The sequence below is a fragment of the Streptomyces sp. NRRL WC-3626 genome (assembly GCF_000718785.1).
Taxonomy (GTDB): Bacteria; Actinomycetota; Actinomycetes; order Streptomycetales; family Streptomycetaceae; genus Streptomyces; species Streptomyces edwardsiae.
Map to the genome: position 1 here is coordinate 1 of NZ_JOCA01000011.1, position 113,997 is coordinate 113,997.

The 113,997-nt window shown below is 72.3% G+C and carries 96 protein-coding genes, 2 pseudogenes and 1 riboswitch (1 of these 99 only partly in view); of the genes and pseudogenes, 29 read left to right on the forward strand and 69 right to left on the reverse strand.

The window, feature by feature from the left end; all coding sequences use genetic code 11:
• Positions 1–439 precede the first annotated feature (439 nt).
• Entirely contained in the window at positions 440–889 is a 450-nt protein-coding gene (locus tag IF28_RS0118585; RefSeq protein ID WP_030221374.1) for a PTS sugar transporter subunit IIA, read from the forward strand.
• 76 nt (positions 890–965) lie between these two features.
• Positions 966–2,636: a phosphoenolpyruvate--protein phosphotransferase gene (ptsP, locus tag IF28_RS0118590; RefSeq protein ID WP_030221377.1), complete on the forward strand. Its 1,671-nt coding sequence runs from the start codon at positions 966–968 to the stop codon at positions 2,634–2,636.
• 88 nt (positions 2,637–2,724) lie between these two features.
• On the opposite strand, the gene IF28_RS0118595 is transcribed toward ptsP, so the two are convergent.
• Together IF28_RS0118595 and IF28_RS0118600 are read right to left on the reverse strand one after the other, a co-directional pair.
• Positions 2,725–3,612 (reverse strand): hypothetical protein, encoded by an 888-nt coding sequence (locus IF28_RS0118595; protein WP_030221381.1) that lies wholly within the window; start codon positions 3,610–3,612, stop codon positions 2,725–2,727.
• Positions 3,613–3,716: 104 nt separating this feature from the next.
• On the reverse strand, positions 3,717–5,684 hold the full coding sequence (locus IF28_RS0118600) for an acetoacetate--CoA ligase (protein WP_030221385.1): 1,968 nt from the start codon (positions 5,682–5,684) through the stop codon (positions 3,717–3,719).
• Between the two features lie 212 nt (positions 5,685–5,896).
• Between IF28_RS0118600 and IF28_RS0118605 the strand changes: the two genes are divergently transcribed.
• Complete coding sequence (locus IF28_RS0118605) at positions 5,897–8,260, forward strand: glycoside hydrolase family 31 protein (RefSeq protein ID WP_030221388.1); 2,364 nt, start codon at positions 5,897–5,899, stop codon at positions 8,258–8,260.
• Positions 8,261–8,263: 3 nt separating this feature from the next.
• Here the strand turns inward: IF28_RS0118605 and IF28_RS0118610 are convergent, their stop codons facing one another.
• A complete protein-coding gene (locus IF28_RS0118610) occupies positions 8,264–8,800 on the reverse strand; it encodes an NUDIX domain-containing protein (RefSeq protein ID WP_030221391.1) in 537 nt (178 codons plus the stop codon).
• 45 nt (positions 8,801–8,845) lie between these two features.
• Positions 8,846–9,655 carry a M15 family metallopeptidase gene (locus tag IF28_RS0118615; RefSeq protein WP_030221394.1) on the reverse strand — a complete coding sequence of 270 codons (810 nt, stop codon included), beginning with the start codon at positions 9,653–9,655 and terminating at the stop codon, positions 8,846–8,848.
• 384 nt (positions 9,656–10,039) lie between these two features.
• Between IF28_RS0118615 and IF28_RS0118620 the strand changes: the two genes are divergently transcribed.
• Both IF28_RS0118620 and glpK read left to right on the forward strand, forming a co-directional pair.
• Positions 10,040–10,765 (forward strand): MIP/aquaporin family protein, encoded by a 726-nt coding sequence (locus IF28_RS0118620; RefSeq protein ID WP_030221397.1) that lies wholly within the window; start codon positions 10,040–10,042, stop codon positions 10,763–10,765.
• A gap of 126 nt (positions 10,766–10,891) precedes the next feature.
• Complete coding sequence (gene glpK, locus IF28_RS0118625) at positions 10,892–12,403, forward strand: glycerol kinase GlpK (RefSeq protein WP_030221399.1); 1,512 nt, start codon at positions 10,892–10,894, stop codon at positions 12,401–12,403.
• Between the two features lie 82 nt (positions 12,404–12,485).
• On the opposite strand, the gene IF28_RS0118630 is transcribed toward glpK, so the two are convergent.
• From IF28_RS0118630 to IF28_RS0118650, 5 genes are read right to left on the reverse strand one after another with little or no spacing between them, the layout of a single operon-like run.
• A complete protein-coding gene (locus tag IF28_RS0118630) occupies positions 12,486–13,091 on the reverse strand; it encodes a GTP-binding protein (RefSeq protein WP_030221403.1) in 606 nt (201 codons plus the stop codon).
• Positions 13,072–16,746: a hydantoinase B/oxoprolinase family protein gene (locus IF28_RS0118635; RefSeq protein ID WP_030221406.1), complete on the reverse strand. Its 3,675-nt coding sequence runs from the start codon at positions 16,744–16,746 to the stop codon at positions 13,072–13,074. Before IF28_RS0118635 ends, IF28_RS0118630 begins: the two co-directional genes overlap by 20 nt.
• Positions 16,747–16,770: 24 nt before the next feature.
• Positions 16,771–17,166: a DUF742 domain-containing protein gene (locus IF28_RS0118640; RefSeq protein WP_030221409.1), complete on the reverse strand. Its 396-nt coding sequence runs from the start codon at positions 17,164–17,166 to the stop codon at positions 16,771–16,773.
• A gap of 9 nt (positions 17,167–17,175) precedes the next feature.
• Positions 17,176–17,610 (reverse strand): roadblock/LC7 domain-containing protein, encoded by a 435-nt coding sequence (locus IF28_RS0118645; protein ID WP_030221412.1) that lies wholly within the window; start codon positions 17,608–17,610, stop codon positions 17,176–17,178.
• On the reverse strand, positions 17,607–20,594 hold the full coding sequence (locus tag IF28_RS0118650; protein ID WP_030221415.1) for a nitrate- and nitrite sensing domain-containing protein: 2,988 nt from the start codon (positions 20,592–20,594) through the stop codon (positions 17,607–17,609). The genes IF28_RS0118645 and IF28_RS0118650 overlap by 4 nt, the downstream gene beginning before the upstream one ends.
• Before the next feature lie 416 nt (positions 20,595–21,010).
• On the opposite strand from IF28_RS0118650, the gene IF28_RS0118655 reads away from it, so the two are divergent.
• Entirely contained in the window at positions 21,011–21,550 is a 540-nt protein-coding gene (locus IF28_RS0118655) for a hypothetical protein (RefSeq protein WP_030221418.1), read from the forward strand.
• Positions 21,551–21,655: 105 nt separating this feature from the next.
• Complete coding sequence (locus IF28_RS0118660; protein WP_199809013.1) at positions 21,656–22,453, forward strand: IclR family transcriptional regulator; 798 nt, start codon at positions 21,656–21,658, stop codon at positions 22,451–22,453.
• Between the two features lie 31 nt (positions 22,454–22,484).
• Here IF28_RS0118660 and IF28_RS0118665 read toward each other — a convergent pair whose 3' ends face one another.
• The 4 genes from IF28_RS0118665 to IF28_RS0118680 all read right to left on the reverse strand — a co-directional run bounded on the left by IF28_RS0118665 (position 22,485) and on the right by IF28_RS0118680 (position 30,415).
• A complete protein-coding gene (locus IF28_RS0118665; RefSeq protein WP_030221423.1) occupies positions 22,485–27,137 on the reverse strand; it encodes a hypothetical protein in 4,653 nt (1,550 codons plus the stop codon).
• 33 nt (positions 27,138–27,170) lie between these two features.
• Positions 27,171–28,052 carry a hypothetical protein gene (locus tag IF28_RS0118670; RefSeq protein WP_030221424.1) on the reverse strand — a complete coding sequence of 294 codons (882 nt, stop codon included), beginning with the start codon at positions 28,050–28,052 and terminating at the stop codon, positions 27,171–27,173.
• A 49-nt stretch (positions 28,053–28,101) separates the two neighbouring features.
• Positions 28,102–29,628, reverse strand: coding sequence for a hypothetical protein (locus tag IF28_RS0118675; RefSeq protein ID WP_030221425.1), 1,527 nt, complete (start codon positions 29,626–29,628; stop codon positions 28,102–28,104).
• 82 nt (positions 29,629–29,710) lie between these two features.
• Positions 29,711–30,415, reverse strand: a complete 705-nt coding sequence (locus tag IF28_RS0118680) for a GntR family transcriptional regulator (protein WP_030221427.1) — start codon at positions 30,413–30,415, stop codon at positions 29,711–29,713.
• A 129-nt stretch (positions 30,416–30,544) separates the two neighbouring features.
• On the opposite strand from IF28_RS0118680, the gene IF28_RS0118685 reads away from it, so the two are divergent.
• The 5 genes from IF28_RS0118685 to IF28_RS0118705 are packed head-to-tail and all read left to right on the forward strand — an operon-like array spanning position 30,545 to position 35,004.
• Positions 30,545–31,864: an MFS transporter gene (locus tag IF28_RS0118685; RefSeq protein WP_030221430.1), complete on the forward strand. Its 1,320-nt coding sequence runs from the start codon at positions 30,545–30,547 to the stop codon at positions 31,862–31,864.
• Positions 31,861–32,706 carry a putative hydro-lyase gene (locus IF28_RS0118690; protein ID WP_199809014.1) on the forward strand — a complete coding sequence of 282 codons (846 nt, stop codon included), beginning with the start codon at positions 31,861–31,863 and terminating at the stop codon, positions 32,704–32,706. Before IF28_RS0118685 ends, IF28_RS0118690 begins: the two co-directional genes overlap by 4 nt.
• A gap of 41 nt (positions 32,707–32,747) precedes the next feature.
• Complete coding sequence (locus IF28_RS0118695) at positions 32,748–33,506, forward strand: LamB/YcsF family protein (protein ID WP_030221434.1); 759 nt, start codon at positions 32,748–32,750, stop codon at positions 33,504–33,506.
• A complete protein-coding gene (locus IF28_RS0118700) occupies positions 33,503–34,120 on the forward strand; it encodes a 5-oxoprolinase subunit B family protein (RefSeq protein ID WP_030221435.1) in 618 nt (205 codons plus the stop codon). Before IF28_RS0118695 ends, IF28_RS0118700 begins: the two co-directional genes overlap by 4 nt.
• Entirely contained in the window at positions 34,117–35,004 is an 888-nt protein-coding gene (locus tag IF28_RS0118705) for a biotin-dependent carboxyltransferase family protein (protein ID WP_030221438.1), read from the forward strand. The genes IF28_RS0118700 and IF28_RS0118705 overlap by 4 nt, the downstream gene beginning before the upstream one ends.
• A gap of 77 nt (positions 35,005–35,081) precedes the next feature.
• On the opposite strand, the pseudogene IF28_RS36425 reads toward IF28_RS0118705, so the two are convergent.
• The 5 genes and pseudogenes from IF28_RS36425 to IF28_RS0118730 all read right to left on the reverse strand — a co-directional run bounded on the left by IF28_RS36425 (position 35,082) and on the right by IF28_RS0118730 (position 40,493).
• Positions 35,082–35,937, reverse strand: a pseudogene (locus IF28_RS36425) (SGNH/GDSL hydrolase family protein).
• Positions 35,934–37,097: pseudogene (locus IF28_RS36430) on the reverse strand (glycosyltransferase). The pseudogenes IF28_RS36425 and IF28_RS36430 overlap by 4 nt, the downstream one beginning before the upstream one ends.
• Positions 37,094–38,218: a glycosyltransferase family 4 protein gene (locus IF28_RS0118720; RefSeq protein WP_030221440.1), complete on the reverse strand. Its 1,125-nt coding sequence runs from the start codon at positions 38,216–38,218 to the stop codon at positions 37,094–37,096. Before IF28_RS0118720 ends, IF28_RS36430 begins: the two are co-directional and overlap by 4 nt.
• Positions 38,219–38,381: 163 nt before the next feature.
• Positions 38,382–39,800: a HEAT repeat domain-containing protein gene (locus IF28_RS0118725; protein ID WP_030221442.1), complete on the reverse strand. Its 1,419-nt coding sequence runs from the start codon at positions 39,798–39,800 to the stop codon at positions 38,382–38,384.
• 300 nt (positions 39,801–40,100) lie between these two features.
• Positions 40,101–40,493, reverse strand: a complete 393-nt coding sequence (locus IF28_RS0118730) for an ankyrin repeat domain-containing protein (RefSeq protein WP_030221444.1) — start codon at positions 40,491–40,493, stop codon at positions 40,101–40,103.
• A 263-nt stretch (positions 40,494–40,756) separates the two neighbouring features.
• On the opposite strand from IF28_RS0118730, the gene IF28_RS0118735 reads away from it, so the two are divergent.
• Both IF28_RS0118735 and IF28_RS0118740 read left to right on the forward strand, forming a co-directional pair.
• Complete coding sequence (locus tag IF28_RS0118735; protein WP_030221445.1) at positions 40,757–40,951, forward strand: hypothetical protein; 195 nt, start codon at positions 40,757–40,759, stop codon at positions 40,949–40,951.
• A 49-nt stretch (positions 40,952–41,000) separates the two neighbouring features.
• Positions 41,001–42,653, forward strand: coding sequence for a hypothetical protein (locus IF28_RS0118740; RefSeq protein ID WP_037893552.1), 1,653 nt, complete (start codon positions 41,001–41,003; stop codon positions 42,651–42,653).
• 489 nt (positions 42,654–43,142) lie between these two features.
• On the opposite strand, the gene IF28_RS0118745 is transcribed toward IF28_RS0118740, so the two are convergent.
• Entirely contained in the window at positions 43,143–44,642 is a 1,500-nt protein-coding gene (locus tag IF28_RS0118745) for a PLP-dependent aminotransferase family protein (protein ID WP_030221449.1), read from the reverse strand.
• Positions 44,643–44,672: 30 nt separating this feature from the next.
• Here IF28_RS0118745 and IF28_RS0118750 point away from each other — a divergent pair, with 30 nt between their 5' ends.
• The 4 genes from IF28_RS0118750 to IF28_RS0118765 all read left to right on the forward strand — a co-directional run bounded on the left by IF28_RS0118750 (position 44,673) and on the right by IF28_RS0118765 (position 48,226).
• On the forward strand, positions 44,673–45,407 hold the full coding sequence (locus IF28_RS0118750) for a YczE/YyaS/YitT family protein (RefSeq protein WP_420713782.1): 735 nt from the start codon (positions 44,673–44,675) through the stop codon (positions 45,405–45,407).
• Complete coding sequence (locus IF28_RS0118755; protein WP_030221455.1) at positions 45,404–46,171, forward strand: glycerophosphodiester phosphodiesterase; 768 nt, start codon at positions 45,404–45,406, stop codon at positions 46,169–46,171. The genes IF28_RS0118750 and IF28_RS0118755 overlap by 4 nt, the downstream gene beginning before the upstream one ends.
• A gap of 54 nt (positions 46,172–46,225) precedes the next feature.
• On the forward strand, positions 46,226–47,572 hold the full coding sequence (locus tag IF28_RS0118760; protein ID WP_030221457.1) for an MFS transporter: 1,347 nt from the start codon (positions 46,226–46,228) through the stop codon (positions 47,570–47,572).
• A gap of 279 nt (positions 47,573–47,851) precedes the next feature.
• A complete protein-coding gene (locus IF28_RS0118765) occupies positions 47,852–48,226 on the forward strand; it encodes an RNA polymerase-binding protein RbpA (RefSeq protein ID WP_003977404.1) in 375 nt (124 codons plus the stop codon).
• A gap of 123 nt (positions 48,227–48,349) precedes the next feature.
• Here IF28_RS0118765 and fxsA read toward each other — a convergent pair whose 3' ends face one another.
• The 4 genes from fxsA to IF28_RS0118785 form a co-directional block, all read right to left on the reverse strand.
• On the reverse strand, positions 48,350–48,931 hold the full coding sequence (gene fxsA, locus IF28_RS0118770) for an FxsA family membrane protein (RefSeq protein ID WP_030221460.1): 582 nt from the start codon (positions 48,929–48,931) through the stop codon (positions 48,350–48,352).
• Positions 48,932–48,986: 55 nt separating this feature from the next.
• Positions 48,987–49,802, reverse strand: a complete 816-nt coding sequence (locus tag IF28_RS0118775; protein WP_030221463.1) for a polyprenol monophosphomannose synthase — start codon at positions 49,800–49,802, stop codon at positions 48,987–48,989.
• 547 nt (positions 49,803–50,349) lie between these two features.
• Entirely contained in the window at positions 50,350–51,957 is a 1,608-nt protein-coding gene (locus tag IF28_RS0118780; RefSeq protein WP_030221466.1) for an amidohydrolase, read from the reverse strand.
• 184 nt (positions 51,958–52,141) lie between these two features.
• Positions 52,142–52,582 (reverse strand): Lrp/AsnC family transcriptional regulator, encoded by a 441-nt coding sequence (locus IF28_RS0118785; protein ID WP_030221468.1) that lies wholly within the window; start codon positions 52,580–52,582, stop codon positions 52,142–52,144.
• A gap of 240 nt (positions 52,583–52,822) precedes the next feature.
• Here IF28_RS0118785 and IF28_RS0118790 point away from each other — a divergent pair, with 240 nt between their 5' ends.
• Entirely contained in the window at positions 52,823–53,257 is a 435-nt protein-coding gene (locus IF28_RS0118790; RefSeq protein WP_030221472.1) for a hypothetical protein, read from the forward strand.
• A gap of 333 nt (positions 53,258–53,590) precedes the next feature.
• On the opposite strand, the gene IF28_RS0118795 is transcribed toward IF28_RS0118790, so the two are convergent.
• The gene (locus tag IF28_RS0118795) at positions 53,591–54,766 is read right to left on the reverse strand and encodes an acyl-CoA dehydrogenase family protein (protein ID WP_030221475.1); all 1,176 of its coding nucleotides are present in this window, start codon (positions 54,764–54,766) and stop codon (positions 53,591–53,593) included.
• A 337-nt stretch (positions 54,767–55,103) separates the two neighbouring features.
• Here IF28_RS0118795 and IF28_RS0118800 point away from each other — a divergent pair, with 337 nt between their 5' ends.
• Positions 55,104–56,342: a glycoside hydrolase family 18 protein gene (locus IF28_RS0118800; RefSeq protein ID WP_030221479.1), complete on the forward strand. Its 1,239-nt coding sequence runs from the start codon at positions 55,104–55,106 to the stop codon at positions 56,340–56,342.
• Positions 56,343–56,414: 72 nt separating this feature from the next.
• Here the strand turns inward: IF28_RS0118800 and IF28_RS0118805 are convergent, their stop codons facing one another.
• The 3 genes from IF28_RS0118805 to IF28_RS0118815 all read right to left on the reverse strand — a co-directional run bounded on the left by IF28_RS0118805 (position 56,415) and on the right by IF28_RS0118815 (position 58,825).
• The gene (locus tag IF28_RS0118805) at positions 56,415–57,071 is read right to left on the reverse strand and encodes a TetR/AcrR family transcriptional regulator (RefSeq protein ID WP_030221481.1); all 657 of its coding nucleotides are present in this window, start codon (positions 57,069–57,071) and stop codon (positions 56,415–56,417) included.
• A 94-nt stretch (positions 57,072–57,165) separates the two neighbouring features.
• Positions 57,166–57,306 (reverse strand): SCO1431 family membrane protein, encoded by a 141-nt coding sequence (locus tag IF28_RS38690; protein WP_106982088.1) that lies wholly within the window; start codon positions 57,304–57,306, stop codon positions 57,166–57,168.
• A 142-nt stretch (positions 57,307–57,448) separates the two neighbouring features.
• Positions 57,449–58,825 carry a peptidase C39 family protein gene (locus tag IF28_RS0118815; RefSeq protein ID WP_030221484.1) on the reverse strand — a complete coding sequence of 459 codons (1,377 nt, stop codon included), beginning with the start codon at positions 58,823–58,825 and terminating at the stop codon, positions 57,449–57,451.
• A 201-nt stretch (positions 58,826–59,026) separates the two neighbouring features.
• Here IF28_RS0118815 and IF28_RS0118820 point away from each other — a divergent pair, with 201 nt between their 5' ends.
• Together IF28_RS0118820 and IF28_RS0118825 are read left to right on the forward strand one after the other, a co-directional pair.
• Positions 59,027–59,707, forward strand: coding sequence for a hypothetical protein (locus tag IF28_RS0118820; protein WP_051713791.1), 681 nt, complete (start codon positions 59,027–59,029; stop codon positions 59,705–59,707).
• 428 nt (positions 59,708–60,135) lie between these two features.
• Positions 60,136–61,998: an AAA family ATPase gene (locus tag IF28_RS0118825; protein ID WP_030221490.1), complete on the forward strand. Its 1,863-nt coding sequence runs from the start codon at positions 60,136–60,138 to the stop codon at positions 61,996–61,998.
• Between the two features lie 158 nt (positions 61,999–62,156).
• Here IF28_RS0118825 and IF28_RS0118830 read toward each other — a convergent pair whose 3' ends face one another.
• The 9 genes from IF28_RS0118830 to IF28_RS0118870 form a co-directional block, all read right to left on the reverse strand.
• On the reverse strand, positions 62,157–63,230 hold the full coding sequence (locus IF28_RS0118830) for a hemolysin family protein (RefSeq protein ID WP_030221494.1): 1,074 nt from the start codon (positions 63,228–63,230) through the stop codon (positions 62,157–62,159).
• Positions 63,227–64,558: a hemolysin family protein gene (locus IF28_RS0118835; RefSeq protein ID WP_030221497.1), complete on the reverse strand. Its 1,332-nt coding sequence runs from the start codon at positions 64,556–64,558 to the stop codon at positions 63,227–63,229. The genes IF28_RS0118830 and IF28_RS0118835 overlap by 4 nt, the downstream gene beginning before the upstream one ends.
• 268 nt (positions 64,559–64,826) lie before the next feature.
• Entirely contained in the window at positions 64,827–65,288 is a 462-nt protein-coding gene (locus IF28_RS0118840) for a PH domain-containing protein (RefSeq protein ID WP_030221500.1), read from the reverse strand.
• 20 nt (positions 65,289–65,308) lie between these two features.
• Positions 65,309–66,157 carry an ATP phosphoribosyltransferase gene (gene hisG / locus IF28_RS0118845; protein ID WP_030221502.1) on the reverse strand — a complete coding sequence of 283 codons (849 nt, stop codon included), beginning with the start codon at positions 66,155–66,157 and terminating at the stop codon, positions 65,309–65,311.
• Between the two features lie 47 nt (positions 66,158–66,204).
• Positions 66,205–66,477 carry a phosphoribosyl-ATP diphosphatase gene (locus IF28_RS0118850; RefSeq protein WP_030221505.1) on the reverse strand — a complete coding sequence of 91 codons (273 nt, stop codon included), beginning with the start codon at positions 66,475–66,477 and terminating at the stop codon, positions 66,205–66,207.
• Positions 66,478–66,511: 34 nt separating this feature from the next.
• Positions 66,512–66,997, reverse strand: coding sequence for a 6,7-dimethyl-8-ribityllumazine synthase (ribH, locus tag IF28_RS0118855; RefSeq protein WP_030221509.1), 486 nt, complete (start codon positions 66,995–66,997; stop codon positions 66,512–66,514).
• Between the two features lie 21 nt (positions 66,998–67,018).
• Positions 67,019–68,308: a bifunctional 3,4-dihydroxy-2-butanone-4-phosphate synthase/GTP cyclohydrolase II gene (locus tag IF28_RS0118860; protein ID WP_030221512.1), complete on the reverse strand. Its 1,290-nt coding sequence runs from the start codon at positions 68,306–68,308 to the stop codon at positions 67,019–67,021.
• On the reverse strand, positions 68,305–68,949 hold the full coding sequence (locus tag IF28_RS0118865) for a nicotinamide mononucleotide transporter family protein (protein WP_030221515.1): 645 nt from the start codon (positions 68,947–68,949) through the stop codon (positions 68,305–68,307). Before IF28_RS0118865 ends, IF28_RS0118860 begins: the two co-directional genes overlap by 4 nt.
• Positions 68,946–69,560 carry a riboflavin synthase gene (locus IF28_RS0118870; RefSeq protein WP_030221518.1) on the reverse strand — a complete coding sequence of 205 codons (615 nt, stop codon included), beginning with the start codon at positions 69,558–69,560 and terminating at the stop codon, positions 68,946–68,948. Before IF28_RS0118870 ends, IF28_RS0118865 begins: the two co-directional genes overlap by 4 nt.
• Before the next feature lie 145 nt (positions 69,561–69,705).
• Positions 69,706–69,836, reverse strand: a riboswitch (FMN riboswitch).
• A gap of 355 nt (positions 69,837–70,191) precedes the next feature.
• Between IF28_RS0118870 and IF28_RS0118875 the strand changes: the two genes are divergently transcribed.
• On the forward strand, positions 70,192–70,947 hold the full coding sequence (locus tag IF28_RS0118875) for an SDR family oxidoreductase (protein ID WP_030221521.1): 756 nt from the start codon (positions 70,192–70,194) through the stop codon (positions 70,945–70,947).
• A gap of 47 nt (positions 70,948–70,994) precedes the next feature.
• Here the strand turns inward: IF28_RS0118875 and IF28_RS0118880 are convergent, their stop codons facing one another.
• Entirely contained in the window at positions 70,995–72,212 is a 1,218-nt protein-coding gene (locus tag IF28_RS0118880; RefSeq protein ID WP_030221523.1) for an ROK family transcriptional regulator, read from the reverse strand.
• Between the two features lie 132 nt (positions 72,213–72,344).
• On the opposite strand from IF28_RS0118880, the gene IF28_RS0118885 reads away from it, so the two are divergent.
• Positions 72,345–73,550, forward strand: coding sequence for an MFS transporter (locus tag IF28_RS0118885; protein ID WP_030221526.1), 1,206 nt, complete (start codon positions 72,345–72,347; stop codon positions 73,548–73,550).
• On the opposite strand, the gene IF28_RS0118890 is transcribed toward IF28_RS0118885, so the two are convergent.
• Positions 73,510–73,968 (reverse strand): acyl-CoA thioesterase, encoded by a 459-nt coding sequence (locus IF28_RS0118890; RefSeq protein WP_030221529.1) that lies wholly within the window; start codon positions 73,966–73,968, stop codon positions 73,510–73,512. The genes IF28_RS0118885 and IF28_RS0118890 overlap by 41 nt on opposite strands.
• A 175-nt stretch (positions 73,969–74,143) precedes the next feature.
• Between IF28_RS0118890 and IF28_RS0118895 the strand changes: the two genes are divergently transcribed.
• Positions 74,144–75,547 (forward strand): uracil-xanthine permease family protein, encoded by a 1,404-nt coding sequence (locus tag IF28_RS0118895; protein ID WP_030221532.1) that lies wholly within the window; start codon positions 74,144–74,146, stop codon positions 75,545–75,547.
• On the opposite strand, the gene IF28_RS0118900 is transcribed toward IF28_RS0118895, so the two are convergent.
• Positions 75,529–76,638, reverse strand: coding sequence for a glycoside hydrolase family 6 protein (locus IF28_RS0118900; protein WP_030221535.1), 1,110 nt, complete (start codon positions 76,636–76,638; stop codon positions 75,529–75,531). The genes IF28_RS0118895 and IF28_RS0118900 overlap by 19 nt on opposite strands.
• Before the next feature lie 173 nt (positions 76,639–76,811).
• Between IF28_RS0118900 and IF28_RS0118905 the strand changes: the two genes are divergently transcribed.
• Positions 76,812–77,498, forward strand: coding sequence for a DUF5995 family protein (locus IF28_RS0118905; protein WP_030221537.1), 687 nt, complete (start codon positions 76,812–76,814; stop codon positions 77,496–77,498).
• Positions 77,499–77,508: 10 nt separating this feature from the next.
• Here the strand turns inward: IF28_RS0118905 and IF28_RS0118910 are convergent, their stop codons facing one another.
• The 10 genes from IF28_RS0118910 to rpe all read right to left on the reverse strand — a co-directional run bounded on the left by IF28_RS0118910 (position 77,509) and on the right by rpe (position 87,915).
• Positions 77,509–79,206, reverse strand: coding sequence for a flavin monoamine oxidase family protein (locus IF28_RS0118910; protein WP_030221539.1), 1,698 nt, complete (start codon positions 79,204–79,206; stop codon positions 77,509–77,511).
• Positions 79,207–79,241: 35 nt separating this feature from the next.
• Positions 79,242–80,030 carry a carbon-nitrogen hydrolase family protein gene (locus IF28_RS0118915; RefSeq protein ID WP_030221542.1) on the reverse strand — a complete coding sequence of 263 codons (789 nt, stop codon included), beginning with the start codon at positions 80,028–80,030 and terminating at the stop codon, positions 79,242–79,244.
• A gap of 213 nt (positions 80,031–80,243) precedes the next feature.
• Positions 80,244–81,440, reverse strand: a complete 1,197-nt coding sequence (locus IF28_RS0118920) for an MFS transporter (RefSeq protein WP_030221544.1) — start codon at positions 81,438–81,440, stop codon at positions 80,244–80,246.
• 145 nt (positions 81,441–81,585) lie between these two features.
• Complete coding sequence (locus IF28_RS0118925; RefSeq protein WP_030221548.1) at positions 81,586–82,038, reverse strand: Lrp/AsnC family transcriptional regulator; 453 nt, start codon at positions 82,036–82,038, stop codon at positions 81,586–81,588.
• Between the two features lie 10 nt (positions 82,039–82,048).
• Entirely contained in the window at positions 82,049–83,527 is a 1,479-nt protein-coding gene (locus IF28_RS0118930) for an amino acid permease (protein ID WP_030221551.1), read from the reverse strand.
• 252 nt (positions 83,528–83,779) lie between these two features.
• Positions 83,780–85,222, reverse strand: a complete 1,443-nt coding sequence (locus IF28_RS0118935; RefSeq protein WP_030221553.1) for a GuaB1 family IMP dehydrogenase-related protein — start codon at positions 85,220–85,222, stop codon at positions 83,780–83,782.
• 107 nt (positions 85,223–85,329) lie between these two features.
• Entirely contained in the window at positions 85,330–85,683 is a 354-nt protein-coding gene (locus IF28_RS0118940) for a barstar family protein (RefSeq protein ID WP_030221554.1), read from the reverse strand.
• On the reverse strand, positions 85,680–86,066 hold the full coding sequence (locus IF28_RS0118945) for a ribonuclease domain-containing protein (protein ID WP_030221556.1): 387 nt from the start codon (positions 86,064–86,066) through the stop codon (positions 85,680–85,682). Before IF28_RS0118945 ends, IF28_RS0118940 begins: the two co-directional genes overlap by 4 nt.
• Before the next feature lie 40 nt (positions 86,067–86,106).
• The gene (locus tag IF28_RS0118950) at positions 86,107–87,150 is read right to left on the reverse strand and encodes a sugar-binding transcriptional regulator (protein ID WP_030221559.1); all 1,044 of its coding nucleotides are present in this window, start codon (positions 87,148–87,150) and stop codon (positions 86,107–86,109) included.
• A 78-nt stretch (positions 87,151–87,228) separates the two neighbouring features.
• The gene (gene rpe, locus IF28_RS0118955; protein WP_030221562.1) at positions 87,229–87,915 is read right to left on the reverse strand and encodes a ribulose-phosphate 3-epimerase; all 687 of its coding nucleotides are present in this window, start codon (positions 87,913–87,915) and stop codon (positions 87,229–87,231) included.
• A gap of 161 nt (positions 87,916–88,076) precedes the next feature.
• Here rpe and IF28_RS0118960 point away from each other — a divergent pair, with 161 nt between their 5' ends.
• Positions 88,077–90,203, forward strand: a complete 2,127-nt coding sequence (locus IF28_RS0118960; RefSeq protein WP_051713792.1) for an MMPL family transporter — start codon at positions 88,077–88,079, stop codon at positions 90,201–90,203.
• A gap of 75 nt (positions 90,204–90,278) precedes the next feature.
• On the opposite strand, the gene IF28_RS0118965 is transcribed toward IF28_RS0118960, so the two are convergent.
• Positions 90,279–91,697, reverse strand: a complete 1,419-nt coding sequence (locus tag IF28_RS0118965; protein WP_030221568.1) for an RsmB/NOP family class I SAM-dependent RNA methyltransferase — start codon at positions 91,695–91,697, stop codon at positions 90,279–90,281.
• A 67-nt stretch (positions 91,698–91,764) separates the two neighbouring features.
• Positions 91,765–92,697, reverse strand: coding sequence for a methionyl-tRNA formyltransferase (gene fmt, locus IF28_RS0118970; RefSeq protein WP_030221570.1), 933 nt, complete (start codon positions 92,695–92,697; stop codon positions 91,765–91,767).
• Between the two features lie 332 nt (positions 92,698–93,029).
• Between fmt and IF28_RS0118975 the strand changes: the two genes are divergently transcribed.
• Positions 93,030–93,575: a hypothetical protein gene (locus tag IF28_RS0118975; protein WP_030221573.1), complete on the forward strand. Its 546-nt coding sequence runs from the start codon at positions 93,030–93,032 to the stop codon at positions 93,573–93,575.
• Between the two features lie 60 nt (positions 93,576–93,635).
• On the opposite strand, the gene IF28_RS0118980 is transcribed toward IF28_RS0118975, so the two are convergent.
• The 14 genes from IF28_RS0118980 to pyrR form a co-directional block, all read right to left on the reverse strand.
• A complete protein-coding gene (locus IF28_RS0118980) occupies positions 93,636–95,783 on the reverse strand; it encodes a primosomal protein N' (RefSeq protein ID WP_030221576.1) in 2,148 nt (715 codons plus the stop codon).
• 327 nt (positions 95,784–96,110) lie between these two features.
• The gene (gene metK, locus IF28_RS0118985) at positions 96,111–97,319 is read right to left on the reverse strand and encodes a methionine adenosyltransferase (RefSeq protein ID WP_030221579.1); all 1,209 of its coding nucleotides are present in this window, start codon (positions 97,317–97,319) and stop codon (positions 96,111–96,113) included.
• Positions 97,320–97,557: 238 nt separating this feature from the next.
• The gene (coaBC, locus tag IF28_RS0118990) at positions 97,558–98,760 is read right to left on the reverse strand and encodes a bifunctional phosphopantothenoylcysteine decarboxylase/phosphopantothenate--cysteine ligase CoaBC (RefSeq protein WP_030221581.1); all 1,203 of its coding nucleotides are present in this window, start codon (positions 98,758–98,760) and stop codon (positions 97,558–97,560) included.
• A 120-nt stretch (positions 98,761–98,880) separates the two neighbouring features.
• Positions 98,881–99,153, reverse strand: coding sequence for a DNA-directed RNA polymerase subunit omega (gene rpoZ / locus IF28_RS0118995; protein WP_004933985.1), 273 nt, complete (start codon positions 99,151–99,153; stop codon positions 98,881–98,883).
• Between the two features lie 76 nt (positions 99,154–99,229).
• Positions 99,230–99,787: a guanylate kinase gene (gmk, locus tag IF28_RS0119000; RefSeq protein ID WP_030221584.1), complete on the reverse strand. Its 558-nt coding sequence runs from the start codon at positions 99,785–99,787 to the stop codon at positions 99,230–99,232.
• 60 nt (positions 99,788–99,847) lie between these two features.
• Positions 99,848–100,171: an integration host factor gene (locus tag IF28_RS0119005; RefSeq protein ID WP_003977346.1), complete on the reverse strand. Its 324-nt coding sequence runs from the start codon at positions 100,169–100,171 to the stop codon at positions 99,848–99,850.
• A gap of 256 nt (positions 100,172–100,427) precedes the next feature.
• A complete protein-coding gene (gene pyrF / locus IF28_RS0119010) occupies positions 100,428–101,273 on the reverse strand; it encodes an orotidine-5'-phosphate decarboxylase (RefSeq protein WP_030221587.1) in 846 nt (281 codons plus the stop codon).
• The gene (locus IF28_RS0119015; protein WP_030221590.1) at positions 101,270–102,376 is read right to left on the reverse strand and encodes a quinone-dependent dihydroorotate dehydrogenase; all 1,107 of its coding nucleotides are present in this window, start codon (positions 102,374–102,376) and stop codon (positions 101,270–101,272) included. Before IF28_RS0119015 ends, pyrF begins: the two co-directional genes overlap by 4 nt.
• Positions 102,377–102,430: 54 nt before the next feature.
• Positions 102,431–105,739, reverse strand: coding sequence for a carbamoyl-phosphate synthase large subunit (carB, locus tag IF28_RS0119020; RefSeq protein WP_030221592.1), 3,309 nt, complete (start codon positions 105,737–105,739; stop codon positions 102,431–102,433).
• Entirely contained in the window at positions 105,732–106,874 is a 1,143-nt protein-coding gene (gene carA / locus IF28_RS0119025) for a glutamine-hydrolyzing carbamoyl-phosphate synthase small subunit (protein WP_030221595.1), read from the reverse strand. The genes carB and carA overlap by 8 nt, the downstream gene beginning before the upstream one ends.
• A complete protein-coding gene (locus IF28_RS0119030) occupies positions 106,871–107,431 on the reverse strand; it encodes a hypothetical protein (protein ID WP_030221597.1) in 561 nt (186 codons plus the stop codon). The genes carA and IF28_RS0119030 overlap by 4 nt, the downstream gene beginning before the upstream one ends.
• The gene (locus IF28_RS0119035; protein ID WP_030221599.1) at positions 107,428–108,714 is read right to left on the reverse strand and encodes a dihydroorotase; all 1,287 of its coding nucleotides are present in this window, start codon (positions 108,712–108,714) and stop codon (positions 107,428–107,430) included. The genes IF28_RS0119030 and IF28_RS0119035 overlap by 4 nt, the downstream gene beginning before the upstream one ends.
• A gap of 5 nt (positions 108,715–108,719) precedes the next feature.
• Positions 108,720–109,703: an aspartate carbamoyltransferase catalytic subunit gene (locus IF28_RS0119040; RefSeq protein WP_030221602.1), complete on the reverse strand. Its 984-nt coding sequence runs from the start codon at positions 109,701–109,703 to the stop codon at positions 108,720–108,722.
• Between the two features lie 115 nt (positions 109,704–109,818).
• Positions 109,819–110,394, reverse strand: coding sequence for a bifunctional pyr operon transcriptional regulator/uracil phosphoribosyltransferase PyrR (gene pyrR / locus IF28_RS0119045; protein WP_030221605.1), 576 nt, complete (start codon positions 110,392–110,394; stop codon positions 109,819–109,821).
• Between the two features lie 264 nt (positions 110,395–110,658).
• Here pyrR and bldD point away from each other — a divergent pair, with 264 nt between their 5' ends.
• Positions 110,659–111,162 (forward strand): transcriptional regulator BldD, encoded by a 504-nt coding sequence (gene bldD / locus IF28_RS0119050; protein WP_030221608.1) that lies wholly within the window; start codon positions 110,659–110,661, stop codon positions 111,160–111,162.
• 243 nt (positions 111,163–111,405) lie between these two features.
• On the opposite strand, the gene nusB is transcribed toward bldD, so the two are convergent.
• From nusB to IF28_RS36435, 4 genes are all read right to left on the reverse strand, one after another.
• Positions 111,406–111,837 (reverse strand): transcription antitermination factor NusB, encoded by a 432-nt coding sequence (gene nusB / locus IF28_RS0119055; RefSeq protein ID WP_030221610.1) that lies wholly within the window; start codon positions 111,835–111,837, stop codon positions 111,406–111,408.
• Between the two features lie 2 nt (positions 111,838–111,839).
• Positions 111,840–112,406, reverse strand: a complete 567-nt coding sequence (efp, locus tag IF28_RS0119060; protein WP_030221612.1) for an elongation factor P — start codon at positions 112,404–112,406, stop codon at positions 111,840–111,842.
• A 70-nt stretch (positions 112,407–112,476) separates the two neighbouring features.
• A complete protein-coding gene (locus IF28_RS0119065; protein ID WP_030221615.1) occupies positions 112,477–113,622 on the reverse strand; it encodes an aminopeptidase P family protein in 1,146 nt (381 codons plus the stop codon).
• A 175-nt stretch (positions 113,623–113,797) separates the two neighbouring features.
• Positions 113,798–113,997: the final stretch of a Pro-rich N-terminal domain-containing protein gene (locus IF28_RS36435; protein WP_030221618.1), read on the reverse strand. It continues 673 nt past the right edge of the window; 200 of the gene's 873 nt are visible here — the last part of the coding sequence; the start codon falls outside the window, past its right edge — the gene reads right to left on this strand; its stop codon occupies positions 113,798–113,800.

Genomic DNA, 113,997 nt, shown 5'->3' on the forward strand with positions numbered 1-113,997 from the left:
ATATCTGGCGTTGACTTTTGGCACGCTGTTGAGTTCTCAAGGAACGGACGCTTCCTTTGTACTCACCCTCTCGGGCTTTCCTCCGGGCGCTTCCCTTCGATGTTTCCAACTCTACCAGTGTTTTTCCGGCCCCTTGACCACCGTCCTGCGGACATGCAGAAGGCGACCCAAAGATAGGATCTGTCAGAATTGGATTGCTGATCCGGAACGGGGCGTCTGTTCGCGCCGCTCGTCCCCGAGCAGGAGTACAACTCTACACGGGGTCGCGGACCCCGTGCAAACCCATTAGGGTGTGTGGTCTAGACCTCTCGTCTAGACCACACATCCGGACCTGTCCTCCGGAACCGGTACGTCGTATGACATACGCTGCTGAACAGCGCGCCGCAGGCAGGCAGTGACGGCGGCGCACGTACAGATCTCCACGCCTGGGAGGCTTCCCATGACCACCGTGATGTCCCCGCTTGCAGGACGGGCCATCGGACTGGCGTCCGTGCCCGATCCGGTCTTCTCCGGGGCCATGGTCGGCCCGGGTACGGCGATCGACCCCGTGCGGGAGCCCTCCGAGGCCGTCTCCCCCGTCGACGGTGTGATCGTCTCTCTGCACCCGCACGCGTTCGTCGTCGTCGACGAGAGCGGACACGGTGTGCTCACCCATCTCGGTATCGACACCGTCCAGCTGAACGGTGAGGGCTTCGAGCTGCTCGTGAACAAGGGTGACACCGTGACGCGTGGCCAGAGCATCGTGCGCTGGAACCCCGCCGCGGTCGAGGCCGCCGGTAAGTCCCCGGTGTGCCCGGTCGTGGCGCTGGAGGCCACGGCGGACGCCCTCTCCGACCTCCGTGACGACGGCGACGTGAAAGCCGGCGACACCCTCTTCCTCTGGAAGTGAACCGGCGCCGTCCATGACGGCCACCAGGACAACCAACGCGGCGGCGAAGTCCGTCGCACTATCGGAGACGGGTGAGATGGAGACAACGCTGCGAGGCGTCGGCGTCAGCCACGGTGTGGCGATCGGCGAGGTACGGCACATGGGTACGGCGGTGCTCGAGCCGCCGGCCAAGCAGATCCCGGCCGAGGACGCGGAGCGTGAGCAGGGACGTGCCCGCAAGGCCGTCGAGGCGGTCGCGGCCGATCTGACGGCGCGCGGCAATCTCGCCGGCGGCGAGGCCCAGGCGGTGCTCGAGGCGCAGGCCATGATGGCTCAGGACCCTGAGCTGATGGCCGACGTCGACCGGCGCATCGCCGTCGGCAGCACGGCCGAGCGTGCGGTGTACGACGCGTTCGCCGCGTACCGCGAGCTGCTGGCGAACGCCGGTGAGTATCTGGCGGGCCGGGTGGCCGACCTCGACGACGTGCGGAACCGTATCGTCGCGCGGCTGCTCGGAGTGCCGATGCCCGGCGTGCCGGACAGTGACGAGCCGTATGTCCTCGTGGCCCGTGATCTCGCACCGGCGGACACGGCGCTGCTCGACCCGACGCTGGTGCTCGGTTTCGTGACCGAGGAGGGCGGACCCACCAGTCACAGCGCCATCCTTGCCCGCGCCCTGGGTGTCCCGGCCGTGGTCGCCCTGCCCGGAGCGGGTGAACTCGCCGAGGGCACGCTGATAGCGGTCGACGGCAGCACCGGGGAGATCTTCGTGAACCCGAGCGACGAGAAGAAGGCACTGCTCGAGGCGGCGGCCGCCGAGCGCAAGGCGGTGCTGGCTGCGTCCACCGGGCCCGGTGCGACCGCCGACGGTCACAAGGTGCCGCTGCTCGCCAACATCGGTGGCCCGGCGGATGTGCCGGCCGCCGTCGAGGCGGGTGCGGAGGGCGTGGGTCTCTTCCGTACCGAGTTCCTGTTCCTGGACGACGACAAGAACGCTCCTTCCGAGGAGAAGCAGGTGGTGGCCTACCGCCAGGTCCTCGAGGCGTTCCCCGAGGGCCGCGTGGTCGTGCGCGTGCTGGACGCAGGTGCCGACAAGCCGCTGCAGTTCCTCACTCCGGCGGACGAGCCGAATCCGGCGCTGGGTGTGCGTGGTCTGCGCTCGCTGCTGGACCATCCCGCGGTGCTGCGTACCCAGCTGACGGCGCTGGCGAAGGCGGCGGAGGGGCTGCCGGTCCATCTCGAGGTCATGGCCCCGATGGTGGCGGACCGTGCCGATGCCAAGGCCTTCGCGGACGCCTGCCGGGAGGCGGGGCTGCGGGCGAAGTTCGGCGCGATGGTCGAGATCCCGTCGGCCGCGCTGCGGGCACGTTCGGTGCTTCAGGAGGTGGAGTTCCTGTCGCTCGGCACGAACGACCTGGCGCAGTACACGTTCGCCGCGGACCGTCAGGTGGGTGCGGTGTCCCGGCTGCAGGATCCGTGGCAGCCGGCGCTGCTCGACCTGGTGGCGCTGTCCGCCGAGGCGGCGCGGGCCGAGGGCAAGAGCTGTGGTGTCTGCGGTGAGGCCGCTTCCGATCCGCTGCTCGCGTGTGTGCTGACCGGTCTGGGTGTCACCTCTCTCTCCATGGGTGCGGCGTCCATTCCGTATGTGCGGGCGTCGCTGGCGAAGTTCACGCTGGCGCAGTGCGAGCGGGCCGCGGCGGCGGCCCGGGCGGCGGACAGTGCCGCCGATGCCCGTGACGCCGCTCAGGCGGTGCTGTCCGGCGAGTAGCCGGCACCCGTCGGGGCAGCGGGCGTGACCGGTGTCCTTCGGAGGGCGCTCCACCTGACGGGTGGGGCGCCCTCCGGGCGTTTCCGGCTCAGTGGCTGTGGTCCGGGCCCGGTTCCTCCCCCAGGTCGGGCGGCTCGCAGTAGTCGACGTTGGACTCCGGGGAGATGAGGTCTCCGGACTCGACGTCCGTGCAGTAGGCGTCGAAGACCTCGCCGGCGGTGAGGGGAACCAGGCCGTAGGCGCGCAGGCGCCAGCCCTGGACCCGGTCGGGCGTGCCGGGTTCGCTGGTCCGCATGACCAGCCCGCCGGGGCTTGCGGTGGCGAGGCCGACGGCCAGGACGGTGGTGAATTCGAGGGCTTCGGACTCGTCGAGGTCCATGCGGCCGGCGACGTCGTCGGCGTGCAGGACGGCGAAGAGGTTTTCGGGTGGTCCGGAGACGCTGCACACGAGGTGCCGCTCACCGGGCGGGGCCGTGTCGAGGATACGGACCAGGAGGTGCGAGGCGCGGGCGAAGGCGGCGCGGCCCAGGTCCTCGCCGCACGAGACGCAGGTGCCGAGGCGGGCGAGGAGGGTGGTCGCGTACTCCCAGGTGGCGCGGCGGACCGCCTCGTCCACGAGGGTGGGCAGAAGGTCGGTCAGGGGCCGGCCGTCGTAGGGGACCGTGGCGCCGCCTGCCGCGAGGTCGGCCGTGAACAGGGTGCGGCTGGTGTGGCTGTCGGGGTCCAGCCCCGTGCTCGCGCAGTAGTCGGCGTAGTCCTCGGGGTCGAAGAGCGCCACCGTGGTGTGGCCGCCCTGCAGGGCGCGTGCCCTGAGGACGGCTTCCATGTGTTTGAGGTAGGTGGTGTGGTCGTCGAAGACGAAGCTGCGGTAGCGCCGCATGGCGCGGAAGTCGTGTTCGTCGGCCAGCAGGCCGATGGTGCCCGCGACTTCGCGGCGCAGGACGCGTCGCAGGGTCCGGTGGTCGGTGGTTGCCATGTCTCCCCCTCGGCACAGTCGATCAATGCTCACTCACAGTAATTGGCGGCACTGACAACGGCGGGCGGGCCGAAGGGGGAGGGCTGGTTCGCTGCGGGTGCGGGTCAGGGGCGCTTGCGGGCGAGTTCCTCGTAGAAGGCGAGCAGGGCGAGGTTGTCGATGGAGCCCGGGTTGACCGCCTTCTCCAGCGGGGTGCCCTGGAGGAGTCGCTTGACCGGTACCTCGATGCGTTTGCCGGTGAGGGTGTGGGGGACGCCGGGGACCTCGATGATCTCGTCGGGTACGTGACGTGGTGACAACTGTTCGCGGATGGTCCGCTTGATGCGGCCGCGCAGGTCCTCGTCGAGGGTGGCTCCCGGCGCCAGGTGCACGAACAGCGGCATCCAGTAGCCGCCGTCGGGCTCTTCGACGCCGATGACGAGGGATTCGCTGATCTCGGGGAGGCGTTCCACGGCTTCGTAGATGTCGGCCGATCCCATGCGGACGCCCTGGCGGTTCAGTGTGGAGTCCGAGCGGCCGTGGATGACGACCGAGCCGCGGGACGTGATGGTGATCCAGTCGCCGTGCCGCCAGACGCCGGGGTAGGTGTCGAAGTAGCTGTCGTGGTAGCGGATGCCGTCGGGGTCGTTCCAGAAGTGGACCGGCATGGAGGGCATCGGGTTGGTGACCACGAGTTCGCCGACCTCGTCGGTCAGCGGCTTGCCGCTGGGGTCCCAGGACTGCAGGTCCGTGCCGAGGCCGGGGGCCTGGAGCTCGCCGATGTGGACGGGGAGGGTGGGTACGGCTCCGGCGAAGCAGGAGCAGACGTCCGTTCCGCCGCTGACGGAGGCGATCCACAGGTCGTCGCGTACCTCGTCGTGGAGCCAGCGGAAGCCGTCGGGGGGCAGCGGGGAGCCGGTGGTCGCGACGCACTTCACGGCGGAGAGGTCGAAGTCGCGCGCGGGGTGAACTCCGGCTTTGCGGCAGGCCATGACGTAGGCGGCGGAGGTGCCGTAGAGGGTGGCGCCGGTGCGTTCGGCGATGCGCCACTGGGCGCCGGTGTCCGGGTGACCGGGGCTGCCGTCGTACAGGACGATCGTCGTTCCGGTCAGGAGGCCGGAGACGAGGAAGTTCCACATCATCCAGCCGGTGGAGGTGTACCAGAAGAAACGGTCCTCGGGGCCGAGGTCGCAGTGGAGTCCCAGTTGCTTGAGGTGTTCGACGAGGATGCCGCCCTGGGACTGGACGATCGCCTTGGGAAGTCCAGTGGTGCCGGAGGAGTAGAGCACCCACAGCGGGTGGTCGAAGGGCACCTGCTCGAAGACGGGTTCGGTGTCCGCGGCGGTGAGGCCGGACCAGTCCAGTGCCCCGTCGGGGGCCTCGGTTCCGAGCAGGGGGATGTGCACGACGGCGCGCAGGGTGGGCAGTTCGCGGCGGAGTTCGGCGACGACGTCGCGGCGGTCGTGTTCCTTGCCGCCGTAGCGGTAGCCGTCGACGGTGAACAGGACGACGGGTTCGACCTGCTGGAAGCGGTCGAGGACGCTGCGGGCGCCGAAGTCGGGGGCGCAGGAGGTCCACACACCGCCGACGGCCGCGGTGGCGAGGAGGGCGACGACGGCCTGCGGGATGTTCGGGAGGTAGCCGCTGACGCGGTCCCCGGGGCGTACGCCGAGGGAGCGCAGCTCCGCGGCCAGGGAGCCGACCTGGCGGCGCAGCTCCGCCCAGGTGACGGGGCGGGGGTCATGGGTCTCGTCGACGTACAGCAGGGCCGCTTCGTCCGCGCGGGAGGCGGTCGCGCGCAGTGCGTGCTCGGCGTAGTTCAGGGTGGCTCCGGGGAACCACTGGGCTCCGGGCATGGAGCGCTCGCCCAGCACGCGCGTGCAGGGGGTGGCGAAGCGGACGTCGAACCACTCGGTGACCGCTTTCCAGAAGGTGTCCAGTTCGTCCACGGACCAGCGGTGGAGCGCCGTGTAGCCGCCCTCGGCGGGGGCGCCGTGGTGTTCGGCGGCCCATGCCTGGAATGCGGTGATCCGTGCCTGGGCGATCTGGTCCCGGCTCGGCTGCCAGAGCGGCTGGGGGTTCACGGTCGACATGGGCGGCTCCCGGACTGTGCGCGTCGTGTGCGTGCTCCGCGCACGGGCTGGGGTGTGCGCGTGACGCGGCTGACAGGGACGATGCCACGTGATCGACTTCCGCACCAGGGCGACCCCCACATAGTCCGTGCCGTGAAGATGTGGTCCGATCACGGGTGAACGGCAGTTGAACGAGACGCATGACGGGCGCGGTCAATGGCAGGGTGATCAGCATGGACGGTCGTGACCTGGTGCGTTCGGTGATATCGGTGGGGGCGGCTCAGGGGTTGCGCACCGTACGAGCAGCGTGGCGCAGGCGGCGGGCCGACGCCAGTGGGCTGCCGCCCCGGGGGCCGGAAAGGGCCCGGGTGCCCGGGACGGTGCGGGAGGTGGAGCCGGGGCTCGGTGGCGGGCTGCTCCGGTTCGACCGGTCGGAGCTGCGGATCTTCGTCGCGGTGAACGGGGCGGTCTTCTGGGGCTGGGACGGGGCCGCGCCCGAGCCGTCGTACGCGCTGCCGGGCCGCTGTCCCGAGCCGGATCCGCGGGCCGCGCTGGAGCCGGACAAGGACGGTGGCTGGCGTGTGGTCGCCGAGCGGGTGACGGTCGTGGTCTCGCGGCGCGGCGCGGTGCAGGTGCTCACTCCCGGGGGTGTGATGCTGCGGCGGGATCTGCCGCCGCGCTGGTGGGAGCCGGTGGGGGGTGGCACCTCGCGGTGGATTCAGCGGTCCGAGGTGCCGGCCGACGCGCGCTTCTTCGGGCTCGGGGGGCGTGCGTCGGGTCCCCGGCTGCGGGACGGTACGTACAGGCTCTGGAACTCCGCGCCCGGCCGTGCCGCCGGCTCCGGCGACGCGCCGCTGTCCGTGACGATGCCGGTGCAGACGGTGGTGGCCGACGCGGGCACCCATCTGGCGTTCCACGACAGTTCGTGGGACGGCACCGTGACGCTGTGGGAGGGCGAGGAGGGTGCCGGTTCCGGGCACGACCGGGCCGGGGTGAGTGAGCTGCGGATGGACGGTGGTCCGCTGCGCTGCTGGGTGATGGTGGGTACTCCCGCGCGGGTGCTGCTCGCCTGGGCCTCGCTCACCGGTGCGCCCGCGCTGCCTCCCGCGTGGGCGCTCGGTCACCATCACGTGTGTGCGTCCTCCGGCGGCGAGGAGGAGGTGCGCCGGATCGTCGCGGGGTACCGGGAGCATGGGCTGCCGCTCGACGCCGTGCACCTCGGCGCCGGCCACCTCTCCTCCCGGCAGGTGTTCACCGTCGACGACGAGCGGTTCCCCAAGCTGCCGGTTCTCGCGGACGAGCTGCGGCGCGAGGGGATCAGGCTGGTGTCGGTCGTGGGTCCGGCGGTCGGCTCGGCGCCCGGCGTCACCGTCCACGACGAGGGTGTGGAGCGGGACGCGTTCGTGCGGGACGCCTCCGGGCAGGTCGTGGAGGGTGTCGGGTGGACGGGGGACGTGGTCTTCCCGGACTTCACGGACGCGCGTGTGCGCGCGTGGTGGGGCGGTTTGTACGCGGAGCGGCTGGCGCAGGGGTTCGCGGGCTTCTGGCACAGCGTGAACGAGCCGACGTCCTTCACCGCGTTCGGTGACCCGACGCTGCCGCGGTCGGCCCGGCACGCGCTGGAGGGCCGCGGCGGTGACCATCGCGAGGCGCACAACGTGTACGGGCAGTGCATGGGCCGGGCCGCGTACGAGGGGCTGCGGGAGCAGCTTCCCGAGGAGCGGCCGTTCGTGTTCTCGCGTTCCGGGTGGGCCGGGATGCAGCGGCACGGCGGGGCGTGGTCGGGCGAGGTGGTGACGGGGTGGGCCGGGTTGCGGGCGTCGTTGTCGCTGGTGCTGGGCCTGGGGCTGTGCGGTGTTCCCTACGCGGGCACGGACGTCGGCGGCCCGGGCGGGAAGGCGTCGCCCGAGTTGTATCTGCGTGGGCTCCAGTTGGGGGCGTATCTGCCGCTCTTCCGCACCCGTGCCCGTGCCGGGGCGCGTGCGGGGCGGGGGGAGCCGTGGGAGTTCGGCGCGGACGTGCTGCGGCACGCACGTGGGACGCTCGTCGAACGCCGGCGTCTGCTGCCGTACTTCATGACACTGGCGCAGCTGGCGCGGCGTAGCGGAGCGCCCTATGTGCGGCCCCTGTGGTGGTCTGCGCCCGAGGAGCGAGCGTTGCGGGACTGCGAGGACGCCTTCCTGCTCGGGGACTGTCTGCTGGTGGCGCCGGTGCTGGCTCCGGGGGTGAAGGGGCGGTCCGTCCGGCTGCCGCGCGGGCGGTGGTACGACACGGCGACGGGGCGCGCGTACGACGGGCCGGCCCACGTGTGGGCCGACGCGCCGCCGGGACGGATACCGGTGTTCGCGCGCGGCGGCTCCGTGCTGCCGGTGCTGGGTGAGGACGGCGGTGTGGAGCTGGAGGTGTGGGCGCCGGCGCCGGGGCGGACCGGGGGCGGGGTGGTGGTGCCGGATGCCGGGGACGGCTGGGAGGAGCCGGAGACCGAGCGGTACACGGTGCTGTGGTCGGGCCCGCGGATCGTCGTCGAGCGGGAGGACGAGGACGGCGGCTCGGAGCCCCGCCAGCCGGTGCGGGTCCGCGGGCTGATGGAGGGCTGAGGGTCAGATGTAGCGGCCCTCGAACCATGCGCGTGCGGCCAGGGTGTGCAGGGGGAAGGCGAGTTCCTCGGGGCGGCGCAGCAGCCGGCGGTCGTCGGTCTCGTCGGTGGCGGCGAAGGGCGGCAGGTCGTCGGCGGGGCGTTCGGGGAGGAGGCCGAACAGCAGCAGGTGTCCGTCGGGCGAGCTCATGGCGTCGGCGAGCCGTACGTCATGGGCCGCCGCGCCGATGCCGGTCTCCTCCTCGAGTTCGCGGACGACGGCCTGGCGCCAGTCCTCCCGGTCGTCGACATAGCCGCCGGGCAGGGCCGTACGGCCGCGCGCGGGCGCGATGGTGCGGGCGATGACGACGAGGCCGGTGCCCTGGGTGTCGTACACGGGCTGAAGGGCCACGGCGACCGGCAGCGGGTTGCGGTAGGCGACGGCCCCGCAGGCCGGGCAGGTGCGGGGCCAGCCGGAGACGCCCGCGCCGAAGGACGTGCCGCAGCTCGAACAGTGGGAGCCCGGTGCGGAGTTGGGAGCCGGGGCGGGGGATTCGGACACGCGCGGACTGTATCCGATCGCGGTGGGGGCGTCTCCTGGGGCCGGTCAGTTGTGGCCGGTGAGTGACCTTCGGGACACCGGGAAGTCGAAGTAGGTGTCCGGGTGGGTCTCCGGCTTGAAGGTGTAGTGCCACCACTCCTCGGCGAGGTTCACGAAGCCGAGGTCCTCCAGGGTGCTCTTGAGGAGCAGCCGGTTGGCGCGCTGTTCGCCCTGGACGCGGGGGTCGAGGGTGTGGCTGAGGGTGTCGAAGCAGTCGTAGCCGGTGCCCATGTCGACGGAGGTGTCGGGGAACCGTTCGTCCTGGGGGGCGAAGCAGGGGGTGAGGGGCTCTCCGGGGTGGTAGGGCCGGGTCGGCCCGGCGGGGAGTCTCACGAGGGTGAGGTCGACGGTGGAGCCGCGGCTGTGGCCGGACTTCTCCGCGATGTAGCCGTCGGCGAACAGCCGGGTCTTGTCGACGTGCGGGTAGAACTCGGCCTTCATGTCCTGGTCGTCGAGGTCCTCGGCCCAGCGGACGAAGTGGTCCACCGCGCGTTGCGGCCGGTAACAGTCGTACACCTTCAGGGAGTAGCCCTGGCGCAGGAGCTTCCGCTGCGCCGCGCGGAGGGCCTCAGCGGCGGGGCGGGTGAGGATGCAGAGCGGATGCCGGTAGCCGTCGACGGGCTCGCCGACGAAGTTGTGCGGGGTGAAGTAGCGGATCTCCTCGATGATCGTCGGGTCCACCCTGTCGAGTGCCACGAAGTCCCGGGGTGCCTTGGGTTCGGGCTTCGCCTGGGCGGTGGCGGAGGCGGCGGTCGTGGCGAGCAGGGCGGCGACGGTGGTGATCAGACCGCGTACCGCGAGGGAGAGTCGTGTCATGTCTCCTGCGTCTATCAGGAGTCGGCCGCTCCGGGGAAGAACCCGTTCTCCGGCCGCCGGGCACGCGTGCCGCAGCGGAGGTGAGGTTGGTGGCCGGATGGCCGATAACCGTTGCGGTCGGCGACCTTGACGCCCCCTGAGCGCCGGTGAACACTTCCCGGTGTCAGTCGACATCGCCGTACATCTCGGCGTATTCCGGCATGCCACCGCTGGGTTCTCCTGCGACCAGGCTCCCCCACGGGCGATTCGGCTGCGACGGCACGCTCGTCACGGACGCCGGGCGGGGCGCGGATCCTGCCTGCCCCGGCTGAAGTCGCCATGGGAAACGCACCCTGCACGCGAGGTCCGGGGCGAATCGCCCCGGGCCGGGGCCTAGGAGCCGCCATGAGCAACGGAGACATATTCGTCGGGGAGATCATCGGCACCGCGATCCTGATCCTGTTCGGCGCCGGCGTGGTCGCGGCTGTCGTACTCAACTACTCGAAGGCGAAGGACGCCGGCTGGGTCGTCATCGCGCTGGGCTGGGGCTTCGGCGTGATGGCGGGGGCGTACACCGCCGCCCCGCTGTCCGGTGGACATCTCAACCCGGCGGTCACCCTGGGGATCGCCGTCGACACCGGGGAATGGGACCACGTCCCCGTCTACATCGCCGGGCAGCTGGTCGGCGCGATGCTGGGCGCCGTGCTGTGCTGGCTGGTCTACTACGCGCAGTTCCAGGCCAACGCCGAGGAGGACATAGCCCAGCCGACGCTCGGGATCTTCTCCACGTCCCCGGCGATCCGCAACCCCGTCGCGAACCTCGTCACGGAGATCATCGCGACCATGGGGCTGGTGCTGCCGATCCTGGCGTTCGGCCTCACCAAGGGGCTCGGCGAGTCGGGTACGGCGATCCTGATCGTCTCGTTCCTGGTGGTCGGCATCGGCCTGTCGCTCGGCGGCCCCACGGGGTACGCCATCAATCCGGCCCGTGACCTGGGGCCGCGTGTCGTGCACGCACTGCTGCCGATTCCCAACAAGGGCACTTCGGACTGGGGCTACGCGTGGGTGCCGATCGTCGGACCGCTCATCGGCGGGGCGCTGTCCGGGCTCGTCTTCAACGTGGCCTTCTGAACGCACCTCCGCGCGGAAGCGCTCCGGGTCCAGGGCCTCCGCGCGGAGGGCGCCCGCACCCACTCGAGATCACCGCACGCGGCACCACCGCACGTGAGACCTCCGCAGAACGACGAAGGGGACGTCATGACGGACAAGTTCGTCGCCGCGATCGACCAGGGCACCACCTCCAGCCGCTGCATCGTGTTCGACCGGAACGGCGCGATCGTCGCCGTCGACCAGCGTGAGCACCGCCAGATCTTCCCGAAGCCCGGCTGGGTGGAGCACGACGCCACCGAGATCTGGTCCAAGGTGCAGGCCGTGGTCGCCGGGGCCATGGCCAAGGCCGGGCTGCGTGCGGACCGGCTCAGCGCGCTCGGCATCACCAACCAGCGGGAGACGACGGTCCTGTGGGACCGGGCCACGGGCAAGCCCGTGCACAATGCCATCGTCTGGCAGGACACGCGGACGGCCGCGCTCTGCGGCCAGTTGGGCGGATCGGACGGGCAGGACCGTTTCCGCGAGCGGACCGGGCTGCCGCTCGCCAGCTACTTCTCCGGCCCGAAGGCGGCCTGGCTGCTGGACAACGTGCCCGGTCTCAGGGCCCGCGCGGAGAACGGCGAGATCGCCTTCGGCACCATCGACTCCTGGCTGATCTGGAACCTCACGGGCGGCACCGACGGCGGACGGCACGTCACCGATGTGACCAACGCCGGGCGGACCATGCTGATGAACCTGGAGACGCTGCAGTGGGACGCGTCCATCCTCGCCGCGATGAACCTGCCCGAGGCGATACTGCCGGAGATCAGGTCCTCCGCCGAGGTCTACGGCACCGCCGTGGGACACCTCGCCGGCGTGCCCGTCGCCTCCGCGCTGGGTGACCAGCAGGCGGCCGTCTTCGGGCAGGCCTGCTACGACGTGGGCACGGCGAAGAACACCTACGGCACGGGCAGCTTCCTGCTGCTCAACACCGGCGACCGGCCCGTGCCGTCGAAGAACGGACTGCTCACCACCATGGGCTACAAGATCGGCGACGAGGCGCCGGTCTACTGTCTGGAGGGGTCGATCGCCATTACGGGCGCACTGGTCCAGTGGTTCCGCGACCAGCTCGGCATCATCCGTACGGCCGACGAGATCGAGCCGCTGGCGGCGAGCGTCGACGACAACGGCGGCGCCTACATCGTGCCCGCCTTCTCCGGTCTCTTCGCGCCGTACTGGCGCTCCGACGCGCGCGGTGTGGTCACAGGGCTCACCCGGTACGTGACGAAGGCGCATCTCGCGCGTGCGGTCCTGGAGGCGACGAGCTGGCAGACGCGCGAGGTCGTGGACGCCATGTACCAGGACTCCGGGGTGCGGATCACCACCCTGAAGGTCGACGGCGGCATGACGAAGAACAACCTGCTGATGCAGCACCAGGCGGACGTCCTCGGCGTGCCGGTGATCCGGCCCAGGGTCTCGGAGACGACCTGCCTGGGCGCCGCCTACGCGGCGGGGCTCGCCACCGGCGTGTGGGACGGCCTCGACGAGCTGAAGTCCCACTGGCGGAAGGACGCCGAGTGGAGCCCGGTCATGGCGGCTCCCGTGCGTGACCGTGAGTACCGCAACTGGCGCAAGGCGGTGGAGAAGAGCTTCGGCTGGATGGAGGAGGGGGACGGCTGACCACTCACGCGTGGGGCGTCGTTCCCCGCGCCGCGGCCCGTGCTCCGGTCGGCGGAGCACGGGCCGCGGGCCCGGCGCCGCCTCAGGTGCCGACCGTCTGGCGGCGCTGCGCGGCCTGGGTCATGGCGTGCTGGACGACGCCGATGAGGGTCTCCTTGACCGACTCGCGGTCCCGCGCGTCGGTCATCAGCAGCGGCACGTGGTCGTCGAGGTCGAGGGCCCGGCGGACGTCCTCGGCCGGGTATCGGGCGGCTCCCTCGAAGCAGTTGACGCCGACGAGGAACGGGATGGCGCGCCGCTCGAAGTAGTCGATGGCCGCAAAGCAGTCCTCCAGCCGGCGGGTGTCGGCGAGGACGACGGCTCCGAGGGCGCCCTCGGACAGCTCGTCCCACATGAACCAGAACCGCTCCTGGCCGGGTGTGCCGAAGAGGTACAGCACCAGGTCCTCGCGGAGCGTGATGCGGCCGAAGTCCATGGCCACGGTGGTGGTGTTCTTCGCTTCCACACCGGAGGTGTCGTCGACCGGGCGTCCGGCCTCGGTGAGAAGTTCCTCGGTGCGCAGCGGCCGGATCTCGCTGACCGCGCCGACGAGCGTGGTCTTGCCCACGCCGAAGCCACCGGCCACCAGGATCTTGAGCGTGACGGGCTCGACCGGGGGTTTGCCGCGCTCAGAACGCCCGAAGATCATCGATCTCTTCTCCTGCTTGATGGGGGTCGGGCGGCGGGCCGTATCCCCCGCCGCCGGGGGTTTCGATGACGAGGACGTCGTCGGGGCCGACGTTCGCCGAGTCGCTTCCGGCGAGCCGGGTGACCGTGCCGTCCGCGCGTTCGATCCGGTGGGCGCCGAGGGCGCCCGGTGTGCCGCCGGCCATGCCGTACGGGGGCACCCTGCGGTGCTGGGACAGCGTGGAGACGGTCATGGGCTCCAGGAAGCGGATGCGGCGCACGGCGCCGTCGCCGCCGCGCCACCGTCCGGCGCCGCCGCTGCCGCGTCGTACCGCGAACTCCTCCAGGCGGACGGGCAGTCGCCACTCCAGGATCTCGGGGTCGGTGAGCCGGGAGTTGGTCATGTGGGTCTGTACGACGGACGCGCCGGGGAAGCCGTCCCCGGCGCCGGAACCGGAGGCGACGGTCTCGTAGTACTGGTGGCGGGCGTTGCCGAAGGTGACGTTGTTCATGGTGCCGGAGCCCTCCGCCTGGACGCCGAGGGCCGCGTAGAGGGCGCCGGTGATGGCCTGGGAGGTTTCCACATTGCCCGCGACGACGGCGGCCGGCGGCTCGGGCGCCAGCATGGAGCCGGGTGGCACGATGATGTCCAGCGGACGCAGACAGCCGTCGTTGAGCGGGATGTCGTCGCCGACCAGGGTGCGGAAGACGTACAGGACGGCCGCGTTGACCACCGCGAAGGGGGCGTTGAAGTTGCTGGGCAGCTGCGCCGAGGTGCCGGTGAAGTCGATGGTGGCGCGGCGGTCGGCGCGGTCCACACGCACGCGGACGCGGATGACGGCGCCGGAGTCGGTCTCATAGGCGTACTCGCCCTCGTCGAGGGCGTCGACGACGCGGCGGACCGCCTCTTCGGCGTTGTCCTGGACGTGCTTCATATAGGCCTGAACGACGTCGAGGCCGAAGTTCTCGATCATGCGGCGGACCTCGTCGACACCCTTGTGGTTGGCGGCGATCTGGGCGCGCAGGTCGGCGAGGTTGGTCTGCGGGTTGCGTGAGGGGTGGGGCGCTTCGGCGAGGAGGCGGAGGGTCTCGTCCTCGCGGAAACGGCCGTTCTCGGTGAGCAGCCAGTTGTCGAAGAGGACGCCCTCCTCGTCGATGGTGCGGCTGCCGGCGGGCATGGAGCCCGGGGCGATGCCGCCGATCTCGGCGTGGTGGCCGCGGCAGGCGACGTAGAAGAGGACCGTCCGGTCACTCTCCGTGCCGTCGGCGGGTTCGGCCGCGAAGACCGGGGTGATGACGGTGACGTCGGGCAGGTGGGTGCCGCCGTGGTACGGGTCGTTGACGGCGTAGGTGTCGCCGGGGCGCATGGCGGGGCCGCGCCGCCGGATGACCTCTTTGACGCTGGTGCCCATGGATCCCAGGTGGACGGGGATGTGGGGGGCGTTGGCCACCAGGTTTCCGTCGGGGTCGAAGAGCGCGCAGGAGAAGTCCAGACGCTCCTTGATGTTGACGGACTGGGCGGTGGACTCGAGGCGGGCGCCCATCTGTTCGGCGATGGACATGAAGAGGTTGTTGAACACCTCGAGCAGCACCGGGTCGGCTTCCGTGACCGCCCGGGAACTCTGCGTGACGGCGACGCGTTCCATGACCAGTTGCCCGTCGTCGGTCGTCGCGGCCCGCCAGCCGTCGTCGACGACGGTCGTCGCACCGGACTCGGTGATGATCGCCGGGCCGGTGACGGTCTCGCCGGGGGGAAGGTCCTCGCGGCGGTGGAGTGGTACGTCGCGCCAGGTGCCGCCGGTGTGGAGCCGGACGGTCCGGGGGGCGGCGGTGCGGTGCGGCGGGGTGCCCTCGTAGGGAGCGAGGGCGGAGAGATCGGGGGGTTCGGTGAGGCCGGTGGCTTCGACGGAGAGGGCTTCGACGACGATCGGGCGGTCGAGCGTGAAGGAGTACGTGGCGCGATGACGTTCTTCGAAGGTGCGCCGCATCGTGGCGGGGTCGGTCAGCCCGACGGTGAGGGTGGTGTCGGTTCCGTCGTAGCGGAGCTGGGCACGGTGGGTGACCTCGATCCGGTCCTCGGGGACGTCCTCGGCGAGGAGTTCCGCGCGGGCGGCCGCCTCCAGGCCGGCGGCGGTCGTGTGGACGCCGGGCATGGAGGCGGGTTCCAGGAGGGCTTCGGCGGACTGTTCCCGCATGGCCGTGGTGTCGGCCAGGCCGATGCCGAGCGCGGACAGGACTCCCGCCATGGGCGGGACGAGGACGGTGCGGATGCCGAGGGAGTCGGCGACCATGCACGCGTGCTGTCCGCCCGCGCCGCCGAAGGTGGTGAGGGCGTACCGGGTGACGTCGTGGCCCTTCTGTACGGAGATCCGCTTCACGGCGCCCGCGATGCCGGCGACGGCGATCCGCAGGTAGCCCTCGGCGACCTGTTCGGGGGTGCGGTCGTCGCCGGTCCGGTCGCGGATCTCACGGGCGAGGGCGGTGAAGCGTTCGCGGACGAGCCCGTCGTCGAGCGGCTGGTCCCCGTCGGGTCCGAACACGGCGGGGAAGTGGGCGGGCTGGATCCGGCCGAGCATGACGTTGGCGTCGGTGACGGCGAGCGGGCCGCCGCGCCGGTAGCAGGCGGGGCCGGGTGCGGCGCTGGCGGAGTCCGGTCCCACGCGGTAGCGGGAGCCGTCGAAGTGGAGGACCGAGCCGCCCCCGGCGGCGACGGTGTGGATGTCCAGCATGGGGGCGCGCAGCCGGACTCCGGCGATCCGTGTGGTGAAGACGCGTTCGTACTCGCCCGCGAAGTGCGAGACGTCGGTGGAGGTGCCGCCCATGTCGAAGCCGATCACCCGGTCGTGGCCGGCCAGCTGCGACATCCGGGCCATGCCGACGATGCCGCCGGCCGGGCCGGACAGGATGGCGTCCTTACCGCGGAACCTTCCCGCCTCGGTGAGGCCGCCGTTGGACTGCATGAACAGCAGGCGTACGCCGTCGAGTTCGTCGGCGACATGACGGACGTAGCGGCGCAGCACGGGCGAGAGGTAGGCGTCGACGACGGCGGTGTCGCCGCGCGGGACGAGCTTCATCAGGGGGCTGACCTCGCTGGACAGCGAGATCTGCGGGAAACCCACGCGGGCGGCGAGGTCTCCGACGGCCTGTTCGTGGGCGGGGTGGAGATGGCTGTGCATGCAGACGACGGCGACGGCCCGGATGCCGTCGTCGTACGCCTCGCGCAGCGGTCCGGCGAGGGCGTCCAGGTCGGGGGCGCGCAGGACGGTTCCGTCGGCGGCGACGCGTTCGTCCACCTCGACGACGCGTTCGTGCAGCAGTTCGGGCAGGTCGATGCGGCGGGCGAAGATGTGGGGGCGGTTCTGGTAGGCGATGCGGAGCGCGTCGCGAAAGCCGCGGGTGACGACCAGGAGGGTCCGTTCGCCCTTGCGCTCGAGGAGGGCGTTGGTGGCGACGGTGGTCCCCATGCGTACGACGTCCACGGGGTCGTCGGATCCTGCGAGCAAAGCGCGGACGCCCACGACGGCCGCGTCGGTGCCGGGTGTCCCCCGGCTCCCGGGGTGTTCCGGGTCCGGGTTGTCGGACAGCACCTTGTGCGTGAGCAGCCGGCCGTCGGGGCGCCTCGCGACGATGTCGGTGAAGGTGCCGCCTCGGTCGACCCAGAACTGCCAGCCTGTCACGTCAGTATCCCGCTTCCGCGCCGGTCACAGCGCCCGGAGGCCGTTGATCACGTCGCGCAGAATACTCTCGTCCGGCAGCTCCGCCGGGGGTACCGGCCGGTTCACATGGACGAATTCGAAGTCCACGAGGTCGCCGACGAGGACCCGGACCACGCCGATGGGCAGATCGAGTTCGGCGGAGAGCTCGGCGACCGTCTGCGGGGTGTCGCGGCACAGTCCGACGATGTCCACGTGCTCCGGGGAGAGCGTGGGGTCGGTCTCCGGATCGTCCGCGTGCGGTTCCGTGACGACGACCGCGATCAGGTCGAGGCGGTGCTGGGCCGCACTGGTGGTGCGGCCCCGCGTCATGGCGTACGGACGGACGACCGGTCCGGCCTCGTCGTCGAACCAGTGGCTTCTACCCTGACCGTCGGCACTCATGTCATCCCACTACCCGCCGGAGGACAGATCGGTGCGTGGATCGGCGCCCAGATGCGCACCGACCCGCTTCACGAGGAGGGTCATCTCGTAGGCGACCTGTCCGACGTCCGAGTCGGCGTCCGCGAGGACGGCGAGGCAGCTGCCGTCACCGGCGGCGGTGACGAAGAGGAACGCCTCATCGAGTTCGACGACGGTCTGACGGACGTCGCCGGCCTCGAAGTGGCGGCCCACGCCCTTGGCGAGGCTGTGAAAGCCGGAGGCGACGGCGGCCAGATGCTCGCTGTCCTCGCGGGTGAGATCCTTCGACGCGCCGGTGGGCAGACCGTCGCCGGAGAGCACGATCGCCTTGCGGATGCTGGCGACGCGGTCCACCAGGTCGTCGAGGAGCCAGTTCAGCTCGCCCTTGTCCGGTGTGCTGTGGCCGGTGGCCCTCGGTGCGGTCATCGACCGTCCCCCTTGTTCGTTCGTCGTGGTGCTGTGCCGTTGTCGGCTTCGTCGCCGGCGGCGTTCTCCTCACGGCCGCGCTGCCAGCCGCGCTGGAGCGAGGCCATGCGGCTGCGGACTTCGTCGGCATCCCGTTCAACGGGCCGGGCGCCGTCCTCGTTCCGCCGTTCGGCACTCTGCTTGAGCTGCGGGGCGAGGCTGGCCTGCCGTACGCGTCTGGGGAGCGAGCCGAGTGGTGCGGCGTCGGTGCCGGTGCGGCCCGCGGCCGGTGAGGAGTCGTCGGTGCCGCTCGCCCCGGCTGCGGGGCGGCCGGCGTCCTGGGGAGGGCCGGCGGGGGTCTCCGGCCGGTCCTCTCGTACGGGGCCGGAAGGTGCCGGAGGGGTGCTCCGGTCTCCGGGGCCGGTCGCGGGCCGGGAGGAGTCGGGCCTGCTCCGGCGGCGGGCGGGCAGGGGAGGCAGGGCGTCCGTGCCCGGCTGTTCCCGCTCGTTGCCGGAGGAGGGGCGGTCGGTGCGGCGGCGGGCGGGGAGCGGGGACGGCGTCTCCGAGCCGGGACCGCCGGGACTCCGGCGGTTCGCGGAGTCCTCACCGCGCCGGGCGGGCAGCGGCGGTACGCCTTCGAGCTCGGGCCGGGCCGGCGAGGTGTTCGTGTCCTCCCCGTCCGTCCGCTCCGCGCGGGGGCGCGTCTCGCGGACCGGCCGCCCGTGGGAGGTGACGAGCTTGGGCGCCCTCCTGCGGGCCAGCGGGACCGGGGCGTTCCGGTCGCCGCCGTCCCGGTCCGTGTCCTCACGCGCGTCGGGGGTCTGCTGATGGTGCTCGCGGCCGGACCGTTCGTCCTTGGGGCCGGTGAGGGAGCGGCGGTGCCGGAAGAGGCCGCCGTGCTCGCTGTCCTCGTCTCCGAGCGCGCCGGGGAGGCGGTCGAGCGCGTCCAGGTCGACGGGGGCTTCCAGTTCGACCGGTCCGTCCAGTACCGAGGCGGGGAGCCGGGGCAGTTGTACGGGCACCTGGGAGAGCGCGACGCGTCGGCTCTCCTCCGGTTCGCGGTCCGCGGTGCGCCGGGGGCGGTCGAGGCGGAAGCCGACTCCGTTGGTGTCCGGGACGTCGTCCGTGAGCAGCGCGTCGGGGATGAAGACCACCGCGGTGGTGCCGCCGTACGGGGAGGGCTGCAGGGAGACGCGCACGTTCTGGCGCTGGGCGAGACGGCTGACCACGAACAGTCCGAGCCGGTCGGTGTCGGAGAGCTCGAACTCGGGGGTTTCGGCGAGTCTGAGGTTGGCGTCCAGGAGTGCGTCGGCCGCCATGCCGAGCCCCCGGTCGTGGATCTCCAGGGTGAAGCCGTTGGCCACGCGCTCACCGAGGACCTGGACGGCAGTGTGCGGCGGGGAGAACACCGTGGCGTTCTCCAGCAGTTCGGCGACGAGGTGGGTGAGGTCGGCGACGGCCGGTCCGGTGACGGCGACTCTCGGCAGCCGGCGGACCTCGATGCGCTCGTAGTCCTCGACCTCGGCGACGGAGGCGCGTACGACGTCCATGAGCTGGACGGGCTTGCGCCACTGCCGGGAGGGCGCGGCCCCGGAGAGGATCACCAGGCCCTCGGCGTGCCGGCGCATACGGGTGGTCAGGTGGTCCAGCCGGAACAGGTCGGCGAGTTCCTCGGTGTCCTCGGTCCGGCGTTCCATGGTGTCCAGCAGGGTGAGCTGTTTGTGCAGCAGGACCTGGCTGCGGCGGGCGAGGTTGACGAACACCTCGGAGACGCCGGCGCGCAGTTCGGCCTGTTTGACGGCGGCCTCCACGGCGGCGCGCTGGAGGGTGTTGAGGGCCTGGCCGACCTCGCCCATCTCGTTCTTGTCGTACTCCAGGCGCGGGGCCTCGGTCTCCACGTCGACGTGTTCGCCCGCCGAGAGGCGGCGCATCACGCTGGGCAGCCGTACACCGGACGCCTCGTGGGCCTCCAGGCGCAGCTGGCGGAGGTCGCGGATGAGCCCGCGGCCCACGCGTACGGAGAGGACGAGGGAGACCAGGAGGGCGATCAGTCCGAGGGCGCCGGCGATGACGGCCTGGGTGATGACGCCCATGGCGACGGGACGGACGCGGTCCTGATAGCGGTCGGCGGCCTGGTCGTTGAGGGTGCCGAGTTCGGAGAGCACCTTGCCGGCGGCGATGTCCCAGCTCTTGGCCGTGATCCCGCGGGGCTCCCCGGTGCCGGAGGAGACGGCGGCCTCCTCGCCGACGCGCAGCGGGGCGGACGCGCCGTTCTTCCAGAAGGTCTCGTAGCGGTCGCGTTCGGCGGCGGGCAGCTGTGGCAGACCGGCGTCGTACATCAGGGTGCGCTGGGCCATGAGGTCGGAGATGTCGCGGACTTCGGCACGGGACAGTTCGCCGACGATCAGGGCGGAGCCGAGCAGGGCGTCCTCGCGGGAGAGCAGTTCGCGGGCGCGGGCGAGATTGACCAGGGCGCGGTATTGCTTGTCAAGTTCGACGTCGTCGACCACATGCAGATTGGCCAGCAGGACGTAACACGGGTCGATCAGCCGGTTGTAGAGGTCGAGGGCCTGGGAGCGGTCGACGGTGCCGTCCTCGACACTGCGGCGCAGGGACTCGATGCCTTCGAAGGAGTCCAGTACGGCGCTCAGCTCGCCGGTGTCCCCGTGCATGGCCTCGCGCACATCGGTGTTGTCCGCGCTTCGGCGGACGTCGGCGACGGCGTCGTCGGTGGCGGTGCGGCTGCGCCGCAGTGCGGCGAGTCCCTCGGAGTCGCGGGGGTCCGCGAGATGGACGAGGGTCTGCCGGCGCTCCTGCTGGAGGAGGCGGACGGTGTCCTCGACGGGGTAGCCGACCTCCTCCATCACCGACGACACGTCGAACAGATGGCTGGCCTCGCGTCCCGTGAGCACTGTGGTGAAGGCCCAGATCGTCGTCAGGGACAACAGCGGCACGAGGAGCAGCGCCACGATCTTCCGGCGGATGGACTTCCCGCGAAAGCGCATGGCCTCCCCCAGCTCGGCCCCCGACCGGCCGGGGGTACACATGTGCGTCAACAAACGGCGCGAGCCTACTACCGCCCCGGGGTGAACTCGAAGAGCCGCCCGGAAGCTGTAGTTCCGCCGCAGGGGCGGGAGATGGGGAGTTGTCCGGCCATTGCGGGAGATTGCCCACCGGATTCCGGGGTGCTTCCCCCGGGACGATCTCCGGGGCCGGCGGGGACGGTTGGCCGATTTCTTTCCCGTCCGGGAATCTTCACGACGTGCCGTTCGTCCTTCTCTGTGGGAAATGGGGGCGGAATCGGCCACAGGAGCCGTGTACCGCATCCGGGCGGCGTAGACGGGCGTATGCGGGGCAACCACAGGAGAACCGGGCTTCGAGCCCGGGTGGCGGCCTGCTGGCGGTGGGGAGTGACATGTCGATGGGCACGGCGGAGCGGCGCGAGGCGCCCGCGGAGAGCGCGACGGCGCAGGTGACCGCGCGGCCGCACGCCGAGGGGCGCGGGAGCCGCGGTGGCGGCGCGGCGCAGGAGACCGCGCGGGGCGCCGGCGGCTCGGGCGGACGGGCCTCCTACCGGCCGCTGTGGGTCGAGGAGCCGGCCCGGCGGCGCCGGATGCCGGACCCGGTGCGGACGGCGGCCGTAAGGGCGGTGCTCCTCATCGCGGTGACACTGATTCAGGCCATGGTGGCCTTTCTGTGCACCCTCGCGGAGTCGTGGCTGGCGTTCCCCATGGTCATCAGCAGTGTGGTCAGTACGGTCCTGGCGACATGGGGAGTCCTGGACGTCTGGGTGACCCGTCAGGTCTGGAATCAGCGCAACGGTGTGGTGTCCGCGCCCAGCAGCACCGCGAGGACCCTGCGGCGCGAGCGGCGCCGGGCCCGCCGCCGACAGCGGGCGACCGACCGGGCACAGGCGCGCATACGCCGGCGCGGCGGAGCCGGGCAGCTGTCGCACCCCTAGGCGGCCCGCTCACCGGGCTTCGGGCCCTCGGTACGCTGAGGTTGCGTACGGCGCGACAGTGGGCGCCCCGCGCAACGGATACCGACGGACGGTGAGAGCCCAGCCATGGCCGGTGAGCGGAGACAGCCCGGGGGGAACGGGACGAGCACGACGAGCGCCGTGCGGTCGGTGGACCGTGCCGTGAGCGTGCTGGAGATCCTGGCCCGGCGCGGCGAAGCGGGTGTCACGGAGATCGCGGGCGAGCTGGGTGTGCACAAGTCCACGGCGTTCCGGCTGCTCGGTGTCCTGGAGAACCGTGGTCTCGTGGCCCAGACGAAGGACCGCGGGAAGTATCACCTGGGTGCCGGTGTGCTGCGCCTCGCGGGGGCGGCCGCCGTACGGCTCGACATCTCGCAGGAAGGCGTCCCGGTCTGCCGGGAGCTCGCCGACGAGCTGGGTGAGACGGTGAACATCGCGGTGCTGGACGACGACGCCGCCGTCAACATCATGCAGGCCCGGGGCACGGCGGCGGTCACCGCGCAGAACTGGCTCGGCAGACGCACCCCGTTGCACGCCACGGCCGGCGGCAAGGTGTTCCTGGCCCATCTGCCGCCCGCCGTCCGGGAGAGCCATCTCGCCCGCCCGCTGCGCCGGTTCACCGAGCGGACCATCACCGGGGCTCCGGAGCTGCGCGGTGAGCTGGCGGCGGTGATCGAGCGGGGGTACGGCGCCACGCTAGAGGAGCTGGAGCTGGGCCTCGCGGCCGTCGCCGCGCCGGTCCGCGCGCACGACGGCTCGGTGATGGCGGCGATCAGCGTCTCGGGACCGGTGTACCGGCTGCGCGCGGACCGGCTGCCCGAGCTGGGCGCCCGGACGGCGACGGCGGCGGCCGAGCTGTCCCGGCGCATGGGCTACGGCTTCTGAGCCTGTGCCAGGTGACGCCGGATCGGCCGGATCAGCCGCTCGCCGGCGCAGGCCGCTTGAACATGCGGGTCGCCGTGATCTCGCTGTGCGCCTCCTCGCCCGGGTCCTGCTGGGGAAGCCCCGGCCGCAGGTGCTCCTCCACGCTGATGTACTTCAGCCCGGCCCGGAGGTCGGCGTCGTTGCGCAGCCGGATGACCAGGGGGAACTCGGCGAGTGCCGTGGTGTCGAACAGGCCGGTGGTGTACAGCAGCTGGACGCCGAGCGCGTCGGAGACCGCGCGCTGGAGCTCCAGCAGGTAGGTGGCGTTGGCGCGGCCGATGGGGTTGTCGAGGAACAGGGTGCCTGCGTGGCGGTGCTTGTCCCGGCCACGGTCGTTGGAGCGCAGGGCGGCCATGGTGCAGTACAGGGCGATGGCGGCGGTGAGCAGCTGGCCGCCGGAGAAGACGTCGCCCATCTGGCCGACGGGGACGCGTTCGGCGCGCAGTACCGCGTCGGGCTTGAGGATCTCGACGGCGATGCCCTTGGGCTGGAGGGCGGCGGCGACGCCGCGCAGCAGCAGGGACATGCCGTCGCGCCGCAGGTCGGAGTTCTTCCTGACGGCCGCCCGAGTCGCCTCGTCGACGACCTCTCCGAGCCGCTCGGTGAGGGTGGCGTGGTCGGGTTCCTCGAAGCGGATGCGCAGGAACTCCTGCCCGGACCATTCGCCGAGGCCCTCCGGCAGCCGGGACAGCCGCTGGGCCGAGCGGAGGGTGGCGAGCGCCGACTCGACCAGACCTCGCAGCCGGTCCACGATCGAGTCGCGGTTGCGCTCCAGCTGCTCCAGCTCGTCGGTGAGGACGCGCAGCCGGGGCGCGAAGGCGTCCGCCCACTTCTGGGCGTGCTCGGGCAGCGCGGAGGCGGGCAGTTCGCGGATCTGCTGGCGTGCGGGGGTGCGGACCTGCTCGTAGCGCGTGGAGTTGGCGTGCCGGACGAGGATGTCGCTCGCCTCGCGCACGGCGGACTCGACGGCGGACAGGTCGGCTGCGCAGCCGCGCAGCGAGCGGCGGGACTCGGCGGCGGATTGCCGCGCGTCGTCCAGGCCGCCGGGGTAGGGCTCGGTCTCCTCCTGCTCCTCGTCACCGGCGTGTTCGCGCAGCAGGTCGCGGAGCATGGCGGCGATCTCGTCGAAGCCGCCGGCCGCCTCCTCGGCGGCGCGGTGGGCGTCGAGGAGTTCGGCGTGGGCCTCCCGGGCCTGGTCCAGGGCGCCACTGTGGGAGGCGAGTTCGGTGGTGGCGGTGCGCAGGAGGGCCTGTGCGTGTTCGGCGTCACGCGGCACCAGCTCCCCGGGGAGTTCGGTGTGCGCCTCGCCGTCCTCGGGTGACAGCCGTTCGGCCTCGCCGCGCAGTCGCCCGAGCTGCTCGCTGGCGCTGGACATCCGGGTCTCCAGGAGCTGCACCAGTTCCTCGGCGCGGGCGGCGGCGGCCTGCCGGCTGGGCCCGTCGGAGCCGTCGGGCGACTGGAGCAGCTGCTCGGCGCGGGTGCGGACCTTGTTGCTGAGCCGGTCCAGTTCGGTGCGGGCGGCGCTCTCGTCGCTCTCCGCGCGGGCCTGTTCGGCACGCAGGTCCGCGCCGACGCCGACCTTCTCGTACACCTGGGAGGCGGCGCGGTATGCCTCACGCAGGGCGGGCAGGGAGGACTGGGACGCTTCGGTGCCGTCCTCGGGCACGTCGTCGGGGGCGCCGGCGATCTCGGAGCGCTCGGCGCGCAGCGCGCGGGCGGTGCGGCGGGCGTCGTCGGCGGCACGCTGGGCGCCACGCCGGTCCTCGTCGGCGGCGCGCGCCCGTTCCAGACAGCTCTGGGCGCGGGCTTCCGCCTCGGTCGCGTCGTCGGCGAGTTCGCGCAGCCTGCCCTGCCAGCCGGCCCGTTCACGCAGCCGGAAGGCGAGTCCTGCGAGGGCGTCGGCCGCGCGCCGGGCCCGCTGGGCGGATTCCTGCCGCTCGTCACGGACGGCGACGGCCTCGGCGGCGGCTTCCTCGGCCTCCGCCCGCACGGTGCGCGCCTCGGCCAGTTCGGCCTCGGACTCCTCGGCGAACGCCCGGGCCTCGTGGGCCGCGGCGGCCAGTTCCGCGAGCCGGCCGGCGGGGCAGCCGGTGCGCCAGGAGGCGAGCCGGGCGGCGAGCTCCCGGTCCTTGCCGAGCCGGGCGGCGAGTGCGCGGATGTCCTCGTCCCGCTCGGTGGCCCGGGCGCGCAGTGACTGCCGTTCCTCGTCGGCGGCGTGCTCGTCGTGCATGGCCGGGTTCGGCGGTACGAGAAAGACGTCCCCGGCGTCGGAGCCCGGCGCGGGGGTGGGGGCGAGGAGGGCGGCGGCGGTGCCGACCGCGACGGCGGACCGGGGCAGCAGGGCGGCGTCGCTCAGCGCCTCACGGGCGCGGAGGTGGGAGTCGGGGTCGGTGATGATGACGCCGTCGACCAGTTCGGGGCGGGCGGCGAGCACACGGGCGTGATCGGCGGGATCGACGGCCTGGGCGAGATAGCGCCAGCCCGGAAGGGCCGGGATGCCGTGCTCGCCGAGGAACTCGACCGTCGCCAGCACGTCGGGACCGGGCGGCAGCAGCCCGCCGTCGCCGAGGGCGCCGAGGATGCGGGCGTCGTCGGCGGCGGCGGTGCGCAGGTCGAAGAGCTGCCGTTCGGCGGAGGTGACGGCGTCGTCGAGCAGTTCCCTCAGGTCGTCGGCGAACCGGTCGAGATCCTCGACGGTCAGGCGGCCTTCACCCGGGGTGGGCCCGGTGTCGGTGTCGCCTCCCGCGTGGTCCGTGTCCGTACGCTGCCCCGGCAGGGCGGCCCGCCGCCCGCCGGAAGCCCGCGGCAGGCCGAGCAGTTCGGCCGGCCGCTCCTCGGCGGCGAGGGTTTCCGCGGTGCGGCGCTCGCTCTCGTGGGCGCGCTCGGCCGCCGTGGCCGCGTCCGCCGCGCGGGCCGCGGTGAGTTCCGCGCGGCTCTCGGCGCCGGCCGCCTCCCGCGCGTGCTCGGTGGCCCGGCGGGCCGCCTCGCGGGCGGTGTCCCAGGCGGCGACGGCCGTCTTCTCCGCGTCGCTGGCCGCGAGGGCGGCCCTGGCCGGATCGGCGTCGGGGGCGCTGTCGTCGAGCCAGCCCGCCCGTACCGCCTCGGCGGTCTCCTGTTCGACCTCGGTGAGCCGCTGGCGGAGATGCCCGATCTCGCTGCGGGCCCGCTGGGCCGCGGTGGCCGCGGCGGTGGAATCCCGGTGGGCGCCGTCGCTGACCTCCTGGAGGGCGGCGGAGCGCTCCTCCTCCTCGTTGGCGAGGTTCTCGGCGTTCTGCGCGGCCGTGTGCAGGGCGCGGACCAGGTCGATGGCGGCCTTGGCACGGGCGGCCAGCGCGGGTGCCGCGTCCCGCTCGGCCTCCTGGATCGCGGCGGAGACGCGGGTCACCCGGTCGGCGGCGGAACGGTGGCGCAGTACGGCCTCGGCGGCCTGCCATGCCGAGTGGAGCGTGCGCGCGTCGGCGAGTTCGCGTTTCTGCGCCGCGGCGGACTTCTCGGCGGCGGCGAGCGCCAGCGAGGCGTGCCGGTAGGCGAGTTCGGCGGAGATCAGCGCGCTGTGCTCGCGCGCGGACTCGGCGTGGGTGACGGCGTACGCGGCGGCGGTCACCCGCTGTGCGAGGTCTGCGGAGCGGACGCGTTCCCGGGCACCGCGCGCGGAGAGTCTGCGGGCCAGGGTGCGGGTGCGGCGTTCGGCGGTGGTGTGGATCTCCCGGGCGCGGGCGCGGGCGTCGGCGGCCTCGACGATGCGGCCGAGCAGGTCGGCGGATCCGGCGGTGAAGTCGCGTTCGGCGATCAGTTCGGCGCGCCGTCCGAGCTTGTTGCCGAAGCCGCCGACCAGGTCGGCGAGTCCGTCGGTGTCGCGGGTGTCGGTGACGGCTCGCAGCAGCAGGTCGGTGAAGTCGGAGTCCTTCTTGACCGCGAAGAGCCCGGCGGCCTCGCCCTCGTCGGCGTTCATCTCCCGCTGGTAGCGGAAGAGTTCGGGGTCGAGTCCCAGGTCGCCGAGGTGTTCGGTCCAGCGCTCGTGGATCTCCTCCCAGTGCACCTCCAGGTGCGGGTAGTTCTTCCCGGCCTCGGTGAGGGCGTCGCGGAAGCCCTTCATGGTGCGACGCCGTCCCCGCGCGCCCGACTGGCCCTCGACGGGCGGCCGTACGGCCGTGGACTCGGCGACGGGGAGACTGTCCAGGCTGAGACCGGGGCCGGGCCGGAAGGAGTACCAGGCCTCGGCGAACTTCCTCGGGTCGTTGGAGACCTGGCGGCCCCGCCATTCACTGGCCTTGCCGACGACGACGCACTCGCCGGTCAGCACGTGCTGCCATTCGAGCGCCACATGGCCGCAGTCGTCGGCGAGCAGGAACTTGCGCAGCACTCCGGAGCTCGCGCCGCCGAGGGTGTTGCGGTGGCCCGGGAGCATCACGGAGAAGATCAGCTTGAGCAGGACCGACTTGCCGCCGCCGTTCTCCAGGAAGAGCACCCCGGCGGGGGCGGGCCGGCGCGGCGGTCCGACGGGCTCCTCCTGGAAGAACTCCGCCTGCGCCGGGGCGGGGGCGGGCACCGGCCCGCCGACACCGCGCAGGTCGAGCACGGTGTCGGCGTAGCGCGCACCGGCCGGCCCGATGGAGTAGAGGCGGACCCGGGACAGCTCGTACATGGCGGACTCTCGTGAGGCTTCGTGGGGGGGGGTTCAGGCGGAGTGGAAGGGCAGGCCGGCGTCGGCGACCAGTTCGAGGTCGTCGGCGTCCTGCGGCGGCAGCAGGGTGGGGGTGCCGTCGGTGACCGGGACGACGCCGAGTTCCAGCAGTTCGGCCATGGCGGCGCCGCCGGCCATGTCGCGGACCTGGAGCTGGTAGCGGGCCGTGGTGCGGTACGTACCGCCGTTGTCGTCGCCGGTGCGCTGCAGGAAGCCGGAGTCGGTGAGGAAGCCGACGGCCTTGGCGATGATGCCGGTGGTGGATCCGGCGAGCCGGCGGGCGTCCTTGGTGGCGCCGGTGGCGCTGCGCCGCGCCCAGATCCGCCAGGCGGCCTCCAGGCCGGGGGCCTCGCTGGCCGGGTCGGTGTTCTCGCCCTGCTCGGCGGCCCGCTCCTCCAGACGGTGGCAGGCCTGGCGGACGAAGGCGTCGACTCCGTTGACCGTGACACGTCCGATGTAGCCGTCGTCGGCGAGGTCCTCGGGGCGCGGGAAGGCCATGGCGGCGACGGCGAGGTGGGCGAGTCCGTGCAGGAAGCGGTCGCTGCCGTCCGCGGAGGTGCGGCGCGCGTAGTCGCCCATGCGGACGGCGAAGACGGAGTCCTCGGCGGCGGTGACGGCCATGCCCGCGCGCGGGGACACCTCCAGCACGATCAGTCCGAGGCCGGTGGCCACGGCGTCGGCGAGCCGTGCGAACGGCGGGTCCTCGCGGTAGCGGCGCAGCAGGTCCGCGTACTCCTGGTCGCGGGCGGGCTGGAGCCTGGGCTGGAGGCCGAAGGCGACGAGCCGTGCCGCGTCGGCGGCGTCGGCGGGTGTGACGGCGGTGCTCGCCGGCGCGGCCGGGCCCTCCGGCTCGCTCCACTCGACGTGCTCGGTCACGGTCGGGGCTCCTCGTCGTGGGATACGTCGGTACGGTCGGCGTTCTGCGTCATGCCGCCTCCGTGCGGTCCGCGGCCATGCCGGCCGCGTCGAGCAGGGCCGTGCCGACGATGAGGTCGGCGCCGCCGAACTCCGGGTCGTCGAGTTCGGCGCCGTCGTCCACGGCGAACAGCAGCCTCCGTTCGCCCTGGCGGTAGGCGGTGCCGACCGGGGGGCTGGCGGCGTGGACGGCCAGCAGGGCTACCAGGTAGGGCAGTTCGGGGTCCCGCAGGCGGGCGTCGGCGAGGAGGCCGGAGAGCCGGCGCGGCGCGTCGGCCGGGAGGTCCAGCAGTTCGGTGGCGGCCGCCAGCTGTTCCTCGCTGAAGCGGCTGTCGTCGGGCGTGGCGATCAGGTCGGGCTCGGGCATCTCGGCGCCGAGGTGCTCCCGCTCCACGGGCGGGGTCAGCAGGATCTCGACCAGGTCGGCGACCCGGACGGAGACCGGGGTGCGCAGTCCGGTGCCGTGGGCGAAGAAGGCGTCGGTGACCCGGGCCGCCCGCTCCACGGGCAGCGGCAGCAGCGGCGCCAGCAGATGGCCGTAGAGGTCGGTTCCCGAGACGGACGTGGGCGTGGCGAAGGCCTGCCGGTCCTGTTCGGCGCGGAACAGCGGGCCGGCCTCCAGCAGCCGGGACTGCAGCTGGGTGTGGCGCCTGATGCAGTCCTTGACGATGTCGACCAGTTCGGCCGCCCGGCGCTTGTGCTCGGGGTCCTCGGTCTCGTCGCGGGCCTTGCGGATGTTGGTGAGGATCGCGTTCTCGTGGCGGTAGCGGTCCGCCACATGGTCGAGGGCCTCGGTGATCATGTCGGGTACGGCGGTCAGCCAGTCCACCGCGCGGACGTTGCGCCGGGTGGCGTCCAGGGCGCGGCGGAGGGTCTCGGAGTACTGCACGGTCCGGTAGCGGGCCTGTTCGGCGGCGAGCTGGGCGTCGGCGAGCCTGCCCCGGCTGATCAGCACCTCCAGCTTGACCTCGGCGGCGATCTGCGCGCTGGTGACGTCGGTGTCCAGGGCGCCGACCAGGACGTTGACCGCCTCGTCGGTGGTGCGCAGGTACACCGTGCCGCCGGGGCCGGGGACCTCTTCGATCAGCTTGAAGTCGTAGTCGCGGCGCACATAGGTGCCGTCCGCCCCGAAGACGCCGTACACCGCGCGGAAGCCTCGGTCGACGCTGCCGACGTTGATCAGGTTCTCCAGGACCCAGCGGGCCACCCGCTCGTGCTCCGCGGCGGGGCGGCGCGGGGCCTGGGCGGCGATGCGCGGGATGAGCCGGGCGACTATCTGGTCGTGGTCCGCGCCCGTGTCGAAGTCCATGTTCAGGGTGACGAGGTCGATGCCGGCGAGGGCGATCTCCGCCATGCCGTACACCGAGTACTCACCGGCGAGGTTGGCCTTGCGGGCGTCGAGGTCGTGCAGCGGGGCGGTGCATGCGAGCGCGCGCAGCCGCCGCGCCAGCCCTTCGTCGGCGGCCGGGCCCGGCGCGGGCCGCGGCCCCGCGCTGAGCTGGGGCGGAACGCTGTCCGTCGGTGCAGGCGAAGTCACGGTGCACAGACTAGGTCCTCGGTCTGACAACAACCCAAACGACCGGGTTGCGCCCCGGCGCGACGATCGTCACACCCCGTGCTCAGCCGTCCTGGGCGTCCTCGCCGACCCGCCGCCGGTACACCTCGACGACCCGCTCCAGCGACACCTCGAGGTAGTCCGCCAGCAGCGCCTCGGCCCGGTCGCGGTCGCCGTCCCGCAGCGCCTGGAGAATGCCGGCGTTTCGGGCGATGTACGGTTCGTGCAGCCGCCGGGGTTCGTCCACCACGTGGAAGGCGAGCCGCAGTTCGGCGAAGACGCTGCGCATCAGCTCGTCCGTGCGCTCGCTCGCGGCGAGGGCCACCAGTTCCCGGTGGAAGTGGATATTGGCCGTACCCACCGCTTTCCAGTCACCTTCGCGGGCCGCCGAACGCCCCTGCTCCACCACTTCGGCGAGCGCGTCGAGCGCGTAGGGCGGCTCGCCGAGTCCGCGTACGACGGCGCACTCGACGAGCCGGCGGGTGCGGTAGATGTCCTCGACGTCCTCGACCGTCAGCACGCGGACGAACACGCCCCGGTTCAGTTCGTGGACGAGCAGCCGTTCGTGCGTGAGCAGCCGGAACGCCTCGCGCAGGGTGTTGCGGGAGACGCCGAGCGCGCCGCCGATGCTGTCCTCCGACAGCCGCGTCCCCGGCGGGAAGTAGCCCTCGGCGATCCGGGTCCTGAGGATGTCCGCGACCCGCTCGGCGGTACTGGTACGGCCCAACAGGGCGCGGTCGCCGGCCAGTCCGCTCAACTGCTCCGTCATGCCCGGAATTCAATCGCACACAGAAGTACGAGACAACAGGGGTATTGAAGGATCGTTCAACGATCCTCTACCTTGCTGCGCACGGCTCAGTTCTGCCCGCACCCTCCGTCCCCCCTCTGCGAGGTGCCCATGAGCACGACCCCTTCACAGCGGACCGCGACCGGTACCCCACCCGCCACGGCGTCCGAACCCGTCCTGGACGACGGGGCGTTCGGCTGGCTGCGCGCCCTGGGTCCGCGCGGCCGGCGCGCCTTCGGCGGCGCGTTCGGCGGCTATGCCCTGGACTCGTACGACTACTTCACACTGCCGCTGACGATGGTCGCGCTGTCGGCGTACTTCGGTCTGAACAGCGGCCAGACCGGACTGCTCACCACCGTCACCCTGGTCGTCTCCGCGGTCGGCGGTGCTCTCGCCGGCGTGCTGGCGGACCGGATCGGCCGGGTGAAGGCACTGCTGCTGACGGTGATCACCTACGCGGTGTTCACCGTCGCCTGCGGCTTCGCGCCCAACTACGAGACGCTGCTGGTGTTCCGCGCGCTGCAGGGTCTCGGCTTCGGCGGCGAGTGGGCCGTCGGCGCGATCCTGGTCGCCGAGTACGCGAGCGCCAGGCACCGGGGCCGCACCCTCGGGGCGGTCCAGAGCTCGTGGGCCGTCGGCTGGGCCCTGGCCGTGATCGTCTACACGGTCGTCTTCTCGCTGGCGGACGACGACCTCGCCTGGCGCGTGCTGTTCTGGACCGGTGCCCTGCCCGCGCTGCTCGTGGTCTGGGTGCGCCGCAGTGTGCAGGACGCGCCCGAGGCGGCAGCCGCGCGGGAGGCGGACGCCCGGAAGGGCTCCTTCGCGACGATCTTCCGGCGGAGCCGCCCCGGATCGCCGGGACTGCTGCGCACCACGCTCTTCGCCGTGCTGCTCTCCACCGGCGTCCAGGGCGGCTACTACACCCTCGCCACCTGGGTACCGACGTATCTGAAGACGGAGCGCGACCTGTCGGTGGTCGGTACCGGCGGCTATCTGACGTTTCTGATCTCGGGTGCCTTCATCGGCTATCTGACCGGCGGTTACCTCACCGACCGGCTGGGCCGCCGGCGCAACATCTGGCTGTTCGCGCTGCTGTCCGCGATCTGCGTGCTGGCGTACACGAACATCCCGAGCGGCGCCAACACCGCGATCCTCGTGCTCGGTTTCCCGCTCGGGTTCTGCATGTCGGCGATCTTCAGCGGCTTCGGCTCCTATCTGAGCGAGCTGTATCCGACGGCGGTGCGCGGTACGGGACAGGGCTTCACGTACAACACCGGACGTGCCGTGGGCGCCGTCTTCCCCACGACGGTCGGCTTCCTGGCCGACAGCTGGGGCGTGGGCGGGGCACTGGTCTTCGGCGCGATCGGCTACGGCCTCGCGGCCCTGGCGCTGCTGGGGCTGCCGGAGACACGCGGAAAGGAACTGGAGTGACCCCCACCGACGACCGCACGCCGACCACCGTGGACGACCGTCCCGTGGCCCTCGTCGACGCGCACGCACACGCGTGGAGCCCGCGCACCGCGCGCGCCCGCTTCCGGGAGGGGCTGGCGGGCCCCACGGCCGGTGTGGCCGCGGGACACACCCAGGCCAATCTGATCTCGGTGCCCGCCGACTGGGCGTACGACATGCTGCTGTTCTGCCAGCGCAATCCCAAGCCCTGCCCGGTCCTGGACGTCACCGACGCCGGGTCGACGGCCACCGTCCTCGCCCCCGACGCGGATCTGCGCACCGATCTGCCGCGCTACCGCGTGTGGGAGAACGGTGAGCTGGTGGACGAGCCGACGGATGTGCGGGCGCACTGGCGCGATGATCTGGTGTCGTTCCTGATCGGCTGCAGTTTCACCTTCGAGTCGGCGCTGACGGCGGCGGGCGTGCCGGTCCGGCACATCGAGCAGGGCCGGAACGTTCCCATGTATGTGACGAGTTGGCAGTGCCGTCCGGCCGGACGGCTGAGCGGGCCGATGGTGGTGTCCATGCGGCCGGTGCCGCCGCGGCATCTGTCGGCGGCGATCCGGGAGAGCAGTCTGCTGCCGGCGGTGCACGGCGGACCCGTGCACTGCGGCGATCCGTCGGGGCTGGGCATCGACGACCTCGGCCGTCCGGACTTCGGCGACCCGGTGGAGTTCGAGCCGGACGACATCCCGGTGTTCTGGGCCTGCGGAGTGACCCCGCAGGCCGCGGTGATGGCCTCGCGTCCGCCGTTCGCCCTCACGCACGCGCCGGGACAGATGTTCCTCGGCGACGCCCGCGACGAGCAGTTCCGCGTGGTCTGACCGGCCCCTTGCCGTACGAGAACGGGAGAGACGAAGGACTCATGACGTCGATCGATCTGAACGCCGACCTCGGCGAGGGTTTCGGCCGCTGGCGCCTCACCGACGACGAGCGGCTGCTGTCCGTGGTCACCAGCGCCAACGTGGCGTGCGGTTTCCACGCCGGGGACGCGGTCACCATGCGCCGGGTGTGCGAGCTCGCCGCCGCGCGCGGGGTGCGGATCGGCGCCCAGGTCTCCTACCGGGACCTGGCGGGGTTCGGGCGGCGCGCGATGGACGTGCCACCCGCCGAACTGGCGGCCGAGGTCGCCTACCAGATCGGCGCACTGGAGGTCTTCGCGCGCGCGGCGGGCGCCCGCGTGGCATACGTCAAACCGCACGGGGCGCTGTACAACCGGGTGGTGCGTGACGAGGAACAGGCCGGCGCGGTCGTCGACGGGGTGCTGCTGGCGGACGCCACGCTGCCGGTGCTCGGCCTGCCCGGCTCGCGGCTGCTGGAACTCGCCGGGAAGGCGGGGCTGCCGGTGGTCGCGGAGGCGTTCGCCGACCGGGCGTACACCGACGAGGGCACGCTGGTGCCGCGCCGTCAGGAGGGCGCCGTGGTCACCGACGCGGAGTCCGTCGTGGCGCGCTCGGTGGACCTGGCCCGCCGCGGGGAGGTCGACGCACGGTCGGGGCGGCGTATCGAGGTGCGGGCGCGCTCCCTGTGCCTGCACGGGGACACACCGGGGGCGGTGGATCTGGCGCGGCGTGTGCGGGCCGCCCTGGAGGCGTCCGGGGTCCGGGTGGAGGCCTTCGTATGAGGGTGCTGCCCGTCGGCGAGGACGCCCTCCTCGTCGAGGTCTCCTCGGGCGAGGAGGCGCAGCGGCTCCACGCGGAGTTGCTGCGGCGCCGCGCGGAGGGGTCGTTGCCGGTCGGCGAGATCGTCCCGGCGGCGCGCACGGTGCTGCTCGACGGCCTCACCGATCCCGCCCGGCTGGCCGCCGAGCTGACCTCGCGCGAGCTGCCGCCGGTGCCTGCGCGCGCGGGCGGGACGGTCGAGATCCCGGTGCGCTACGACGGCCCGGACCTCGCCGACGTCGCCGCGCACTGGGGTGTCCGCGCGCGGGAGGTGGCCCGGATCCACGCGGGTACCGGATTCCGTGTCGCCTTCTGCGGGTTCGCGCCCGGCTTCGGCTACCTCACCGGTCTGCCGGAGCGCTACGACGTGCCCCGCCGGTCCACTCCGCGCACCGCCGTCCCGGCCGGGTCCGTGGCGCTGGCGGGGCCGTACACGGGCGTGTACCCGCGGTCCTCGCCGGGCGGCTGGCAGCTGATCGGTACGACCGACGCCGTGCTGTGGGACCACGCGCGGGTGCCGGCGGCGCTGCTCTCGCCCGGCACGCGGGTGCGCTTCGTCCCGGTGGCCGCGGTATGACGGACCGTGCGCTCGCCGTCGTGCGCGCGGGGGCCCTGACCACGGTGCAGGACCGGGGCCGTCCGGGCCACGCCCATCTGGGTGTGCCGCGTTCCGGGGCGCTGGACGGGCCGGCGGCGGCGCTCGCCAACCGGCTGGCCGGCAACCCGCCGGACGCGGCCGTCCTGGAGACGACCCTGAGCGGCTGCTCGCTGCGGCCCCGTTCGACCGTCACCGTTGCGGTCACCGGGGCGCCCTGCCCGGTCGCCGTGGACGGCCGCCCGGCCGCCTGGGGCGCGCCGGTCCGCGTGCGCGCCGGTTCCGTGCTGGACGTCGGGGCGGCGGTCCGCGGTGTACGGGCGTACGTGGCCGTCTCCGGCGGGATCGCCGTCGAACCGGTGCTCGGCAGCCGCTCCACGGACCTGCTGTCCGGTCTCGGCCCTGCGCCCCTCACGGACGGTGCCGTACTCCCCCTCGGACCGCCCGGGGAGCGCCTCGCGCGGGTGGACGCCGCGCCGCAGCCGGCGCCGCCCGGCGAGCTCGTGCTGCGGGTGACGCCGGGCCCGCGCGACGACTGGTTCACCCCGGAAGCGCTACGGCTGTTCACGTCCCGCGCGTACCACGTGTCCCCGGCGAGCAACCGCATCGGACTGCGGACGACCGGGCCCGCCCTGTCACGCGCCCGGCACGACGAACTCCCCAGCGAGGGCATGGTGCTGGGCGCGGTCCAGGTCCCGCCCGACGGGACGCCGGTGGTCTTCCTGGCCGACCATCCGACCACCGGGGGCTACCCGGTGATCGCGGTCGCCCACCCGGCCGACCTCCCGGCCGCCGCCCAGTCGCCTCCGGGCACCCCGGTCCGCTTCATCGCCGTACGACGCGGCCGGCGGGCGGGCGGTGCATGACGCCCCGGGGCACGGGGCGTCACGCCCTCCGGCTCCGTACCGCAGGCGCGGTGGATGGCACCCGGGCCGCGGATCGGTCAAACGGCCCCCGGACGGCGTTCCCCCGTCGACAGGGCGGCCAGGGCCGCCGAGACGGCGGTGGTGGTGCGCAGGTCGAGGCGGACGGTGGTGCCGCGTGCGTGGTGGCGGATCTCGTCGACGGCCAGGGAGAGCAGCTGGGGCAGGAGGTCGGTGCAGCGGCGGGCCACCCAGCCGGTGCCGGCCGTGGCCAGCCGGCGCAGGCTCTCCCACCTGGTGGGCGCCGGGGAGTCGGGTTCGGGCGAGGGTGCGGGCCCGGTCGCGGCACCGCGTTCCGTCAGCAGCGCGTGGAACCGTACGGCCAGTTGACGGTGTCCCGGCTCACCGGGATGCAGCCGGTCAGCGCTCCACATCGCCCGGTCGCCAATCCAGTCCCCCTCGCAGGCGTGCAGATGCGCCGCGCCGTACCGGTCGGACAGGGCGTGCACCACGGTGTTCACCGCCCGCTGCCGCCGGGCGAGCGGGCGGGCGGGCCAGGGCGCCCGGCAGTCCCAGCATCCCGCCCGGATCGGGCAGGCAGGCGGTGAGCAGCAGGGCGCCCTGCCCGGTGCAGGCCGCGTACACCTGGTCCAGCCGGGCCGCCACGTCCCGGATGTCGAAGGTGCGGCGCAGGGTGTCGTTGACGCCGACGACGACGGAGACGAGGTCGGGCCGCAGCGCCAGCGCGGCCGGCAGCTGCCGTTCGAGCACGTCGCGCGTCTGTGCCCCGCTCTCCGCGAGGTTGGTGAACCGTACGGGCCCGGCGCACAGCGACGGTGCGAGCAGCGCGGCCCAGCCGCGCCGTCCGCCGCCGGTCCGGTCCCCCACGCCCTCGGTCAGCGAGTCCCCGAGGGCCACGAACAGGGGCGGTCTCACGACAGCCCCCGGGGGACGGCCTGCCGTACCGGCGTCACCGGTGCGTCGAGGGCCGTGAGGAAGGCCGCCACGGCCGTATCCCAGCCGAAACGCTCCGCACGCGCGCGTGCCGCCTCGCGCCGGGCCGGCTCCGCCCGCTCCAGCAGCCGTTCGACGGCGTCCGCGAACGCCTCCCCCCGGTCCTCGGCGACCGCGCCCGCCGGGCCGATCACCTCCAAAAGCGCCGACGACGCGCTCGCCACGACGGGCGTGCCGCACGCCATCGCCTCCAGCGCGGCGAGCCCGAAGGTCTCGGCCGGCCCGGGTGCCAGGCACACGTCGGCGGACGCCTGGAGCGCGCCCAGCAGTGCCCGGTCGCGCACGTGTCCCAGGAAGGTCACCGGCAGTCCGCGCTCCCGCGCGCGCTGTTCGAGCCGCGCCCGCAGGGGCCCGTCGCCTGCGACGACCAGCGCCGCCCGCCGCCCGCGCCGCAGCAGTGCCTCCAGCGCGTCCAGTGCCGTCCCGGGCCGCTTCTCCGGGGAGAGCCGGGAGCACATCACGAGCAGCGTCGCCGGCACGCGCGCGTACCGGGCCCGCAGCCCCGGGTCGTGGAGCGCGGGGTGGCGTTCCACCAGATCGACGCCCAGTGGGGCCCGTACGACATTGCGGGCCCCGATGCGCACGAACTCCCGTTCGGCGTACTCGGTGGTGCACACCACGCGCGTGTACGCGTGTGCGGTACGCGTGTTGAGGGCGTCCGCGGTGCGCCGGGCGGCCGGTTCGGGCAGCCCCCAGGTGCGCAGCACGCCGTCGGCGGTCTCGTGGGAGACCATGACCGCCGGGACGCGGGCCCGCCGTGCCCACCGTCCGGTCCAGCGCAGGGTCGTCCGGTCGGACACCTCGAGCCGGTCGGGGGCCAGGTCCTGGAGCAGGGCGGCGAGCCGCCGTCAGTCGGTGAGGACGCGGTAGCCGCCGGTGCCGGGCAGCAGCGGGCCGGGGAGGGTGATCACCCTGCCCTGCCCGGTCTCCTCGTCGCTCTCGCGTTCTCCGGGGACGACGAGCACGGGCCGGTGCCCCGCCTCCAGGTAGCCCTTGCCGAGCTCCCGCAGCGCGGTGCGCAGCCCCCCGGACGCGGGTGCCACGAAGTTCGCCAGCCGCACGATCCGCAGGGAGGCGTTCATGCCGCCACCGCCGTTCTGCGTCCGGCGAGGACGTCGTCGTAGTGGCCGATGAGCCGGTCGCCCACGGCGGCCCAGGTGCGGCCCTCGACCGCCCTGCGCCCCGCCGCCCCGTACGCGGCCCGCAGGGCGGGATCGGCGGCCATGGACCACACCGCGTCGCGTACGGCGGTGGCGTCGCGCGGGGGTACGAGGAGCCCGGTGCGGCCGTGCGCGACCAGGTCCAGCGGGCCGCCCACGGCGGGCGCGACCACGGGCACGCCGCTCGCCATCGCCTCCTGCACGGTCTGGCAGAAGGTCTCGAACGGTCCCGTGTGGGCGAAGACGTCCAGTGAGGCGAAGATCCGCGCGAGGTCGTCCCCGGTACGGCGGCCGAGGAAGGCCGCGCGGGGCAGCGCCCGTTCCAGGGCCGGCCGGCTGGGCCCGTCGCCGACGATCACGACCCGTACACCGGGCAGTGTGCCGGCCTCGGCCAGCAGTTCGACCTGCTTCTCCGGGGCGAGCCGGCCGACGTAGCCCACGATGAGCTCGCCGTCCGGGGCGAGGGTCCGGCGCAGTGCCTCGTCGCGCAGGTCCGGCCGGAAGCGGACGGTGTCCACACCGCGCGGCCACAGCCGGACCCGGGGCACGCCGTGTGCCTCGAGGTCGCGCAGGGCGGCGCCGGACGGGGCCAGGGTGAGGTCGGCGGCGGTGTGCACGGAGCGGATGCGCCGCCAGGCGGCCGCCTCGCCGGCGCCCATGTACGTACGGGCGTATCCGGCGAGGTCGGTCTGGTAGACGGCGACGGCGGGCAGGCCCAGGCGGGCGGCGGCCGCCATACCTCGTACGCCGAGGACGAAGGGGCCGGCGAGATGGACGACGTCGGCCCGGTGCCCGGCGATCGCGGCGGCCAGGCGCCGGCTCGGGAGGGCGACGCGGACCTGGGGATAGCCGGGGAGGGGGAGGGAGGGGACGCGGACGACGGGGCAGGGTGCCCCGTCGCCGGGGTCGGCGCCCGCGACCTGCGGGGCGACGACGAGGGGGCTGTGGCCGCGCGCGGCGAGGTGCCGGGCGGTCTGGAGCGCGCAGTGGGCCACGCCGTTCACATCGGGGGGAAAGGACTCGGTGACGATGACGACACGCATAACCGTGTTGTCGCCGCGCCGGACGTGGCCACGTCAACGTGGATCTTTCCTCACGGGGAACGCCCCGTGAGCGTTGACTCCCTCACCCGTGCAGGTCAGGCGGCATCCACGCGCACCTGACCCGCGGGTCACCCGGCGTTCACACCGCGCGGGCGGGAGGGGGTCACACGGCGGTCCCCTCGGGGCCGATGCGGCTGCGTACGGCGGTCTGCACCTCGGCCTCCTCGGCCGGGTCCGCGGCGAGCCTGCGCAGCCGTTCGACGACGCGGGTGTCGCCGGTCTCGGCGTGCCGGGCGGCGATCTCGCGGGTGGTCTCCTCGCAGTCCCACAGGCACTCGACGGCGAAGCCGGTGCCGTAGGAGGGGTCGGTCGCGGCGAGTGCGCGCGCGGCGCGGCCCCGCAGATGGGAGGAGGCGGTCTCGCGGTAGACATGGCGCAGTACGGGGGCGGCGCAGGTGATGCCGAGGCGTCCGGCGCCGTCGACGAGGGTCCACAGGGTGGGCGCGTCGGGACCTTCGCCCCGTACGGCCTCCCGTAGCGCCGCGAGCACCAGGTCGCGGTCCTGGAGCCCGCCCCGGCAGGCGAGGACGCGGCCCGCGGCGGCGCCCAGCGGGTCGGGCCGGCGGGCCCAGCCGCGCGCACGGTCGACGGCCGCGAGACTGCGCATGCGTTCGAAGGCGTCGACGGCGGCCTCGACCACGGGCGTCGAGCCGGTGGCCACGGCGGCCTCGATCAGGTCGAGGGCCTCGGGATCGTTGCCGTCGGCGAGATAGCGCAGGGCGGTGCACCGGGCTCCCTCGGTGCCGTCCTGGGCGGCCCGGACGATCTCGGGCCGGTCCTCGGGGCCGGCCACGGCGGCGAGACATCGGGCGGCCGGGACATGGAGCGCGGCGCCGCGTTCGACGCCTTCCTGGGCCCATTCGAAGACCGCCCGTACGCTCCAGCCGGGGCGGGGCCCGCCGGGGCGCATCTGCCGCTGCCAGCGGTCGAAGGACCCGGCCTCCTGGGCGGCGCGCACGCGCTTGGCGACGGATTCGCGGGGATCGTCGGCCCACAGGCGCCAGGGCCGCGGTTCGAAGGCGTCGCGAACGGTGGCGGCGAGCTCCGCCTCGCCCTCGGGGTCGGTGGTGAACCGCGCGAGGACCGGGACGGCCAGGGCCCGCAGCCCCGCGTCGTCGTCCCTGAGGGCCAGCTCGTCCAGGGCCCAGGCCCAGTTGGTGCCGTGGGCCGCGTACCTGCGCAACAGGCCGAGGGCGTCCGGCCTGCCGTAGGAGGCGAGGTGCCCGAGGACCGCGAGGGCGAGTCCGGTGCGGGACTCGTCGGTGTCGAGGACGTCCTCGGGGTCGAAGAGGTGGGCCTCGATCGCGGCCAGGTCGCCGTGCAGATCGAGGTAGAGGCGGGCGTAGTAGAGGGAGCGGTTCTCCACCTGCCAGTCGTGGCGCGGGTCGCGCAGCACACAGTGGTTCAGCGCCGCGAGCGCTTCGGAGCGCGGGGCGGTGAGCGCGTGCAGCGTGCCGTCGCCGCGGCCCCGCTGGAGCAGGCCGAGCAGCGTACCGCTGGGCGCTATGACCGGATCGAACATGGGAAACAGCCTCACATCAAGCGTCGACGCAACCGGGGACCTGCATTACCTGGCCGCGTGACAACACGTCGGGGCGCCCGCCGTTTCCTGCTTGCTGTAGACCATCTCTCTCTGCCTCTCGTCGGTGGCCCAGGCGGGCCGCATCACGGTCCGCGCGGTGCGGCAACACCTGCCCAGCCATCGCGTCCGTGAATCACGTCGTCATGATGACCCGGCGGTCACATCTACCGCGACCGAAATTTCGGCGGCCCTGTACCGCCTCCCCCGTTTTCCGTGTCGTCGCTGGTCGGAGCGGGTCGCTCAGTCCTCGCCGAACAGCTCGAGCAGTTCCGTGCGGGCGAACATCCGGGCCGTGTCGACGGCCGAGGGGGTGCCCGCGGCCGGGTTCGCGCCGCCCTTCAGCAGGGCCCGGATCACCTCGGTCTCGCCCTTGAAGACCGCCCCCGCGAGTGGTGTCTGACCGCGGTCGTTGACGCGGTCGGCGTCGGCGCCGCGCTCCAGCAGCGCGCGCACCGCCTCGGCGTGGCCGTGGTACGCGGCGAGCATCACGAGGGAGTCGCCCCGGTCGTTGGTGAGGTCGGCCGGCACGCCCGCGTCCACGTAGGCCACGAGTTCCTCGGTCCGGCCGCGACGGGCCAGATCGAAGATCTTGGTCGCCAGCTCCACGACCTCGGGGTCGGGGGCTTCAGTCATCGGCCGGACCGCCTCTCACTGCACATGCTTCACGCATCGGGGACAGGACGTACGTCTGCGAGCGGTGCAGAGCCGTACGGGTGAATCGCCAGCGTACTGGCTCACCGGGCACATGACCCGCTGCGCCCGAGGTAATGATCACGGCAGGACCATCCGGGGGGAAATGCCAAGAATCCACCCAGTTGCACCTTTAATCGTATAGATACATTCTGTGATCCTGGAAGTACTCATGGTGACTGTCCCCGCAAACCAGGAGAACTCACATGATCGTCTCGATCTCATGCGTGGTGCTGCTCGGCGTCGTCGTCTTCATCTTCTTCCGCAAGGACGGACTGAAGGCGTCGCACGCCCTGGTGGCGATGCTGTTCGGCTTCTATCTGGCCAGCACGGCCATCGCACCCAGTATCAAGGCGGGCGGCGAAAGCCTGGCCGGCCTCCTGGGCGGGTTCAAGTTCTGATCCGCCCGACCACGCACCGACCGCCCGTACGCACCCTCTGGAGACAGCAGTGGCCCGGCGCCCTCTCCCCCGCATCCTGACCAACGGCGGCGCACAGCTCGCCCGCAGCCGGGAGCTGGCCAGGACGGCGGCCGACAGCGCCACGGACGTCCTCCACCCGCTGATCACCATCACGCGCGGTCTGCGCCGGCTGGCCTCGGCCGGGCGGCGCAGGTGGGCCGACACGCCCAAGGACCGGCGTGGCGCACTGCTCTTCATGGTGGCGTCGGTCGTGCTGGCCGTGGCACTGGCACCGTACGGTCCGCTGCTCGCCGTCGTCACCCTGATGGCGGCAGCGGCCTGGCAGGGCCGGGACCGCGCCCCGTCGGCGCCCGCCGGGCCCGACGCGTCCCAGCTCCAGCGGCTGAAGTCGCTGTACGACGCCCTCGTGCCGTACTTCTCGGCCGCCGAGGACCCGGAGCCGCTCTACGCGCACGGCGGCGACTGGGAGAAGGTCTTCTCCGAGTACGAGTTCGACCCCACCGGCCGGATCGCGCACCTGGTGATCGGCTACCCCGCCTACTTCACCGACGGCGAGCCGGAGTCCCGGGCGCGGATCGAGCATCTGCTCGGCGCGAAGTCGGGGCGCGGCCGCGAGTACCAGTTCGTGTGGGACGAGGAGGCCAACCAGCTCACGGTCCGCGTCCTCGCGCCCCTGCCCACCGACATCGCCGCCCAGCCGTTCGTCACGGCCCCGGGCGAGACGGTGCTCGGCTTCACCGATCCCACCAGGGTGCAGCGCACGCTGCCGCTCACCCACGGCACGCACGGCGAGGAGCGGCGTGACGCCCCGCCCGTCGTCTGGCGCACCGGCATCCGCTCCACCGAGCCGCACCTGCTCGCCGTCGGCCAGCCGGGCAGCGGCACCTCCACGCTGCTGCGCTCCATCGCCCTGCAGGCGCTGCACCACGGTGACGTGGTGATCGTCGACGGCGGCGGCACCGGCGAGTACGCCTGTCTGACCGGACGGGACGGTGTGCTCGCCGTCGAGTGCGGGCTGCCGGGGGCGCTGACGAGCCTGGAGTGGGCGGCGCACGAGACGGAGCGGCGGCTGATCGCGGCGAATCGGGCGCATCAGGCGGGCGATCCGCCGCCGGAGGACACGCGGCGGCCGCTGTGGCTGTTGCTGGACCGGCCGAGCGCGTTCACGCACCTGGCGGCCGCGGACGGGCGCAAGGATCCTCAGGCGCTGCTCGGGGTTCCACTGCGGCACGGCCGGCCGGCGAACGTCACCGTGGTCGTCGCCGAGCAGTTCGACGGGCTGGACTCGCTGGAGGAGTCGGTGCGGCAGCATACGCGTGCGCGGGTGGTGCTCGGGGCCGCTACGGCGGGGCAGTTGGAGGCTGTGCTCGGGGCGCCTGCGCACACCACTCCCGTCGAGCAGGTGCCGCCCGGGCGGGGGTACGCCCGGCTCGGCGGCGGGCCTGTGCACCGGCTGCAGGTGCCGGCCACGCCTGATCCGTACGACGACGCGACGAGCGATGCTCATCGGCAGGCCGTGCTGGAGTTGTTGCCGCCTCGGACGACTCCGGTGGATGAGGAGGCGGGGGTGCGGGCTGTGCGCCTCGACAAGGTTCGGGAGGAGGCTGCCGAGGACGGAATCGGGGGGCGGTCCGTGGAAGCTGTCGGAGCCGAGGCGGCTGTGGCGGAGCCCAGCTCCTGACGGACCGGCGGTGCGCGCGGGTCACTGCCGTTGACGGGGTGCCCAGTGGCACGTGCCGCCGCGCCCACCCGTGCCGCCCCAGCGGCACGACTGCCCGCGGTGGGACGGCACCGCCGCCACCCTGAACGTCTGCACGTGTGCCCAGTGAGACCGGCACCGCCGCCACACCGAACCTCGGCACGCGTGCCCGCGGTGAAACGGCACCGTCGCCACCCTGAACGTCTGCACGTGTGCCCAGTGAGACCGGCACCGCCGCCACACCGAACCTCGGCACGCGTGCGCGCGGTGAGACGGCACCGTCGCCGATCCAGATGTCTGCGCGCGTGCGCGTAGTTGGATGGCACCGTCGCCGATCCGAACGTCCGTGCGACCGCGCGCGGTTGTGCCGCTCCGTCGCCGCCCTGGACGTCTGCGTGACTGCACGCAGTGGGATGACACCGTCGCCGCTCCGGACTGCGGGGCGGGGCCGTGCGGGTGTCCGCGTGTTGGTCACGCCACGAAGGTGCGGGGGGTTTCCGTGCCGGTTGTAGCGCCTGTTCGAACCAGGTGGGCCGCCGCGGAGAGGCGGGTCGCCGCCTCCTCGGCCACGGGGCCGCCCACCGTGAAGGGGAGGCGGACGTACCCCTCGAAGGCGCCGTCGACGCCGAAGCGCGGGCCGGACGGGACCCGGACGCCGACCCGTTCGCCCGCCTCGGCGAGCCGGGAGCCGGAGAGGCCGCCCGTGCGCACCCACAGGGTGAGTCCGCCGCGCGGTACCTCGAACTCCCAGTCGGGCAGCTCCCGCCGTACCGCGGCCACCAGTTCGTCCCGGTTCTGCCGGGCCTGCGCGCGCCGCATCTCCACCGCCCGCTCCCAGCCGCCGGTGCCGAACAGCCAGTTCACCGCCAGCTGTTCCAGGACCGGCGTCCCCAGATCCGCGTACGCGCGTGCGGCGACGAGGCTGCGGATCACGTCGGGGGCCGCGCGTACCCAGCCGATGCGCATACCGGCCCAGAACGCCTTGCTCGCCGAGCCCACCGTGATCACCGTGGACCCCGCCGGGTCGAAGGCACACACCGGGCGCGGCATCTCCACGTCCGGGTCGAGCCACAGTTCGCTCATCGTCTCGTCGGCGACGAGCACCGTCCCCGCGGAGCGCGCCGAGTCCACCAGGCGGCGCCGCTGGTCCTCGGCGGCGAGCGCGCCGGTCGGGTTGTGGAAGTCGGCGACGACGTAGGCGATCCGGGGTGCCGCCTCGCGCAGCACCTGGCGCCAGCGGTCCATGTCCCAGCCGCCCAGTCCCGCCGCCATGGCCACCGGGACGAGCCGGGCGCCGGCCTCCCGCATCAGCTGGAGGATGTTGGCGTAGGACGGCGACTCGACGGCGATGCGCTCACCGCGTCCGCCGAAGAGATGGCAGATGGCGTCGATGGCACCCATCGCGCCGGTCGTCACCATGATCTGCTCGGGCATGGTGGGGATGCCCCGCGCGGTGTAGCGGTCGGCGATCATCGAGCGCAGGGCGGGCAGCCCGGCGGGATAGTCGCCGTGCGTGTGCGCGTACGGCGGCAGCTCCTCCAGGGCGCCCTGGACGGCCCGGGTGAGCCAGGGCTCGGGGGCGGGCAGCGCGGCGCAGCCGAGGTCGATCATCGAGCCGAGGGTCTCGGGCGGCAGGGGCTCCAGTCCCCGCGCGGGCACCGGGTTGCCGGCCGGCACGGCGGTCCAGCTGCCCGCGCCGCGCCGTGACTCCAGGAATCCCTCGGTGCGCAGCGCCTCGTAGGCGGCGGCGACGGTGGTGCGGCTGACCGAGAGGGCGAGGGCGAGCTCACGCTCGGCGGGCAGCCGCGCGGCCACCGGGACACGTCCCTCCAGCACCAGCAGGCGGATGCCGTCGGCGAGCGCGCGGTAGGCGGGCGGACGCCGGGTCCCTGGGCCTGCGGGGCGGTCCTGCTGGGAGTGGAGCAGCCTGGCCAGCTGCGCCGCCCCCACCGCTGAAGTCCACTGCGCCATAAGAATCAGTCCACCTTCCCCGAATTGGCCATGGATGACATCATCGACCAAGCCACAGGGTGTCATGAGTCGGTCCACTTCCACCACAGGGGGCACGTCTTGGCCAGGTACTCGTCCCGGCACGGGCATCTCACACGGCGGCTGTTCCAGCTGTACGCCGGTCTGGCGCTGTACGGCGCGAGCTCGGCGCTGCTCGTACGGTCGGGGCTCGGTCTCGAGCCGTGGAACGTGCTGCACCAGGGCCTGTCCGAGCGGACGGGGCTGTCGATGGGCCTGGTGCTGACCCTGGTCGGCGCCGCGGTGCTGCTGCTGTGGATCCCGCTGCGTCAGCGGCCGGGGCTTGGCACGGTCTCCAATGTGCTGGTGATCGGCGCGGCGATGGACGCGGCCCTGACCGTGGTGCCGGACGCGCACGCCATGGCCGTACGCGTGCTCCTGCTGACGGCGGGCATCGCGCTGAACGGGGCGGCCACCGGGCTGTACATCGCGGCCCGGTTCGGTCCGGGCCCGCGCGACGGGCTGATGACGGGGCTGAACCGGCGCACCGGGGTGTCGGTCCGCCTGGTCCGCACGGCCATCGAGATCACCGTGGTCGTCACCGGCTTCCTCCTCGGCGGCACGGTGGGCGTGGGCACCCTGCTCTACGCGGTGACCATCGGCCCGCTCGCCCAGCTCTTCCTGCGCGCCTTCGCCGTTCCCTCGGCATCCGACGGCAGCACGGTCGTTGCCGCCGGTCAACCGGAGCGCGCGATACTGCGTTCGTGACAGAGCGGATACGCCACCCCTACCTCGACCATCCCGGCCCGATCGCCTTCGCCCACCGGGGCGGAACGGCGAACGGCCTGGAGAACACCGCTCGGCAGTTCCGCCGCGCGGTCGAGGCGGGCTACCGGTACATCGAGACCGACGTCCACACCACGCGCGACGGCCGGCTCGTCGCCTTCCACGACGCGACCCTCGACCGGGTGACGGACGGCGCGGGCCGGATCGCCGATCTGCCGTGGCGGGAGGTGGCACGGGCGCGGGTGGCGGGCGAGGAACCGGTCCCCCTGTTCGAGGAGCTCCTGGAGACCTTCCCCGAGGTGCGCTGGAACGTCGACGTGAAGGCCGAGGCGGCCCTCCTGCCCTTCCTGGACCTGGTCGGGCGCACCGGCTCCTGGGACCGGATCTGTCTCGGCTCGTTCTCCGAGGCCCGCGTGGTGCGCGCGCAGCGGCTGGCCGGCCCCCGGCTCGCCACCTCGTACGGCACCCGGGGTGTGCTGAGCCTGCGGCTGCGGTCCTGGGGGCTGCCGGCCGCGGTGCGCCGTTCGGCGGTCGCCGCGCAGGTGCCCGAGCGGCAGTCGGGCATCCAGGTGGTCGACCACCGGTTCGTGCGCGCCGCCCACGCGCACGGGCTGCGGGTGCACGTGTGGACGGTCAACGAGGCCGAGCGGATGCACCGCCTCCTGGACCTCGGAGTGGATGGCATCATGACCGATCACATCGACACACTGCGCAAGGTCATGGAGGACCGCGGCGTCTGGGTCTGAGGCCTGGCCGCGTCCCGGCGCCCGCGCGCGTCTCACGGGGAAGCGAGGGCACGGGTGGACACGGACACCGTGCGGTCACCGGCGCCGGACGAGGCCGCCGGCCGGCGGCGCGAGCAGCGCGGCTGGTACTTCTACGACTGGGCGTGCTCCGTGTACTCCACGAGTGTGCTCACGGTGTTCCTCGGCCCCTATCTGACGTCGGTCGCCGAGGCCGCGGCGGACGCGGACGGGTTCGTCCACCCGCTGGGCATACCGGTGCGCGCCGGCTCGTTCTTCGCGTACTCGGTGTCCCTGTCGGTGATCGTGGCCGTGCTGGTGATGCCGCTGGTGGGCGCCGCCGCCGACCGGACCGGCCGCAAGAAGCCGCTGCTCGCGGCCGCCGCCTACACGGGGGCCGCGGCGACCGCGGGCATGTTCTTCCTCTGCGGCGAGCGCTATCTGCTCGGCGGCCTGCTGCTGGTGGTGGCGAACGCGGCGCAGTCGGTCGCGATGATGCTCTACAACTCCTACCTTCCGCAGATCGCCCCGCCCGAGGAGCGGGACGCGGTCTCCTCGCGCGGGTGGGCCTTCGGCTACGCGGCCGGGGCCCTGGTGCTCGTCGCGAACCTGGTCCTCTACACCGGCCACGACAGTTTCGGGCTCTCCGAGGGCATGGCGGTGCGCATCTGTCTGGCCTCGGCCGGTCTGTGGTGGGGAGCCTGGGCGCTGGTGCCGCTGCGCCGGCTGCGGGACCGCCGTGTTCCCGCGCGCGAGGCGGCCCTGCCGGGCTTCCGGCAGCTGGCGGCGACCGTCCGCGACATGCGCCGGCATCCGCTGACGCTGTCGTTCCTGCTGGCGTACCTGATCTACAACGACGGCATCCAGACGGTGATCTCCCAGGCCTCGGTGTACGGCTCGAAGGAGCTGGGGCTCGGCCAGTCGACGCTCATCGTGGCCGTGCTGCTGGTGCAGGTACTGGCGGTGGCGGGTGCGCTGGCGCTGGGCCGGCTGGCCCGGCGGTACGGCGCGAAACGCACGATCCTCGGATCCCTGGTCGCCTGGACCCTGACCCTGGCCGCCGGGTACTTCCTGCCCGCCGGGGCCCCCGTGTGGTTCTTCGTCCTCGCGGCCGGCATCGGTCTGGTCCTCGGCGGCAGCCAGGCGCTGTCCCGCTCGCTCTTCTCCCATCTCGTGCCGCCCGGCAAGGAGGCCGAGTACTTCTCGGCGTACGAGATGAGCGACCGCGGGATGAGCTGGCTCGGGCCGTTGCTGTTCGGTCTCACCTATCAGCTGACCGGCAGCTACCGGGACGCGATCATCTCCCTGGTGGTGTTCTTCGTCCTGGGATTCGCGCTGCTCGCGCGGGTGCCGGTACGGCGGGCGATCAGCGACGCGGGCAACCCGGTACCCGAACGGATTTAGCGCTCGGCGCGAAAGGGCTGTAGTGTACGCGTTTGGCCTGCCAGGCGTACCGTTACTGCGCGTCAAAGATGCCGAACGCTGTGTCAGATCTACTTACAGATGTGACAAACCGGACGTCCGGGGGTACTGCACTGGTTGACAAGGCTGCGGCTACGACGGCGACGTACAACCCGGATCGGGGCTCCGGACGGGAATCTTTACCGCCGTCCGGACGTTGACCGGATGACGACGACAGCGACACACCTGTCCTGTGGGCGACAAGCCCGGGAGGCACGATTCATGAGTGAGCGAGCTCTTCGCGGCACGCGCCTCGTGGTGACCAGCTACGAGACGGACCGCGGCATCGACCTGGCCCCGCGCCAGGCCGTGGAGTACGCATGCGAGAAGGGGCACCGCTTCGAGATGCCCTTCTCGGTCGAGGCGGAGATCCCGCCGGAGTGGGAGTGCAAGGTCTGCGGTGCCCAGGCACTCCTGGTGGACGGTGACGGCCCCGAGGAGAAGAAGGCCAAGCCCGCGCGTACGCATTGGGACATGCTGATGGAGCGGCGCACCCGAGAGGAACTCGAAGAGGTCCTCGAGGAGCGTCTCGCCGTTCTGCGTTCCGGTGCGATGAACATCGCGGTTCACCCCAGGGACAGCCGAAAGTCGGCTTGATCCCGGCGGGGAGTGGGCAAGGCCACCACGCACAGCGTTACACGACCGCGGGCGCCGTACTTCAGGGTACGGCGCCCGCGGTCGTGTGCGTGCGGGCCCTCCCGGAGAGCCCGGGCCCTGTCGTCAGCGGGTGAGCGGCGGGCGCGGCCCCTGGGCGGTGTCCCCGGGCGCGGTCCCGGGCTCGTCCCGTACAACCTCGCCCGGGACGACCTTGCCGTCGGGCCGGTGGATGCGTGCCTGCTGGAAGGCGTCACCGAACGGCCCCTGCCCGGCCTCCCGGAGCTTGCGCTCGAAGGTGCGCTGGGCGGAGCGGCTCACGGCCTTCTGCACGGGCGGCACCAGCAGGAGGAGTCCCGCGGCGTCCGAGAGCACGCCGGGGATGATCAGCAGCAGGCCGCCCAGCATCGTCAGGCCGTTGCCCTCGCTGTTGGGCCGGGCCTCGGACGGCATCCCGCCCTGCTGCCGCTGCAGCGTCTCGGTCAGATTCCTGAAGGCCCGCCGGCCGGCCCGCTTGATGACCACGGAGCCGAGGACGAGACCGGCCACCAGGATCAGGAAGACCACCAGCCCGTTCGACGCCCCGGCGACCACGGTGAGCAGCCAGATCTCCAGCACCAGCCATGCGGCGACACCCAGCGGCAGGAGGGTGCGCAGCCGGGAGCGCCGGGGCCGGGCGGGATGCGGGGTCTGAGCGCCAGTCGTCATGCTCCCAGTGTGCCTGGGCCCGGCTCAGCACGGGATAAGCGGGCGACCGGCTCTCCTACGGCTGTGCGGTGGGCCGCCGCTTCTCGTCGCCGCGGCCGAGGACCTTGCCGACCCTCTCCCCCACGCCCCACGCCGTGACCCGCCACAGCGCCTCGACAAGGATGTCGCGGCTCATCTTGGAGTCGCCGTGCTCGCGCTCGACGAAGGTGATCGGCACTTCCACGACGTGGTAGCCGGCCTTCACCGCGCGGCGGGCCAGATCGACCTGGAAGCAGTACCCCTGCGAGGCCACTTCCTCGAGACCGAGGCCCTCCAGGGTCTCCCGGCGGAAGGCGCGGAAGCCGCCGGTGATGTCGCGCAGCGGCAGATCGAGCGCCACGCGCGAGTAGAGGCTGCCCCCGCGCGAGATGACCTCGCGGGACTTCGGCCAGTTCACCACCCGACCGCCGGGCACCCAGCGGGACCCGAGCACCAGGTCGGCGCCCTTGAGGGCGGTCAGCAGACGGGGCAGTTCCTCGGGCTGGTGGGAGCCGTCGGCGTCCATCTCGATCAGTACGCCGTAGCCGTGTTCCATGCCCCAGCGGAAGCCCGCGAGATAGGCCGCGCCGAGGCCTTCCTTGCCCTTGCGGTGCAGCACCTGGACGTGTTCGTCGGCCGCGGCCAGTTCGTCGGCGAGCTTGCCGGTGCCGTCGGGGCTGTTGTCGTCGGCCACGAGAACGTGCGCCTCGGGAACGGCCTCACGCACCCGGCCGACGATCGCCTTGATGTTCTCCGCCTCGTTGTAGGTCGGGATGATCACCAGAGCCGTGCCGAGCGGGCCGAAGTTCCTCCCCTGGGATCCTGCCGTGAGGGTCCCGTCGCCGTCGTTCACTGCTGCCCCTTCATGTCCTGTGCGCAGGGTCCCACCATAGTGGGCACGGCCTGTGCCGACGTGACAGGACATTCGTATGGTGGTGTCGTTTACCGAAGATCGGGTAGGAAGACACGTTTTGGGCGTGTGAAGAAGGAAGAGGGACAGCGGATGGGGGCCCGGCGCCCTTCGGGCCGGCCCGGGACCCGCCGGCTGCGGATCGGCCTGAAGCCGTTGTCTACTGAGCGCCCGGGCCCCACCCGGGGTCGCACCTCCCCGGCCGGCTGACACGTCCCTCGGTACCGCGCCGCCGCTGAGCCTGGCTCCCAGTGACGGTGCCCCGGTGCGGCACACCGTCCCTGACCCAGCGGCGCTGACACGAGTGGCCGGACGTTCTCCGGTCGGGCGTCCTGTGGTGGACATGGGCGAACCTACCGGCCCCCTGCGGCCGCCTGTCAACAGCCGTTCGACCTGCGTCATGTGGTTCAAACACCTGGTCAGCGGCGAGGATGCGCAGGTCGCGAGACGGGGGCGCGGCACATGATCGTCACCGCGCCGTCCGCGTAGATCACTCGCCCGGCCGTACGAAGACCGTGCGCCCGCCGACCACCGTACGCAGACAGACGGGCAGGTCACGGCCCGGGGCGAGGTCGGGCAGTCCGGGGGTGCCGGAGCGCGGGTCGGTGGACCAGCGCGCCACCCGGTCGTCGGGCGCCTGGACCACGAGTTCACCGGTGCGCCAGAGGGCGTAGTCGGCGGGTGCGCCGGGCACCAGGACGCCCGCGTCGTCGCGTCCGACCGCCCGCCAGCCGCCGCGCGTGTGCGCGGTGAACGCGGCGCGCACGGAGACACGGTGCTCGGGTGTGCGGTGGAAGGCGGCGGCCCGGACGGTCCCCCAGGGGTCGAGGGGGGTGACGGGACTGTCGGAGCCGAAGGCGAGCGGCACGCCGGCCCTCAGCAGCGCCGCGAACGGGTTCAGGGTGCGGGCCCGCTCCGGTCCCAGGCGCTGGGCGTACATGCCGTCCTCGCCGCCCCACAGGGCGTCGAAGACGGGCTGGACCGAGGCGGTGAGGCCGAGTTCGGCGAAGGCCGCGACGGTCTCGGGGGTGAGCATCTCGGCGTGCTCGACGCGGTGCCGGGCGGCCCGGATCCGGCCGAGGCCGACCTTCTCGGCGGCGGCCCTGATGCCGTCGACGACGGCGGTCACGGCGGCGTCGCCGATGGCGTGGAAGCCCGCCTGGAGTCCCGCCTCGGTGCAGGCGACGACATGGGCGGCCACGGCGGCTGCGTCCAGGTGGGCGGTGCCGGTGTGACCGGCGTCGGCGTACGGCTCGTGGAGGCACGCGGTGTGCGAGCCGAGGGCGCCGTCGGCGAACAGGTCGCCCGCGGCACCGACCGCGCCCAGGTCCCTCGCCTTGGCGACGTCCTGTTCGGCCCAGTAGCCGACGACGCGGGGGCCGTTCCCCTCGGCCGCGAGCCGCAGCAGGCCGGTGAAGTCGTCCTCGGAGGAGATCTCCGGGCCGCCGCACTCGTGGACCGTGCCGATACCGAGGGAGGCCGCGTGGGCGAGGGCGGCACGCTGGGCCTCGGTGCGCTGGGCCGGTGTGACGGCGGCCAGGGCGGCGGCGCGTACGGCGTGGTGGGCGTCGCCGGTGAGCGGGGCGTCCGCGCGGGTGACCGCGGCGGCCGGGACGAGGTCGAGGAGCGCGGTGGTGACGACCGCGGAGTGGACGTCGATCCGGCTGAGGTAGAGGGGGCGGCCGCCGGTGGCCTCGTCGAGTTCGGCGCGGGTCGGCGGGCGGCCGCCGGGCCAGCGGGCGGCGTCCCATCCGTGGCCGAGGAGGACACGGTCGTGGGGGCGGGCGGCGGCGAACTCGCGTACGCGGACGAGCGCGGCGTCGAGGGAGGGGGTGGTGGAGAGGTCCAGGCCGGTGAGGGCCAGGCCGGTGGCGGTGGTGTGGACGTGTGCGTCGGTGAACGCGGGGGTGACCAGGGCTCCGTCGAGGTCGATCACCTCGTCCGCGCTGTCGGTGAAGGCGTCCGCGGCGCCTTCTGTGCCGACCCAGGCGATGTGGCCGTGTTCGACGACCATCGCTGTCGCGAAGGGGTCGGCGGGGCTGTGTACTTCGCCTCGGCGGAGGAGGGTGGTGCGTGGGGGGTCGGTGCGTTCACTCATGGGGACAGTTTCGCCTGTCGGGGAGGTGGGGGCTTGGGCGGGCCGAGTTTTCTCGCCCCCGCCGCCCCTTCCCGTTCCCGACCCCGGGGCTCTGCCCCGGGATCCCCGCTCCTCAGACGCCGGAGGGGCTGGGTGGAAACGCCGGAGCGGCCGGGTGGTGCGCGGGGGCTGATCGTCCGCGGCGTCAGATCCTGGGCGGGCGGGATTCGTACGGGGTGGACAGGACTACCGTCGTGCGGGTGGAGACTCCTGCCAAGGTACGGACCCTGGCCAGGAGTTCTTCGAGCTCGTGTGGGGTGGAGACACGTACCTTGAGGATGTAGTTCTCGTCGCCCGCGACGCTGTGGCAGGCCTCGATCTCGGGGACGCCGCCGAGGCGGTCCGCGATGTCGTCGGGGGCGCTGGGGTCGAAGGGTTTGACCGAGATGAAGGCGGTCATGGGCAGGCCGACGGCCTCCGGGTCGACGACCGCGGCATAGCCGCGGATGACGCCACGCTGTTCCAGCCGGCGCACCCGCTGGTGCACGGCCGACGTGGACAGGCCCGTGGCCTTGCCCAGGTCTGTGTAGCTCATCCGCCCGTCCTTGACGAGCAGCTGCACGATCTGTCGGTCCAGCTCCTCCATGGCGCAAGAACCTACAGTGCGCTTGATCTCCTCGGATACCTGAACCGTCCAGGTCATACCCGGTTCGTGATGCGCGCGCGGGCCCGCGAACATGGCGGCGGCATGTGCCGTGTGACGAACGCCACACCCCTGACGCACTCTCCGTGATGCTCCTGTGATTACCTCGGAGGGGGGACGGGAAGTGCTTGCTGTGGTCGAGGCCGCAGTGCCTTCACGGCCCAGCCCGAGGGGGAGAACCCAATGCAGAGTCTTAAGCGCCCTGGTCGTACCACGTCCAAGCGGCAGCAGCCGGTCATCGAGCTCGTTCCGGAGTACGTCGAACCCGACGCCACGGACGAGGAACTCGACGCCTACGACACCTTCGAGATGTACCGGGTCGTCTGCCCGGACTGCGCGCAGCCCATCGCCCTGCTCGCGGACGAGGACGTCCTGCCGGAGCACGCGCTGTGCGCCTCACCGTGGAACCCCTTCGGGCTCACGGTGTGCGCCGGCACCGGCCGCAGCGCCACCGAGGCGCGGCCGGCGGACGAGTCCGTCACCCCCCAGGAGCAGGACACCGCCCTGCTCCTGACGCTCCCTCAGGGACTCGACTGGCGCACCCAGCCGTTCTCGCACGTCGGCGGTCCGGGCTCGCGCCCGATCCGGGTCCCGGCGATGCGACAGCAGGCCGCCTGAGCACGACACCGGTACGGGGGCGGCGCGGTCCGCCGTCCCCGCCCGCGCGGGACACCCGCGAACGCACGTCCTGCCCCGGGGGCCGGTGACCGGCTCGGTCACCGCCGCGTTGCCCGGGTATGACGACCCCCACGTACTCGACGACCGGGCGTCAGCGCCATGTCTTCGTGCCGCCGCCCGTGGCGGCGGTCGTACCCGCGCCGCCACGGCTCCCGGATCCGCCGATCTACCGCGATCTGCTGCGGACCTGGGCCGACCGGGGCCGTATGCTGCCCGGCCGGCGGGATCCGGAGTGGACGCGGCTCGCCGCGCCCTGGCGCGGGCCCGACCGGTTCAGCGGGTCTCCGGCCCCGCGAGATGACGGGCGATGACCATGCGCTGGATCTGGTTGGTGCCCTCGACGATCTGCAGCACCTTGGCCTCGCGCATGTAGCGCTCGGCGGGGAAGTCGGCGGTGTAGCCGTAGCCGCCGAGGATCTGTACGGCGTCGGTGGTGACCCGCATCGCGGTGTCGGTGCAGTGCAGCTTGGCCATGGCCGCCTGCTTGGCGAACGGCCGTCCCGCGTCGCGCAGCCGGGCCGCCGCGAGGTACAGGGCGCGCCCCGCCTCGATCTGGGTCGCCATGTCGGCGAGCATGAAGCGCAGCCCCTGGAAGTCGGCGATGGGCCTGCCGAACTGCCGCCTCTCGGTCGCGTAGCCGAGAGCCTCGTCGAGCGCCGCCTGGGCGACGCCGATGGCGCAGGCGGCGATGCCGAGCCGGCCGCCGTCCAGTGCGGACAGGGCGATCGCGAAACCCTGCCCCTCCTCGCCGATCCGCCGCGCGTCGGGGACCCGGACGCCGTCGAGATGGACCTGGGCGGTGGGCGAGCCCTTCATGCCCATCTTCTTCTCCGGCACGGCGGCACTGAGCCCCTCCGCGTCACCGGGCACGAGGAACGCGGTGATGCCGCGCGGGCCCTCCTCGCCGGTGCGTGCCATGACCGTGTAGAAGTCGGCGACGCCGCCGTGGGTGATCCACGCCTTGGTGCCGGTGATCACCCAGTCTCCCCCGCCGTCCCGCACGGCCCTGGTGCGCAGGGATGCGGCGTCCGAGCCCGACGCGGGCTCGGAGAGGCAGTAGGCGCCGAGGAGGCCGCCGCCGAGCATCGCCGGCAGATGTTCCGCCCGCTGCTCCTTGGAGCCGAAGGACGCGAGCGCGTAGGAGGCCAGGGTGTGCACGCTGACGCCGAGACCGACGGTGAGGCGGGCCGCGGCGAGCTCCTCGAGCACCTGGAGGTAGACCTCGTACGGCTGGTCGCCGCCGCCGTACTCGGAGTCGTAGGGGAGGCCGAGCAGCCCGGACTCGGAGAGCAGGGTGAACAGCTCGCGGGGGAAGCGTTCCGCGGCCTCGTCCTCGGCCGCCTTCGGGGCGATCTCGTGCTGCGCGATGTCGCGGACGAGCGAGATCAGGTCCCGGGCCTCGTCCGTGGGCAGTTGCCGGTCCACCGGCTGCGGGGCGCGGTCGGGCATGGCGACGCTCTCCTCCCTGTTCGGGCACATCGGCGTGCGCCTTGGGTGGAGGCGGCCGCGCCGGGGTCGTATCGGTGCCGTGCCGATGCTCGCAGTTCCGGGTCTCGGAAGCTGCTGACCAGCGGCTGTGCGCTGTGAGTATGCCCGATCGGGTGCAGCAAGTCACTTGTTAACGACCGCTTACTCCGAGAAACCTTCACACCGCTCCCCGACGATCAAAATTGGTCCGCACCATTGACCCAACTGGTCTAGTCCTCCTAGGGTTTCGCTCCAACCCGAGTCACCGCGTTCATGCCAATCGACTCGTGTTCCCCTCCCCCCACGAGGAGACAACCGCATGCCATCCCCCCACCGCCCCCGCACCTGGCGGGCGCTCGTGTCCGCCGCCTGCGCCGCCGTGCTCGGCGCCGGACTGCTCGCCGGCGCGGGCACCTCGACCGCGACCGCCGCGACCTCGGCTCAGGAGGCCGCCGCCGGTTCCAAGGTCATCGGCTACTTCACCGAATGGGGCACCTACGACCGCAAGTACTACGTCAAGAACATCGACACGTCCGGCTCCGCGGCCAAGCTGACCCACATCAACTACGCCTTCGGCAATGTCACCGGCGGCAAGTGCGCGATCGGCGACTCCTACGCGGCCACCGAGCGCGCCTACACCGCCGCCGAGTCCGTCGACGGTGTCGCGGACACCTGGGACCAGCCGCTGCGCGGCACCTTCAACGAGCTGCGCGAACTGAAGAAGAAGCACCCCGGACTCAAGGTGCTGTGGTCCTTCGGCGGCTGGACCTGGTCCGGCGGCTTCGGCGAGGCCGCGAAGAACCCGGAGGCCTTCGCCCGGTCCTGCTACGACCTGGTCGAGAACTCGAAGTGGGCCGACGTCTTCGACGGCATCGACATCGACTGGGAGTACCCGAACGCCTGCGGCGCCACCTGTGACACCAGCGGCCGGGACGCCTTCGGGAACCTGATGTCGGCGCTGCGCACCACGTTCGGCGCCGACAACCTGGTCACCGCGGCGATCACCGCGGACGCCACCACGGGCGGCAAGATCGACGCGGCCGACTACGCGGGCGCCGCCCGGTACGTCGACTGGTACAACCCGATGACGTACGACTTCTTCGGCGCCTGGGACGCCACCGGGCCCACCGCTCCGCACTCGGCGCTCACCTCGTACGACGGCATCCCGAAGGCGGACTTCCACAGCGCGGCGACCATCGCGAAGCTCAAGGGCCTCGGCGTCCCCGCGTCCAAGCTGCTGCTCGGCATCGGCTTCTACGGCCGCGGCTGGACCGGCGTCACGCAGTCGGAGCCGGGCGGCACCGCGACCGGCCCGGCGGCCGGCACGTACGAGCCGGGCATCGACGACTACAAGGTGCTGAGGACCACGTGCCCGGCCACCGGCACGGTCGGCGGCACCGCGTACGCCAAGTGCGGCGGCGACTGGTGGAGTTACGACACCCCGGCCACCATCGCGACCAAGATGGCCTACAAGGACGAGCAGGGTCTGGGCGGCACGTTCTTCTGGGAGCTGAGCGGTGACACCGCGGACGGGGAGCTGATCAGGGCGATCCGGTAGGACCGCCCGAGGGGCCGGGGCGGGAGTTCCACGGGGGGGGGACTCCCGCCCCCGTCGCCGTCCGGGTCCGTCTCAGCCGTCGCGGCGGGCGGGCGCCGGGGCCGGGTAGGCGGGGTCCAGCTCCTCGATGGCGCGCATGGCGCCGCCGAGCGTCTTCACCAGCAGTTCTGTCATGGTCTCGCGGGTGAGTTCACCGCGGTCGATCCAGGCGAGCGCGGCACCCTCCACACTGCACACCCAGGCCAGCAGCCCCATCCGCGCCAACGGCGCGATGTCCGTACGGCCGTAGGCACCCTCGGCGATGGTCTCCACGATGGCCTCGCGCACCCCGTCACGGATGGCGTGCACCTCGGTGTCGAAGCCGACGCCGCCGCTGACGATCGCGCGGTAGGCGGCCTGATTGTGCTCGGCGTAGCGCAGATAGCTGTCGATGGTGCGGTGCACCCGCTCCACCGGCGGCAGTCCGGCGCCGCTCGCGGCGTACGTGACCAGACCGGCCACCGAGTCCTCGATGATCGCCAGGTAGTAGCCGCGCTTGGAGTGGAAGTAGTAGTAGATCAGCCCTTTGGCGACTCGCGCCTGGCGTGCGATGTCGTCCATGGAGAGCGCGTCGTACGACGTGTCCGCGAACAGGCTCCGCCCGATGGCGATGAGTTCGGCGCGGCGCGCCGACGAACGCTCGGTACCGCGCGCCGCGGGGCGTACGGCGGACTGCCGGCTGATGTTCAATGTCGACCCAGGTCTTCCTGCGGGCGGTGTGAAATCCCGCCGCAGTATGTCAGGTCAACCGGATGGCTCGAGCCGGGAGCCCCCTCACCTCGGGTTACAGCAGTCCCAGTTGGGTCACGAACATCGCGAGGACCGCGACGAGGGTCCATCCCATGACGTGCTCGAGGATCTTCGGGCCGTCCTCCCGGGGGCCGCCGGTGCGGGCGCGGGTGACGGTGGCGGTGTTCGCGGTCATGGCATCTCGCTGGTCTCTGTGGTGCGGTGGACTCCCCCTGCGACGCTGTCCACTTTCCCACCGTGAGCGCCTTTCGCGTCCGAGACATCGGTCACACGGCGGCGGGCCCCGGGACGACCCGGGGCCCGCCGTCCGGACCGGCTCAGCGCACGCCCACCGCCGCGAGCGCCTTGCGCTGGCGGGGGGTGGGACGGTCCGGGAAGTAGAGGTAGCAGACGCCACCCGTGCCGGAGGCGACCTTGCCGGAGGCGTTGTACCGCTTGGTCCGCAGCCAGATGTTCTCCCACTCGCGCCGCCGGTAGACCCGGCGCACGGCCTCGTTGTCGTCCGAGGCGGGGTCGTTGGCGATCACATCGCCGTCGGCGGTGAAGCCGATCACGGTCATCAGATGTCCGGAGGTGCCGTACCCCGCTCCGGTCAGCTCCTCCGCCAGGAAGGACTGGGACGTGATGGCCGGGATGCCGGCCGCGATCAGCGTCTCCAGATCGGTGAGGGAGCCGAGGCGGGTGACCACACCCTGGAGCCCGCGGAAGGTGGCCGCGTAGGCGGCGTTGAAGGGCCAGTTGCCGCAGCCCTCGTACTGGTGGTCGAACGTGTACCGGGCCGCGTGGCAGATCTGCGGGTCCGTGTAGGACGGATCGACCCAGGCGAGCTGCTTCTCGGTGAGCCGGCCGCCCCAGTACTCGATGATCATCTGCGAGGAGGTGGGGCTGCACCAGGCCTCGCCGCCGTTGTCGTACTCCGGGTACTGGCCCTTGTGGATCTCCTGCGAGTAGCGCGGGACGATCAGCTCCCTGGCGAGTCCGGGCTCGGAGGCGGGGACGGTGAACCGGTCGGGGACGTCGGAGCCCATCGCGCCGGCCCGCCACACGGTCGGGGTGAGCCGGGTGCCGGGGCGGCGGTGGAGGGTCAGGCGCAGCCGGTACGACGCCAGGCGCAGGCCGGAGGCCGCGTCGTCGACGGAGAACGTGTCCGTCCAGATGCTGCTCCTGCCGTCGCTCTGGTCGTCCACCGAGGTGCGCCGGATGTCCTGGTCGCCGGCGGCCCAGCGGCCCATGACGTACCAGGGGGTGTCCGTGCCGTCGGAGTAGGTGCCCTTGAGCTCGATCTGGAGCCAGGTGCCCTCGGGGGTGTGCGCGTTCCAGGAGGCGATGACCTCACTGGCCGGGACCTTGAGCCGGTGCACCGGCGAGGTCCAGGTCGCGTACTCCCAGGCGGCCGTGGTGCCGGTGTGCGGGTCGGTGTAGTCCGTGGTGCCGGAGGGCCTCGCGATCACCAGTCCCGGGCGGGCGCCGGCGACGGCACGGGTCCCGTCGGCGGTACCTCCGCGCCAGTCGGTGTACGAGGTCCAGGCCCGGTTGTCGACGGGGCGGGCGGCACTCCCGCCGCCGGGGGCACCCCCTGCCGGGGTTGCGGTGGTCGGGGTGCCGGCGGACGCCGGGCCCGCGCTCCCCGCGACGGCGGCGACGACCGCCGCGGCCAGGAGGGTTCTGCGGGACGGCAGTTCGGCTCTGCTCATGGGTGGAGGACCCCCAGGTGTCGGAGTCGGGACGGGACCGGTGCACGGCCCGCCGGACGCGGTGCGCGTCCGCCGGGGTGGAACGGGTGTGCGCCAACTATGGACGCAGCCGGGCGGATCCTGCCAGCACCCCGGCCGGTGCCGCGCCCACCAACATCGGACTCGACCAATGACGGGACCTGCGGCGACCGCACCGGCCCGGTGCCCGCCGGGGACCTAGAGTGCTGCGGTACGCCCTGCCCCCTCCCCCTGGAGCCGGCCATTCACGATCTCGCCTCCCGCATCCTCGGGCTCGCCCCCTCCTGCGGCCCGGTCCGGCTCGTCGGTGTCGACGGGCACGCCGGCTCGGGCAAGTCGACGTTCGCCGGGCGGCTGGCCGAGGCGCTGGACGGCGCCCCGGTGCTGCGGCTGGACGACATCGCCAGCCACGCGGAACCGTTCGGCTGGACCGGGCGGCTGCGCAGCCAGGTGCTCGAACCGCTCGCCCGCGGCGAGACCGCGCGGTACTCGCCCTACGACTGGCGCGCCCGCCGCTTCGGACCGCCCCGCCCGCTGCCGCCGGCCCCCGTGGTCGTCGTGGAGGGCGTCGGCGCGGGCCGACGGGCCCTGCGCCCGTATCTGGCGCTGCTGCTGTGGATGGACCTTCCCCGGGAGGAGTCCTGGTCACGGGGACGGGCCCGGGACGGCACGGAGCAGCGGGAGTTCTGGGACGGGTGGGTACGCGCGGAGCGCGAGCACTTCGCCGGCGACCCCTCGCGCCCCTTCGCGGGGCTGCTGGTGCGGCAGCGCCCGACGGGCTACGAGCTGCTTCCCGGGCCGGCGGGGACTGCTGAATCACCCCCTCCGCTCACTCAGGGTGACGGGCCACCCGCGATGTGGTGATCCGGTGAAGACGCGTCCCGGACAAGTTGCCGGAGTACCCCAACTCCGCTTGACCGAGGGCGCGTACAGGTCTTACGTTCTCAATGTGCGGCCCTTCGGAGCCGCCCGCGGACACGAAGCCCCCGGTTGTTCCCCCGTGATCGGGGGCTTCGTTCTGCCCTCTTCGCACCTTTCGGACGCCCAGCGGCATATGACGATCACCCAGGGTCACCGCACGCCGTCCCCGCTCCCCCTCCCACCTCGCCGTTCGGCATGCCGGGCACCCTACGGACGTACCGCCCACGCGGGTACGATGCCCTCGGTGCGACCTACGGACATTGCTTCGCGCACCTTGCAACTCCGGTCCGCGGCACAGCGGTTCGACCTACGGGAGCCGACGGACGAGGGCCGGCCGGTGACCGACGGGGGCACGGTTTGTGGGGGACGTGATGGACTTCGGCACGCAGGGCCCGCAGGCCCCGGCCGACCTCGCCTGGCTGCGGGGCGTGGACGCCTACACCATGGGCGCCTATCCGCAGGCGGAGGAGGAGTTCCGGGCCGCCGTACGGATCGATCCGGGGATGGCCGACGGCTGGCTCGGGCTGCACGCGCTGCGCGTCGACACGACGGCCGCGCTGCTGCGGATGTTCCGGCACCGGGAGCGCTTCGGCGAACAGCGCACCCGGCACGGCCGCACCCTCAACTCCTGGTACTGGCTCGGCTGGTGGGTGCAGCCGGTGCTGGAGAGCCCCCGCGATCTGCTGCTGGCGCACGCCTCCCACTGGCTGGACGGACGCCACGTCCCCGAACTGGACCGGGCGCTCGCCGGACTGCCCCCGGTGGACGCCGATCCCCAGGTCCGCTTCCTGCACGCCTGCCGCGCCTACCTGGTCAAGGACTGGGAGCAGCTGGTCCGGCGCACGGACTCCCTGGTCGACGACCCGATGCTGGGCATCGAGGCCGGCCTGTTCGGCGGGATGGCCCGGGTGCGGCTGGAGATGTACGGGCAGGCCGAACCGCTGCTGTCGGCGGCGCTGATGCGGTGCCGCAGCGAACAGCCGCAGCGCAAGGAGCTGCGCTACTGGCTGGCCCGCGCCCACGAGGGCACCGGCCGCAGCGCCGCGGCGCTCCCCCTGTACCGGGCCGTGCACCGGGTCGATCCGGCGTTCATGGACACCTCCGCGCGGCTGGCCGCGATCGCCGAGGGCGACGGGTACGACGACGACTCCGGCCTCGCGGCGATCACGCTCACGGGGGCCGGGCAGGACATGGTGGACGGCCCCGACCTGCTCGACCCGCTCTTCGGCACCGAGGGCCGCGATCTCCGGCTCCCCGACCTCGATCCCCCGCCGGGTCCGCTGCCGCCGGTCGCCCCCGCGGGCGTACGGCAGCGGACCGGCGCCGGGACGTCGCCGCTGCCGACCGGGCCGACGGATTCCGCCCTACTGGAGGAGGCGCTCGCCGAACTGGAGCGCATGGTGGGCCTGGAACCGGTGAAGCGGCAGGTCAAGGCGTTGTCGGCGCAGCTGAACATGGCGCGGCTGCGGGCCGGGCAGGGACTGCCGGTACAGCCGCCGAAACGCCACTTCGTGTTCTCGGGGCCGTCGGGCACGGGGAAGACGACGGTGGCCCGCATCCTCGGCCGGGTCTTCTACGCCCTCGGGCTGCTCGGCGGTGACCATTTGGTGGAGGCGCAGCGGGCGGATCTGGTGGGCGAGTATCTCGGGCAGACCGCGGTGAAGGCCAATGAGCTGATCGACTCCGCGCTCGGCGGGGTGCTGTTCGTGGACGAGGCGTACTCGCTGTCCAACTCCGGGTACGGCAAGGGGGACGCGTACGGGGACGAGGCGCTGCAGGTGCTGCTGAAGCGGGCGGAGGACAACCGGGATCACCTGGTGGTGATACTCGCGGGGTATCCGGAGGGGATGGACCGGCTGCTGACCGCGAACCCCGGGCTGTCGTCGCGGTTCACCACACGGGTGGACTTCCCCTCGTACCGGCCGCTGGAGCTGACCTCGATCGGGGAGGTGCTGGCGGGGGAGAACGGGGATGTGTGGGACGAGGAGGCGCTGGACGAGCTGCGGTCGATCGCCGGGCATGTGGTGGACCAGGGGTGGATCGACGAGCTGGGGAACGGGCGGTTTCTGCGGACGCTGTACGAGAAGAGCTGTGCGTATCGGGATCTGCGGTTGTCGGGGTATCCGGGGGTGCTGAGCCGGGACGATCTGGCCACGTTGCGGCTGCCGGATCTGATGCAGGCGTACGGGGAGGTGCTGTCGGGGCGGGGACCGGCGGACCCACCGGGGCTTTGAGCCCCGGCGGGGTTGCCGTGTCACGGGGCCGTGAGGTCCCGGTGCGGCCGTCCGCGGGGGTGGGTTCGCGCTCGCCCCGCTGGAGGGGGTGTCGCCGCGCCCACCGGTGCCGCCACAGCGGCACGACCGCCCGCAGTCGGACGGGCGGGTGCCAGTAGTCAGGCCAGGGCGTTCTCCTGGTCGCCGCTCGGTCTTGGGTGGGTGAGGGTCACTTCTCGGTGGGCGGGGTCCCGGACCTCTCCCACCAGGAGTTCCAGGACGTCTTCCAGGGCCACCAGGCCCAGGACCTTGCCGGACGGGCCGGCGACCTGGGCCAGGTGGGTGGCGGCCCGGCGCATCACCGTGAGGGCGTCGTCCAGGGGGAGTTCGGGCCGCAGGGTCGTCATCGGGCGCCACAGGTGCTGCGGGACTGCGCGGTCGGAGTCCTCCAGGTCCAGTACGTCCTTGACGTGCAGGTAGCCCATGAAGGGCCCCCCGTCCGCGGCCACCGGGAAGCGGGAGTACCCGGTTCGGGCGGTCAGCTCGACGATCTGCCCCGGGGTGACCGCGGGCGTGACCGTCACCAGCGACTCCCGGCCGAGCAGGACGTCCGTCACCGGGCGCGAACCCAGCTCCAGCGCGTCCTCCAGCCGCTCGGCCTCCTCGGGGTCGAGGAGACCGGCCTGGCCGGAGTCCTCCACCAGCCGGTTGAGCTGCTCGCTGGTGAAGACGGCCTCGACCTCGTCCTTCGGCTCGACGCGGAACAGCCGCAGGATCGCCTGCGCGCAGGCGCCGAGCGCGATCGTGACCGGCTTGCACAGGCGGGCGAACCAGACGAGTCCGGGGCTCAGCCACAGCGAGGCCTTCTCGGGGGCCGCCATCGCCAGGTTCTTCGGGACCATCTCGCCGATGACGAGGTGGAAGAAGACGACCGCGGCGAGCGCGATGACGTAGCCGAGCGGGTGGATCATGCCGTGCGGCAGCTGCATCCACTCGAAGACCGGCTCCAGCAGCCGGGCGACCGTCGGTTCGGCGACCGCGCCCAGGGTCAGCGAGCAGACGGTGATGCCGAACTGGGCGGCCGCCATCATCTGCGGCAGATGCTCCAGGCCGTACAGCACCTGGCGGGCGCGGGTCGTGCCGAGCGGTTCGATCTGGCTGCGGCGTACCGAGACGAGCGCGAACTCGGCGCCGACGAAGAAGCCGTTGGCGAGCACGAGCAGCGCGGCGAAGAGGAGTTGCAGCAGGCTCATCCGGCCACCTCCACGAGCGGCAGCGGGGCCGTCCTGACCAGACGGACGCGTTCGGCGCGGTAGTGGCCGACGCTGCGCACCGACAGGCGCCAGCCCGGCAGTTCCGCGTGGTCGCCGACGGCCGGGATCCGGCCGAGCAGATCGGCGACGAGGCCGGCGACCGTCTCGTACGGGCCCTCGGGCGCTTCCAGGCCTATGCGGAGCAGGATGTCGACCCGGACTCCGCCGTCCACGTCCCAGGCGGGGTTGCCGTCCTCGGGCGGGGCGGGGGCGAGTTCGGGGACGTCCAGTCCGTCGTGCTCGTCGCGCACCTCGCCGACGATCTCCTCGACGATGTCCTCCAGGGTGACGACGCCGGCCGTGCCGCCGTACTCGTCGACGACGACCGCGATGGGCTGCTCGCTGCGCAGCCGGGTGAGCAGCGGCCGTACGGGGAGGGTCTCGGGGACGAGCAGCGCCGGGCGGGCGATACGGCCCACGGGGGTGCGCAGCCGGTCGCGCACGGACACCGCGAGGGCGTCCTTGAGGTGCACCATGCCGACGATCTCGTCGATCCGCTCCCGGTAGACGGGGAAGCGGGACAGTCCGGTGGCCCGGGTCAGGTTGACCACGTCCTCGGCGGTCGCCGAGGAGTGCAGGGCGCTGACCTTCACGCGCGGGGTCATGACGTGCTGTGCGGTGAGTTCGCCGAGGGACAGGGTGCGGACGAAGAGGTCCGCGGTGTCCTGTTCCAGGGCGCCGGCCCGGGCCGAGTGCCGGGCCAGGGAGACGAGTTCGCCGGGGGTGCGGGCGGAGGCCAGTTCCTCGGTGGGCTCGATGCCCAGGGACCGCACCAGCCGGTTCGCCACGGCGTTCAGCCCGGCGATGACCGGGCGGAACAGCCGGGCGAACCCGTGCTGCGGGCCGGCCACGAAGCGGGCGACCTGCAGCGGGCGGGAGACGGCCCAGTTCTTGGGCACGAGTTCGCCGATCACCATCTGCACGGCGGAGGCGAGCAGCATGCCCACGACCACGGAGACACCGGAGACGGCGCCCCCGGGGACGCCGATGCCGGTGAAGGGGCCGCGCAGCAGGCCGGCGAGCGCCGGTTCGGCGAGCATGCCGACGACGAGGGAGGTGATGGTGATGCCGAGCTGGGTGCCGGAGAGCTGGAAGGACAGCTCCCTGAGCGACTCGACGACACGTCGGGCGCGCCGGTCGCCGGCCGCGGCGGCCCGTTCGGCGTCCGGTCGCTCGACGGTGACCAGGCCGAACTCGGCGGCCACGAAGAAGCCGTTGGCCAGGATCAGCAGGAAGGCGGCTGCGAGGAGCAGCAGGGGGGTGGTCATGATGCCGCCGCCTCCGCATGCGCGCGGACCGCTGGGAGCGGGTCGGCGCTATGTCGGCAGGGGGCGGCGCAGGTACTACAGGACGATCCGTCCATCGCCGGAGAGGGTCACTCCTCGGGTAGCTGGAGCCCCTGGGCTCCGGGCGGGGCGGCAGGGGCGGAGGCGCTGTCGGCGCGCCTCCGCACACCAGATTAATCAAGACAAGGGCGACTGCGGCAGGTGGAGGTGCCGGACGCTTCCCGGAGCGGGTCCCAAAAGCGCCCCTGAGTCAGTTCCCGGGTGCCTCGGGTCCGGCGCTGGAGCGCGTCTCGGCGAGTGCCCGCAGAGCCCTCGCGTCGGCGATGGCCTGCTGTTTGGCGATGCCGGGCTGGATGCCGAGCGCGGGCAGGCTGGTGCCGTCGCTGAGGTCGAGGAAGACCCAGGGGTCACCGGGACGGAGGTTCACCCGGAGGATCTCCGCCCAGTCCAGGCGGCGCCGGCTCACGATGTTGACGACGGTGACGCCGCTCTCGTCGGCGACGACCTTCGGGCGGGCGAGCAGGAACAGCACGCCGGCCAGCAGCGCGGCGGTGAACACGAAACTGATCCGCTCCCCCCCGCTGAGCTGCTCCAGCAGCAGCGCGATCAGCGTGATGACCACGAAGAGCGCGACGCCGGCGGTGAGCAGCACCGCGCGGGTGCGGCCGGGGCGGAACGTGACGGGCAGCTGGGCCGGGGTGGCGTCCGACATGGTGGTGGTCCGGGTCCCGGTCAGAGGCGGCAGGCGTGGATGGCCGTGGTGAGGATGGCACGGGCGCCGATGTCGTACAGATCGTCCATGATCCGCTGGGCCTCCTTGGAGGGGACCATGGCGCGGACGGCGACCCAGCCCTCGTTGTGCAGCGGGGACACGGTCGGGGACTCGAGGCCCGGGGTGAGGGCGACGGCCTTCTCGAGCTGTTCGACGCGGCAGTCGTAGTCCATCATCACGTACGTCCGGGCGACGAGGACGCCCTGGAGGCGGCGCAGGAACTGCCGCACCTTGGGTTCCTCGCCGTCCGCGCCGGTACGGCGGATGACGACGGCCTCGGACTTCATGATGGGCTCGCCCACCACCTCGAGTCCGGCGTTGCGCAGCGAGGTGCCGGTCTCGACGACGTCCGCGATGACCTGGGCGACACCGAGCTGGATGGCGGTCTCGACGGCGCCGTCGAGGTGGACGACGGAGGCGTCGACGCCGCCGTCGGCGAGGTGTGCGGCGACGATGCCCTCGTAGGAGGTGGCGATCGTCTTGCCCGTCAGGTCCGCCAGGCTGTCGATGGTGCCGGGCTTGGTGGCGTAGTGGAAGGTGGAGCGGGCGAAGCCGAGGGGGAGGATCTCCTCGGCGTCGGCGCCGGAGTCGATCAGCAGATCGCGGCCGGTGATGCCGATGTCGAGCTGCCCGGAGGCGACGTAGATGGCGATGTCGCGGGGGCGGAGGTAGAAGAACTCGACCTCGTTGGTCGGGTCGACGGTGCGCAGTTCCTTGGATTCGCGGCGCTGCCGGTAGCCGGCCTCATGCAGCATCTCCCCCGCGGGGCCTGACAGGGAACCCTTGTTGGGGACGGCGATGCGCAGCATGAGGTCGGCTTCCTTCGTGTGGTGGGTGGTGTGGCGGGGGTGGGGATCTACAGGTGGGCGTAGACGTCGTCGAGGGAGATGCCGCGGGCGACCATCATCACCTGGACGTGGTACAGCAGCTGCGAGATCTCCTCGGCGGCCGCCTCCTTGCCCTCGTACTCGGCGGCCATCCAGACCTCGGCGGCCTCCTCGACGACCTTCTTGCCGATGGTATGGACGCCCTTGCCCACCAGTTCGGCGGTGCGGGAGGTGGCGGGATCGCCGTGGGCGGCCTTGTGCTGGAGCTCGGTGAAGAGCTCCTCGAACGTCTTCTTGGACATGGTGGTCCTCACCCTACGCGCTGACGGGGTCTGCTCACCGCCAGGGTTCGGATACTGAACGCAGGCAGGCCGCGGTCGCCACCGCCGCGGTGACGGCCTCGTGCCCCTTGTCCTCGCTGGAGCCGGGCAGTCCGGCGCGGTCGAGGGCCTGCTGCTCGTCGTCACAGGTGAGCAGGCCGAATCCGACGGGGACGCCGGTGTCGACCGAGACCTGGGTGAGGCCCTGGGTGACGCCCTGGCACACGTAGTCGAAGTGGGGTGTGCCGCCCCGGATGACGACGCCGAGGGCGACGACCGCGTCGTAGCCCCGGCCGGCCAGGACCTTGGCGACGACGGGGAGTTCCCAGCTGCCGGGGACCCGGAGCAGGGTCGGTTCGTCGATGCCGAGGTCGTGCAGGGCGCGCAGGGCGCCGTCGACCAGTCCGTCCATCACCTTCTCGTGCCACTGTGCGGCGATGACGGCGACCCGCAGGTCGCCCACGTCGCGTACGGACAGTTCCGGTGCACCCTTGCCGCTCACGTCTCTCCTCGGTCGTTCTCGTTACTGGTTGCCGCAGGCGGGCACGGTCGGCGTGTCCAGCCAGGGCAGGTCGTGGCCCATCCGGTCCCGCTTGGTGCGCAGGTAGCGGAGGTTGTGCTCGCCCGCGGTGACGGGCATCGGCTCACGGCCGGTGACCTCGATGCCGTGGCGGACGAGCGCGTCCGACTTGTCGGGGTTGTTGGTCATCAGGCGGACGCTGCGGACGCCGAGGTCGGCGAGGATCTGCGCGCCGGCGCCGTAGTCGCGGGCGTCGGCGGGCAGGCCGAGTTCGAGGTTGGCGTCGAGGGTGTCCCGGCCGCGTTCCTGGAGTTCGTAGGCGCGCAGTTTGGACATCAGGCCGATGCCGCGCCCTTCGTGGCCGCGCAGGTAGACGACGATGCCCCGGTCCTCGGCCTGGACGCGGTCCAGGGAGGCGTCGAGCTGGGGGCCGCAGTCGCAGCGCTGGGAGCCGAAGATGTCGCCGGTGAGGCATTCGGAGTGGACGCGGACGAGGACGTCCTCGCCGTCCGCGATGTCGCCGTGGACGAGGGCGACGTGTTCGACGCCGTCGGCGGTGGAGCGGTAGCCGTATGCGGTGAAGACGCCGTGGGAGGTGGGCAGCCGGACCTCGGCCTCGCGGCGGACGGTGGGTTCGGCGGAGCGGCGGTAGGCGATCAGGTCCGCGATGGAGATGATCGTCAGGCCGTGCTTGCGGGCGAACGGGATCAGTTCGGGCAGCCGCAGCATGGTGCCGTCCTCGCCGGCGATCTCGACGATGGCGCCGGCCGGGCGCAGTCCGGCGAGGCGGGCGAGGTCGACGGCGGCCTCGGTGTGGCCGTCGCGCACGAGGACGCCGCCGGGGCGGGCGCGCAGCGGGAAGACGTGGCCGGGGCGGACGAGGTCGGCCGGTTCGGCGGTGCCGCCGGCGAGCAGCCGGAGCGTGGTGGCGCGGTCGGCGGCGGAGATTCCGGTGGTCACGCCGTGGGCGGCGGAGGCGTCGACGGAGACGGTGAACGCGGTCTTCATGGACTCGGTGTTGTCGTCGACCATCTGCGGGAGGCGCAGCCGGTCCAGTTCACCGCCCTCCATGGGGGCGCAGATCAGACCGCGGCACTCGCTCATCATGAAGGCGACGATCTCGGGGGTGGCCTTCTCGGCGGCGATGACGAGGTCGCCCTCGTTCTCGCGGTCCTCGTCGTCGACGACCACGACGGGGCGGCCGGCCGCGATGTCGGCGATGGCCTGCTCGACGGGGTCGAGGGTGAGGTCCTCGGCGCCTTCGGTGCTGTAGAGGATCGGTGCCGCGGTCATGCGGGGGCTCCCTTCAGGGCGGGCCGCGCGTCCTCGCGGGAGCGCAGCCACCAGTCGCGCATGCCCCACAGGACGAGCGCGCCGTAGATGACGTAGACGAAGCCGGAGAAGGCGAAGCCGTTGGCGAAGTTCAGGGGGACGCCGACGAGGTCGACGAGCAGCCAGGCGAACCAGAACTCGACCATGCCGCGGGCCTGGGCGTACATGGCGACGACGGTGCCGACGAAGATGTACGCGTCCGGCCAGGCATCCCAGGACAGGGACGGGTAGAGGGTGAACAGCCCGCCGACCGCGAGGGTGCCGACGGCGGCGGCGCCCACGAGGAGAACGCGTTCGCGGTTGGTCGCGAACCGTACGGCGACGGAGCCGTCCTGGGCCTGCCCCCGGCCGCGGTTCCACTGCCAAAAGCCCCAGGCGGCGACGAGCATGACGACGACCTGCTTGCCGGCGCTGCCGGAGAGGTGGGCGGTGGAGAAGGCGGCGAAGAGAACGAGCCCGGAGACGAACTGGGCGGGCCAGGTCCAGATGGACCGGCGCCAGCCGAGGGCGAGGGCGATCAGCCCGATCACGTTGCCGATCATGTCCGACCACTTGATGTGCTGGTCGAAGAGGGTGAACGCCTCGGAGTTGAGCCAGTTCACCGGGCCGTCCCCTCACCGACGGCGCGGTCGCCGAGCATCCGCTCGACGTACTTGGCGATGACGTCCACCTCGAGGTTGACCGGGTCGCCGGGCTGCTTGATGCCGAGCGTGGTCAGGGCGAGGGTGGTCGGGATCAGGCTGACGGTGAAGAAGTCGGCCGCGGCGTCGACGACGGTGAGGCTGATGCCGTCGACGGTGATGGAGCCCTTCTCCACGACGTAGCGGGAGAGGTCGGCGGGGAGGGAGATCTTCACGATCTCCCAGTGCTCCGACGGCTCGCGTCCGAGGATCTCGCCGGTGCCGTCGACGTGTCCCTGCACGATGTGGCCGCCGAGGCGGGAGCCGACGGCCGTGGGGCGTTCGAGGTTGACGCGGGAGCCGATGGCGAGGGCGCCGAGGCTGGAGCGCTTCAGGGTCTCGGCCATGACGTCGGCGGTGAACTCGTCGCCTTCGTGTTCGACGACGGTGAGGCAGACGCCGTTGACGGCGATGGAGTCGCCGTGCTTCGCGCCTTCGGTGACGACGGGGCCGCGCAGCCGGAAGCGACAGGCGTCGTCGAGGTTCTCGACGGCGGTGATCTCGCCCAGCTCTTCGACGATTCCGGTGAACACTTCCCGGGTCCTCCTGCCTCTTCGGGCACGGACTCCGGGGCTGTCGATGACGACAGAAACCGCGGGTGAGGACACCGGGAGCGACGCCGGACAGGGTCCGCCTCGACGGCGAACCGGTACGGCGGCGCGCATGGATGCCCGCCCGCCGCGCACTGCCTCCCATCCGGACTTTAACCGTCGGTCCAGGAATTTCACCTGGTCAACCGGCCGCTGGAGGCGACCGGGTCGCGGACTGTAACCGCCGGTTCGGACTTTCACCGACCCCGGAGTGCGCTGCTACTGGTACAGGGCCAGTGTGCCACGGCCGGCCGCCCTCCATACGGGCGATGGGTGTGGAGTGGCTCACAAGGGGTGACACGGGCGCTGCCGTGCGTGGTGCGGGGGCAACTCCCCTACCGTGCCCCGCCCTTGTTGGTCCATACCTATTGACCACTGTGGTCTAGTCCATTTAATGTCGGCGCCGACTCCTGGCGAGCACCACAGACCGGCCCGGCGGCGGTGAAGACGGCCCTTGCCCGCCGCCGGGTCCCACCATGCCCGGATGCGCCCGGTGCCGGACCCGGCGAAGCTGGATCCCGTACGGGGCGGGTCGGCCGATCCGTCCCGCCGGTGTCCGAAGGGACGGCACGACATGACCACGATCCTGGTGACCGGCGGCACCGGCACGCTCGGCCGGCATGTCGCCGAACGGCTGCGCACGGACGGGCACGAGGTGCGGGTGCTCAGCAGGCACAGCCGTCCGTACGCCGTCGACCTGCGGGAAGGCGGGGGTGAGCTCGGCGCCGCCGTCACGGGCGTGGACACGATCGTGCACTGTGCGACGTCCGCCCGCGGTGGCGACGAGACGGCCGCGCGGAATCTGATCGCGGCGGCGCGGCGGGCCGGGGTGGGGCACCTGGCGTACATCTCGATCGTGGGTGTCGACCGGGTGCCGTACGGCTACTACAAGTCCAAGCTCGCCGTGGAGCGGCTGGTGGAGGAGTCGGGGCTGGGCTGGACGGTGCTGCGTGCGACCCAGTTCCACGATCTGGTGTTCAGGGTTCTGCGGGGGATGGCGAAGCTGCCGGTCGTGCTGCTGCCGGCCCGGGTGAAGGATCAGCCGGTCGATGTACGGGAGGTGGCGGAACGTCTGGCCGAGCTGGCGCAGGGGGCGCCGGCGGGGCGGGTCGACGACATGGGCGGTCCCGAGATCCGCACGTTCGACTCCCTGGCTCGCGCGTATCTGAAGGCGGCGGGGCGGCACCGGCCGGTGGTCAAGGTGCCGCTGCGCGGGGCGGCCTACGACGCGTTCCGTACCGGCCATCACCTGGCTCCGCACCATGCGGTGGGCAGGGCGACGTTCGACGAGTACCTGACGTCCCACGTCGCCCGGCCGGCAGCTCGCTGAACCCCGGGGGGTTCGCCCCCCCGGCGCCCCGCCCCGGACCCCGCTCCTCAAGCGCCGGAGGGGCTGGATTTCCGCCCGGGGGCGGCTCCCCCGGGGCCGAACAGCTCATCCTGCGCACGGTCCCGTGCCGTGAGCAGCGCCCCCCGCAACACCGCCCCACCCCCCAGACCGCTGGCCCGCACATCCGCCGGCAGGGGCGACATCGCGGCCAACCGCTCCCGCACCCGCCCGGCCAGTGCCTCTCCCCCGGCCTGCCCCACCTCGCCCCCCAGCACCACGTGCCCGGGATCCAGCAACGCGACCAGCGAGGCGACCCCGACGGTGACGCGAGCGGCCAGCGCGTCGAGAAAACGCGCCCCCGCGGCACCGGGCACATCCGCCGCGACAGCCGCACGGACCACCCCCGCCGGTGAATCCTCGGGCTCCGTCACCACCCCGTGGGACTCCGCCAGTCGAGCCACCGCTTCCGCCCCCACCAGCGAGTGGAACCCGCCCTCGCAGTCGGTGGCCGACGGCAGCCCACTCGTACCCGGCACCGGCAGGAACCCGATCTCCCCCGTACCCCCGGACGCCCCCCTGCGCAGAACGCCGTCGAGGATCACCGCGGCCCCGGTGCCATGCCCCAGCCACAGCAGGACGAAGGTGTCCCGCCCCCGCGCCGCCCCGTCCCGCTGCTCGGCCAGCGCCGCGAGGTTGGTCTCGTTCTCCACACTGACCCGGGCCTCGGGAAGCCGCTCCTGAAGGGCGGCGACCAGCCTCCGGTGCCACTCGGGCAGCCCCGTCGAATCGCGCAGTTCACCGCTCGCGGGATCGATCAGCCCGGGCGCGCCGATCCCGACGGTGTGCAGCCGGTCCGCCCCCGCTTCCTTCAGGGTCCGCTCGACCAGGTTGACCGCCTGTTCGACCGCCGGTCCGGTGCCCGCGTCGCCGGTGATGGGCAGGGCGGCCTCGGCCAGTACCTCGCCGACGAGGTCCGACACCAGCACGGCGACGCCCTCCGTGCGGACGTCCAGCGCGGCCAGGTGGGCCCGGTCGGCGACGATGCCGTACAGCTTGGCGTTGGGGCCGCGCCGCTGTTCCCCCGCCTCACCGACCATCCCGATGAGGCCGGCCGCGGTGAGCCGCTCGACGAGGTCGGCGACGGTCGGCCGGGACAGCCCGGTGAGCTGCTTCAACTGCCCTGCGGTCAGCGGGCCTTCCTGCTGGAGCAGACGCAGGGCGAGCCGGTCGTTGAGGGCTCTGGCGGTGCTCGGTGATGCGGCCATGCCGGGATCCTTCCAGATCGGCGGGACCGGTCGGCGCCTGCTCGGCCGCCGGTAACCCCTTATCTTTCAGGCAGGGTTCCTGATAGTTTACGGCGGCGCGTGCGGAGAGCGGCGACCGGGAGGGGCGGGACGATGAGCGCAGTGGTCCATAAGCAGCACGAGGTGAGACGGGCGCGGTACGCCGTCGGCGCCGTGTTCGCCGTGCACGGCGCGGTCACCGGCTCGTTCGCCACCCGCGTCCCCTGGATCCAGGAGCACGCCGGGGTCAGCGCCGGGCAGTTGGGGCTCGCGCTCGCCTTCCCCGCGCTCGGCGCGTCCCTCGCGATGCCGCTCGCGGGCAGTATCAGCCACCGCTTCGGCGCCCGCGCGGCGCTGCGCGGACTGATCGCGCTGTGGACGCTGGCGCTGATCCTGCCGTCGGTCGCCCCGAACCTGCTGACCCTCTGTCTGGCCCTGTTCGTCTACGGCGCCACGGCCGGTATGTCCGACGTGGCGATGAACGCGCTGGGCGTGGAGGTGGAGAACCGGCTCGACAAGTCGATCATGTCCGGGCTGCACGGCATGTGGAGCGCCGGCGCGCTGATCGGTTCGGCGGCCGGCACGCTCGCCGCCCACATCGGCGCGGACGCCCGGCTGCACCACACGCTCGCGGCGGCGGTCCTGACGGTGGCCGGTGTGACCGCCTGCACCTGGGTGCTGGACCTGCAGTCCGCCGAGGACGAGGAGCCGCCGCCCCGGTTCGCGCTGCCGCCCCGCTCCGCGCTGCTGATCGGCGCGATCGGCTTCTGCGCGGTGTTCGCGGAGGGCGCGAGCCTGGACTGGTCGGCGGTCTATCTGCGGGACCAGCTGGAGACCTCGGCCGGTCTCGCGGCGGCCTGCACCACCGGTTTCACGCTCACCATGGCGATCGCCCGGATCGCCGGGGACCATGTGGTGGACCGCTACGGCGCCGTGCGCACGGTCCGCGCGAGCGGTGTCGTCGCCGTCCTCGGCGGACTGCTGATCGTGTTCGCCGAGCACCCCGTGCCGGCGATGGGCGGGTTCGCGCTGATGGGGCTCGGTATCGCGGTGGTGGTGCCGCTGTGCTTCGCCGCCGCCGGCCGCAGCGGCGCCAACCCGAGCCTGGCCATCGCGGGTGTCGCGACCATCACCTACACCTCGGGTCTGATCGCCCCGAGCGCGATCGGCCTGCTGGCCCAGGCGACCAGCCTGATGGTGTCGTTCGTCCTGGTCACGGTGCTGTCGTGCGGCATCGCCGGCTTCGCGAGCGTGCTGCGCGCGGGAGACCGTACGAAGATCACCCGGCCGGACGCAGCAGTTCCCGACCCGCGTCCCTGAACGCCTCGCTCCAGGGCGCCGGGCGCAGGGTCGCCGCGTCCAGCCGCACCAGCACCCGGCTGCCCCGCGCGTAGGTCACCGTCCCGTCCTCGGAGCAGAACCGGAAGCCGTACGTCAGTCCGGTCCTGCCGAGGCGCTCCAGCCACAGGTGGACGGCGTACGTGCCGGCGCGGGTGACCGGGGCCTCGTAGCCGATGCGCAGTTCACGGACCGCGTTGCACGCGTCGCCGGCCGCGGCCCAGTCGCCCTCGAAGCGGATGCCCTTCTCCTGCCACAGCTCCGTCCACGCCCGCTCGACGAGCAGCGGATAGCGGGCGTTGTGCAGCAGGCCCAGCGCGTCGAGGTCGTCGAAGTGGACGGTCACGGGGATCAGCCGGCCGTGGTGCAGGGCGGGGGCGAGCGGGGCTTCGGCGGTCACGGGTGGGACTCCTGGGACGTACGGGATGAGTGCCGCATACATCGAACAGCGGCGCGCCCTCATCCTAAGCAGACGCTCAGCACGCCCGTCCGGGCCCGCCCACCTGTACGAAGCACCGCCGCCCAGCCCTCACAATGGTCCGGACACGCTGCACATACGACGAAAGCGACAGCCCATGGATCTCGGCGTCCGGTGGAAACTGCACGGCGACGGACGCACTCCGGCCCCCGGAGCGGTGGTCCGCCCCGACGAACGGCTCTCCTGGCCCCGCACCGCGGGTCTGGGCGCCCAGCATGTCGTGGCCATGTTCGGGGCGTCCTTCGTGGCCCCGGTACTCATGGGTCTGGACCCCAACCTGGCGATCATGATGTCGGGTGTCGCGACCGTCGTCTTCCTGCTGGCCACGCGCGGCCGGGTGCCCAGTTATCTCGGCTGCTCGCTGTCCTTCGTCGGTGTCGCCGCGGTCATCCGGGCCGACGGCGGCTCCAGCGCCACCGTCACCGGCGCGGTGTTCGTGGTCGGCGGCGCGCTGTTCCTGGTGGGTCTGGCGGTACGGCGGTTCGGCGCGCGGATCATCCACGCCGCGATGCCGCCGATCGTGACGGGCGCGGTGGTGATGCTGATCGGCTTCAACCTGGCGCCGGTGACGGCCTCCACGTACTGGCCGCAGGACCAGTGGACCGCCCTGTTCGTGATGCTGTTCACCGGTCTGGCCGTGGTCTGTCTGCGCGGCTTCTGGTCCCGGATCGCGATCTTCCTCGGGCTGGTCTTCGGTTACGCCCTGTCCTGGGCGCTGGACCGGATCTTCGGGCGGATCCACTCGGCGGACGCCGGCGGCAGGATCACCGACCACTGGCGGCTTGACCTGTCCGGAGTGGGCAAGGCGGACTGGATCGGTCTGCCGACGCTGCACGGACCGTCTTTCGAGTGGTCGGCGATCCTGGTCGCCCTGCCGGTGGTCATCGCGCTGATCGCCGAGAACGCCGGGCATGTCAAGGCGGTCGGCGAGATGACCGGCGACAACCTCGACGACAAGCTGGGCACTGCCATCTCCGCCGACGGTGTCGGCTCGATGCTGTCCACCGCGGTCGGCGGCCCGCCCAACACCACCTACTCCGAGAACATCGGCGTGATGGCCGCGACCCGGGTCTACTCCACGGCCGCGTACTGGGCCGCCGCCGGTTTCGCCCTGCTGTTCGGTCTCTGCCCCAAGTTCGGCGCGGTCGTGGCCGCCATCCCGGGCGGGGTGCTCGGTGGGATCACGGTCATCCTGTACGGCATGATCGGCCTGCTCGGCGCCCAGATCTGGATCAACGCCAAGGTGGATCTGCGCAATCCGCTGAATCTCGTACCGGCCGCGGCGGGCATCATCATCGGCGTCGGCAATGTCTCGATCGAGTTCACCGACACCTTCTCGCTGAGCGGCATCGCGCTCGGCACGCTGGTCGTCATCACCGGCTACCACGTGTTGCGCGCCTTCGCGCCCGCCCACCTCAAGACGCAGGAGCCGCTGCTCGACGAGGGCACGTCCTCCTACGACACGGGCGGCGACGGGGACGGTCAGCGCGCCAGGTCGTAGGCGTACGACGGGGTGAAGGTGCCCGGCTCCCCCTTGCAGCCGTCGGACTCCCCCGGGAGTTTCACCCACAGGTAGGCGTCGATGCCGGCCTCGCCGGTGCTGAGCGTCGGGGCGTGGCCGATCCTGCGGCCGGCGGGGTCGCACCATTCGCCGTCGGCCGGGGCGCCGTTGCCGTTGCGGCTGGTGTCGATCACGGCGCCGAGGCCGGGCGGTCCGTCGAGGGCGTCGAGCACGGCACGGTCGTAGGCGGCCTCGGCGGCGGTGGCGTGGAAGTTGGAGACGTTGCTGAACACCCCGTCGGAGGAGGCGGCCGAGGCGGCACCGGCCTGCCGCAGCAGGGCGGCCTGCTCGGCGGGCGTGCGCCAGCCGGAGTGCCCCGCGTCGAAGTAGACCCGGGCCCTCGGGTCGGCGTCCTTGAGCACCCGGCCGGCACGGGCCAGCGAGGCGAAGCGGTCGGCGCGCTCACCGGCGGACAGGCACCCCGACTGGGCGATCGCGTCGGGCTCCAGGATCACGATGACCTCGGCTCCGCCCAGTCCCGCGGCGAACCGGTCGATCCAGTCGTCGTAGGCGGCCAGATCCGGCGCCCCGCCCTCGGAGTACCCGCCGCAGTCCCGGTCGGGCACGGCGTACGGCACGACCACGGGCACCCGGCCCTGGGCCGCGCCTCCCGACACCACGGCACGCACCCGGGACGTGATCGTGTCCGGGGAGTAGTCGGCGAACCACACGGCGGCCGGCCGCCCGGCGATCCGGGACTCGATGACCGCACGGCGCGGGTCGTCGGGATGGTCCCGCACCCAGTCCAGGACCTGCGAATCAGGATGGCGGTACAGCCCCGTGGACGCGGGAACGGCCTGCCGCTCCTTCTTCGCCGTCCTGGACGGCGACGCCTCCGGACTCGCCTCGACCCTCGGACTCACCGTGGCGGAAGGCGAACCGGACGGCGACGGCTCGACCGGCGGTGATGCCGGCCGTGGCGAGGAGGTCACCACGGGCCGCGCCTCGTCGGGTCCCCCTCCCCCACCGGCCGCCGACAGCATCCCCGTGACGGTGCCGACGGCGACCACCACGGAGGCGGCCGCGACCATCGCGCCGCGCCGGACGGCCCGCCGTCCCTCGGCCTTGCGCGCGGACACCCGCCGGGCACGCGAGCCTGACACCGTACCGCTCCCCCTCCCCCACGACGGGCGCGTTCCCCCGTTCCGGGGATGCGCCGGGCCCGCCGCCACCGGGGTCAGCCTAAAGGTGCGACTCTGCGCTCATGGCGCAATGCGAACAAGTCGTCACGCTCGTGGACGGGGTCATCTCCCGTATGCGCGCCCTGGAGGCGGCCCTGCCCGCGCGGGACGGGGTCGCCGTCTTCAACCGTGTCTACCTCGCCGTCACACAGGCCGTGGACCGGCACCTCGACGCGGGCGGGTTCCCGGACGCGCGGGCGGCGATCACGCTGGACGTGCGCTTCGCGGAGCGCTATCTGGCGGCCGTGGACACGGTACGAGAGGGGCGGCCGCCACCGGCCTGCTGGCGCCCGCTGTTCCAGTTCCGCCACCACCCGGACGTACGTCCGGTGCAGTTCGCCCTCGCGGGCATCAACGCCCACATCGGCCACGATCTCGCCCTCGCCGTCGTGGACACCTGCCGTACGCTCGCCTGCGAACCCGTCGATCTGGAGGACGAGTTCGACGGCGTGGGCGAACTGCTCCTCTCGCTGGAGGAGCGCATCCGCGAGGAGTTGACGCCGGGCCCCGAACTGCTGCGGATCACCGACCCGTTGATCCATCTGCTGGGTGCGTGGAGCCTGGAACGCGCCCGGGACGCGGCCTGGACGGCGGCCCGCGCGCTGTGGGCGCTGCGCGGACTGCCGGAGATCGCCGGGGAGTTCACCGAACGCCTGGACACGGCGGTGGGGTTCGCCGGCCGTATGCTGCTCACCCCGCTGCCGGACTGACCCGGCGGGATCAGTCCTCGGGGAGTTCGACCGGGGCGATCTCGTCGTAGAGGTCGCCGGGGCCCGGGTTGGTCGGGTCACTCTCGCCGCCGAAGTGGTGCATGACGCCCCACACCGCGTTCAGCGCGGTCTGGACGGCGCCCTCGGCCCAGCCCGCCGTCCAGGAGATGTCGTCGCCGGCGAGGAAGATGCCGCGCTTGTCCTCGGGCAGCGCCTCCTGCATGAAGTGCGTGAACAGCCGCCGCTGGTAGCGGTAGTGGCCGGGCAGGTTGGCCTTGAACGCGCCCATGAAGTAGGGCTCGTTCTCCCAGGAGACCGTCACCGGGTTGCCGATGACGTGCTTGCGGATGTCGACCTTGGGATAGATCTCGCCGAGCGACTTCAGCATGACCTCCATCCGCTCGTTCGCGGACAGCGGCAGCCACTTCAGGCTGTCGTCGCACCAGGTGTAGGAGAGACAGATGACGGCGGGCCTGTCCGGGCCGTCGTCCAGCAGATACGTCCCGCGGGTCATGCGGTCGGTGAGCGTCATCGACATGACGTCCCGCCCGGTCTCCTCGTCCTTGTCCAGCCAGAAGGGCCGGTCGACGGGCACGAAGAGCTTGGAGCTCTCCATGTAGTGGGTGCGCTCGATGGCGGTCCAGTGGTCGATCGGGAACAGCGAGTCGTCGCAGGCGATCTTGGACAGCAGCATCCAGGACTGGGCGGTGAAGACCGCGGCGGCGTACGTACGGATGTCGCCGCCGGCGTCCGTCACGGTGATCCGGTTGCCGGCGGTGCGGTTGAGCCGCGTCACCGCGGGACGGGGCTCACCGCCCTCGTGCAGACCGGCCAGCGAGGTGCCGTAGGGCCAGTGGACGATCTTCTCCGGCTCACGCTCCCAGAGCCGCAGCGGCAGCTGCTGCGAACCACCGACGATGCCGCGGTGGTGGTCGTCGGCCTCGGTGTAGACGACGCGGAGGATCTCCAGGATCGAGTTGGGGAAGTCGGTGTCCCACCCGCCGGTGCCGAAGCCGACCTGCCCGAAGATCTCGCGGTGCCGGAAGGACTTGAACGCCTCGGAGTCGCAGAGGAAACCGTAGAAGGTCTGGTTGTCGAGCTGCTCGACCAGCTTCGCCCAGATCTCGCGGATCCGCGGCACGTCCCGCTCGCGCAGGGCGCGGTTCATGTCGGAGAAGTCGGCACCCTCCTCGAGGCACTTCGCCCAGGCGTCGGCGACGTCCCGGTAGACCTGGGGCAGATCGTCGAGGGTCTCGGCGTAGTGCGACTCGCCCTTGAGGTCGACGACGGTCGAGGGCGTCGCCTCGGACAGCGGGTTGGGAAAGGCCCGGGTCTCCAGTCCCACCAGGTCGATGTAGTGCTGGAGCGCGGTGGACGACGGCGGAAACCGCATGGCGCCCATCTCGGCCGTCAGGGACGGATCACACCCCTCGAACCCCACGGTCCGCAGCCGCCCGCCGATCCGGTCGGCCTCGTACACGACCGGCTTGAGCCCCATCTTCATCAGCTCGTACGCGGCGATGACGCCGGACAGTCCACCGCCGATCACGGCGACCTCGGCGCCGTGCTCGGTCGCCGGGACCTGCCCGAGCCCGGCGGGGTGGGCCAGGAAGTCGTCGTACGCGTACGGGAAGTCCGGGCCGAACATGGTGATCGGCGGCTGCTGCGCGTCGGCGTGCTCGATCGCGTTGGGCACGGTGGACGTCATGGGGTACGGACTCCTTGCGGGGGTGGAACGGGGGTTCAGACGAGGGACCCGTACAGACCGGGGCGGCGGTCGGCCAGATACGGGTTCGCCGCGCGGGAGGCGGCGAGGAAGACGGGGTCGGTGTCGGCGAGGAGGAGTTCCTCGTGGGCGCCGCCGCGGGTACGGGCGACTCCGTCGGGTCCGGCGAGCGTGGACCGCCCGACGAACTCGAACTCGCCCTCCGGGCCGACGCGGTTGACGTACGCCACGTACATCTGGTTCTCGAAGGCCCGCACCGGCACCATGTGTTCGGCGACGAACTGGAACGGGTGGAGGAGCGCGGTCGGCACCAGCAGCAGGTCGGTTCCGGCGAGGGCGTGGGCGCGCACGTTCTCCGGGAACTCGACGTCGTAGCAGATCAGGAGGCCGACGGTGAGGCCGTCGAGTTCGGCCTGTACGACGGTCTGCTCGCCCGGGGTGAAGTGGTCGCGTTCGTAGCAGCCGTAGAGGTGGGTCTTGCGGTAGTTCGCGAGACGGGTGCCGTCGGCGGAGATCAGCTGCGCGGAGTTGAAGACGCGCTCGCCGTCGCGCTCGGGGTAGGCGTAGGCGATCGCGAGGCCGTGACGGGCGGCGCTCTCCGCGATCGCGTCGGCGGCTTCGCCGTCGGCGGGCTCGGCGAGCCGGGGGATGCCGTCGCCGATCGCGTACCCCGTGAGGAACAGCTCGGAGGTGACGAGGAGCCCGGCGCCGGCGGCCGCGGCGCGGCGGGCCGCGTCGTCGAGGACCTTGAGGTTCTCGCCGACGGATCCGGGGCGGCCGGAGCTCTGGAGCAGGGCGGTGCGCATGCGTGTTCCTCACGGGTACGCGGGGGTTCGGGGGGCCAGGTAGACGGTACGTTCGGGTGGCTTGGGGGGACAAGGCGGAGGTGTTGCGCGTCCGTGGGGGGTTTGTTGCGTGGGCCGGGGGGTGGGCGGCGATTCGTTGCGCGGGCCTCGGCGAGGGGGCGGCGGGCTGGGCCCGGGCCCTCTCAGCAAACCCGAGCCCCACGCGACCGGCGGCTACAGCCGTCGCCCGGCGGTCGCCGTGAACAGCAGCAGCAGTGCCGTCGCCAGGTAGGGCAGCGCCAGGACCGTGAACGCCGTGCTGTGGGCGTGGCCCGAGGCGATCAGCGCGTAGGCGCCGAACGTCGCGACCGTCGTCAGTTCCGTGGCCAGGCCCGCCACCGACGTCAGCGTGGCCCGCCCCCCGTCCCCGATGCGCCGCTGAAGCCGCGCATCGGCCAGCACCGTCGCCGCCTGGAACCCACCGAACGCCACCGCGACCAGCACCAGCCCCACCGGCGTACCCGCGGCCGCGCCCACACCCAGCGCAAGCCCCGCCCCGCCCAGCACGGCGGCCAGCCCCACGCCCCCGAGCCGCTCCCCCTCCCCCGCCAGCAGACTCCCCGCGGTCGCTCCGGCCCAGATCAGCAACAGCAGATAGGGAACCGTCCCGTCCGCGACCCCGGTCCCCCGCACCAGCAGCGGCGTGTACTCATCCAGCGCGCCCCACACCGCGCTCACGGCCGGCACCAGCAGCAACGCGCCCCGCACCGACCGGTCCGCACGGACCTCCGCAAGCCCGCCCCGCACGACGACGGTCCAGCTCTCACGCCGGCCGGCCCCACCGGCACGCTGCTCGGGAAACCGCAGCGCCACGACCGCCGTCAGCACACACACCAGCACACTCGCCGCACCGACGGCCGTATGACCACCCCGGGCGAGTACAGGCCCCGCGAGCCCCATCGCCGCCATCACGGCGACCATCCCGGCCGCCCGGGCCCGCCCCATCACCCGGGCGTAGCGCCCGGCCGCACCGAGCCGCGACAGTTCGTCGTAGACGAGGGCCTCCAGCGCCCCGGACCCGAGCGCCCCGCCCGCACCCCACAACAGGAAGCCGACCGCGAAGGCGCCATAGGACGGAACAGCGACCCACAGGACGAACCCGGCACCGGTCAGCAACGGCCCGGCCCACAGCAACAGCCGCCGCGAGACGGTATCGGCCCAGATCCCGGAGGGAACCTCCAGCAGCACCCCGGTCACCGACCACACCGCGAACAGCGAGGAGATCTGCCAGACGGACAGCCCGGCGTCGCTGAACAGCAGCGCGTACACCGGGTACAGCAGGATGAAGTCGTCGAGGAACGCGTAGCCGTACAGCGTGTTCGTCAGCCGTCGCACGCGGACGTCGGAGGCACGCGGGGGCGTGAGAGTCATGAGGCCTTCCCAAGGGGGCGGTTCGGACACCGGACGTCGAGGACGTACGGCGCCCGAGGCGGCCCTCGGGAAGCGCAGCGGGTGGATCAATGTCGCCAGGTCATGGCACCGATGCTAGAACAGCACAGCTCCCCCCGGCCACGGATTACGTGGGCGACCCGGACGAGAACCGCCGCAGCAGCGGCGACAGCACCAGCACGGACTTGGTCCGCTCGACGAACGGCTCGCCCGCGATGCGCTCGAGGACCCGTTCGAAGTGGCGCATGTCGGAGGCGAAGACCTGGGCGACGGCGTCCGCGTCACCGGTGACGGTGGAGGCGGCCACGACCTCCTGGTAGCGCTCCAGGCCCCGCTGGATGGTCTCCGGGGAGGTGTTGCCGCGGCAGTAGATCTCGACGAACCCCTCGGTCGCCCAGCCGAGGGCGGCGGGGTCCACGCGTACGGTGAATCCGGTGATGGCCCCGGTGGCGCGCAGCCGGTCCACACGGCGTTTCACGGCGGGCGCGGAGAGGCCGACGAGCTGCCCGATGTCCGCGTAGGAGCGGCGGGCGTCCTCGGCGAGGGCGTGCACGATGCGTTCGTCGAGATCGTTCAGCACTGCGGGTGGTTCACTTCGCTTCTGGTGCGGTGGAAACGGCCAGCCGGGAGCGGCGGTAGCCGTAGAGGAAGTAGAACACGAGCCCGACGGCCATCCAGACACCGAAGACCACCCAGGTGACGGCGGACAGGCTGCCCATCATCCACAGGCAGAACCCGAGGCCGACGGCGGGCAGCACGGGTGACAGCGGCACCCGGAAGGTGCGCGGCATGTCGGGCCGGGACCGCCGCAGTACCACGACGGCGATGTTGACCAGCGCGAAGGCGAACAGTGTGCCGATGCTGGTGGCGTCGGCGAGCCGGCCGAGCGGGATGGCGGCGGCGAGGACGCCGCAGAAGAGGGAGACGATCAGGGTGTTGGCGCGGGGCGCGCCCGTCTTCGGGCTGACCCTGCCGAACACCTTGGGCACCAGCCCGTCCCGGGACATGGCGAACAGGATGCGGGTCTGGCCGTAGAGCACGGTCAGCACGACGCTCGCGATGGCGATGACGGCGCAGAACGCCAGCAGGGTGCCCCAGAAGCTCTGCCCGGTGACCTCGCGCATGATCTGGGCGAGTGTGGCCTCGGAGTCGGTGAACTGCCGCCAGGGCTTGGCGCCCACGGCGACGGCGGCGACGAGGACGTACAGCGCGGTGATGACGGCGAGGGAGAGCAGGATCGCGCGGGGCAGGTCGCGCTGGGCGTTCCTGGCCTCCTCGCCGGCGGTGGAGGCGGCGTCGAAGCCGATGTACGAGAAGAAGAGCGTCGCCCCGGCGGCGCTGACGCCGGCCATGCCGAGCGGCATGAAGTTCTCGTAGTTGCCGGAGCGGAAGCCCTGGACGCCGATGGCGCAGAACAGCACGAGGGCGCCGATCTTCACCACGACCATGATCGTGTTGGCGCGGGCGGACTCGCGGGCGCCGCCCATCAGGAACGCCATGGCGAGCAGGACGACGATCAGCGCGGGGAGGTTGAAGACGCCGCCGTCGCCGGGCGGGGCGGAGAGCGCGGCGGGGAGGGTGACGCCGATGGTGCCGTCGAGGAGTTCGTTGAGGTACTCGCCCCAGCCGACGGCGACGGCGGCGACCGACACGCCGTACTCGAGCATCAGGCACCAGCCGCAGACCCAGGCGATCAGCTCGCCCATCGTTGCGTACGCATACGAGTAGGAGGAGCCGGAGACGGGGATGGTGCCGGCCAGCTCGGCGTAGGAGAGGGCGGAGAAGAGGGCCGTCAGGCCGGCTATCACGAAGGACAGGGTAACGGCGGGACCGGCCTTGGGGACGGCTTCGCCGAGGACGACGAAGATGCCGGTGCCGAGGGTGGCACCAATGCTGATCATGGTCAGCTGCCAGAGCCCGAGGGAACGCCGCAGGGAGCCTCCCTCACCCTGGCCACCCTCCGCGACCAGGCGTTCCACGGGCTTGCGGCGCATCAGGCGCGTGCCGTGACCCGGGGACGGCGGGGCGGCGGGAGTGCCGTTGTGCGGGGGTGCGCCTTGGTCGAGCACGCGCTGACTCCTTCGTCGCTGCCGGCGTTCCGCGGCAGGGGACGGACGGGGTCCCGCGACAGCCGGGCCCCCGTCGAGCGGAGTCCCCGCCGCACACGTACAGCGGGTAACCCTACGAGGTACTTCGTTGCTCCTGAAATGCAGCAACCTTGCGCACCGGCGCAAGATCATTGCGTTCCCCGGGGCGGGGCGGGTGTTCGTTGCGCCGGCGCTGTGAACCGTCGCACACCGGCCCCGCTCCCGGGGAAGACGTCAGTTCCAGCTGTTGTGGAGCGGCTTGCCCTCGGCGTAGCCGGCGGCGCTCTGGATGCCGACGACGGCCTTCGCGGCGAACTCCTCGAGCGATCCGGCGCCGGCGTAGGTGCAGGAGGAGCGGACGCCCGCGATGATCGAGTCGATCAGGTCCTCGACGCCGGGGCGGGCCTGGTCGAGGAACATGCGGGAGGTGGAGATGCCCTCCTCGAACAGCGCCTTGCGGGCGCGGTCGTACGCCGACTCCTCGGAGGTGCGGTTGCGCACGGCGCGCGCGGAGGCCATGCCGAAGGACTCCTTGTAGGGGCGGCCGTCGGCATCGTGCTGGAGGTCGCCCGGGGACTCGTAGGTTCCGGCGAACCAGGAGCCGATCATCACGTTGGACGCGCCGGCGGCGAGCGCCATGGCCACGTCGCGGGGGTGCCGGACGCCGCCGTCGGCCCACACGTGCTTGCCGTACTTCCTCGCCTCGGCGGCGCACTCCAGGACGGCGGAGAACTGGGGCCGGCCGACACCGGTCATCATGCGGGTGGTGCACATGGCGCCGGGGCCCACGCCGACCTTGACGATGTCGGCGCCGGCCTCGATCAGGTCGCGGACGCCCGCGGCGGCGACGACGTTCCCGGCGACGACCGGCACCTGCGGGTCGAGGTCGCGGACCAGCTTCAGCGCGCTGATCATCGACTCCTGGTGCCCGTGGGCGGTGTCGATGACGAGCGTGTCGACACCGGCGTCCAGCAATTGCCGGGCCTTGCCGGCCACGTCGCCGTTGATGCCGACGGCGGCGGCTATGCGGAGCCGTCCCCGGGCGTCGGTGGCCGGGCTGTACAGGGTGGCGCGCAGGGCGCCCTTGCGGGTGAGGATGCCCGCGAGGCGGCCGTCCTTGTCGACGGCGGGGGCGTAGCGCCGGTTGGCGGCGTCGAGGGTGTTGAACGCCTCGCGCGGGTCCGTGTCGGCGTCGATGAGGATCAGGTCCTTGGACATGACCTCTTCGAGCTGGGTGAAGCGGTCCACGCCGGACAGGTCGGTGTCGGTGACCACGCCGACCGGCCGGTGGTCCGCGTCGACGACGACGCCCGCGTTGTGCGCGCGCTTGGGCAGCAGGGCGAGCGCGTCGGCGACGGTCTGGTGCGGGGCCAGCACGATCGGGGTGTCGAGGACGTGGTGGCGGCCCTTCACCCAGGAGACGACCTCGGTGACGACCTCGTTCGGGATGTCCTGCGGTATGACGACGAGTCCCCCGCGGCGGGCCACGGTCTCGGCCATGCGGCGGCCGGCTATGGCGGTCATGTTGGCGACGACGAGCGGGATGGTGGTGCCCGTGCCGTCCGGGGAGCTGAGGTCCACGCCCTGCCGCGAGCCGACCGCGGAGCGGCTCGGCACCATGAAGACGTCGTCGTACGTCAGGTCGTACGCGGGCTGGATGTCGTTGAGGAAACGCACGTGCTGCACATCCCAGTCGATCAGAGGTGGCCCCCGGACAGGTCAGCCAGGGGGAAGAGCACGTACTTCATTGTCCCATGCCGTCCGGAACGCCCGCTCCGGTCGGATCATCCAGGCCGGCCGGAGCGCTCCTCGGAGGTTCCTCCGAGGGTGAGGGCCACGGTGAGCGACGGGGTGCGGTCCGCCGCCTCGGCGAACACGTCCTGGGCGGTCCGCCACTCCTCGGGACGGGCCGCCGCGTACTCCCGCCAGCCGCGTACGACGACCAGCAGCCCGCGCTCCACGGCGCCGTCGGGCCAGACGGTGTGGTCGGAGAGGGAGTCGACGAGGGCGTCCCAGTTGTGCCCGAACCAGTCGGGCAGGTCCAGCGCGCGGGCGCAGCGGTCCATCAGGCCCGCCTTGCCGGTGACCCCGTCGAGGTCCACCACGACGAGGAGCCGGCCGGTGAGGTCGTACGTCATCTCAGTACCGCCGTGAACGATGCGTAGTGGTCGTCGGTGTAGTAGGTCTCGCCGCCGCGCCCGGTGACGATGCGCCGGGCCCCGCGGTCGGCGGAGCCGGGCGTGCGCACCGTGTACTCGTGGTAGTAGCCGCGTTCCCGCTGGGGCAGCAGGCCTTCGAAGTTGCCGAAGACGGCGCCGTCCCGCTCGTACGGGAAGGGGCCGCCCGTGTCGACGAGTTCCAGGGTGCGGCGCGCCTCGGCGGGCAGGTCGGCCTCCTGGACCGTGCCCATGCCGTCGGCCCAGGAGGGCGTCGCCCCGTCGCCGTCGGCGGAGGAGCAGCCGGCCAGCAGGACGAGCAGGCAGGCGAGGAGGCGGAGGAGCAGGGCCTGTCTCAGGACCATGCGGCCGATCGTGCCAGACCCGCCCCCGCCTCACCCGCCGTCAGGGTCCGTCCGGGTCCGCGCGGTTGAGAGAGGACCTCGGGGCGGGGCCCGCCGTCATCAGATAGTCCGCCGCCGACGTGTCCGTCACCAGGCTGGTGACCAGCCCGGAGCGCAGTACGGCGTCGATCGCCGGGCCCTTGCGCTGTCCGCCCGCGATCGCGACGACCTCGGGCACCCGGCGCAGCTGGTCGGTCTTGACCGTGATGCACCGCTCCCCCAGGTCCCGGCCGACCCGGCGTCCCTCGGCGTCGAAGAGGTGCGCGGACATCTCGGCGGCCACTCCGAGGGACGCGTAGTGCGCCCGCTCCTCGTCGCTGAGCATGTCGTGCACCGTGGAGATGCCGGGCTCCCAGGAGCCGATGGAGACACAGGCGACGGTGACCTTGTCGAAGTACTCGAAGGCCCGCGCGATGCCGGTCTGGTGGCGCAGCGCCTGAGCGGTGGCGGCGTCGGGCAGCAGCATCGGCGCGTAGATGGGGTGGGCGTCGCCGCCCGACACCTGCGCCGCGCGCCGTACGGCCTCCACCGAGCCGCGCTCGGCGGTCCCGGCGTCGTACACACCCGTCAGCTGCACGACCGTGCAGGGCGGCAGCCGGTCCAGGGCCGCCGCCATGTGGATGGTGGAACGGCCCCAGGCCAGGCCCAGTACATCCCCCTCGTCGACCAGTTCGCCGAGCAGGTCGGCGGCCACTTCTCCCAGGTTCTCGGGGTCGGGTGTCTCCTCGGCCTCGGCCGGGGACTCGACCACGACGGCGTGCCTGAGGCCGTAGCGGGCGCGGAGCGCGTCGGAGCGCTCCGCGTCCAGCTCGGCCGGCACGCGGATCTCGATCCGTACGAGATCCCGTTCGAGGGCGGTCTCCAGGACCCTGGCCACCTTGAAGCGGCTGACGCCGAACTCCTCGGCGATCTGGATCTTGGATTTGCCCTCGAGGTAGAAGCGGCGGGCCATGGCCGCCGCCTGCACCAGCTCAGCGGGTCCCATCCGCATGGCTGACCGGCCCGCCGACATACCCGACACGGCGATCTCCTCACTGCTGTTCACACTCTGGATTCGCCGTTCATCCTCGCAGATCCGCGGCGGTCGATCAGCCCTGCTGGGCGGCGTTCACGTTCCTGACGCTCAGTGGTCGCATGCCCACGACGCCTTGCCCGTCGCCGCCGCGGCCCGGTTGCGCAGTGCACGTACCGCCTCGGCCGGGTCCTCGGCCCCGTATACGGCGGAACCCGCGACGAAGACGTCGGCACCGGCGTCGGCGCTCCGCTCGATGGTGGACTCCGAGACCCCGCCGTCGACCTGCAGCCAGAGCTCCAGACCGTGCTTGCTGATCAACTCGCGGGTGCGGCGAATCTTCGGAAGCATGATGTCGAGGAAGGCCTGTCCCCCGAATCCCGGCTCGACGGTCATGATCAGCAGCATGTCGAGTTCGGGGAGCAGGTCTTCGTACGGCTCGATGGGGGTCGCCGGCCTCAGCGCCATGGAGGCACGGGCGCCCTTGGCGCGGATCTCCCGGGCGAGCCGGACGGGCGCGGCGGCCGCCTCGACGTGGAAGGTGACCGAACCGGCCCCCGCCTCCACGTACTGGGGCGCCCATCGATCGGGGGCCTCGATCATCAGATGGCAGTCCAGCGGGGTGTCCGTCGCACGGGCGAGCGACTCTACGACCGGCACGCCGAGCGTGAGGTTCGGGACGAAATGGTTGTCCATGACGTCTACGTGGAGCCAGTCGGCGCCGGCGACCGCCTTCGCCTCGTCGGCGAGGCGGGCGAAGTCGGCGGAGAGGATGCTGGGGTTGATCTGCGGGGCCATGTGACAAGCGTGCCATGCCCTCCGGGGGTTGTGTGCGTGGGTCTTGTGCGGGGACGGTTGGGCGTTGGCCGCGGGCCGTCGCGGGCTGGTCGCGCCCACACGGCGGGGCCGCACATGTCACTGCCCCGCGCCCCTTCGGGGGCGACTACGCGGAGGTGTCCATGACGCGTGAACGGCGTGTCGCGCAGCTGGTCTGCGGGCGGCGGTCCAAGTGGCTGGTGCTCGGGTTGTGGATCGTGGTGCTGTTCTTCGTGGCGCCGTTCGCGCAGAAACTGGCCGGGGCCCAGGACAATGACGCCGCTTCCTGGTTGCCGGGGTCTGCCGAGTCGACGCAGGTGCTGCAGATCTCCGAGGATTTCCGGCCCGAGCAGATCCCCGCTGTCGTGGTGTACGCGCGGGACGGCGGGCTGACGGCGGCCGACCGCGAGCGGATCGACGAGGACGTGGCGCAGCTCATGCGGTTGAGCGACCACGGCATCCGCGGCGACGAGACCCGCGGCCCGGTCTTCGACCGCCGGACCGACCCGCGTGCCGCGCAGGTCCTGGTGCCGATCACGATGGACGAGCAGGGCTGGGAGCGGATCGGACCCGCGGTCGACTCCATCCGGGACGACGTCGGCGGGAGCGAGGGCGGCCTCGCCGTGCACATCACGGGCCCGGGCGGCACGTCGGCGGACTTCGCCGAGGCGTTCGAGGGGATCGACTCGACGCTGCTGCTGGCCGCGATGGGCGTCGTCGTGGTGATGCTGCTGATCACCTACCGCAGCCCGACCCTGCTGCTGGTGCCCCTGCTGTCGGTGATCTGTGCGCTGTTCACGGCGCAGGCCCTGATCTACTTCATGGCCGAGTACGGGGGTCTGACGGTGAACGGGCAGAGCGCCGGCATCCTCACGGTGCTGGTCTTCGGCGCCGGCACCGACTACGGCCTGCTGCTGGTCGCCCGCTACCGGGAGGAGCTGCGCCGGCACGAGGACCGGCACGAGGCGATGGCGCTGGCCCTGCACCGCGCGGGCCCGGCCGTGCTGGCGTCCGGCGCGACCGTGGTGCTGAGCATGCTGGTGCTGCTGACCGCGGAGATGAACTCCACCCGGGGTCTCGGCCCGGTCGCGGCGATCGGGGTCGCGGTGGCCCTGCTGGTCATGCTGACGCTGTTCCCGGCGCTGCTGGTCATCTGCGGGCGGTGGATCTTCTGGCCGGTGATCCCGCGCCACGGCGCCCCCGACCCGGCCGAGCGGGGCGTGTGGGCCCGCACGGGCCGCCGTATCGCCCGCCGCCCCCGCATGGTGTGGGCCGTGACGGCGGCGGTGCTGGCGATCTGTTCGCTGGGGCTGATCCAGCTCCGCGCGGAGGGTATCGGCAACGCGGACGCGTTCACCGGGAAGCCGGACTCGATCACCGGGCAGGAGGTCTCCGCGCGGTACTTCCCGGCGGGCAGCGGCGATCCGCTGGTCGTCGTGAGCAACCGGGCGCAGGCCGAAGAGGTGGGGCGCGCGGTCGCCGGTACGGAGGGCGTCGTACCGGAGTCCCTCGGTCTGCCGCCGGGCACCAAGCCGTCGTTCGAGGGCAAGGTGCTGTTCGAGGCCACCCTGGCCGCGCCGTCGGACAGCGAGGCGGCCAAGCAGACCGTGGAGCGGGTCCGTGACACCGTGCACGCGGTGCCGGACGCCGACGCGCAGGTGGGCGGCGGTACTGCGGCGCTGCTGGACATGGACGAGGCGACCACCCATGACAACGTGCTGATCATCCCGCTGGTGCTGGTGGTCGTCCTGCTGATCCTGTGTGCGCTGCTGCGCGCCCTGATCGCGCCGCTGCTGCTGACCGCGACGGTGATCCTGTCGTTCACGGCGGCGCTGGGCCTCAGCGCGCTGGCCTTCCGGCACATCTTCGACTACGCGGGCGAGTCGACGGACTTCCCGCTGTTCGTCTTCGTCTTCCTGGTGGCGCTGGGCATCGACTACAACATCTTCCTGACCACCCGCATCCGGGAGGAGGCGGCCCGCCAGGGCACCCGGCCGGGCGTGGTCACCGGACTCGCGGCCACGGGCGCCGTGATCACCTCGGCGGGTCTGGTCCTCGCGGGCACCTTCGCGGCCCTCGGCACCCTGCCCATGGTCGCCTTCGCCGAGATCGGTTTCGCGGTCGCCCTGGGCGTCCTGCTGGACACCTTCGTCGTACGGTCGGTACTGGTCACGTCCCTGTTCCTGGACGCGGGCCCCAGGGTGTGGTGGCCACACCGGCTGTCCCGCGAGAAACCCGTCGTCGCCGAGGCAGACCGGTCCGACCGTTGAGGGCGCGGGCACACCGCCCAGGGCCACGAACACCCGGCCACACCAGACGTCCCGCGAGGAACCCCGGCCCCGGCGTCAGCCGGTTCGGCGGATGAGGGCCAGGTACATCGCGTCGGTGCCGTGTACATGAGGCCACAGCTGTACGTCGGGGCCCTCGCCCAGGTCCGGTACTCCGGGCAGCAGCGGGCGGGCGTCGATCAGTTCGGCGTCCGGGAACTGCTTGAGCAGGTCACCGACGACGGCCCGGGTCTCCGCGAGGTGCGGGGAGCAGGTGGCGTAGCCGACGACACCGCCGGCCCGTACGGACTCCAGCGCGGTGCGCAGCAGCCCGCGCTGGAGCGGGGCGAAGCCGTCCAGGTCCTCGGGGCGGCGCCGCCAGCGGGCCTCGGGACGGCGGCGCAGGGCGCCCAGGCCGGTGCACGGCACGTCGACCAGGACCCGGTCGAAGCTGCCGGGCCGCCACGGCGGGCGCGTCCCGTCGGCGGCGACGACCTGGTACGGCCCCGGGTTCCCGGCGAGCGCCTTGGCGACCAGCCCGGCCCGGTGCGGCTGCTTCTCGGAGGCGAGCAGCACCGCGCCCCGCTCGGCGGCGAGCGCCCCGAGCAGCGCGGCCTTCCCGCCCGGTCCGGCGCAGCCGTCCAGCCACATCCGGTCGGGGCCCTCGACGGGCGCGTTGGCGAGGGCGAGCGCGACGAGCTGGCTGCCCTCGTCCTGCACACCCGCCCGGCCCTCCGCGACCGCCGTGATGGCGCCCGGCTCCCCGCCCTCGGTGAGCCGTACCGCGTACGGCGACCAGCGGCCGGGTACGGCTGCCTCCTCGTCGAGCAGTTCGGTGGTCGTCGCCCGTCCGGGGCGGGCGACCAGGGTCACCTCGGGGCGGTCGTTGTCGGCCTTGAGCAGTTCCTCGATACCGGTCCGGCCGCCGCCGAGGGAGTCCCACAGCGCGGAGACGACCCAGCGGGGGTGCGAGTGCACGACGGCGAGGTGGTCCTCGGGGTCCTCGTCATAGGCCGGTGCGACCCGCTCCAGCCAGCCGTCGAGGTCGTCCTGGGCGATCTTCCGCAGCACGGCGTTGACGAACTTGGCGCGGCCGTCGCCGAGCACCACCCGGGCCAGCTCCACGGTGGCGGACACGGCCGCGTGCGTCGGGATCCGCGTGCCGAGCAGCTGGTGCGCGCCGAGGTTCAGCACGTCCAGCACCGGCGGGTCCACCTCCCGCAGCGGCCGGTCGACGCAGGCGGCGACGACCGCGTCGTACGTCCCCTGACGGCGCAGGGTGCCGTAGACCAGCTCGGTCGCCAGCGCCGCGTCGCGTGCGTCGAAGTCGTCGTTCTCGCGCGCCTTGCGCAGCAGCGGGGGCAGGACGAGGTTGGCGTACGCGTCCCGCTCGTCGACGGCCCGCAGGGCCTCGAAGGCGAGGATGCGGACGGGGTCCTTCTGGGGCCGGCGGTAGGGCTTGGCGGGCTTGCGGGGCCGACGGGGCTGGTCGCTCACGAAAAAGGTGCTCCGGATGTGGGGTGAAGTGCGCGGTCCAGCCTACGTCGTGGAGGTCGCGGCGGCGTCAGGCGCCGACGGACTCCCCCGCCGTGATGCGTACCCCGCGCGCCCAGTCCGCCGCACGCATCGGCTTCTTGCCCTGGGGCTGCACCCACAGCAGCTCCACGGCGTAAGAGCCGGTGCCCGCGTACACGTTGTTCTTGCCGGCGGACAGCTGCCCGGGCGCGAGGTCGGTCATGGCGGGTACGGGCGCGGCCTGGACGATCTTCAGCCGCTCGCCCCGGAAGGTGGTCCAGGCGCCGGGCGCGGGGGTACAGCCGCGCACCACGCGGTCGACGCGCAGCGCCGGGGTGTTCCAGTCGACGTGGGCGTCCTCGACGGTGACCTTGGGGGCGAGGCTGATGCCGTCCGCGGGCTGCGGTACGGCCGTCAGGGTGCCGTCCTCGACGCCGTCCATGGTGGCGGCGAGCAGCCCGGCACCGGCGAAGGCGAGCCGGGTGAGCAGATCGCCGCTGGTGTCGGTGGGGCGGACGGCCTCGGTGACGGTGCCGTAGACGGGGCCGGAGTCGAGGCCCTCCTCGATGAGGAAGGTGGCGGCACCGGTGATCTCGTCGCCGGCCATGATCGCGTGCTGCACGGGGGCCGCGCCGCGCCAGGCGGGCAGCAGCGAGAAGTGCAGGTTGACCCAGCCGCGGGCGGGGATGTCCAGGGCGGCCTTCGGGAGGAGGGCGCCGTAGGCGACGACGGGGCAGCAGTCGGGGGCGATCTCCTTGAGCCGTTCCAGGAACTCGGGGTCCCTGGGCCGGGCGGGCTTCAGCACCTCGATCCCGGCCTCCTCCGCGCGCTCGGCGACGGGTGAGGCGACCAGCCTGCGTCCGCGTCCGGCGGGCGCGTCGGGCCGGGTGACGACGGCGGCGACCTCGTGCCGCCCGGAGGCGAGAAGAGCGTCCAGTGCGGGAACGGCGACCTCGGGGGTACCGGCGAAGACGAGCTTCATGGGGTGCGGAGGGCCTCTCGGGCGGGAACGGACAAGGGCGGCGCACCAGTCTATGGCGCGGAGCGCGAACCCCCCATGCGGGGCGAGCCGCCGCCGGCGAGGCACCCCGGCGGCGGACGTCCACTTCCCGGCGTACGGGAAACGGACGGTGCGCGGGCGGGAGGAGACGCCGAGGCCGAAGGGCGGGGCACACCTCCGCCGGGGGCGTACGCACAAGCTCCCGCGCCCCTCCCCGTGACCCGCGAAGCGGCCACGCGTTGGTCAAGAAAGAGTTGACCACCGGGCCCCGCCGAGGGCCCGATCCCTCCAACGCCGGTTCGAGAGGCTTGTTCATGGCCGACCATGCAACCCACGACGCCCAGGCTCGGGCCAGCCTGCACCTGCTGGTGCGGGACATCGAGCGGGTCCGCCGGCAGGTGGACGCGCTGCGCACCCTCACCGCCCAGCTGGGCAACGTCTACCGCCCGCGCCGCTCCGGCCCCTCCACGGGCTTCGTCGTCTACGGACGCGCCCCCGCCCCCACGGTCCGGCTCGCCCAGGAGCTGCGGGACAGTGTCGAGACCCTGGTCACGGCGGCCGTGGACTTCGACCGCTCCCTGGGGTTCTCGTGGGACGCCGTGGGCTCCGCGCTCGGCGTCACCAAGCAGGCGGTCCACCGCCGCTACGGCGCCCGCCGTGCCGCCGCCGCCCAGGCCGCGCCGGCCGCCGAGGCCACCCCGGAGACGCCGACCACGCGCCCGGTCAATGTGGGCGCCGGCGTCACCACGGTGCCGACGGTCCCCGCCGCCCGCTCCATGCCGACCCAGCCCACGGCCGGCAGCCCGGCCCTTCGCGACGACCCCCGCCCGACGGCCTTCCCCGCCCCGCGCAACGGCTGAACCCGGCCGCGCCCTCCCGGACGCACCGCCCCCGGGAGGGCGCGGCACGTCCCGGCCCGGTCAGCCGATGTCGGGGGGGTCGACGCGGACCCAGACGGGAGTGCTGCCGCCGCGGGCCATGCGGGCCGCCTGGGCGGACTTCAGCGCGGCGGTCAGCGCGGCGCCGTTCCCGGGCGGCACCCGGACCAGCGCCCGGTCCCACTGCTCGCCGGGGGGCGGTGTACCCGGCCGGCGGGGTCGGCCCGGCGGTGCGGCCGGCACGGGTACCGGGCCCAGGATCTCCGCCTGCGGGGGCAGCTCCACCGCGCGCAGGAACTCGGCGACCGCCTCCCCCGGCCCGGACAGCGCCGCCATCCGTGACACCGGCGGGAATCCCAGTTCGCTCCGCTCGGCCAGTTCCCGCACCGCGTGCCCGACCGGGTCCCAGCGGACCAGTGCCTGTACGGGCCGCAGGGTCGGCTCGGCGACCACGACCACCGTGCCGCCCGCGGACTGCGGCCGGACCAGCGCCGCCGCGCCGGTCCAGCGGCGCAGCGCGTCCTCCCCGGCCCGCAGATCGGGCCGGTTCAGCATGGCCCACCCGTCCAGCAGCAGCGCGGCCGCGTAGCCGCCCTCGGCGACCGGCTCCGCTCCGGGTGTGCTCACCACCAGCGCGGGTGTCCCCGGCACGGTGTCCAGCACGTGTTCGCGCCCCGAGGTCCGTACCGGAACCGCGGGGAAGGCCCGGCCCAGCTCCTCGGCGGTCCGCCGCGCCCCCACCACCTGGGCGCGCAGCCGGAACCCGCCGCACTCCGGACAGTGCCAGCCGCTCTCCGCACGGCCGCACCAGTCGCACCGCAGATCGTCGGACCCCTGGGCCTGGAGCGGCCCGGAGCAGTTCACACACCGGGCGGGGGCTCGGCAGGTCGCGCACGCCATCCGCGGCACATAGCCCCGGCGGGGCACCTGGACGAGCACCGGCCCGTGCCGCAGTCCCTCCCGGGCGGTCTGCCAGGCGAGGCTCGGCAGCCGTGCCGCCCGCGCGGCCTCGTCGCGTGCGAGGTCCTGGTCGCCCACGGTCCGTACCAGCGGCGCGGCGGCCCGCACCCGCTCCCGGCCGGCGACCAGCGGTCCGGCCCAGCCGGTCTCCACCAGCTGGGCGGCCTCCACGGTGCAGCTCCAACCGCCCAGCAGGAAGCCGCATCCGTCCTGGGCCGCCCGCAGCAGTGCCACCTCGCGGGCGTGCGGCTGCGGGGCGTGCTGCTCGCTGTGGCTGTCGTCGCCGTCGTCCCAGACGGCGACGAGTCCGAGGTCCCGCACCGGGGCGAACATCGCCGCCCGGGTCCCGATGACGGCCCGTACGGAGCCCCGCCGTACGGCGAGCCACTGCGCGTACCGCTTCTCCGGTCCGGCGTCGGCGGTGAGCACCGCGTGCCGTCCCTTGCCCAGCAGGGCGGTGAGGGCCGCGTCGACGCGGGCGACGGACCGTCCGTCCGGCAGGACGGCCAGCGCGCCGCGCCCGGAGGCGAGGGTCGCGGCGACGGCCCGCGCCAGCTCCTCGCTCCACAGCGGCCCCGGCAGCGCGTTCCACACGGCCCGGGGGGCGCCGCCGGCGGCCAGTGCCTCCAGGAACCCGGGTCCGCGCTCGTACCGCTCCCAGGAGCCGGGTACGGGCGCCGGGGGCGGTGGCAGCGGGTCGGGCGAGGGCCGCCCCTCGGCGCGGGCGTTGCGCGGCGGCACGGCGAGCTGGAGTACGTCGGCGAGGCTGCCCGCGTACCGGTCGGCGACCGCGCGGGCGAGGCCCAGCAGTTCCTCCCCGAGCACCGGCTCGGGCGAGACGACCTGCGCCAGCGCCGCCAGCGGCCCCGAGTAGTCGGACTCGGCGAGCCGCTCGACGAGGAACCCGTCGATCAGACCGCCGCCCTCGCGCCGTCCCTCGCGCACCCGGTGCCGTCCGGCGCCGAAGCGCACCCGCACCCGCACCCCCGGCTGTGCGTCGGCGTCGAGTTCCTCGGGCACGGCGTAGTCGAAGTAGCGGTCGAGGTGGAGCACGCCCTTGTCGACGAGGACACGGGCGACGGGCAGTTCCCTGGCGAGCGCCGCGCCCCGCCAGGTACGCGGTTTGGCCCGGGGGGCCTTGGCCTTGCGCACGCTCTCCCGGATGAGCGCGAGCTGCTCCGGCGGCGCGCCCTCCGCGCCGCCCTCCTGCTGACCGTCCTCGCTGCTCACGCCTGCATTCTTACCAAACGGCACTGACAGCGACGCCCGGCCCGAGATCGGCTCGGGTACGGATCACATACGCCCGGAGGCGCTTTCTGCCTTGGGCCGCTCGGCCATACCGGTCCAGGACCGGCAGCAGGATTCGAACCTGCGAGGGGTTGACCCGGAAGTATCCGTGCCCGTCGCACCGGGCCGTGACGTCGCCGCGTGCCCAGCGTAGGACTCTCCCGCACAGGGTGCGCGGGATTTCGCGATGGTCTACGGCGGCACGCGCCGAGGCCCGGCACGCCCCGTCGGGGGTGTGCCGGGCCTCGGGGTGACGCGGGGTGCCCGGGACTAGGCTCCGGCGGCCTTGCGCAGGGCGTCCACGCGGTCGGTGCGCTCCCAGGTGAAGTCGGGCAGCTCACGGCCGAAGTGGCCGTAGGCGGCGGTCTGGGCGTAGATCGGGCGCAGCAGGTCGAGGTCGCGGATGATCGCGGCCGGGCGGAGGTCGAAGACCTCGTCGATGGCACGCTCGATCTTCTCGGTCTCCACCTTGGCGGTACCGAAGGTCTCGACGAACAGACCGACCGGCTCCGCCTTGCCGATGGCGTACGCCACCTGGACCTCGCAGCGGGCGGCGAGGCCGGCCGCCACCACGTTCTTGGCGACCCAGCGCATCGCGTACGCCGCCGAGCGGTCGACCTTGGACGGGTCCTTGCCGGAGAAGGCACCGCCGCCGTGGCGGGCCATGCCGCCGTAGGTGTCGATGATGATCTTGCGGCCGGTGAGGCCGGCGTCGCCCATCGGGCCGCCGATCTCGAAGCGGCCGGTCGGGTTGACCAGCAGCCGGTACTTCTCGGTGTCGAGCTTGATGCCCTCGTCCAGGAGCGCCTTCAGCTCCGGCTCCACGACGAACTCGCGGATGTCGGGGGCGAGCAGCGACTCGAGGTCGATGTCGGAGGCGTGCTGGGAGGAGACGACGACGGTGTCCAGGCGGACCGCCTTGTCGCCGTCGTACTCGATGGTGACCTGGGTCTTGCCGTCCGGGCGCAGGTAGGGGATGGTCCCGTTCTTGCGCACGTCGGAGAGGCGCTTGGACAGGCGGTGGGCGAGGAAGACGGGCAGCGGCATCAGCGTCGGCGTCTCGTCCGTCGCGTAGCCGAACATCAGGCCCTGGTCACCGGCGCCCTGCCGGTCCAGTTCGTCGTCGTCGCCCTCGACGCGGGCCTCGTAGGCGGCGTCGACACCCTGCGCGATGTCCGGGGACTGCGCGCCGATGGACACCGAGACGCCGCAGGAGGCGCCGTCGAAGCCCTTCTTCGAGGAGTCGTAGCCGATCTCCAGGATCTTGTTGCGCACCAGCGTCGCGATGTCCGCGTACGTCTTGGTGGTGACCTCGCCGGCCACGTGCACCAGGCCGGTGGTGATCAGGGTCTCGACAGCGACCCGGGAGGTGGGGTCCTCGCGGAGGAGCGCGTCGAGAATGGTGTCGCTGATCTGGTCAGCGATCTTGTCGGGGTGACCCTCGGTCACGGACTCCGAGGTGAACAGACGACGGGACACAACGCTCCCTGGGGTTGCAGCGGCTGCTGGCTGATCATTGGCGGACGGCGGGGGCTGCACCCGACGCCGTCCGTGGAACAGTTTATCGGTCGCGCTCCGCCACGGGTCCCCCTGTCTCGCCCCGCGAGAGGGCTGTGACCTGCGGCACGGGCATTCTGCCCATGACGAGCGGGCCTTGGCCAGAGGCGCCACGCCCCGACGCGCGAGGTTTCGGCGCCCCGGAAGGTGATCCGGCCGCTCACCCGAGCCGTTCGGCGACCAGGTCCCACACGGTCTCGGCCAGAGCCTCCTTGGGCCCGTGGGCTATGGGGGTCTCGCTGCCGTCGGCGCCCAGAACCACGGCCTCGTTCTCCTCGGATCCGAAGGTCTTGCGCTCCCCCACCTCGTTCACCACCAGGAGGTCGCAGCCCTTGCGCTTCAGCTTGGCGCGGCCGTTGGCGAGCACGTCGTCGGTCTCGGCGGCGAAGCCCACGATCACCTGTCCGGCGCGCACCCGATCGCCGGAGATCTCGGCGAGAATGTCCGGATTCCGTACCAGGGTGATGGGCTCGGGCTCCCGGTCGTCCTTCTTCTTGATCTTGCCGGTGGCGTAGGCGGCCGGGCGGAAGTCGGCGACGGCGGCGGCCATGACGACGGCGTCCGCGTCGGCGGTGGCGGCGAGGACGGCCTCGCGCAGTTCCACGGCGGTCCCCACCCGGACGACGTCCACGCCGGCCGGGTCGGGCAGGGCGGCGTTCGCCGCGATCAGGGTGACGCGGGCGCCGCGGGCGGCGGCGGTGCGGGCGAGGGCGTAGCCCTGCTTGCCGGAGGAGCGGTTGCCGAGGAAGCGGACGGGGTCGAGGGGCTCGCGGGTGCCTCCGGCGCTGACGACGACGTGGCGGCCCTCGAGGTCGGGTCCGGTGACACCGCGGGCCAGCACCCGGCGGCAGACCTCGAAGATCTCCCCCGGGTCGGGCAGCCGGCCCTTGCCGGTGTCGACGCCGGTGAGGCGGCCGACGGCGGGTTCGATCACCACGGCACCGCGGCGGCGCAGCGTGGCCACGTTCTCCCGGGTCGCCGGGTGTTCCCACATCTCGGTGTGCATGGCGGGGGCGAAGACCACCGGGCAGCGGGCGGTGAGCAGGGTGTTGGTGAGGAGGTCGTCGGCCAGGCCGTTGGCCGCCCTGGCGAGCGTGTCGGCGGTGGCGGGGGCGACGATCACCAGGTCGGCGTGCTGCCCGATGCGGACGTGCGGGACCTCGTGGACGTCGTCCCAGACCTCGGTGGAGACCGGGTTCCCGGAGAGCGCGGACCAGGTGGCGGCGCCGACGAAGTGCAGGGCGGAGGCGGTGGGGACGACCCGGACGTCGTGCCCCGACTCCGTCAGCCGCCTCAGCAGCTCGCAGGCCTTGTACGCGGCGATGCCGCCGCTGACCCCAAGAACGACCTTCGGCTTGTCCACCGTCTCTCCCCGGACCTCGGAAATGTTCGACCACCCCCATCAGACACCACAGGCCCGGCAGCGTGCTGCCGGGCCTGTGGAAAACTCAGCCTTCTTCAGCTGATACGACTTACCAACCGCTCACTGACCGGGGCCTTCGACGGCCTCGGAGGTCAGCAGTCCCGCGTTGATCTCGCGCAGGGCGATCGAGAGCGGCTTCTCGTGGACATGGGTGTCGACGAGGGGACCGACGTACTCGAGCAGGCCCTCGCCGAGCTGCGAGTAGTACGCGTTGATCTGGCGGGCCCGCTTGGCCGCGTAGATCACGAGGCTGTACTTCGAGTCCGTGGCCTCGAGGAGCTCGTCGATCGGCGGGTTGATGATGCCCTCGGGCGCGGAGATGGAAGAGGACACGCTCTACCTTCCGATGGATGGGAAAGATGCAGTCAGCATGATGGGTGAACGATGAGAAGTGAACGATTGCTCACGATCACACGACGTTCATCAAGGCTAGCAGCTCGCGGGCCACGTCCTCGACGGAGGTGTTCACCAGGCTGGTGTCGAACTCCGGCTCGGCCGCCAGTTCGGTCTTCGCGGCGGCCAGCCGGCGCTCGATGACCTCGGGCGACTCGGTGCCCCGGCCCGTGAGCCTGCGCACGAGCTCCTCCCAGGAGGGAGGAGCCAGGAACACCAGCTGCGCCTCGGCCATGGACTCACGGACCTGCCGCGCCCCCTGGAGGTCGATCTCCAGCAGCACGGGCACACCCGCCTCCAGGTGCTCCAGCACCGCCCCGCGGGGCGTGCCGTAGCGGTTGCCGGCGAACTCGGCCCACTCCAGCAGTTCGCCGTTGGCGATCAGCTTGTCCATCTCCTCGTCGGTGACGAAGAAGTAGTGGACTCCGTGCTGCTCGCCGGGGCGGGGCGTACGCGTCGTCGCCGACACCGAGAGCCAGACCTCGGGGTGTTCCTTGCGCATATGGGCGACGACCGTGCTCTTGCCGACCCCGGAGGGGCCGGAGAGCACGGTCAGCCGCGGACGTTCAGTCATGCAGCGATTATTCCAGCAATCACGCGATGCCCGGGACGGCGGTCCCGGACCGCCCGCGCGTCAGGAGCCGGTGCTGCCGAACTCACGCTCCAGGGAGGCGATCTGGTTGGAACCGAGACCACGCACGCGGCGGCTCTCGGAGATGCCCAGTCGCTCCATGATCTGCTTGGCGCGGACCTTGCCCACGCCCGGCAGGGACTCCAGCAGGGCGGAGACCTTCATCTTGCCGATGACGTCGTTCTCCTGGCCCTGCTTGATGACCTCGTGAAGGGAGGCGCCGGAGTGCTTGAGTCGATTCTTGACCTCGGCCCGCTCCCGGCGAGCCGCGGCGGCCTTTTCGAGCGCGGCTGCGCGCTGTTCAGGGGTAAGGGGCGGAAGAGCCACGCCTACGTCACCTCGGATGTCGAACTGTCGGATACGGACCGGTGAGGAACGTGGTCGCCCCACACCTGGGGAGTCACGAGCCACAAGCTCGCCCGTTCACTCTCCGTCGGAGACTAGCGGCCAAGTCCGCCGGAGTCAGCGAGAACTGCGGAAAAGTCCTGGTCAGCCTCCGTCAGGCCGGGCATTCAGGACATACTCCCCCGGATTTGAGGGTGTATCCAGAGTCCGGCGACCACGGATTCCTTCGCCGGCGGACTCAGCCGGCCGTCACGGCGGTCCTGATCCCGTCCGCGAACCGCTCGGCGGCGTCACGCAGAGCGACCGCGTCGGGACCGTGGCGCAACACTCCCCGGCTGACGCTCGGCACCACGTTGCGCACCGCGCCGCCGAAGACCGCCGGGAGATCGGCCGCCGTGGCGCCCTGGGCACCGATTCCGGGCGCGAGGATCGGCCCGCCCATGTCCAGTTCGTACGAGGACAGGTCGCCGAGGGTCGCGCCGACCACCGCGCCGAAGGACCCCAGCGGCTCCTCCCCCGCGTTCTCGGCGGCCAGATGCCCGAGCATGGTCGCCCCGACGCTGCGCCCGTCGGCGCGGACGGCGTGCTGCACCTCGCCGCCCTCCGGGTTGGACGTCAGTGCCAGCACGAACAGTCCGGTGCCGGTCTCCCGGGCCAGCGCCACGGCCGGGCTCAGCGAGCCGTAGCCGAGGTACGGCGAGACGGTGAGCGCGTCGGAGAGCAGGGGCGCGTCCTTGTGCAGGAACGACTCGGCGTAGGCGGCCATGGTGGAGCCGATGTCACCGCGCTTGGCGTCCATGAGGACCAGCGCGCCGGCCGCCCGCGCCTCCTGGACCGTCCGCTCCAGTACGGCGACTCCGCGCGAGCCGAAACGTTCGAAGAAGGCACTCTGCGGCTTGAGCACGGCGACCCGGTCGGCGACCGCCTCGACGACCGTGCGGCTGAACCGCTCCAGACCGCTCACGTCGTCGTTCAGGCCCCACTCGGCGAGCAGGGAGGCGTGCGGGTCGATGCCCACGCACAGCGGGCCGCGCTCGTCCATCGCACGGCGCAGCCGCGCGCCGAAGGGTTCCAGTCCGGTCATACCGTCGTCCTCACGTCGGCGCCCACCGCGTCGGCGAGCGAGGCGTACGGGCTGGTGCGCAGCCGCGCGGCCAGTCCCTTGTGCAGGGCACGGCCCCAGAAGGGCCCCTCGTAGATGAAGGCGCTGTACCCCTGGACCAGCGTGGCGCCGGCCAGGATGCGCTGCCAGGCGTCCTCGGCGTTCTCGACGCCGCCCACGCCGACCAGGGTGATGCGGTCGCCCACGCGCGCGTAGAGGCGGCGCAGCACCTCGAGGGAGCGTGCCTTCAGGGGGGCGCCGGACAGGCCGCCGGTCTCCGCGACGACGGCCGGGGCGGACGTCAGTCCGAGGCCCTCGCGCGCGATGGTGGTGTTGGTGGCGATGATGCCGTCCAGGCCGAGCTCCACGGCGAGGTCGGCGACCGCGTCGATGTCCTCGTCGGCGAGGTCGGGGGCGATCTTCACCAGCAGCGGCACCCGGCGGGCGGGGACCGTGCGGTCGGCTGCCTCGCGGACGGCGGTGAGCAGCGGACGCAGGTGGTCCACGGCCTGGAGGCTGCGCAGTCCGGGCGTGTTCGGGGAGGAGACGTTGACGACCAGGTAGTCGGCGTACGGCGCGAGCCGCTCGGCGGACTTCACGTAGTCGGCGACGGCCTCGTCCTCGGGTACGGCCTTGGTCTTGCCGATGTTGACGCCGACCACCGTCCTGAACACGGGCGTACGGGACGCCAGGCGCGCGGCGACGGCGAGGGAGCCCTCGTTGTTGAAGCCCATGCGGTTGATCAGGGCCCGGTCGGCGACGAGGCGGAACAGCCGCTTCTTCGGGTTGCCGGGCTGCGGTTCCCCGGTCACCGTGCCGATCTCGACGTGGTCGAAGCCGAGCATGGCCATGCCGTCGATACCGACCGCGTTCTTGTCGAAGCCGGCGGCGAGGCCGAAGGGGCTGTGCAGGCGCAGTCCGAGCGCCTCCGTACGCAGTTCCCGGTGGCGGGGGGCGAGCACGGCGGCGACGAAGGTGCGCAGCACGGGGACGCGCGCGACGCGGCGGATCCAGCGGAAGGCCAGGTGGTGGGCCTGTTCCGGGTCCATCCGCCCGAAGAGCAGGGTGAAGAGAATCTTGTACATGGTGTCCTCATGAAGAGGGGGACACCGTTTCCGGTGTCCCCCTGGGGGCTGCTGCTAGTCGCGGGCCGCGGTCAGGTGTTCCGCGTGTTCCTGCAGTGAGCGGACGCCCACGTCGCCGCGGTTCAGCGCGTCGATGCCCTGGACGGCGGCGGCGAGCGCCTGGACCGTCGTCAGGCACGGCACCGACCGGGCCACCGCCGCCGTACGGATGTCGTAGCCGTCGAGGCGGCCGCCGGTGCCGTACGGGGTGTTGACGATGAGGTCGACCTCGCCGTCGTGGATGAGCTGGACGATGGTCTTCTCGCCGTTCGGGCCGGTGCCCTCGGACTGCTTGCGGACCACGGTGGCGTTGATGCCGTTGCGCTTGAGGACCTCGGCGGTGCCGGAGGTGGCGAGCAGCTCGAAGCCGTGGGCGACCAGCTCCCGCGCGGGGAAGATCATCGAGCGCTTGTCCCGGTTGGCGACCGAGATGAAGGCGCGGCCCTTGGTCGGCAGCGGACCGTACGCGCCGGCCTGCGACTTGGCGTACGCCGTGCCGAAGACGGAGTCGATGCCCATGACCTCGCCGGTGGAACGCATCTCCGGGCCGAGCACGGTGTCGACGCCGCGGCCGTGGATGTCCCGGAAGCGGGACCACGGCATCACGGCCTCCTTGACGGAGATCGGCGCGTCCAGCGGGAGTTCGCCGCCGTCGCCGTTCGCCGGGAGCAGGCCCTCGGCGCGCAGCTCGGCGACGGTCGCGCCCAGCGAGATCCGCGCGGCGGCCTTCGCCAGCGGCACCGCGGTCGCCTTCGAGGTGAAGGGGACGGTGCGCGAGGCGCGCGGGTTGGCCTCCAGGACGTAGAGGATGTCCCCGGAGAGCGCGAACTGGATGTTGATCAGACCGCGCACCCCGACACCGCGCGCGATGGCCTCCGTGGAGGCGCGCAGCCGCTTGATGTCGAACCCGCCGAGCGTGATCGGGGGCAGGGCGCACGCCGAGTCGCCGGAGTGGATGCCGGCCTCCTCGATGTGCTCCATGACGCCGCCGAGGTAGAGCTCCTCGCCGTCGTAGAGGGCGTCCACGTCGATCTCTATGGCGTCGTCGAGGAAGCGGTCGACGAGGACCGGCCGGGAGGGGCTGATCTCGGTCGACTCGGCGATGTAGGACCCCAGGCGGGTCTCGTCGTAGACGATCTCCATGCCGCGGCCGCCGAGCACGTAGGACGGGCGGACGAGGACCGGGTAGCCGATCTCGTCGGCGATGGCCTTGGCCTCGGCGAAGGTGGTGGCGGTGCCGTGCTTGGGGGCGGGCAGTCCGGCCTCGGCGAGGACGCGGCCGAAGGCGCCGCGGTCCTCGGCGGCGTGGATGGCCTCCGGGGAGGTGCCGACGATCGGCACGCCGTTGTCCTTGAGCGCCTGCGACAGACCGAGCGGGGTCTGGCCGCCGAGCTGCACGACGACGCCGGCGACCGGTCCGGCCTGCTGCTCGGCGTGGACGATCTCCAGGACGTCCTCCAGGGTGAGCGGCTCGAAGTAGAGCCGGTCGGAGGTGTCGTAGTCGGTGGAGACGGTTTCCGGGTTGCAGTTGACCATCACGGTCTCGTACCCGGCGTCGCTCAGCGCGAAGGAGGCGTGGACGCAGGAGTAGTCGAACTCGATGCCCTGGCCGATGCGGTTCGGACCGGAGCCCAGGATGATCACCGCGGGCTTCTCGCGCGGCGCGACCTCGGTCTCCTCGTCGTAGGAGGAGTAGAAGTACGGCGTCCGGGCGGCGAACTCGGCGGCGCAGGTGTCGACCGTCTTGTAGACCGGGCGGATGCCGAGCGCGTGCCGCACCTCGCGGACGACGTCCTCGCGCAGGCCGCGGATCTCGGCGATCTGCTGGTCGGAGAAGCCGTGCCGCTTGGCCTCGGCGAGCAGGTCGGTGGTCAGCTCGGGGGCCGCGGCCAGCTCGTCGGCGATCTCCTTGACGAGGAAGAGCTGGTCGACGAACCAGGGGTCGATCTTCGTGTGCTCGAAGACCTCCTCGGGGGTGGCGCCCGCGCGGATGGCGCCCATGACCGCGTTGATCCGGCCGTCGGTCGGGCGGATCGCCTCGCGCAGCAGCTCCTCCTTGTCGCCGGGCTCGCCGACGAAGGTGAACTGGCTGCCCTTCTTCTCCAGCGAGCGCAGCGCCTTCTGGAACGCCTCGGTGAAGTTGCGGCCGATGGCCATGGCCTCGCCGACCGACTTCATGGTGGTGGTGAGGGTCGAGTCGGCGCTCGGGAACTTCTCGAAGGCGAAGCGGGGGGCCTTGACGACCACGTAGTCGAGCGTCGGCTCGAAGGAGGCCGGGGTCTCCTGGGTGATGTCGTTGGGGATCTCGTCGAGGGTGTAGCCCACGGCGAGCTTCGCGGCGATCTTGGCGATGGGGAAACCGGTCGCCTTGGAGGCCAGCGCGGACGAACGCGACACACGCGGGTTCATCTCGATGACGATGACCCGGCCGTCCTCGGGGTCCACCGCGAACTGGATGTTGCAGCCGCCGGTGTCGACGCCGACCTCGCGGATGATCGCGATGCCGACGTCGCGCAGCACCTGGTACTCGCGGTCGGTGAGCGTCATCGCGGGCGCGACGGTGATCGAGTCGCCGGTGTGCACGCCCATGGGGTCGAAGTTCTCGATGGAGCAGACGACCACGACGTTGTCGTTCTTGTCGCGCATCAGCTCCAGCTCGTACTCCTTCCAGCCGAGGATGGACTCCTCCAGGAGCACCTCGGTGGTCGGCGAGAGGGTGAGGCCCTGGCCCGCGATGCGGCGCAGCTCGTCCTCGTCGTGCGCGAAGCCGGAGCCGGCGCCGCCCATGGTGAAGGACGGGCGGACGACGACCGGGTAGCCGCCGAGCGCCTCGACGCCCTTGAGGACGTCGTCCATGGAGTGGCAGATGTGGGAGCGGGCGGACTCGCCGTGGCCGGTCTTCCTGCGGACCTCCTCGACGACCTCCTTGAACAGGTCGCGGTCCTCGCCCTTGTTGATCGCCTCGACGTTGGCGCCGATCAGCTCGACGCCGTACTTCTCCAGTACGCCGTTGCCGTGCAGCGAGATGGCGGTGTTGAGGGCCGTCTGGCCGCCCAGCGTGGGCAGGAGCGCGTCGGGGCGCTCCTTGGCGATGATCTTCTCGACGAACTCGGGGGTGATCGGCTCGACGTAGGTGGCGTCGGCGATCTCCGGGTCGGTCATGATCGTCGCCGGGTTGGAGTTCACCAGGACGACCCGCAGGCCCTCGGCCTTGAGGACGCGGCACGCCTGGGTGCCGGAGTAGTCGAACTCGGCGGCCTGGCCGATGACGATCGGGCCGGAGCCGATGACCAGGACGGACTGGATATCGGTGCGCTTAGGCACGCTGGCCCTCCATGAGGTTCACGAAGCGGTCGAACAGGTAGGCGGCGTCGTGCGGGCCCGCTGCCGCTTCGGGGTGGTACTGGACGCTGAAGGCCGGCTTGTCGAGGAGCTGGAGGCCCTCCACCACGTTGTCGTTGAGACACACGTGGGAGACCTCGGCGCGGCCGAACGGGGTGTCGGAGACCTTGTCGAGCGGGGCGTCCACGGCGAAGCCGTGGTTGTGCGCGGTGACCTCGACCTTGCCGGTCGTGCGGTCCTGCACCGGCTGGTTGATGCCGCGGTGGCCGTACTTCAGCTTGTAGGTGCCGAAGCCGAGGGCGCGGCCCAGGATCTGGTTGCCGAAGCAGATGCCGAACAGCGGGGTGCCGCGCTCCAGGACGCCCCGCATGACGGAGACGGGGTGGTCGGCGGTGGACGGGTCGCCGGGGCCGTTGGAGAAGAACACGCCGTCCGGGTTCACGGCGTAGACGTCGTCGACGGTGGCGGTGGCGGGCAGGACATGCACCTCGATGCCGCGCTCGGCCATGCGGTGCGGGGTCATGCCCTTGATGCCGAGGTCGATCGCGGCGACGGTGAACGTCTTCTCGCCGATCGCGGGGACGACGTACGGCTCGGTGGTGGCGACCTCGGCGGACAGGTCGGCGCCCTCCATCCTGGGCGCCTCCTGGACACGGGCCAGCAGGGCCGCGTCGTCGCGCACGGCGTCGCCGCTGAAGATGCCGACGCGCATGGCGCCGCGCTCCCGCAGATGGCGGGTGAGCGCGCGGGTGTCGATGCCGCTGATGCCGACGACGTCCTGGGCGGCCAGTTCGGCGTCCAGCGTGCGGCGGGAGCGCCAGTTGGAGGGCACCCGCGCGGGGTCGCGCACGACGTAGCCGGAGACCCAGATCTTCCTGGACTCCATGTCCTCGTCGTTGACGCCGGTGTTCCCCACGTGCGGGGCGGTCATCACCACGACCTGGCGGTGGTAGGACGGGTCGGTGAGGGTCTCCTGGTAGCCGGTCATGCCGGTGGAGAACACCGCTTCGCCGAAGGTCTCCCCCACCGCCCCGTAGGCACGGCCGCGGAAGATCCGGCCGTCCTCCAGGACGAGTACGGCGGGAACCTTGGCGGCTCCCCTGGTGGAGGTTGTCATCGTGCGCCTTCCGTCTTGTTGATCATGTGGTTGAGGGCTTCCACCCACGCGTTGTGCTCGGCCGCGTGGCCGGAGCGGAAGCCGGAGTCGATCAGCCTGTCGCCGTGTGCCCACGTCACGACCAGCAGTCCGCCCTCGGTGAGGACCTTGCCGGCGATGCCCTTGTCGAGGCGGGCCTCGCGCAGGGCGTCCACCGGGACGAAGAAGTCGTCCGCACCCTGGCGTACGACGTCCAGTCCCGCGTCCGTCAGCGTGAGCTCGGCCCTGCTGCGGGTGCCCAGGCCGTGCGCCACGATGCGGTCGAGCCACTGTCCGGCGGTGGTGGAGCCGTGGTAGCGGCCGCTCATCGTCAGTTTCACCTCGCCGGGGTCGTCCGGCGCGCTGTGCAGCTCGGGCAGGTCGCCCTGGAGCGTGCCCCGCCACTTCCAGCCCTCGCGCATCAGCCAGTAGACGAGCGCGACGAAGAGGGCGAGTCCGACGACCCAGCCGATCCGGGCGGCCCAGTCGGTCACTTCCGCCGATTCCTTATCGGCGGCCAGCAGGAGTACAGGTGTCACGTGAGCTTCCCGTCGACGAGCGTGGCCTTGCCCCGGAGCCAGGTGTGGGTGACACGGCCCGGCAGCTCACGGCCCTCGTACGGGGTGTTGCGGCTGCGCGAGGCGAAGCCCGCGGGGTCCACAGGGCCACGGTATGCCGTGTCGACGAGGGTGAGGTTGGCGGGCTCGCCTGCCGAGACGGGACGGCCGTGACCCGCGGCCCGGCCGATGCGCGCCGGCGTGAAGGACATGCGGTCGGCGACGCCGGCCCAGTCCAGCAGGCCCGTCTCCACCATCGTGTCCTGCACCACCGACAGGGCGGTCTCCAGACCGACCATGCCCATGGCGGCGGCGGCCCACTCGCAGTCCTTGTCCTCGTGCGGGTGCGGGGCGTGGTCGGTGGCGACGATGTCGATCGTGCCGTCGGCGAGCGCCTCGCGCAGTGCCGTCACGTCGCGCTCCGTGCGCAGCGGCGGGTTGACCTTGTAGACCGGGTCGTACGACCGGACCAGTTCGTCGGTGAGGAGGAGGTGGTGCGGGGTGACCTCGGCGGTGACGTCGATGCCCCGGGACTTGGCCCACCGGACGATCTCGACGGACCCGGCGGTCGACAGGTGGCAGATGTGCACGCGGGAGCCGACGTGCTCGGCGAGCAGCACGTCCCGCGCGATGATCGACTCCTCGGCGACGGCCGGCCAGCCGCCCAGGCCCAGCTCGGCGGAGACGACGCCCTCGTTCATCTGGGCGCCCTCGGTGAGCCGGGGCTCCTGGGCGTGCTGGGCGACGACGCCGCCGAAGGCCTTCACGTACTCCAGGGCGCGGCGCATGATCACGGCGTCGTGGACGCACTTGCCGTCGTCGGAGAAGACGGTGACGCCTGCCGCGGACTCGTGCATGGCGCCCAGTTCGGCGAGCTTGGCCCCCTCCAGGCCGACGGTGACGGCGCCGATCGGCTGCACGTCGCAGTAGCCGGACTCCTGGCCGAGCCGCCAGACCTGCTCGACGACGCCGGCGGTGTCGGCGACCGGGAAGGTGTTGGCCATGGCGAAGACGCTGGTGTAGCCGCCGCTCGCCGCCGCGCGGGTGCCCGTCAGGACGGTCTCGGAGTCCTCGCGGCCGGGCTCGCGCAGATGGGTGTGCAGGTCGACCAGGCCCGGCAGGAGCACCTTGCCGCCGGCCTCGACGACCTCGGCGCCGTCGGCGGGCAGTCCGGCGCCGACCCGAGTGATCGTTTCGCCGTCGATCAGCACGTCCTGCGGCTCGCCGCCGAGCACCTTCGCACCGCGGATAAGGATCTTGCTCATGGTTCTTACTTCTCCTCGGTGGTGGTGCGGGCGTGGGTGAGGGCGGGTTCGTTGCCGCCCAGCAGCAGGTAGAGGACGGCCATGCGGATGGAGACGCCGTTGGCGACCTGCTCGATCACCGTGCAGCGGTCGGAGTCGGCGACCTCGGCGGTGATCTCCATGCCGCGGACCATCGGGCCGGGGTGCATGACGATGGCGTGCCCGGGCATCCGCGCCATGCGGTCGCCGTCGAGGCCGTAGCGGCGCGAGTACTCCCGCTCGGTGGGGAAGAACGCGGCGTTCATCCGCTCGCGCTGGACGCGCAGCATCATCACCGCGTCGGACTTGGTCAGCGTCGAGTCGAGGTCGTACGACACCTCGCAGGGCCAGGTGTCGATGCCGACCGGCAGCAGGGTCGGCGGGGCGACCAGGGTGACCTCGGCGCCGAGGGTGTGCAGCAGGTCGACGTTGGAGCGGGCGACCCTGCTGTGCAGGACGTCGCCGACGATCGTGATGCGGCGGCCCGACAGGTCCTGCCCGAGTCCGGCGTCCCGGCCGACCAGCCGGCGCCGCATGGTGAAGGCGTCGAGGAGGGCCTGGGTGGGGTGCTGGTGGGTGCCGTCGCCCGCGTTGATGACGTGCGCGTCGATCCAGCCGGAGGTGGCCAGCCGGTACGGGGCCCCGGAGGCGCCGTGCCGGATGACCACGGCGTCGACGCCCATGGCCTCCAGGGTCTGCGCCGTGTCCTTCAGGGACTCGCCCTTGGAGACGCTGGAGCCCTTGGCGGTGAAGTTGATGACGTCCGCCGACAGCCGCTTCTCGGCGGCCTCGAAGGAGATCCGGGTGCGGGTGGAGTCCTCGAAGAAGAGGTTGACGACGGTCCGGCCGCGCAGGGTCGGGAGTTTCTTGATCGGCCGGTCGGCGACCCGGGCCATCTCCTCGGCGGTGTCGAGGATCAGGACGGCGTCGTCGCGGGTGAGGTCGGCGGCCGAGATGAGATGACGCTGCATCTGTCAGGCTCCGTAAGGCGGTTCGATATGACGAAATCGGCGGCGAAATCGGGCAGACGGGTACGCGCGTGGGCGTGCCGAGCCGGCGCACGCCCGGGGCGTGCGCACCGAAGTGCTACTGGGAGGTCTGCTTGGCGCCGAGCAGCACGGTGTCGCGACCGTCCTCCTCGGCGAGCAGGACCTTGACCGTCTCCCGCAGCGACGTGGGGAGGTTCTTGCCGACGTAGTCGGCGCGGATGGGCAGTTCGCGGTGGCCGCGGTCGACGAGGACGGCGAGCTGCACCGCGCGCGGGCGCCCGATGTCGTTCAGCGCGTCGAGGGCTGCGCGGATGGTGCGGCCGGAGAAGAGCACGTCGTCGACGAGGACGACCAGGCGGCCGTCGATGCCGTCGCCGGGGATCTCGGTACGGGCGAGCGCACGCGGCGGGTGCATGCGCAGGTCGTCGCGGTACATCGTGATGTCCAGCGAGCCGACCGGGACCTTGCGCTCGGTGATCTGCTCGAGCTTGGCGGCGAGCCGCTGGGCGAGGAAGACGCCTCGGGTCGGGATGCCGAGGAGCACCACGTCGTCGGCGCCCTTGGCGCGTTCGACGATCTCGTGGGCGATGCGGGTCATGACCCGTGCGATGTCCGGGGCCTCGAGAACGGGGCGGGCATCGGGCTGCGGATTCTGCGTGTCCTGCGTGTCCATATGAAACGGACCTCCTTCTCCGCCTCACGGGACGGACCTTAAAGGACGTCGGATTGCGTGACCCACGCTATCAGGTGGGATTCCGCCCGTAGCGACACCCCCGATCACTCCGATGGAGTAGCCGATCTTCGCTACCACGGAAGAGTCGGTGTGGACCATTCGGCTTGACGAGCGAGAGTAACGCTGCGTAACCTCACAGTGAGTTACCAGCCGCGCGGCATGGAAACCAGCCAGAGTCGCGTCGACACAGTGCCGGGGAGCTATATGTCCAGCGAATACGCCAAACAGCTCGGGGCCAAGCTCCGGGCGATCCGCACCCAGCAGGGCCTTTCCCTCCACGGTGTCGAGGAGAAGTCCCAGGGCCGCTGGAAGGCGGTCGTGGTCGGTTCGTACGAGCGCGGCGACCGCGCCGTGACCGTGCAGCGCCTCGCGGAGCTGGCGGACTTCTACGGCGTCCCGGTGCAGGAGCTGCTGCCGGGCACGACCCCGGGCGGGGCCGCCGAGCCGCCGCCGAAGCTGGTCCTGGACCTGGAGCGGCTGGCCACGGTGCCGGCCGAGAAGGCGGGCCCGCTGCAGCGGTACGCGGCGACGATCCAGTCGCAGCGCGGCGACTACAACGGCAAGGTGCTCTCGATCCGCCAGGACGACCTGCGCACCCTCGCCGTCATCTACGACCAGTCGCCCTCGGTCCTCACCGAGCAGCTGATCAACTGGGGCGTCCTGGACGCGGACGCGCGCCGCGCGGTGGCCTCGCACGAGGACGCGTAGCCGGTCCACGGGACCGCAGAAACGTGCCGCCGGGGTGGCCGGAACCATATGGGTTCCGGCCACCCCGGCGGTTTTTCGTGGGCGCGCCGATTCTTCGCGGGCACGTACGCGCGCCGTGAGGGCAGCACCGCAGGGGCGCCCGCAACCACGCGACCAGCGCGCGACCAGCCACGGGCCGGCCCGCAGTCGCCTCTCAGGCGCACCCCCGCGGTGGTGGGCGCGCTCACGACGCGCGGCGTACGCTTACGCCTCGCGTCGAAGCGACGGCTTCAGCTCCTTGAGCCGGCCCAGCAGCCCGTTCACGAAGGAGGGCGACTCATCGGTCGAGAATTCCTTCGCCAACTGCACCATCTCGTCGAGGACCACCGCGTCCGGGGTCTCATCGACCCAGATCAGCTCGTACGCGCCGAGCCGCAGAATGCTGCGGTCGACGACCGGCATACGGTCGATCGTCCAGCCCACCGAGTACTGGGCGATCAGCTCGTCGATGCGCCGCGCGTGCTCCGCGTAGCCCTCGACGAGCTGCATCGTGTACTCGCTCACCGGCGGCTGCCGGGTGTCGGACCGGGCGTGCCGGACCCAGTCGGCGAGGACGGTCAGAACCTCGGCGCCGCGCTGATCGCCCTCGAAAATGATCTGGAAGGCACGCTTGCGGGCCGTATTGCGGGCAGCCACGGTTAGCTGTTCACCCGGCCGAGGTAGTCGCTGGTGCGGGTGTCGACCTTGATCTTCTCACCGGTGGTGATGAAGAGGGGGACCTGGATCTGGTGACCGGTCTCCAGGATGGCGGGCTTGGTGCCGCCGGTGGAGCGGTCGCCCTGGACGCCCGGCTCGGTCTCCTGGATGACCAGCTCGACGGCGGCCGGGAGCTCGACGAAGAGCACCTCGCCCTCGTGCTGCGCGACGGTGGCCTCGAAGCCCTCGATGAGGAAGTTGGCGGCGTCGGCGACCGTCTTGCGGTCGATGTGCAGCTGGTCGTAGGTCTGCATGTCCATGAAGACGAAGTATTCGCCGTCCATGTACGAGAACTGCATGTCGCGCTTGTCGACGGTGGCCGTTTCGACCTTGACGCCGGCGTTGAAGGTCTTGTCGACGGTCTTGCCGGACAGCACGTTCTTCAGCTTGGTGCGCACGAAGGCCGGGCCTTTGCCGGGCTTGACGTGCTGGAACTCGACGACGGACCAGAGCTGGCCGCCTTCGAGCTTGAGCACCATGCCGTTCTTGAGGTCGTTCGTGGAAGCCACGGTTGCGGAATCTCCTGGACTGGACTGACGTGGACGACGGCCGGGGCCTGCGCCCGTGCCCGACGCGGGGCTAGAGCGCGAGCAGCTCCTTGGTCGTGATGGTGAGTAGCTCGGGTCCGCCGTCCGCCTCGGGGCGTACGACGAGCGTGTCATCGATCCGGACTCCGCCCCGGCCCGGGAGGTGGACCCCCGGTTCGACGGTGACCGGCACGCAAGCGTCCAGTTTACCCATGGCCGCGGGGGTCAATTGAGGGTCCTCGTCGATTTCCAGTCCTACACCGTGGCCGGTGAGTTCGGGGAGGGCCTCGGCGTACCCCGCGGAGTCCAGCACCTGGCGGGCCGCGCGGTCCACGTCACGGCAGGCGGCGCCGGGGACGAGGGACTCGCGTCCGGCGCGCTGGGCGGAGAAGACGAGGTCGTACAGCTCGATCTGCCAGTCCGCGGGAGCCGTGCCGATGACGAACGTGCGGCCGATCTCGCAGCGGTAGCCGCGGTAGGTGGCGCCGAGGCAGACCGAGAGGAAGTCGCCCTCCTCGACGCGGCGGTCGGTGGGGCGGTGGCCGGGACGGCCGGCATGCGGGCCGGTGGCGACGGAGGTGGGGAAGGCGGGCCCGTCGGCGCCGTGGTCGACGAGGCGGCGCTCCAGTTCGAGGGCGAGATGGCGTTCGGTGCGGCCTACGAGGATGGACTCCAGGAGTTCGCCCAGTGCCTGGTCGGCGATCTCGGCGCCGATGCGGAGGCAGGAGATCTCTTCCTCGTCCTTGACGACGCGAAGCTGTTCGACGGCGCAGCCGATGCCGGTGAGGCGGAGGCGGGGGGCTGTGTCGCGGATGGCGTGGTGGCGGGTGACGGTGAGGTGGTGTTCCTCGAGGGCGAGGGAGTCGGCGCCCTGGGTGACGGCGAGGCCGGCGGCTGCGACTGCGGCGTCGCTGCCGCTGCCGCCGGTGCGGCTGCGGCCGCCGCCTCCGCTGCCGAGGCCGGGGACGATGTGGACGCGGAGTGCTTCGTCGGGGCGGCTCTGGGGGGAGCGGTCGTCGGGTGGGCCGACGCAGACGAGGAGGTCCTCGGTCCTGCCGAGCAGGAGCACGGCGCCTTCGGGGGCGGCGCCGGCGAGGTAGCGCACGTTGGCGGGGCGGGACACCAGCGCCGCCGCGCTGCCACCCGCGTTGCAGCATTCCCGTAGCCGCGTCCGGCGTCCCGCGTAGACCTCTGACATTCTTCGAGCGTAGGAGCGGTGGCCGGATGTCGCCGGTCGAGCGGGGCCGAGTGGGGGGGCGGACGCGGCTGCGTCGTGGGGTCGGGGGTTGTGGGGAGTCGTGGCGTTGGGGCCCGTGCGAGCGAGGGGAAGTCGCGCTCGGTCCGGTGTCAGGGGCGCTGTACGGGGCCCGTGTTCACCATGGGGGCGGGCTGGCTATCGAGCGGGCCAGGACGTCGTCCAGGATGCGGGCCGTTTCCGGTATGTCCAGCTGGGAGTTGTCGATGATGGGCAGCCCCGAGCCGTACCAGCCGGCCATCCGGCCATGGATGCGGGCCACCTCCTCGTCGGTGAGCCGGCGGTTGCCGTAACGTTCCGCGTTGCGTTCCAGGACGA

What these genes read in the sequence shown, in the direction of transcription:
- IF28_RS0118585 (WP_030221374.1), top strand. Translation starts at nt 440, where the DNA reads ATGACCACCGTGATGTCCCCGCTTGCAGGACGGGCCATCGGACTGGCG.
- ptsP (WP_030221377.1), top strand. Translation starts at nt 966, where the DNA reads ATGGAGACAACGCTGCGAGGCGTCGGCGTCAGCCACGGTGTGGCGATC.
- IF28_RS0118595 (WP_030221381.1), bottom strand. Translation starts at nt 3,612, where the DNA reads ATGGCAACCACCGACCACCGGACCCTGCGACGCGTCCTGCGCCGCGAA.
- IF28_RS0118600 (WP_030221385.1), bottom strand. Translation starts at nt 5,684, where the DNA reads ATGTCGACCGTGAACCCCCAGCCGCTCTGGCAGCCGAGCCGGGACCAG.
- IF28_RS0118605 (WP_030221388.1), top strand. Translation starts at nt 5,897, where the DNA reads ATGGACGGTCGTGACCTGGTGCGTTCGGTGATATCGGTGGGGGCGGCT.
- IF28_RS0118615 (WP_030221394.1), bottom strand. Translation starts at nt 9,655, where the DNA reads ATGACACGACTCTCCCTCGCGGTACGCGGTCTGATCACCACCGTCGCC.
- IF28_RS0118620 (WP_030221397.1), top strand. Translation starts at nt 10,040, where the DNA reads ATGAGCAACGGAGACATATTCGTCGGGGAGATCATCGGCACCGCGATC.
- glpK (WP_030221399.1), top strand. Translation starts at nt 10,892, where the DNA reads ATGACGGACAAGTTCGTCGCCGCGATCGACCAGGGCACCACCTCCAGC.
- IF28_RS0118630 (WP_030221403.1), bottom strand. Translation starts at nt 13,091, where the DNA reads ATGATCTTCGGGCGTTCTGAGCGCGGCAAACCCCCGGTCGAGCCCGTC.
- IF28_RS0118640 (WP_030221409.1), bottom strand. Translation starts at nt 17,166, where the DNA reads ATGAGTGCCGACGGTCAGGGTAGAAGCCACTGGTTCGACGACGAGGCC.
- IF28_RS0118645 (WP_030221412.1), bottom strand. Translation starts at nt 17,610, where the DNA reads ATGACCGCACCGAGGGCCACCGGCCACAGCACACCGGACAAGGGCGAG.
- IF28_RS0118650 (WP_030221415.1), bottom strand. Translation starts at nt 20,594, where the DNA reads ATGCGCTTTCGCGGGAAGTCCATCCGCCGGAAGATCGTGGCGCTGCTC.
- IF28_RS0118655 (WP_030221418.1), top strand. Translation starts at nt 21,011, where the DNA reads ATGGGCACGGCGGAGCGGCGCGAGGCGCCCGCGGAGAGCGCGACGGCG.
- IF28_RS0118660 (WP_199809013.1), top strand. Translation starts at nt 21,656, where the DNA reads ATGGCCGGTGAGCGGAGACAGCCCGGGGGGAACGGGACGAGCACGACG.
- IF28_RS0118665 (WP_030221423.1), bottom strand. Translation starts at nt 27,137, where the DNA reads ATGTACGAGCTGTCCCGGGTCCGCCTCTACTCCATCGGGCCGGCCGGT.
- IF28_RS0118680 (WP_030221427.1), bottom strand. Translation starts at nt 30,415, where the DNA reads ATGACGGAGCAGTTGAGCGGACTGGCCGGCGACCGCGCCCTGTTGGGC.
- IF28_RS0118685 (WP_030221430.1), top strand. Translation starts at nt 30,545, where the DNA reads ATGAGCACGACCCCTTCACAGCGGACCGCGACCGGTACCCCACCCGCC.
- IF28_RS0118695 (WP_030221434.1), top strand. Translation starts at nt 32,748, where the DNA reads ATGACGTCGATCGATCTGAACGCCGACCTCGGCGAGGGTTTCGGCCGC.
- IF28_RS0118700 (WP_030221435.1), top strand. Translation starts at nt 33,503, where the DNA reads ATGAGGGTGCTGCCCGTCGGCGAGGACGCCCTCCTCGTCGAGGTCTCC.
- IF28_RS0118705 (WP_030221438.1), top strand. Translation starts at nt 34,117, where the DNA reads ATGACGGACCGTGCGCTCGCCGTCGTGCGCGCGGGGGCCCTGACCACG.
- IF28_RS0118720 (WP_030221440.1), bottom strand. Translation starts at nt 38,218, where the DNA reads ATGCGTGTCGTCATCGTCACCGAGTCCTTTCCCCCCGATGTGAACGGC.
- IF28_RS0118725 (WP_030221442.1), bottom strand. Translation starts at nt 39,800, where the DNA reads ATGTTCGATCCGGTCATAGCGCCCAGCGGTACGCTGCTCGGCCTGCTC.
- IF28_RS0118730 (WP_030221444.1), bottom strand. Translation starts at nt 40,493, where the DNA reads ATGACTGAAGCCCCCGACCCCGAGGTCGTGGAGCTGGCGACCAAGATC.
- IF28_RS0118735 (WP_030221445.1), top strand. Translation starts at nt 40,757, where the DNA reads ATGATCGTCTCGATCTCATGCGTGGTGCTGCTCGGCGTCGTCGTCTTC.
- IF28_RS0118745 (WP_030221449.1), bottom strand. Translation starts at nt 44,642, where the DNA reads ATGGCGCAGTGGACTTCAGCGGTGGGGGCGGCGCAGCTGGCCAGGCTG.
- IF28_RS0118750 (WP_420713782.1), top strand. Translation starts at nt 44,673, where the DNA reads ATGGATGACATCATCGACCAAGCCACAGGGTGTCATGAGTCGGTCCAC.
- IF28_RS0118765 (WP_003977404.1), top strand. Translation starts at nt 47,852, where the DNA reads ATGAGTGAGCGAGCTCTTCGCGGCACGCGCCTCGTGGTGACCAGCTAC.
- fxsA (WP_030221460.1), bottom strand. Translation starts at nt 48,931, where the DNA reads ATGACGACTGGCGCTCAGACCCCGCATCCCGCCCGGCCCCGGCGCTCC.
- IF28_RS0118780 (WP_030221466.1), bottom strand. Translation starts at nt 51,957, where the DNA reads ATGAGTGAACGCACCGACCCCCCACGCACCACCCTCCTCCGCCGAGGC.
- IF28_RS0118785 (WP_030221468.1), bottom strand. Translation starts at nt 52,582, where the DNA reads ATGGAGGAGCTGGACCGACAGATCGTGCAGCTGCTCGTCAAGGACGGG.
- IF28_RS0118790 (WP_030221472.1), top strand. Translation starts at nt 52,823, where the DNA reads ATGCAGAGTCTTAAGCGCCCTGGTCGTACCACGTCCAAGCGGCAGCAG.
- IF28_RS0118795 (WP_030221475.1), bottom strand. Translation starts at nt 54,766, where the DNA reads ATGCCCGACCGCGCCCCGCAGCCGGTGGACCGGCAACTGCCCACGGAC.
- IF28_RS0118800 (WP_030221479.1), top strand. Translation starts at nt 55,104, where the DNA reads ATGCCATCCCCCCACCGCCCCCGCACCTGGCGGGCGCTCGTGTCCGCC.
- IF28_RS38690 (WP_106982088.1), bottom strand. Translation starts at nt 57,306, where the DNA reads ATGACCGCGAACACCGCCACCGTCACCCGCGCCCGCACCGGCGGCCCC.
- IF28_RS0118815 (WP_030221484.1), bottom strand. Translation starts at nt 58,825, where the DNA reads ATGAGCAGAGCCGAACTGCCGTCCCGCAGAACCCTCCTGGCCGCGGCG.
- IF28_RS0118825 (WP_030221490.1), top strand. Translation starts at nt 60,136, where the DNA reads ATGGACTTCGGCACGCAGGGCCCGCAGGCCCCGGCCGACCTCGCCTGG.
- IF28_RS0118830 (WP_030221494.1), bottom strand. Translation starts at nt 63,230, where the DNA reads ATGAGCCTGCTGCAACTCCTCTTCGCCGCGCTGCTCGTGCTCGCCAAC.
- IF28_RS0118835 (WP_030221497.1), bottom strand. Translation starts at nt 64,558, where the DNA reads ATGACCACCCCCCTGCTGCTCCTCGCAGCCGCCTTCCTGCTGATCCTG.
- IF28_RS0118840 (WP_030221500.1), bottom strand. Translation starts at nt 65,288, where the DNA reads ATGTCGGACGCCACCCCGGCCCAGCTGCCCGTCACGTTCCGCCCCGGC.
- hisG (WP_030221502.1), bottom strand. Translation starts at nt 66,157, where the DNA reads ATGCTGCGCATCGCCGTCCCCAACAAGGGTTCCCTGTCAGGCCCCGCG.
- IF28_RS0118850 (WP_030221505.1), bottom strand. Translation starts at nt 66,477, where the DNA reads ATGTCCAAGAAGACGTTCGAGGAGCTCTTCACCGAGCTCCAGCACAAG.
- IF28_RS0118860 (WP_030221512.1), bottom strand. Translation starts at nt 68,308, where the DNA reads ATGACCGCGGCACCGATCCTCTACAGCACCGAAGGCGCCGAGGACCTC.
- IF28_RS0118875 (WP_030221521.1), top strand. Translation starts at nt 70,192, where the DNA reads ATGACCACGATCCTGGTGACCGGCGGCACCGGCACGCTCGGCCGGCAT.
- IF28_RS0118880 (WP_030221523.1), bottom strand. Translation starts at nt 72,212, where the DNA reads ATGGCCGCATCACCGAGCACCGCCAGAGCCCTCAACGACCGGCTCGCC.
- IF28_RS0118885 (WP_030221526.1), top strand. Translation starts at nt 72,345, where the DNA reads ATGAGCGCAGTGGTCCATAAGCAGCACGAGGTGAGACGGGCGCGGTAC.
- IF28_RS0118895 (WP_030221532.1), top strand. Translation starts at nt 74,144, where the DNA reads ATGGATCTCGGCGTCCGGTGGAAACTGCACGGCGACGGACGCACTCCG.
- IF28_RS0118900 (WP_030221535.1), bottom strand. Translation starts at nt 76,638, where the DNA reads ATGGTCGCGGCCGCCTCCGTGGTGGTCGCCGTCGGCACCGTCACGGGG.
- IF28_RS0118905 (WP_030221537.1), top strand. Translation starts at nt 76,812, where the DNA reads ATGGCGCAATGCGAACAAGTCGTCACGCTCGTGGACGGGGTCATCTCC.
- IF28_RS0118910 (WP_030221539.1), bottom strand. Translation starts at nt 79,206, where the DNA reads ATGACGTCCACCGTGCCCAACGCGATCGAGCACGCCGACGCGCAGCAG.
- IF28_RS0118915 (WP_030221542.1), bottom strand. Translation starts at nt 80,030, where the DNA reads ATGCGCACCGCCCTGCTCCAGAGCTCCGGCCGCCCCGGATCCGTCGGC.
- IF28_RS0118920 (WP_030221544.1), bottom strand. Translation starts at nt 81,440, where the DNA reads ATGACTCTCACGCCCCCGCGTGCCTCCGACGTCCGCGTGCGACGGCTG.
- IF28_RS0118940 (WP_030221554.1), bottom strand. Translation starts at nt 85,683, where the DNA reads ATGACGTACGACCTCACCGGCCGGCTCCTCGTCGTGGTGGACCTCGAC.
- IF28_RS0118945 (WP_030221556.1), bottom strand. Translation starts at nt 86,066, where the DNA reads ATGGTCCTGAGACAGGCCCTGCTCCTCCGCCTCCTCGCCTGCCTGCTC.
- rpe (WP_030221562.1), bottom strand. Translation starts at nt 87,915, where the DNA reads ATGGCCCCGCAGATCAACCCCAGCATCCTCTCCGCCGACTTCGCCCGC.
- IF28_RS0118960 (WP_051713792.1), top strand. Translation starts at nt 88,077, where the DNA reads ATGACGCGTGAACGGCGTGTCGCGCAGCTGGTCTGCGGGCGGCGGTCC.
- fmt (WP_030221570.1), bottom strand. Translation starts at nt 92,697, where the DNA reads ATGAAGCTCGTCTTCGCCGGTACCCCCGAGGTCGCCGTTCCCGCACTG.
- IF28_RS0118975 (WP_030221573.1), top strand. Translation starts at nt 93,030, where the DNA reads ATGGCCGACCATGCAACCCACGACGCCCAGGCTCGGGCCAGCCTGCAC.
- gmk (WP_030221584.1), bottom strand. Translation starts at nt 99,787, where the DNA reads ATGACTGAACGTCCGCGGCTGACCGTGCTCTCCGGCCCCTCCGGGGTC.
- pyrF (WP_030221587.1), bottom strand. Translation starts at nt 101,273, where the DNA reads ATGACCGGACTGGAACCCTTCGGCGCGCGGCTGCGCCGTGCGATGGAC.
- IF28_RS0119015 (WP_030221590.1), bottom strand. Translation starts at nt 102,376, where the DNA reads ATGTACAAGATTCTCTTCACCCTGCTCTTCGGGCGGATGGACCCGGAA.
- carA (WP_030221595.1), bottom strand. Translation starts at nt 106,874, where the DNA reads ATGACAACCTCCACCAGGGGAGCCGCCAAGGTTCCCGCCGTACTCGTC.
- IF28_RS0119035 (WP_030221599.1), bottom strand. Translation starts at nt 108,714, where the DNA reads ATGAGCAAGATCCTTATCCGCGGTGCGAAGGTGCTCGGCGGCGAGCCG.
- IF28_RS0119040 (WP_030221602.1), bottom strand. Translation starts at nt 109,703, where the DNA reads ATGCAGCGTCATCTCATCTCGGCCGCCGACCTCACCCGCGACGACGCC.
- pyrR (WP_030221605.1), bottom strand. Translation starts at nt 110,394, where the DNA reads ATGGACACGCAGGACACGCAGAATCCGCAGCCCGATGCCCGCCCCGTT.
- bldD (WP_030221608.1), top strand. Translation starts at nt 110,659, where the DNA reads ATGTCCAGCGAATACGCCAAACAGCTCGGGGCCAAGCTCCGGGCGATC.
- IF28_RS0119065 (WP_030221615.1), bottom strand. Translation starts at nt 113,622, where the DNA reads ATGTCAGAGGTCTACGCGGGACGCCGGACGCGGCTACGGGAATGCTGC.